The sequence below is a fragment of the Streptomyces sp. NPDC054834 genome (assembly GCF_053611185.1).
Window position 1 is genome coordinate 282,933 of the sequence record NZ_JBSGZV010000003.1, and the last position, 114,891, is coordinate 397,823.

At 72.1% G+C, this 114,891-nt stretch carries 96 protein-coding genes and 5 pseudogenes (1 of these 101 cut by a window edge); 50 read left to right on the forward strand and 51 right to left on the reverse strand.

Features of this window, described 5'->3' with window-relative positions:
• From ACWGJM_RS06280 to ACWGJM_RS06300, 5 genes are all read right to left on the reverse strand, one after another.
• Nucleotides 1–377, reverse strand: partial view of a phage tail sheath subtilisin-like domain-containing protein gene (locus ACWGJM_RS06280; protein ID WP_453410492.1) — the start only. It extends 1,117 nt beyond the left edge of the window; 377 of the gene's 1,494 nt are visible here — the first part of the coding sequence; it begins with the start codon at nt 375–377; its stop codon lies beyond the left edge, outside the window.
• A 1-nt stretch (nt 378) separates the two neighbouring features.
• Nucleotides 379–837 (reverse strand): phage tail protein, encoded by a 459-nt coding sequence (locus tag ACWGJM_RS06285; protein WP_453410493.1) that lies wholly within the window; start codon nt 835–837, stop codon nt 379–381.
• A gap of 62 nt (nt 838–899) precedes the next feature.
• Nucleotides 900–3,164 (reverse strand): phage tail sheath family protein, encoded by a 2,265-nt coding sequence (locus ACWGJM_RS06290; RefSeq protein ID WP_453410494.1) that lies wholly within the window; start codon nt 3,162–3,164, stop codon nt 900–902.
• An 11-nt stretch (nt 3,165–3,175) separates the two neighbouring features.
• A complete protein-coding gene (locus ACWGJM_RS06295; RefSeq protein ID WP_453410495.1) occupies nt 3,176–3,904 on the reverse strand; it encodes a carboxypeptidase-like regulatory domain-containing protein in 729 nt (242 codons plus the stop codon).
• Nucleotides 3,901–4,479, reverse strand: coding sequence for a DUF4255 domain-containing protein (locus tag ACWGJM_RS06300; RefSeq protein WP_361445046.1), 579 nt, complete (start codon nt 4,477–4,479; stop codon nt 3,901–3,903). The genes ACWGJM_RS06295 and ACWGJM_RS06300 overlap by 4 nt, the downstream gene beginning before the upstream one ends.
• A gap of 185 nt (nt 4,480–4,664) precedes the next feature.
• Here ACWGJM_RS06300 and ACWGJM_RS06305 point away from each other — a divergent pair, with 185 nt between their 5' ends.
• Nucleotides 4,665–4,862 carry a hypothetical protein gene (locus tag ACWGJM_RS06305; RefSeq protein WP_453410496.1) on the forward strand — a complete coding sequence of 66 codons (198 nt, stop codon included), beginning with the start codon at nt 4,665–4,667 and terminating at the stop codon, nt 4,860–4,862.
• 148 nt (nt 4,863–5,010) lie between these two features.
• Entirely contained in the window at nt 5,011–5,772 is a 762-nt protein-coding gene (locus tag ACWGJM_RS06310; RefSeq protein ID WP_453410497.1) for an AfsR/SARP family transcriptional regulator, read from the forward strand.
• A 30-nt stretch (nt 5,773–5,802) separates the two neighbouring features.
• Here the strand turns inward: ACWGJM_RS06310 and ACWGJM_RS06315 are convergent, their stop codons facing one another.
• The 6 genes and pseudogenes from ACWGJM_RS06315 to ACWGJM_RS06340 all read right to left on the reverse strand — a co-directional run bounded on the left by ACWGJM_RS06315 (nt 5,803) and on the right by ACWGJM_RS06340 (nt 10,579).
• Nucleotides 5,803–6,516 (reverse strand): hypothetical protein, encoded by a 714-nt coding sequence (locus tag ACWGJM_RS06315; RefSeq protein WP_453410498.1) that lies wholly within the window; start codon nt 6,514–6,516, stop codon nt 5,803–5,805.
• A gap of 105 nt (nt 6,517–6,621) precedes the next feature.
• A pseudogene (locus ACWGJM_RS06320) lies at nt 6,622–6,720 on the reverse strand (NAD(P)-dependent dehydrogenase); the annotation flags it as partial.
• Nucleotides 6,721–6,825: 105 nt separating this feature from the next.
• Nucleotides 6,826–8,187 carry a serine/threonine-protein kinase gene (locus tag ACWGJM_RS06325; RefSeq protein ID WP_453410499.1) on the reverse strand — a complete coding sequence of 454 codons (1,362 nt, stop codon included), beginning with the start codon at nt 8,185–8,187 and terminating at the stop codon, nt 6,826–6,828.
• Between the two features lie 122 nt (nt 8,188–8,309).
• Nucleotides 8,310–9,149, reverse strand: coding sequence for a cytochrome c oxidase assembly protein (locus ACWGJM_RS06330; RefSeq protein ID WP_453410500.1), 840 nt, complete (start codon nt 9,147–9,149; stop codon nt 8,310–8,312).
• The gene (locus ACWGJM_RS06335; protein ID WP_453410501.1) at nt 9,149–9,667 is read right to left on the reverse strand and encodes a DUF2243 domain-containing protein; all 519 of its coding nucleotides are present in this window, start codon (nt 9,665–9,667) and stop codon (nt 9,149–9,151) included. Before ACWGJM_RS06335 ends, ACWGJM_RS06330 begins: the two co-directional genes overlap by 1 nt.
• A 156-nt stretch (nt 9,668–9,823) precedes the next feature.
• Nucleotides 9,824–10,579, reverse strand: a complete 756-nt coding sequence (locus ACWGJM_RS06340; RefSeq protein ID WP_453410502.1) for a hypothetical protein — start codon at nt 10,577–10,579, stop codon at nt 9,824–9,826.
• Nucleotides 10,580–10,703: 124 nt separating this feature from the next.
• Between ACWGJM_RS06340 and ACWGJM_RS06345 the strand changes: the two genes are divergently transcribed.
• Together ACWGJM_RS06345 and ACWGJM_RS06350 are read left to right on the forward strand one after the other, a co-directional pair.
• Entirely contained in the window at nt 10,704–11,879 is a 1,176-nt protein-coding gene (locus ACWGJM_RS06345; RefSeq protein WP_453410503.1) for an AI-2E family transporter, read from the forward strand.
• Nucleotides 11,880–11,948: 69 nt separating this feature from the next.
• On the forward strand, nt 11,949–12,344 hold the full coding sequence (locus tag ACWGJM_RS06350) for an SRPBCC family protein (protein ID WP_453410504.1): 396 nt from the start codon (nt 11,949–11,951) through the stop codon (nt 12,342–12,344).
• Here ACWGJM_RS06350 and ACWGJM_RS06355 read toward each other — a convergent pair.
• From ACWGJM_RS06355 to ACWGJM_RS06365, 3 genes and pseudogenes are all read right to left on the reverse strand, one after another.
• Complete coding sequence (locus ACWGJM_RS06355) at nt 12,341–14,407, reverse strand: SpoIIE family protein phosphatase (RefSeq protein ID WP_453410505.1); 2,067 nt, start codon at nt 14,405–14,407, stop codon at nt 12,341–12,343. The genes ACWGJM_RS06350 and ACWGJM_RS06355 overlap by 4 nt on opposite strands.
• 39 nt (nt 14,408–14,446) lie before the next feature.
• Nucleotides 14,447–16,888: a SpoIIE family protein phosphatase gene (locus tag ACWGJM_RS06360; protein WP_453410506.1), complete on the reverse strand. Its 2,442-nt coding sequence runs from the start codon at nt 16,886–16,888 to the stop codon at nt 14,447–14,449.
• A 102-nt stretch (nt 16,889–16,990) separates the two neighbouring features.
• Nucleotides 16,991–17,278 (reverse strand): annotated as a pseudogene (locus tag ACWGJM_RS06365) (glycoside hydrolase family 65 protein); the annotation flags it as partial.
• A gap of 178 nt (nt 17,279–17,456) precedes the next feature.
• Here ACWGJM_RS06365 and ACWGJM_RS06370 point away from each other — a divergent pair.
• Nucleotides 17,457–17,909 (forward strand): universal stress protein, encoded by a 453-nt coding sequence (locus tag ACWGJM_RS06370; RefSeq protein WP_453410507.1) that lies wholly within the window; start codon nt 17,457–17,459, stop codon nt 17,907–17,909.
• Between the two features lie 216 nt (nt 17,910–18,125).
• Here the strand turns inward: ACWGJM_RS06370 and ACWGJM_RS06375 are convergent, their stop codons facing one another.
• Together ACWGJM_RS06375 and ACWGJM_RS06380 are read right to left on the reverse strand one after the other, a co-directional pair.
• Entirely contained in the window at nt 18,126–18,773 is a 648-nt protein-coding gene (locus ACWGJM_RS06375) for a helix-turn-helix domain-containing protein (RefSeq protein WP_453410508.1), read from the reverse strand.
• 66 nt (nt 18,774–18,839) lie between these two features.
• Nucleotides 18,840–19,811 carry a universal stress protein gene (locus tag ACWGJM_RS06380; protein WP_453410663.1) on the reverse strand — a complete coding sequence of 324 codons (972 nt, stop codon included), beginning with the start codon at nt 19,809–19,811 and terminating at the stop codon, nt 18,840–18,842.
• 262 nt (nt 19,812–20,073) lie between these two features.
• Here ACWGJM_RS06380 and ACWGJM_RS06385 point away from each other — a divergent pair.
• Both ACWGJM_RS06385 and ACWGJM_RS06390 read left to right on the forward strand, forming a co-directional pair.
• A pseudogene (locus ACWGJM_RS06385) lies at nt 20,074–20,391 on the forward strand (hypothetical protein); the annotation flags it as partial.
• Between the two features lie 270 nt (nt 20,392–20,661).
• Nucleotides 20,662–22,614 (forward strand): PAS domain S-box protein, encoded by a 1,953-nt coding sequence (locus ACWGJM_RS06390; protein ID WP_453410664.1) that lies wholly within the window; start codon nt 20,662–20,664, stop codon nt 22,612–22,614.
• A 29-nt stretch (nt 22,615–22,643) separates the two neighbouring features.
• Here ACWGJM_RS06390 and ACWGJM_RS06395 read toward each other — a convergent pair.
• From ACWGJM_RS06395 to ACWGJM_RS06405, 3 genes and pseudogenes are all read right to left on the reverse strand, one after another.
• A pseudogene (locus ACWGJM_RS06395) lies at nt 22,644–23,027 on the reverse strand (sensor histidine kinase); the annotation flags it as partial.
• Between the two features lie 100 nt (nt 23,028–23,127).
• Complete coding sequence (locus ACWGJM_RS06400) at nt 23,128–25,512, reverse strand: phosphoketolase family protein (RefSeq protein WP_453410509.1); 2,385 nt, start codon at nt 25,510–25,512, stop codon at nt 23,128–23,130.
• A 146-nt stretch (nt 25,513–25,658) separates the two neighbouring features.
• Nucleotides 25,659–26,101 (reverse strand): annotated as a pseudogene (locus ACWGJM_RS06405) (pyridoxamine 5'-phosphate oxidase family protein).
• Between the two features lie 300 nt (nt 26,102–26,401).
• Here ACWGJM_RS06405 and ACWGJM_RS06410 point away from each other — a divergent pair.
• Both ACWGJM_RS06410 and ACWGJM_RS06415 read left to right on the forward strand, forming a co-directional pair.
• The gene (locus tag ACWGJM_RS06410) at nt 26,402–27,154 is read left to right on the forward strand and encodes a hypothetical protein (RefSeq protein ID WP_453410510.1); all 753 of its coding nucleotides are present in this window, start codon (nt 26,402–26,404) and stop codon (nt 27,152–27,154) included.
• A gap of 412 nt (nt 27,155–27,566) precedes the next feature.
• Nucleotides 27,567–27,797 carry a hypothetical protein gene (locus ACWGJM_RS06415; RefSeq protein ID WP_453410511.1) on the forward strand — a complete coding sequence of 77 codons (231 nt, stop codon included), beginning with the start codon at nt 27,567–27,569 and terminating at the stop codon, nt 27,795–27,797.
• 43 nt (nt 27,798–27,840) lie between these two features.
• Here ACWGJM_RS06415 and ACWGJM_RS06420 read toward each other — a convergent pair whose 3' ends face one another.
• Both ACWGJM_RS06420 and ACWGJM_RS06425 read right to left on the reverse strand, forming a co-directional pair.
• A complete protein-coding gene (locus ACWGJM_RS06420; protein ID WP_453410512.1) occupies nt 27,841–28,296 on the reverse strand; it encodes a hypothetical protein in 456 nt (151 codons plus the stop codon).
• Nucleotides 28,297–28,319: 23 nt separating this feature from the next.
• Complete coding sequence (locus ACWGJM_RS06425; RefSeq protein ID WP_453410513.1) at nt 28,320–28,652, reverse strand: hypothetical protein; 333 nt, start codon at nt 28,650–28,652, stop codon at nt 28,320–28,322.
• 700 nt (nt 28,653–29,352) lie between these two features.
• Here ACWGJM_RS06425 and ACWGJM_RS06430 point away from each other — a divergent pair.
• Complete coding sequence (locus tag ACWGJM_RS06430) at nt 29,353–29,739, forward strand: DUF389 domain-containing protein (RefSeq protein WP_453410665.1); 387 nt, start codon at nt 29,353–29,355, stop codon at nt 29,737–29,739.
• A 48-nt stretch (nt 29,740–29,787) separates the two neighbouring features.
• A complete protein-coding gene (locus tag ACWGJM_RS06435) occupies nt 29,788–31,626 on the forward strand; it encodes a glycoside hydrolase family 15 protein (RefSeq protein WP_453410514.1) in 1,839 nt (612 codons plus the stop codon).
• Between the two features lie 10 nt (nt 31,627–31,636).
• Here ACWGJM_RS06435 and ACWGJM_RS06440 read toward each other — a convergent pair whose 3' ends face one another.
• The 9 genes from ACWGJM_RS06440 to ACWGJM_RS06480 form a co-directional block, all read right to left on the reverse strand.
• Nucleotides 31,637–32,023 carry a hypothetical protein gene (locus tag ACWGJM_RS06440; RefSeq protein ID WP_453410515.1) on the reverse strand — a complete coding sequence of 129 codons (387 nt, stop codon included), beginning with the start codon at nt 32,021–32,023 and terminating at the stop codon, nt 31,637–31,639.
• A gap of 295 nt (nt 32,024–32,318) precedes the next feature.
• Nucleotides 32,319–33,377 (reverse strand): cytochrome d ubiquinol oxidase subunit II, encoded by a 1,059-nt coding sequence (locus ACWGJM_RS06445; RefSeq protein ID WP_453410516.1) that lies wholly within the window; start codon nt 33,375–33,377, stop codon nt 32,319–32,321.
• Nucleotides 33,374–34,801: a cytochrome ubiquinol oxidase subunit I gene (locus ACWGJM_RS06450; protein ID WP_453410517.1), complete on the reverse strand. Its 1,428-nt coding sequence runs from the start codon at nt 34,799–34,801 to the stop codon at nt 33,374–33,376. Before ACWGJM_RS06450 ends, ACWGJM_RS06445 begins: the two co-directional genes overlap by 4 nt.
• Before the next feature lie 35 nt (nt 34,802–34,836).
• Nucleotides 34,837–35,676 carry an SDR family oxidoreductase gene (locus tag ACWGJM_RS06455; protein WP_453410518.1) on the reverse strand — a complete coding sequence of 280 codons (840 nt, stop codon included), beginning with the start codon at nt 35,674–35,676 and terminating at the stop codon, nt 34,837–34,839.
• A gap of 131 nt (nt 35,677–35,807) precedes the next feature.
• Nucleotides 35,808–37,388 (reverse strand): GMC oxidoreductase, encoded by a 1,581-nt coding sequence (locus tag ACWGJM_RS06460; RefSeq protein ID WP_453410666.1) that lies wholly within the window; start codon nt 37,386–37,388, stop codon nt 35,808–35,810.
• Between the two features lie 93 nt (nt 37,389–37,481).
• Complete coding sequence (locus ACWGJM_RS06465; protein ID WP_453410519.1) at nt 37,482–38,399, reverse strand: cyclase family protein; 918 nt, start codon at nt 38,397–38,399, stop codon at nt 37,482–37,484.
• Between the two features lie 30 nt (nt 38,400–38,429).
• Complete coding sequence (locus ACWGJM_RS06470; protein ID WP_453410520.1) at nt 38,430–38,747, reverse strand: SHOCT domain-containing protein; 318 nt, start codon at nt 38,745–38,747, stop codon at nt 38,430–38,432.
• Between the two features lie 16 nt (nt 38,748–38,763).
• On the reverse strand, nt 38,764–39,225 hold the full coding sequence (locus ACWGJM_RS06475) for a DUF6325 family protein (protein ID WP_453410521.1): 462 nt from the start codon (nt 39,223–39,225) through the stop codon (nt 38,764–38,766).
• Nucleotides 39,226–39,335: 110 nt separating this feature from the next.
• Nucleotides 39,336–40,190, reverse strand: a complete 855-nt coding sequence (locus tag ACWGJM_RS06480; RefSeq protein WP_453410522.1) for a helix-turn-helix transcriptional regulator — start codon at nt 40,188–40,190, stop codon at nt 39,336–39,338.
• Nucleotides 40,191–40,278: 88 nt separating this feature from the next.
• On the opposite strand from ACWGJM_RS06480, the gene ACWGJM_RS06485 reads away from it, so the two are divergent.
• Nucleotides 40,279–41,121, forward strand: a complete 843-nt coding sequence (locus tag ACWGJM_RS06485) for an SDR family NAD(P)-dependent oxidoreductase (RefSeq protein ID WP_453410523.1) — start codon at nt 40,279–40,281, stop codon at nt 41,119–41,121.
• Between the two features lie 73 nt (nt 41,122–41,194).
• Complete coding sequence (locus tag ACWGJM_RS06490; RefSeq protein WP_453410524.1) at nt 41,195–42,475, forward strand: hypothetical protein; 1,281 nt, start codon at nt 41,195–41,197, stop codon at nt 42,473–42,475.
• Between the two features lie 43 nt (nt 42,476–42,518).
• Here the strand turns inward: ACWGJM_RS06490 and ACWGJM_RS06495 are convergent, their stop codons facing one another.
• Complete coding sequence (locus ACWGJM_RS06495) at nt 42,519–44,225, reverse strand: multicopper oxidase family protein (RefSeq protein WP_453410525.1); 1,707 nt, start codon at nt 44,223–44,225, stop codon at nt 42,519–42,521.
• Between the two features lie 99 nt (nt 44,226–44,324).
• On the opposite strand from ACWGJM_RS06495, the gene ACWGJM_RS06500 reads away from it, so the two are divergent.
• The 3 genes from ACWGJM_RS06500 (at nt 44,325) to ACWGJM_RS06510 (ending at nt 48,666) form a co-directional block, all read left to right on the forward strand.
• Complete coding sequence (locus ACWGJM_RS06500; RefSeq protein ID WP_453410526.1) at nt 44,325–45,857, forward strand: M1 family metallopeptidase; 1,533 nt, start codon at nt 44,325–44,327, stop codon at nt 45,855–45,857.
• A 194-nt stretch (nt 45,858–46,051) separates the two neighbouring features.
• Nucleotides 46,052–48,010 (forward strand): N-acetylmuramoyl-L-alanine amidase, encoded by a 1,959-nt coding sequence (locus tag ACWGJM_RS06505; RefSeq protein ID WP_453410527.1) that lies wholly within the window; start codon nt 46,052–46,054, stop codon nt 48,008–48,010.
• A 17-nt stretch (nt 48,011–48,027) separates the two neighbouring features.
• The gene (locus ACWGJM_RS06510; protein WP_453410528.1) at nt 48,028–48,666 is read left to right on the forward strand and encodes a hypothetical protein; all 639 of its coding nucleotides are present in this window, start codon (nt 48,028–48,030) and stop codon (nt 48,664–48,666) included.
• 3 nt (nt 48,667–48,669) lie between these two features.
• On the opposite strand, the gene ACWGJM_RS06515 is transcribed toward ACWGJM_RS06510, so the two are convergent.
• Nucleotides 48,670–50,769, reverse strand: coding sequence for an FUSC family protein (locus tag ACWGJM_RS06515; RefSeq protein ID WP_453410529.1), 2,100 nt, complete (start codon nt 50,767–50,769; stop codon nt 48,670–48,672).
• A 151-nt stretch (nt 50,770–50,920) separates the two neighbouring features.
• Here ACWGJM_RS06515 and ACWGJM_RS06520 point away from each other — a divergent pair, with 151 nt between their 5' ends.
• A complete protein-coding gene (locus ACWGJM_RS06520) occupies nt 50,921–52,033 on the forward strand; it encodes an acyltransferase family protein (RefSeq protein ID WP_453410530.1) in 1,113 nt (370 codons plus the stop codon).
• Between the two features lie 27 nt (nt 52,034–52,060).
• Nucleotides 52,061–52,486 carry an ATP-binding protein gene (locus ACWGJM_RS06525; RefSeq protein WP_453410531.1) on the forward strand — a complete coding sequence of 142 codons (426 nt, stop codon included), beginning with the start codon at nt 52,061–52,063 and terminating at the stop codon, nt 52,484–52,486.
• 15 nt (nt 52,487–52,501) lie between these two features.
• Here ACWGJM_RS06525 and ACWGJM_RS06530 read toward each other — a convergent pair whose 3' ends face one another.
• Complete coding sequence (locus tag ACWGJM_RS06530; protein WP_453410532.1) at nt 52,502–53,080, reverse strand: AMIN-like domain-containing (lipo)protein; 579 nt, start codon at nt 53,078–53,080, stop codon at nt 52,502–52,504.
• 119 nt (nt 53,081–53,199) lie between these two features.
• On the reverse strand, nt 53,200–53,376 hold the full coding sequence (locus tag ACWGJM_RS06535; protein WP_453410533.1) for a hypothetical protein: 177 nt from the start codon (nt 53,374–53,376) through the stop codon (nt 53,200–53,202).
• A 158-nt stretch (nt 53,377–53,534) separates the two neighbouring features.
• On the opposite strand from ACWGJM_RS06535, the gene ACWGJM_RS06540 reads away from it, so the two are divergent.
• The gene (locus ACWGJM_RS06540; protein ID WP_453410534.1) at nt 53,535–54,437 is read left to right on the forward strand and encodes a PhzF family phenazine biosynthesis isomerase; all 903 of its coding nucleotides are present in this window, start codon (nt 53,535–53,537) and stop codon (nt 54,435–54,437) included.
• 24 nt (nt 54,438–54,461) lie between these two features.
• Here ACWGJM_RS06540 and ACWGJM_RS06545 read toward each other — a convergent pair whose 3' ends face one another.
• A complete protein-coding gene (locus tag ACWGJM_RS06545) occupies nt 54,462–54,677 on the reverse strand; it encodes a hypothetical protein (RefSeq protein WP_453410535.1) in 216 nt (71 codons plus the stop codon).
• 169 nt (nt 54,678–54,846) lie between these two features.
• Nucleotides 54,847–56,025 (reverse strand): PucR family transcriptional regulator, encoded by a 1,179-nt coding sequence (locus ACWGJM_RS06550; RefSeq protein ID WP_453410536.1) that lies wholly within the window; start codon nt 56,023–56,025, stop codon nt 54,847–54,849.
• Nucleotides 56,026–56,175: 150 nt separating this feature from the next.
• Here ACWGJM_RS06550 and ACWGJM_RS06555 point away from each other — a divergent pair, with 150 nt between their 5' ends.
• The gene (locus ACWGJM_RS06555) at nt 56,176–57,663 is read left to right on the forward strand and encodes a long-chain-fatty-acid--CoA ligase (protein WP_453410537.1); all 1,488 of its coding nucleotides are present in this window, start codon (nt 56,176–56,178) and stop codon (nt 57,661–57,663) included.
• Nucleotides 57,664–57,672: 9 nt separating this feature from the next.
• Here the strand turns inward: ACWGJM_RS06555 and ACWGJM_RS06560 are convergent, their stop codons facing one another.
• The gene (locus ACWGJM_RS06560) at nt 57,673–58,755 is read right to left on the reverse strand and encodes a substrate-binding domain-containing protein (protein WP_453410538.1); all 1,083 of its coding nucleotides are present in this window, start codon (nt 58,753–58,755) and stop codon (nt 57,673–57,675) included.
• The gene (locus tag ACWGJM_RS06565; RefSeq protein WP_453410539.1) at nt 58,752–61,271 is read right to left on the reverse strand and encodes a SpoIIE family protein phosphatase; all 2,520 of its coding nucleotides are present in this window, start codon (nt 61,269–61,271) and stop codon (nt 58,752–58,754) included. Before ACWGJM_RS06565 ends, ACWGJM_RS06560 begins: the two co-directional genes overlap by 4 nt.
• Nucleotides 61,272–61,538: 267 nt before the next feature.
• Here ACWGJM_RS06565 and ACWGJM_RS06570 point away from each other — a divergent pair, with 267 nt between their 5' ends.
• Together ACWGJM_RS06570 and ACWGJM_RS06575 are read left to right on the forward strand one after the other, a co-directional pair.
• Nucleotides 61,539–62,627 (forward strand): sugar ABC transporter substrate-binding protein, encoded by a 1,089-nt coding sequence (locus tag ACWGJM_RS06570; RefSeq protein ID WP_453410540.1) that lies wholly within the window; start codon nt 61,539–61,541, stop codon nt 62,625–62,627.
• Between the two features lie 37 nt (nt 62,628–62,664).
• Nucleotides 62,665–63,927, forward strand: a complete 1,263-nt coding sequence (locus ACWGJM_RS06575) for a sugar ABC transporter permease (protein ID WP_453410541.1) — start codon at nt 62,665–62,667, stop codon at nt 63,925–63,927.
• Between the two features lie 243 nt (nt 63,928–64,170).
• Here ACWGJM_RS06575 and ACWGJM_RS06580 read toward each other — a convergent pair whose 3' ends face one another.
• Nucleotides 64,171–64,623, reverse strand: coding sequence for an ATP-binding protein (locus tag ACWGJM_RS06580; RefSeq protein ID WP_453410542.1), 453 nt, complete (start codon nt 64,621–64,623; stop codon nt 64,171–64,173).
• 165 nt (nt 64,624–64,788) lie between these two features.
• Here ACWGJM_RS06580 and ACWGJM_RS06585 point away from each other — a divergent pair, with 165 nt between their 5' ends.
• The 5 genes from ACWGJM_RS06585 (at nt 64,789) to grpE (ending at nt 69,192) form a co-directional block, all read left to right on the forward strand.
• Nucleotides 64,789–65,154, forward strand: coding sequence for an STAS domain-containing protein (locus ACWGJM_RS06585; protein WP_453410543.1), 366 nt, complete (start codon nt 64,789–64,791; stop codon nt 65,152–65,154).
• A gap of 102 nt (nt 65,155–65,256) precedes the next feature.
• Nucleotides 65,257–65,547, forward strand: a complete 291-nt coding sequence (locus ACWGJM_RS06590; protein WP_453410544.1) for a zinc-ribbon domain-containing protein — start codon at nt 65,257–65,259, stop codon at nt 65,545–65,547.
• Nucleotides 65,548–65,710: 163 nt separating this feature from the next.
• A complete protein-coding gene (locus tag ACWGJM_RS06595; protein ID WP_453410545.1) occupies nt 65,711–66,628 on the forward strand; it encodes a UTP--glucose-1-phosphate uridylyltransferase in 918 nt (305 codons plus the stop codon).
• A gap of 121 nt (nt 66,629–66,749) precedes the next feature.
• On the forward strand, nt 66,750–68,681 hold the full coding sequence (gene dnaK, locus ACWGJM_RS06600) for a molecular chaperone DnaK (protein WP_453410546.1): 1,932 nt from the start codon (nt 66,750–66,752) through the stop codon (nt 68,679–68,681).
• Nucleotide 68,682: 1 nt separating this feature from the next.
• Nucleotides 68,683–69,192: a nucleotide exchange factor GrpE gene (gene grpE / locus ACWGJM_RS06605; RefSeq protein WP_453410547.1), complete on the forward strand. Its 510-nt coding sequence runs from the start codon at nt 68,683–68,685 to the stop codon at nt 69,190–69,192.
• On the opposite strand, the gene ACWGJM_RS06610 is transcribed toward grpE, so the two are convergent.
• Both ACWGJM_RS06610 and ACWGJM_RS06615 read right to left on the reverse strand, forming a co-directional pair.
• Nucleotides 69,179–69,907 carry a TIGR03943 family putative permease subunit gene (locus ACWGJM_RS06610; protein WP_453410548.1) on the reverse strand — a complete coding sequence of 243 codons (729 nt, stop codon included), beginning with the start codon at nt 69,905–69,907 and terminating at the stop codon, nt 69,179–69,181. The two genes, grpE and ACWGJM_RS06610, sit on opposite strands and share 14 nt — an antisense overlap.
• The gene (locus ACWGJM_RS06615; protein ID WP_453410549.1) at nt 69,904–70,935 is read right to left on the reverse strand and encodes a permease; all 1,032 of its coding nucleotides are present in this window, start codon (nt 70,933–70,935) and stop codon (nt 69,904–69,906) included. The genes ACWGJM_RS06610 and ACWGJM_RS06615 overlap by 4 nt, the downstream gene beginning before the upstream one ends.
• A 105-nt stretch (nt 70,936–71,040) precedes the next feature.
• On the opposite strand from ACWGJM_RS06615, the gene ACWGJM_RS06620 reads away from it, so the two are divergent.
• Complete coding sequence (locus ACWGJM_RS06620; RefSeq protein WP_453410550.1) at nt 71,041–73,401, forward strand: helix-turn-helix domain-containing protein; 2,361 nt, start codon at nt 71,041–71,043, stop codon at nt 73,399–73,401.
• On the opposite strand, the gene ACWGJM_RS06625 is transcribed toward ACWGJM_RS06620, so the two are convergent.
• The 5 genes from ACWGJM_RS06625 to ACWGJM_RS06645 all read right to left on the reverse strand — a co-directional run bounded on the left by ACWGJM_RS06625 (nt 73,289) and on the right by ACWGJM_RS06645 (nt 78,057).
• The gene (locus ACWGJM_RS06625; protein WP_453410551.1) at nt 73,289–74,287 is read right to left on the reverse strand and encodes an AraC-like ligand-binding domain-containing protein; all 999 of its coding nucleotides are present in this window, start codon (nt 74,285–74,287) and stop codon (nt 73,289–73,291) included. The genes ACWGJM_RS06620 and ACWGJM_RS06625 overlap by 113 nt on opposite strands.
• A 98-nt stretch (nt 74,288–74,385) precedes the next feature.
• Nucleotides 74,386–75,660 (reverse strand): hypothetical protein, encoded by a 1,275-nt coding sequence (locus ACWGJM_RS06630; protein ID WP_453410552.1) that lies wholly within the window; start codon nt 75,658–75,660, stop codon nt 74,386–74,388.
• Complete coding sequence (locus tag ACWGJM_RS06635; protein WP_453410553.1) at nt 75,657–76,901, reverse strand: glycosyltransferase; 1,245 nt, start codon at nt 76,899–76,901, stop codon at nt 75,657–75,659. Before ACWGJM_RS06635 ends, ACWGJM_RS06630 begins: the two co-directional genes overlap by 4 nt.
• 130 nt (nt 76,902–77,031) lie before the next feature.
• Nucleotides 77,032–77,541: a hypothetical protein gene (locus tag ACWGJM_RS06640; protein ID WP_453410554.1), complete on the reverse strand. Its 510-nt coding sequence runs from the start codon at nt 77,539–77,541 to the stop codon at nt 77,032–77,034.
• A gap of 9 nt (nt 77,542–77,550) precedes the next feature.
• Nucleotides 77,551–78,057, reverse strand: coding sequence for a SigE family RNA polymerase sigma factor (locus tag ACWGJM_RS06645; protein WP_453410667.1), 507 nt, complete (start codon nt 78,055–78,057; stop codon nt 77,551–77,553).
• A 209-nt stretch (nt 78,058–78,266) separates the two neighbouring features.
• Here ACWGJM_RS06645 and ACWGJM_RS06650 point away from each other — a divergent pair, with 209 nt between their 5' ends.
• The 6 genes from ACWGJM_RS06650 (at nt 78,267) to katG (ending at nt 84,842) form a co-directional block, all read left to right on the forward strand.
• The gene (locus ACWGJM_RS06650) at nt 78,267–78,614 is read left to right on the forward strand and encodes a DUF1330 domain-containing protein (protein ID WP_453410555.1); all 348 of its coding nucleotides are present in this window, start codon (nt 78,267–78,269) and stop codon (nt 78,612–78,614) included.
• A gap of 161 nt (nt 78,615–78,775) precedes the next feature.
• Entirely contained in the window at nt 78,776–79,429 is a 654-nt protein-coding gene (locus ACWGJM_RS06655) for an RNA polymerase sigma factor (protein ID WP_453410556.1), read from the forward strand.
• A complete protein-coding gene (locus tag ACWGJM_RS06660) occupies nt 79,422–80,360 on the forward strand; it encodes a CU044_5270 family protein (protein ID WP_453410557.1) in 939 nt (312 codons plus the stop codon). Before ACWGJM_RS06655 ends, ACWGJM_RS06660 begins: the two co-directional genes overlap by 8 nt.
• Before the next feature lie 88 nt (nt 80,361–80,448).
• Nucleotides 80,449–82,002 carry a N,N-dimethylformamidase beta subunit family domain-containing protein gene (locus ACWGJM_RS06665; protein ID WP_453410558.1) on the forward strand — a complete coding sequence of 518 codons (1,554 nt, stop codon included), beginning with the start codon at nt 80,449–80,451 and terminating at the stop codon, nt 82,000–82,002.
• A 146-nt stretch (nt 82,003–82,148) separates the two neighbouring features.
• Nucleotides 82,149–82,586 (forward strand): Fur family transcriptional regulator, encoded by a 438-nt coding sequence (locus ACWGJM_RS06670; protein ID WP_453410559.1) that lies wholly within the window; start codon nt 82,149–82,151, stop codon nt 82,584–82,586.
• A 33-nt stretch (nt 82,587–82,619) separates the two neighbouring features.
• Nucleotides 82,620–84,842 (forward strand): catalase/peroxidase HPI, encoded by a 2,223-nt coding sequence (gene katG, locus ACWGJM_RS06675; protein WP_453410560.1) that lies wholly within the window; start codon nt 82,620–82,622, stop codon nt 84,840–84,842.
• An 86-nt stretch (nt 84,843–84,928) separates the two neighbouring features.
• Here katG and ACWGJM_RS06680 read toward each other — a convergent pair whose 3' ends face one another.
• Nucleotides 84,929–85,783, reverse strand: coding sequence for a DMT family transporter (locus tag ACWGJM_RS06680; protein WP_453410561.1), 855 nt, complete (start codon nt 85,781–85,783; stop codon nt 84,929–84,931).
• Nucleotides 85,784–85,958: 175 nt separating this feature from the next.
• Between ACWGJM_RS06680 and ACWGJM_RS06685 the strand changes: the two genes are divergently transcribed.
• The 16 genes from ACWGJM_RS06685 (at nt 85,959) to ACWGJM_RS06760 (ending at nt 110,088) form a co-directional block, all read left to right on the forward strand.
• On the forward strand, nt 85,959–86,681 hold the full coding sequence (locus ACWGJM_RS06685) for an FAD binding domain-containing protein (protein WP_453410562.1): 723 nt from the start codon (nt 85,959–85,961) through the stop codon (nt 86,679–86,681).
• Nucleotides 86,682–86,810: 129 nt separating this feature from the next.
• On the forward strand, nt 86,811–88,247 hold the full coding sequence (locus tag ACWGJM_RS06690; RefSeq protein ID WP_453410563.1) for a WGR domain-containing protein: 1,437 nt from the start codon (nt 86,811–86,813) through the stop codon (nt 88,245–88,247).
• Between the two features lie 64 nt (nt 88,248–88,311).
• Complete coding sequence (locus ACWGJM_RS06695) at nt 88,312–88,734, forward strand: DUF6003 family protein (RefSeq protein ID WP_453410564.1); 423 nt, start codon at nt 88,312–88,314, stop codon at nt 88,732–88,734.
• A 73-nt stretch (nt 88,735–88,807) separates the two neighbouring features.
• A complete protein-coding gene (locus ACWGJM_RS06700; protein WP_453410565.1) occupies nt 88,808–89,260 on the forward strand; it encodes a hypothetical protein in 453 nt (150 codons plus the stop codon).
• Nucleotides 89,261–89,367: 107 nt separating this feature from the next.
• A complete protein-coding gene (locus ACWGJM_RS06705; RefSeq protein ID WP_453410566.1) occupies nt 89,368–91,059 on the forward strand; it encodes a purine-cytosine permease family protein in 1,692 nt (563 codons plus the stop codon).
• A gap of 222 nt (nt 91,060–91,281) precedes the next feature.
• Nucleotides 91,282–93,153 (forward strand): M1 family aminopeptidase, encoded by a 1,872-nt coding sequence (locus tag ACWGJM_RS06710; RefSeq protein ID WP_453410567.1) that lies wholly within the window; start codon nt 91,282–91,284, stop codon nt 93,151–93,153.
• Between the two features lie 104 nt (nt 93,154–93,257).
• Nucleotides 93,258–93,668, forward strand: a complete 411-nt coding sequence (locus ACWGJM_RS06715) for a hypothetical protein (protein WP_453410568.1) — start codon at nt 93,258–93,260, stop codon at nt 93,666–93,668.
• Complete coding sequence (locus ACWGJM_RS06720; RefSeq protein WP_453410569.1) at nt 93,665–95,581, forward strand: GMC family oxidoreductase; 1,917 nt, start codon at nt 93,665–93,667, stop codon at nt 95,579–95,581. The genes ACWGJM_RS06715 and ACWGJM_RS06720 overlap by 4 nt, the downstream gene beginning before the upstream one ends.
• Complete coding sequence (locus ACWGJM_RS06725; RefSeq protein ID WP_453410570.1) at nt 95,578–97,410, forward strand: peroxidase family protein; 1,833 nt, start codon at nt 95,578–95,580, stop codon at nt 97,408–97,410. The genes ACWGJM_RS06720 and ACWGJM_RS06725 overlap by 4 nt, the downstream gene beginning before the upstream one ends.
• Nucleotide 97,411: 1 nt before the next feature.
• Nucleotides 97,412–99,442, forward strand: coding sequence for a trypsin-like serine peptidase (locus ACWGJM_RS06730; protein ID WP_453410571.1), 2,031 nt, complete (start codon nt 97,412–97,414; stop codon nt 99,440–99,442).
• A gap of 208 nt (nt 99,443–99,650) precedes the next feature.
• Complete coding sequence (locus tag ACWGJM_RS06735) at nt 99,651–101,177, forward strand: acyl-CoA carboxylase subunit beta (protein WP_453410572.1); 1,527 nt, start codon at nt 99,651–99,653, stop codon at nt 101,175–101,177.
• Between the two features lie 86 nt (nt 101,178–101,263).
• Nucleotides 101,264–103,012: a fatty acyl-AMP ligase gene (locus tag ACWGJM_RS06740; RefSeq protein WP_453410573.1), complete on the forward strand. Its 1,749-nt coding sequence runs from the start codon at nt 101,264–101,266 to the stop codon at nt 103,010–103,012.
• Nucleotides 103,009–107,016 (forward strand): acyltransferase domain-containing protein, encoded by a 4,008-nt coding sequence (locus ACWGJM_RS06745; RefSeq protein ID WP_453410574.1) that lies wholly within the window; start codon nt 103,009–103,011, stop codon nt 107,014–107,016. The genes ACWGJM_RS06740 and ACWGJM_RS06745 overlap by 4 nt, the downstream gene beginning before the upstream one ends.
• 19 nt (nt 107,017–107,035) lie before the next feature.
• Nucleotides 107,036–107,977, forward strand: a complete 942-nt coding sequence (locus ACWGJM_RS06750; protein ID WP_453410575.1) for an alpha/beta hydrolase — start codon at nt 107,036–107,038, stop codon at nt 107,975–107,977.
• Between the two features lie 122 nt (nt 107,978–108,099).
• Nucleotides 108,100–109,365 carry a PucR family transcriptional regulator gene (locus tag ACWGJM_RS06755; RefSeq protein ID WP_453410576.1) on the forward strand — a complete coding sequence of 422 codons (1,266 nt, stop codon included), beginning with the start codon at nt 108,100–108,102 and terminating at the stop codon, nt 109,363–109,365.
• Nucleotides 109,366–109,446: 81 nt separating this feature from the next.
• On the forward strand, nt 109,447–110,088 hold the full coding sequence (locus tag ACWGJM_RS06760; protein ID WP_453410577.1) for a cutinase family protein: 642 nt from the start codon (nt 109,447–109,449) through the stop codon (nt 110,086–110,088).
• A 63-nt stretch (nt 110,089–110,151) separates the two neighbouring features.
• On the opposite strand, the gene ACWGJM_RS06765 is transcribed toward ACWGJM_RS06760, so the two are convergent.
• The 4 genes from ACWGJM_RS06765 to ACWGJM_RS06780 all read right to left on the reverse strand — a co-directional run bounded on the left by ACWGJM_RS06765 (nt 110,152) and on the right by ACWGJM_RS06780 (nt 114,796).
• Nucleotides 110,152–111,822: a hypothetical protein gene (locus ACWGJM_RS06765; protein WP_453410668.1), complete on the reverse strand. Its 1,671-nt coding sequence runs from the start codon at nt 111,820–111,822 to the stop codon at nt 110,152–110,154.
• Nucleotides 111,823–111,994: 172 nt separating this feature from the next.
• Entirely contained in the window at nt 111,995–112,792 is a 798-nt protein-coding gene (locus ACWGJM_RS06770; protein WP_453410578.1) for a HEAT repeat domain-containing protein, read from the reverse strand.
• A gap of 55 nt (nt 112,793–112,847) precedes the next feature.
• Nucleotides 112,848–113,858 (reverse strand): DNA polymerase Y family protein, encoded by a 1,011-nt coding sequence (locus ACWGJM_RS06775; protein ID WP_453410579.1) that lies wholly within the window; start codon nt 113,856–113,858, stop codon nt 112,848–112,850.
• Between the two features lie 218 nt (nt 113,859–114,076).
• Nucleotides 114,077–114,796 (reverse strand): hypothetical protein, encoded by a 720-nt coding sequence (locus tag ACWGJM_RS06780; protein WP_453410580.1) that lies wholly within the window; start codon nt 114,794–114,796, stop codon nt 114,077–114,079.
• Nucleotides 114,797–114,891: the final 95 nt, after the last annotated feature.

A 114,891-nucleotide genomic window follows, 5' to 3' on the forward strand; every position in this document is an offset into this window, starting at 1 on the left:
ATGGCGACGCGTACGCCGTTGCCCCAGGCGCCCGGGCTGGTGGCGACCACCCGGTAGCGGGTGGCCGTGAGTCCGCTGAGGTCTCCGGCCGTCCACTGGGCCTCGGCGGCGGCGGCCGGCCCGGAGACCCGGAGCACCCAGGCGGTGCGGCCGCCGTTCTCGAAGAAGCCGCGCAGCGCGTACGGGGTGGCGAAGGCGCCGTCCGGCGGTCCGAAGGCGCCCACGACGTCGTTCCAGTTCTCCACGCGTACCGGGGAGCCGACCGGGCCGCGACGGAGCCGGCCGAGGAACGCCGCCACGTCCGTGCGCAGCGGTTCGGCGTCCGAGCCGCGCGGGGCGAACGTCAGGGATACGCCGGGAAGCGCTTCGCCGGCCATGTCAGGTCTGGATCTCCAGCTTCTCGACCGCCAGGACGAGCGTCTCCATGGCGATCTCGTTCTTGGTCGCGCTGAGCGTGGGGCCGGTGTACTTGGTCGGCCAGCCCCGGCTGAAGGTCCAGCGCATGGCGTCCTCGTGGTTCTCGTCCTCGAGCACGATCAGGCCGGAGGTGCGCCGCACCGTGCCCTGGAGCGCCTCGACCACCCAGTTCCAGAAGTCGACGTGGCCGGTGATGCCGCGCTTGAAGGTGAGGTTGGTGAACTTCTTCAGTCCCGGGATCTTGCGGACGGTGATGTCCTCGCTGCCGTTGCGGTACTCGATCGGCGGGATCTCCAGCTCCAGGCCGCTCACCTCGGTGAAGGAGCCGCTCACCGCGACACCGTCGTTGCTGACGTCGTTCACGGTGATCCTGAAGTTGTACGACGCGTAGGGATCGTCCCTCGTCGGCAAGGGTGGCATGGTGGCCCCTTCTCGGTCGGGTGCTCGGTCAGGTGCTCGGTCAGGTGCATCGGTCGGGCGGATCAGGCGAGTTGGGTCTCGCTGGTCTTCTGCTGGATCCGGAAGATCACGAATTCGGCCGGGAAGACCGGCGCGACGCCGATGACGCAGATGAGCCTGCCGTTGGCCAGGTCGTCCTCGGTCATCGTGGTGCGGTCGCAGGCGACGAAGAACGCTTCGGATGCGGTGGTTCCGGCGAGCGCGCCGCTGCGCCAGACCGTGGTGAGGAAGTCGGTGACCGTCTGGCGGACCACGGCCCACAGCGCCTCGTCGTTGGGCTCGAAGACCACCCACTGGGTGCCCTCGTCGATCGACTCCTCCAGGTAGAGGAAGAGCCGCCGGACGCTGACGTACTTCCAGGAGCTGTCCGAGGACAGGGTGCGCGCCCCCCACACCCGGTGGCCGAATCCGGGGAAGAACCGAAGCGCGTTGATCCCCTTGGGGTTCAGCAGGTCCTGGTGGCGCTTGGTGATGTCCTGCGCGATGCCGTCGGTCTGCCGGATGCCCCTGATGACCACGTTGGCGGGCGCCTTGTGCACGCCTCTTTCCACGTCGACCCGGGCGTAGATCCCGGCCATGTGGCCGGACGGCGGTACCTCGACGTCACGGTTGGTGGACGGGTCCCGGGTGACCAGCCAGGGGTAGTACAGCGCCGCGTACCTGGTGTCGAACGGCTCGCGGAACGCCTGGATGCCCTCCATGTCGAGTCCGTCGCGGGGGTCCAGGATCGCGAACCGGTCCTTGAGCGTCTCGCAGTGGGTGACCAGGGCCGACTCGACCGTGCCGGACCACATGCCGGGCACCGCGCAGACGGCCACCTCGTCGATGTCCTCCAGGGCGACGATGCCGGTGCGCCGGCCGCTGCCGCCGTCCGTGCCGACGAAGTCGGCGACGCTCAGGCTGTCGTACGCGTCGTCGCCGTCCGCCAGCGTCAGCCAGGAGCCGGTCGCGGGCACCGGGAACAGCGCGGGGTCGGTGGACAGGCCGACCAGTGCCGTGGCCCGGACCAGCTGCGACCGGCTCTCCAGAGCGGTGGTCACGTTGGCCGGGCTGTCGCCGGTGAGCCGCAGGTTGGGGAATGTCTCGGTGACCGACGCGCCACCCGGATCGGTGAACCGGGTGCCGACCTCGGCCTCGACCAGATGGATCCGGTCGCCCTCGAAGAACGTTCCCGGCACGTTCCGGTCGAAGGTCACCGTGTCTTCGGCGACCGACACCACGGTCAGTGCGGTCATGGTGGTGCCGTCGTCGAGCTGGGTGACCGCGCCCTCGTACAGCCGGCTCGCGCCGCCGACACGCAGGGTCGGATGTGCCGCGGTGTTGCCCCGGCGCACGCGGCGCACGGTGAGTCCGGTGTCCCAGGCCGCGTGCGTCGTGCCCGCCGGTAAGGTCAGCGTCACCTTGCCGTCGGCCGGCTGGCTCGCATGGACCTTGAACCGGCGGGGGCCGATCTGCACCCAGACCTCGGCGGGCAGCTCGTCGGGATCGAGCCCGCCGACCGCGGCCACCTCGACCGTCCCGCTGTCCTGAGGCGCGTCCGCGACCAGGCGCGTGATGAACAGCGCGCCCTCCTGCGGATCGGGCAGCACCGGCAGCGCGGCGCCGACCATCGGCTGGATCCGCACCTGGACGGCCCCGCCCCACGCTCCGGGGCTGACCGCCGACAGCCGCAGCGTCTTGTCGGTGCCGCGCTGCCCGATCTGGACGTAGTCCCCGCGGGCCGTCCTGACCTCGGCGGTCAGCTCCGTGTCCAGGGTGAGCCGGCGGTTGGTCATGTCGTAGCCGGAGACCACCGCGGTGTGGATGAGCTGCTGGTCGTCGCCCCGGTAGAGGTCGATGTGCTGGCCGGCGCCGGTGAAGCCGATCAGATGGCCGAGCTGGAGGCTGGTGGCGCCCCGCGCGGCGTCGGTGGCGACGGGGCTCACCAGGCCCCGCACCAGGGTGCCCGAGGCGGGTTCGGCGTCCGCTGCGGCGACCCGTTTCACGTACAGCCGCTGTCCGCCGTTGTCGAAGAAGCCCTTCACGGCCAGCGGGAACAGCCACCAGCGGCCGCCTTCGGCGGGGTTCTCGGCCCAGGCGTCACGGACTCCCGCCTCCGGCTCGGGCAGGAAGCCGCCGAAGACGGTCTGGAACTCCAGGAAGTTCGTGACCAGTTTGGGCTTGCCGGTGGACGGGCCGCGGGCGGTGACCCCGACCATGCCGGCCGTGCTCGTGCTCACCCCCGCGATCGGCCGTGGCCCCGCGTCGATCTCCTCGACGTAGACCCCGGGGCTCAGATACTCGGCCATGGATGGCTCCTTCACTGCTCACGGATCTCGATGACGTGTCGGCGCGAGGCGTCCTGGGGCAGGCGCACGGTCAGCTCCCCCGCCCGGCCCGGCCGTTCGACGGCCGCCAGCCGGAAGGTCTCCTCGGCGGGGTTGTCCGCGGCCTTCTCGCCCTCCCACCGCAGGGCGAGCCGGAAGGCGCCCGTGCCGTCGGCCAGGGTCCGTTCCTGCCACGGCGTCAGGTCGTCGCCGGTGTGCCCGGTGGCCTCGACGAGCGCGTTCGCGACCGGCGCCCCTGTGGCCGCGTCGACCACGACGCCGTGGACGGTGCGCACTCCCGGCGCGTAGGGATAGGAGACCGCCGGCAGCATCCGGACCAGCCGCGGTGCCGCCTCCACGGCCGGCGGATGGGTGTCGTCGTAGGCGTGCACGAGGAACTCGACGCCGACGAGGCCGGCCGCGAACGGCTGGTCGTCGGCCGGGTACAGCGGCAGGTAGCCGAGGGCCGCGAACAGGGCGCGGTGGCGCTCCGGCGGGACGGTCCACGGCTCGCTCCGCCTGCCCAGCCCCGGGAAGGCGAGGGCACCGCTGGGGGTGCGTACCGCCCTGTCGTCCAGTGCCAGCCAGCCGTCCGCGTCGTCGTACCGTTCGAGGCGGACCGCCACGCCCACTGCGCGCACCCGCCGGGCGTGGTCGTCGAACGGCACCAGCCAGACGGGGCTGCGGAGGGTCGACCGGGCCAGGGGCAGGAAGGCGCTCATGGCGTCGCCGTCCCCTCGATGGTCCGGCTCCGCACGGGCCGCACCGGTGTCTCGACGGCCGAGTCCAGGTTGACCACGCGAATCTCGTAGTTCAGCGACAGCCGGTAGGGCTTCTGGATCGCGTACCAGACCCAGGACTTCTGGTCGAGGGTCAGCGGTGTCAGCGTCAGGTGCAGCGAGTCGGTGCTGCCCGCCAGGCTGCCGGTCAGCTGTGCGCCGTCCAGGATCGCGTCGTCGTAGAAGGTCTGAAGGGCGCGTCCGAGCATGCGGTGCTGGGTCGCCTGGTCGCCGCCCCATGGAGTGATCAGGTACCGCAGCAGCAGGGCCATCGGCGGCTTGCGCGTGGTCGGTGGGCCGGGCGGCTGGGAGCGCACCGGGGGCCGGTTGCGCGAGGTGGGGTCCTCGGCGATCTCGTAGAGGAACACGGTGAGTTTGGGCGGCGGCGTCTGCACCGTCTCCGAGAGGTCGTTGAGTTCGGCGATCGGCGGTTCCACCTGGCTGAGCCCGCGCAGGGCCTGGGTGAGAGCGCTGACGATGCCCGACGAGACGTCGGCGATCACACCGAAGTCACCCACTCCAAGCCCCCTCGTCCCGGCCTGCGCTGAAGACGTACGCCGAAACAATGCAATGCCCCATGTGATCCGGCCGCGACGAACCCGTCGCACCGGCGTCACCGCGGTGTCCTCGCGGCCGGCGATGACGTCGGCGGACACGGACCGGCAACGCCGGGGTGACATCGGTGGGGAACACTCGGTCTCTCATGGAGACCCCTTCGACGCGGTCCGGCGTCCTCATACTGCGGGTGTGGGTGGAAGGCGGCGGGCCCGACGGCTTCCGCGCGCGCATCATCCAGGCGGTCGGCGGGCAGCAGGAGCCCCCCGCCGCGGCGAGCAGGACCACCGCCGTCCTCGACGCGGTGCGCCTCTGGCTCGAGGAGCTGCTTGAGCAGGACGGGTGACGTTTCCGCGACGCGGTGGTGATTCCTTTCCGACGCCTGTCACGCTAAGAAACGACCTGCGATCATGATTTGCTCGTACCATGGGCTTCGAGAATCCCTAGAGCCGCATAGAAGATCATGAAAGCCGACATCGGTACCGGGGGCGTCGATGAACGGACAAGCACACCGCATCACCTTGAGGTTGCTCAAGGGCTTTGCATTATCGGTTGACCATACACGCGTTCCGGTTTGCTCCAGTACGCAGCGACTCCTCGCTTTTCTGGCCCTGCAGGACATGCCGCGCTCACGCACCTACGTGGCCGGAATTCTCTGGCCGGACGTCACGGCCTCGCGTGCCAATGCAAACCTGAGATCGTCCCTCTGGAGGGCAACCCGCACGGGCCACCCCATCATCGAGGTATCGGTACGCGATCTGGCCATCGCCAAGCACATCGTCGTGGACCTGCACGAAGCGGTTGCACGCGCACACCGCATGCTCGATAAATCGCGCTCCTGTGAGGACATCCTCACAATGGAGACGCTGGCCGACTTGTCGGCGGACCTGCTTCCGGAATGGCCGGAACACGACTGGATGCTGATTGAACAGGAGCAATATCATCAGCTGCGGCTTTATGCCCTGGAAGCGATGACCGAACGACTGACGGCGGCACGACGTCATGGTGAAGCGGTCGCCGCCGGACTCACCGCGGTACGTACGGAACCCCTGCGGGAAAGCGCGCATCGCGTACTGGTGAAGGCGCATTTGGCGGCCGGAAACAGGGGCGCGGCACTACGTCAATATGAACAATGTCGCCGTATCTTGCGCGAGGAATTGGGACTCGAACCCTCGCCGTCACTGGGATCCCTGCTGCCGCCCCGCTGCGAAAACGGCGAACAGCCGCGGTTGCAGCCGACCGGCATCCAGTCCTGACCGGCCCCCGTCGCACCGCCGGGTACGCGATCAGCGCTCCGGGAGTTGGTCGTAGGTCTTGAACGTGTAGGTGGCGTCGTAGGTCATGAGGTTCCCGCCCGTCGCCGGCAGACCGAGCCTTCGGTTGAGGGACGCGGTCAAGGGGCCGCAGTGTTCGGCGGCAGGGGCGGAGAAGGTGTCGTCGTACGCGGAGAACTTGATCAGCGGCGGATCCTGGGAGAGCCATTCCGAAGGGCCCGACCGCTTCAGCTGGAAGTCGACGGGAGCGTCCGCCCCGATGGTGCAGCTGTGCCGCAACAGGGGGCTCAAGAGCCGGAAGCGCAGGCTGAACTGCCCGGTGTAGAAGTCGGATCGGCCGCCGTATGCCGGCTGTATCGCCAACCCCTCGGATATGGCGGTCGGCGTGGTGTGCATCGTCCCCCACACCTGCCCGTCGGTACCGTCCGGCAGAGGGCCCTCGGCGTGCGTCATGGCGATCGGGGCGAGGTTCACGGTGAGCTTGCCCATCGTCAACTTCGGTGCCGCACTGTGCACTTCGCATCGCCAGCGGGTCGGGTCCACACCGGGGGGCAGGGGCGGGCAGTCGCTGAAGTCGGCTGCCGAAAGGGTGGCGGTCGGCTCGGCGTGGGCGGTACCCGGTGTGTACGCGGCCGTGATGCCCACGAGTGCGGCGACGCCGGCGGCGGAGGCAGCGGTGCGGCGGGCGAATGAGAGGACGGGGCGGTCAGCAGTGGAGTTCGGCATGTCGATCATCCTGCCGTCCACCACTCACCGGCCACCATCGGTGACACCCCCGGCCCTACCCTGAGACGACCCTGACGCCTTGTCAGGGCGTCTGCCCACCACTACTCACGGCAGGGGTGTGCCGCCCGTCGCGTTGAGGACCTCCGCGGTGATGAAACTGGCCTGAGTTCGGGCGGGTGCTGCGTGGTGGGGTTTTGCTGGGCGTTGTGCTCATCCGTCACGGCGGCCTCCTGTCTCCCGGGCGTTCGGGAACAGGCGACCGGGTTCCCGGAATCGCTCCGGCGAAAGCATCCTCGGCCGGGTGCTCCGTCAGTGCTTCTTCCCGTGCTTGGGGGCGCTCGGCTCCTTGGGCTTCTTGGGCTTCTTGGCGTCCGACAGGGTCTTGTACTTCTTGGACGGGAATTGCGGCCCGGCTGCCGTCGCCGTCCCTCCGCCGTGGGCCTCGTCCGACCCCTGACGCGCGGAGGAGGGGTACGAGGAGGCGCCGGGGTTCTGCGCGGAACGCACGGCGGGTGTTCGCGGGGCGGGGTGTGTCGTGCCGTGTGCCGGTGCCGAGGGGGTGACGGACGGCCCGGTCGCCCGAGCCGTCGGTCCGTGGCCGTCGGCGCCCGAGGCGGTGCTGCCGTCGGAGCCGGGCAGGCCCACGATCGATCCCGTCAGGGTGACGCCGAGCAGTGTGGCCAGCGCGGCTGCCCCGGCCGTGGCCAGGTTCCGCCTGCCGTGCCGCCGGACGGCCGGGACCTGGCGCGGGGCCGCCACGGTCCGCAGCGGCTCGGGATCGGCGGAATACGCCGGGGCGTCCGCCCCGCCGGTGCCGTGCGCCCCGGCCGAGAGGATGGCCCTTGACCCGCTCAGCGCGGTCAGCGCCTCGGCGCACACGGCCGCATCGGGGCGGTCACGCGCCTCCTGGGCGGTCATGGCCCGCAACAGGCGGGACAGCTCAGCGTCGAGGGAGGCGGGGATCACCGGGGCGCGGTGCAGGCGGGCGATCGCCGCTTCCAGCGGGGCGCCGTCGTACTCCAGTCGTCCCTTGAGGCACTCCAGCAGGGTCAGGCCGAGGGCGTAGACGTCCGCGGCGGGCCCCACCTCGCGGCCCGTGACCTGCTCGGGAGCCAGGTACGCCGCGGTGCCCACCAGCGCCCCGTCGGGGGTGTGCGCGGTGGCGTCGATCAGCCGTGAGATGCCGAAGTCGGTCAGGTGGGGGGCGCCCGCCTCGTCCATGAGGATGTTGGACGGCTTGACGTCGCGATGCACCACCCCGGCGGCGTGCACGTGCGCGAGGGTCTCCGCCAGGGCGGCGCCGAGGGCGCACACATGGGCGCGGGGCAGCATGCCCGCGGCGATGCGGGTGCGCAGCGTCGAGCCCTTGAGGAGCTGCATGACCAGGAACGGTCGGCCCCTGTCCCGTCCGTAGTCGTGGACGGTGACGAGTCCGGGATACTCCAGCCGGGCCAGCAGCAGGGCCTCCTCGGCGAATCGTTCCTCCGTCTGCGCGTCGGTGCCGGCGCGGAACACCTTCACCGCGACCGGCCGCCTCAGCTGGAGATCGAGAGCCTCGTGGACATCGGCGGCACCGCCGCGCCCGAGCAGGGCGCCCAAGCGGTAGCGGCCGGCCAGCACCGCACCCCGGAGGGGCGATTCCGGCCCCGCGGACCATGGGCGTACAGGCATGTGCTCTCCCAAGACGGGCGTGCTGTGTTCCTGACCGGTTGTCCGGACGGAGATGTTCGCGTTCCCAGAACGGGTCACGTTATCCATTGCGGACGCTCCTCGACGCGAACGGAGAATCTCCGTCAGCCTGAGGGACGCTCACCCGCCAGGGCCGGACGGGGCCGGGGCCCCGCCGCGGTGCGGCGCTCGGGCCGCCAGGTCGCCACCAGCGCCGCCGCGAGCAGGAGTTCGGCGATGTCGCCGCCGTAGTACATGATCTCGGCGCCCTGCCGGACCTGGTCGACGGGCGCGTGGATGTCGATGAAGAACCCGCCGTACATCGCCTGCGCGATCAGGGCGTGCGCGGCCACGGCGACGCCCAGGTACACCAGCCGGGTCCGTACCCCGGGCCGGGCGGGCGCCGGGTCGGGGCCCGCGACGGCGTGGGCGAACAGGCAGCCGGCGGCCAGGAAGTGCCCCACCATCAACCAGTGCCAGGCCGGACGGCCCATCGCGTTGTCGTACAGCGGGGTGAAGTACAGCAGCCCCAGGGTGCCGGTGCTCAGCACCAGGGCCGCGGCGGGGTGCGCCGCCACCCGCGCCGGACGGCTGTGCAGCACCGCCGTCAGCCGGCGGGCCCGGGCCGGCGGCAGCGCGCGCAGCAGCAGGGTCACCGGTGCGCCCAGCACCAGCATCGGCGGCGCGTACATCCCGACGAGCATGTGCTGGGCCATGTGCGCGCGGAAGTCGGTGTGCGCGGCCGGGCCCAGCGGCGGCAGCAACGCGACCGCCGTCAGGGCCAGTCCCGCGAGGAACGATGCCGAGCGCGGGTGGGGCCAGCCCCGTGCGGGGTTGTGGCGACGCGCCCGGCGCACGGCGAGCAGGTAACCGACGGCGGCGGCGAGCAGGACCAGCACGGCCGGCACCGTGCCCGGCAGTCCGCCACCGGTGCCGCCGTGACGCATGTGCTCCATGCCGTCCATCAGGCACGGCCGCCGCGCCGCAGCAGCAGACCACCGGCCACCAGCAGTCCGCCCAGGAGGAGGAATCCGGCATCCCACCAGGCCTGGTACGGGCCGCCGTGCACATGGTGGATGCCCAGGATCTGGTGGTCGAGGAGACCCTCGACGAGGTTGAACAGTCCCCAGCCGGCCAGGATCCAGCCCCACAGCGCCCGCGACGCCCACACGGCCCGCCGGTCGCGGGTGACCCGCGCGTGCAGGATGCCCAGGCCGGCGATGACCGCGACCCAGCAGACCGTGTGGAAGATGCCGTCCCACACGGTGTTCATCTCCAGCCCCGACACCGAGTGGGGGTCGTAGTACTTCACCCCGATGTGATCGTGGTCGGTGCTGGTGAGCATGTGGTGCCACTGGAGGAGCTGGTGCAGCAGGATGCCGTCGAGGAAGCCGCCGAGACCCACTCCGAGGACGATCCCGGGCAGCCGCAGACCGTCCGGCGCACTCGCAGCCGACCGGGCCGTACCCGCCGTAGTGGTCATCTCCCGCACTCCTTCCCGCCGTACCCGAACCCGGACGTCCCGCACACGGATTCCCACGCCGCGCGCTTCCTCACACCCGACGCGGCGCCCGGCCGGTTCACAGCGGTTCACCGCGGGGCCGGAAGTGAGCTGTGGAACCGGCCGGCGCGCACAGCGCTATCGCGGGTCGTCGTACTCGCGTGAGACCACCTCGACGCGCCCGGTGGCGTGGTCGCAGCGCACGGTGTCCAGTGCCAGGGACTCCAGTTCGGCGATCGACGCGGCGTGCGTGACGGTGTTCAGCGCGAGCATGCCCACCTTGGGGTCGTCGTCGCCGAGCACCACGTCCTCGGCGAGCAGTGTCTCCATCAGCCGCTGCGCGGAGGCCGACGGAAGCTGCTCGTCGACGGCGATGTGCAGCATCAGGTGTTCGACGCCGGTGTCGGCCCACCGGGCCTGCGACACCCAGGCCGTGCGGACCGCGGGGAACTCCCGCACCCGGCGGGCCAGCGCGTCCCGGAAGGCGACCGCGACCGGGTGGGTGGACCAGGTGAGTACGACCTGCTCGCCGGCGGCCTGCCGACCGCGCCGGCCGAGGGTCCGGTGCAGCAACGGAGCCGGTACGCGGGCCCAGCCCTGCCCGGAGTGGAGCACCAGGGACGTGACCCCGGTCCGCTCGACGATGTCCAGCAGCCGCAGGGCATCGCAGTGGATCGCCGCGGCGGCCTCCGGCAGCCGCGCGGCGCAACACGCCTCGCTGGTGTAGCCGGGCAGGGCGGGAGTGCCGTCCTCGCCGCGGAAGAACAGCACCGAGCCGTTCTCACGGACCGGAACGAACACCCCGTGGTCGACGAGGGCGGCGAGCAGCTGCTCCGCCTCCGTCCCGGCGGCGTCACGGTCGAGTATGTCGGCGAGGATCACGTTGACAGTCACCTCCGAAGCCTAGACCGGCGGACCGCCGGTCCTCGCGCGTTGTTTCGCCTCGTGCGCCCGGCCAGCCCTTACGGTGCTCTAGAAGTGACGGAAGGTCAGAAATGGAGGGGAGGCACGAGAGGCCGTGGCCGAAACGGGCGGTGGAGCGGCCGGACGGAGCCGCGGGCGCCGGGCGGGCCGGGTGGTGCTGGGGAGCCGGCCGGCGCACTCCGTGCGGCTCCCGCCGCGTCTCCGCTCCGGCCCGGCGGCCCCCGGGGCGGCCGAGCGGACGGTGCCGTCCCTGCGCGTCGCCGCGGCCTACGCCTGGCGCCTCATCGTGGTCGGCATCGTCGTCTACGGTGTCTTCACCATCCTCGGCCGCTTCCAGCTCATCGCCGTGGCCCTGTTCCTCGCACTCATCGTCACCTCGGTCCTCCGCCCCGTCGCCGACCTGCTGGGCCGCGTGCTCCCCCGGCCCCTGAGCGTCGCCGTCGTCCTCGTCGGCAGTCTGCTGCTCCTGCTCGGTCTGCTGGCCCTGGTCGGCAACGCGGTGGCGGGCGAGTCGGCGAAGCTGGCGGGTGAGTTCCAGGGCGGCGTCCACCGGGTCGAGCTGTGGCTGCGGCGTCCGCCGTTCCGGATCAGTCCCGGCAAGCTCTCCGACCTCCAGGGCCAGCTGATGGACTACCTCGACGCGCACCGTTCGAAACTGCTCAGCCGTGCCGTCAGCGGTGTCGGCCGGGTCGTCGAACTGGCCGCCGGAGGGGTGCTCGCGCTGTTCTCCTCCCTCTTCTTCATCCATTCCGGCGAGAACCTGTGGGCGTGGGCGCGCGACCAGCTGCTGCCCAGCAGTGCCCGCGCGGGGTGGGACCGGGCGGGACGCGCGGCCTGGCGGACGTTCGCCGGGTACACCCGGGGCATCATCATCGTGGCCGCCACCAACGCCGTGCTCGTCGGTGTCGTCCTGCTCGTCCTGCGGGTACCGCTCGCGCTGCCGCTGACCCTGCTGGAGTTCTTCGCCGCGTTCGTGCCGCTGGTGGGCTCACCGGTCGCGCTCGGCGTGGCCACGGTGGTCGCCCTCGCCGGGCGCGGCCCCCTCACCGCCCTCGCCGTCCTCGCGCTCATCGTCGTCATCGGCCAGCTCGAGGGACATGTGCTGCACCCCCTCGTGCTGAGCTGGGCGGTCCGTCTCCACCCCCTCGTCGTCGCCGTGTCGGTCATCGCGGGCAGCATCGTCGCAGGTGTGACCGGCGCCGTCGTGGCCGTCCCGTTCGTCTCGGTCGCCTGGTCGGTGCTGCGCGCCCTGCGGACGGCGCCGGCATAGGGACTTTTCGGTCGCCGCAGAAGGGGCACGCGTCCGGGGCACGTACCCGAGCGGAGGAACGGTGCCGCCATGGCCGAGTACGAACGTTCACGCACGATGCCCGCACAGCCCGACCAGATCTTCGACCGGGCCGCCGATGTCGGCCGGCTCGACGCCTGGCTGCCGGACGCCCTGCACGTACGCCCCGAGGAACCGCCCGCCGTCACCGTGCACGAGGACCGCTCCGACGAGGACACCTCGGCACTGCTGCGCACCGAGCGCGACCAGATGCGCATCGAGTGGGGCACCCGCGCGCAGGGCAGCTACGCCGGCTGGCTCCAGGTCGCCGGTATCGGCAGCGGAGCCAGTGAGGTGACCGTCCATCTGTCGTTCTTCGAGGCAGGCCACGACCCCGGCGAGCGCGCGGCCTGCGAAGCCCTCGACCGCAGTCTGGAACGGCTGGAGGAGCAGGTGCGGGCCGGCTAGCGGGTCCGGGCCACCAGGAGGGCGACGTCGTCGTGGTCGTCGGGGTGGCGCAGGCCGTACAGCAGCAGGTCACAGGTCTCCTCCAGGGGCCGGTGGGGCTCCTGGAGGAAGCTGAGGAGCATGTTCAGGCGGTCGTCGATGGGGTGATGGCGGGTCTCGACGAGACCGTCGGTGTAGAGGACGAGCAGGTCGCCGGGTTCGAGGCGGGTCGTCGTGGTCTCGAAGACGATCCCGCCGACGCCGAGAGGCGCTCCGGCGGGCAGGTCGAGCAGCCTGGGGGCCTGGCCGGGGCGGGCCAGCGCCGGGGGCATGTGTCCGGCGTTCGCGAGGTGGCAGTCCCGCGTCCGGGGGTCGTACACGGCGTAGATACACGTGACGATGTAGTGCTCCAGATCGCAGGTGATCTTGTCGAGGTGCTGGAGCACCGCCTCCGGAGCCAGGTCGAGGTCGGCGTAGGCACAGGTGGCCGTGCGCAGCCGGCCCATCGTGGCGGCCGCGTCGATGCCGTTGCCCATCACGTCGCCCACGACCAGCGCGGTCTTGTCGTCGGCCAGCGGGATCACGTCGTACCAGTCACCGCCGACCTCGCTGGTGGCCTGGGCGGGCTGGTAGCGGGAGGCGACCTCCAGCCCGGTGTGGTGCGGCGGATGGTCGGGCAGCAGGCTGCGCTGGAGGGTCAGGGCGGTGTTGCGCACGCTCTGGAACCAGCGGGCGTTGTCGATGGCGATGGCGGCACGGCTGGCGAGCTCACTGGCCAGGACGACGTCGTCGTCGTCGAACGGGAGCGGGTTGCGGGTGCGTTTGAGGTCGAGGGCGCCGAGCACCTCGCCGTGGGCGATCAGCGGCACGGCGAGATAGGAGTGGACGCCGGCCCGGGCCAGGAGCGTGACGGCCTCGGCATCGCGTGCGATGCGCGGCAGGTCGTGCGCTCCCACATGCCGCACCAGAACGGGTCGGGCCGTGTGGACGCACAGGGTCACCAGGCGGTCCCCGTCGTAGGCGGCCAGGTCGCCGGGAGGGTCGGCGGCGCGCAGGGCCACGGTGGGGTGGGACGCCCGGAGGGCGAGCGCGCGGAAGAGTTCCGGGCCGCCTGCCGGTTTGCTGGTGCGGCGGTAGGCCAGCGCCTCGTCCAGGACGTCCACGGCGACCACGTCGGCCAGATCGGGGATGGCTATGTCGGCCAGCTCGTGGGCGGTCTCCTCGACCTCCAGCGTGGTGCCGACACGGGTCGAGGCGTCGGCGATGAGCGCCAGACGACGCCGGGCCCGGTCGGCCTCGAGGGCCGCGCGGTGCCGCTCGGTGACGTCGACGACCGAGGCGGCCGCGCCCAGGGTCCGCCCGCCGGGGTCCTCCAGGCGGTAGAAGGACAGGGACCAGGCGTGGTCCTCGTCGGGGTCGGTCGGGGGACGGCCCACGTGGTACTGGTCGAGCAGCGGGGTGCCGGTGGTGAGCACCTGGCGCAGCGCGGACTCGATCGTCCCCACGTCGGAGAAGGGCAGGGTCTCGCGCAGCCGGCGCCCGACGTGGTCCCCGGCGGGTATCCCGTCGATGCGCGCCAGTGCGGGATTGACCAGCAGGTAGCGCAGTTCGGGGTCCAGCAGGGCCAGGCCGATCGGGGACTGTCTGATCAGCCGGTCGCACAGCGCCAGGTCGGTCTCGACGCGTTGTAGCAGGGTGTGGTCGGCCGCGATGCCGAGGGCGAAGACCTCGCCGACGTCGTCGAGCAGCCGCATGGTGCGGAACTCCATCAGACGGCTGCTGCCGTCCTTGTGCTGCACGGGGAAGGCGCCCGCCCAGCTCCGGCCGGTCTCCAGCACGTCCGCGAACAGACTCAGGACGGACTTCAGGTGTTCCGGGCCGATCAGCAGCCGCGCGGCGTACTCACCCAGCGCCTCGTCCGCGGTGTAGCCGAACAGGTCCTCCGCCTGCGGGGTCCAGAACACGATGCGCCCGTCGGTGTCCAGCACCACCGCGGCCACGCTCAGCACGTCCAGCAACCCGGTCGGCCGGGGTGCCTCGGGGACGGAGACGTCACGGCCGGCCTGGGGGGATTCGGCTGTCATCCCAGGCCCTCCCTTCCGCCGGGTCGGCATCCGGCCAGGTCATCTGCCGTCGGGCAGTTGTTGCTCTGTCCAGATCGTCTTGCCCTCCGATGTGTGGCGGGTGCCCCAGCGCTGGGCGATCTGAGCGACCAGGAACAGGCCCCGGCCTCCCTCGTCGGTGATGCGCGCCCCGCGCAGGTGCGGGGAGGTGTGGCTGGCGTCCGAGACCTCGCAGATCAGGGCGCGCTCGTGGATGAGCCGCAGCCTGATCGGCCCGTACGCGTGCTTGATGGCGTTGGTCACCAGTTCGCTCACGATCAGCTCCGTGGTGAACGCCACCTCGTCGAGGCCCCACTGGGCGAGCTGGCGGGCGGCGTTGTTCCGGGCCACGTGCACCGCCGAAGGGTCCGCGGGCACGTCCCAGGAGGCGACGCGGTCGGGGCTGAGCGCGTGGGTCCGCGCGATGAGGAAGGCGACGTCGTCGCGCGGGCGTTCCGGCAGCAGGGTGCGGACCATGATGTCGCACAGTTCCTCGAGCGGCCGGTCGGGGTGGGCCAGGGTGAAGCACAGGCGCTCCATCCCCACGTCGACATCCCGGTCCGAGGCCTCGATCAGCCCGTCGGTGTAGAGCGCGATGATGCTCCCCTCCTCCACCGTGATCTCGGCCGACTCGAACGGGAGGCCGCCGAGTCCCAGGGGCGGCCCGGCGGGGATGTCGGGGAACTCGACCGGCTCGCTCAGGTGGGCGATCGCCGGGCTGGGGTGCCCGGCGCGAGCCACCACGATGGTGCGGGTGACCGGGTCGTAGACGGCGTACACACAGGTCGCGCCGACGACGAGCGGGCCCTGCGCGGAGGCTTCGGCTTCGTCCGACAGGCGCACGACCAGGTCGTCGACGTGGGTCAGCAGCTCGTCCGGGGGCAGGTCCAGATCGGCCAGTGTCTGGACGGCGGCCCGCAGCCGCCCCATGCTGGCCGCGGCGTGCAGCCCGTGGCCGATCACGTCTCCCACGACGAGCGCGACCCTGGCGCCGGAGAGCGGGATGACGTCGAACCAGTCGCCGCCCACCCCGGCCTCGGTGTCGGCGGGCAGATAGCGGTAGGCGAGCTCGACCGCATTGTGCCGCGGCAGATCGGGCGGCAGCAGGCTGGTCTGGAGGGTGAGCGCGGCCTGGTGCTGCCTGGCGAAACGGCGGGCGTTGTCGACGCACACGGCGGCCCGCGCCACCAGTTCCTCGACGAGGAGCAGATCGTCCTCGTCGAACGGGTCGGGGTTCTTCCAGCGCAGCAGGGTCACCACTCCCATGGTGATTCCGCGGGCCCGCAGCGGGACGACCAGGTGCGTGTGCACGCCGAGCCGGAGGAGTTTCGTCCACCGCTGGGAGTCGTCGACCAGCCACGTTGTGGCGGCGCTGACGACTTCGCGGATGGGCTTCCCGGTGGCCAGGCAGCGTTCCTGCGGGGACCGGGCCGGGTAGCGGGTGGCGGCACCGACCTGCACGACCACTTCGGGATGGTCCTCCTGGATCGACAGGTGGGCGGCCCGGTGCAGCGTCGCCTTGCCGTGCCCGGGTCCTCTGGGCCGCTCCCCCTGCGTTCGTCCTTCCAGCCGTACTTCGTCCAGGAGGTCGATCGCCACGAAGTCGGCGATGCGCGGCACCGCGACCTCCGCCAGCTCCTGTACCGTCCGGTCGAGGTCCAGGGTGGTCCCGATGTGTTCGCTGGCCTCGTTCAGCAGGGTCAGCCGGTCGCGTGCCGTGTCCTGGCCGGTGGCGTGGAGGGCGACGAGGCAGATGCCCAGTGTCTCGCCCTCGGCGTCCCGCACGGGAAAGAAGGAACGCAGCCTGAAGTTCCGTCCCCCGGTCCGGCGGGCCATGTCGTGGCGGGGCGGCGCGTGGTCCAGGGTCACCTGGGGCTGCCCGGTGATGAGCGCGCGCCTGGCGTGACGGTTGCCGAGGAACGCCGACTCACCGGCGCCGGTGATGGTTCCGGGCGAATCGGCGTCGTCCGGCCGGTCCCCCTCCATCTCGGCCAGCGCGCGGTTGGCCCATTTCCAGCGCAGTTCGGTGTCCAGCACGGCGATTCCGAGGGGGGACCGCACGAGCAGACCGCGCGCGACCGCGTCGAAGAACTCGTACTCCAGCCGGTCGTTGACGTCGCAGGCGACGACGAGCCAGCCGTGGTGGCCGTCGGCGCCGACGAGGGGGCACATGCGGATCGAGAGGTCGACGGCGTGACCGGCCCGGTGCCGGGCGGCGAGGACGCCGGTCCAGCCGCGGTCCGTGCGCCGCAGCCGGGAGACGGCGGCGGCGAGGTTCCCGTCCGCCGTGACGGATGCCACGGGGTGTCCGACCACGTCACGGGCCGGGTAGCCGATCAGGCGCTCGGCGCCCGGGCTCCAGGAGACGATCAGCTGATCGGCATCGGTGACCACCACGGCCGCGGACTCGATGTCGAACGGGTCGGCCGGATCTGCACTGCCGAGAGCGCCGTTGACACCCATATGCACGTCCCATCACAGGGCCGGGCCCCCACGAGCCCATTGTCGCACCGAGGGTCGGGCCACGCCGCGCCGGTGCACGCCCTCGGGTGGTGGATGTCAGGTTCACACAGGCGTGACCAGGCGGCATGTCTCTCCGGGCCGAACCCGGACGGCCCGGCCGGTCTGCTGGACGTCGATCGGGGAGCGGTCCGACGGTGGCACCGGGTCGAGCCAGAGCGTCCCCTCGCGGGTCTCCGGTCCGGTCAGCCCGCGCTGCACGAGGTCGAGGGTGCCGGCCATGGCGCCCAGGCGTATCCCCTCGCCGGTGGTGCCGCCCTGGAGCTCCGCGATGTCGCCGCGGAGGGCCTCCTCACAGTACGTCCACGCGTCGGTGCGCCGGGCCCGGGCGAGGGGGAGCCAGTTGGGGAGGTGGACGATGTCTGCGACTCCCTGACCGGCTCGTCGGCGGGGTCGTGACCGACTACTCCCACACCCGTTCCGTCATGGCGGCGGTCTCCCTCCGGCTGGCGAGGTCACGCGGGGCCGGGCAGCGTGGACGTAGGGACAACGACTGCTGAGCGAGGTGGCCATGGAACGCCCTGAGGCGGTACCCCGGGTGGTGGTGGGCGTGGACGGTTCCCCGTCGTCGTATGCGGCGCTGCGCTGGGCGGTGCGGTACGCGCAGACCGTCGGCGGCGTCGTGGAAGCGGTCCTCGCCTGGGACACGCCGTCGGACGTCGGCTGGAGCGGGCCCGCGATCGATCCCGACTTCGACCTGCAACAGGCCCGGGAGCGATTCGCAGATGAGCTGCGCACCGTCTTCCCGGACGGGCGCCCCGCCGGCCTGGAGGAACACCTGGTGGAGGGCAACCCCTCCGAGGTGCTGATCCGCGCCTCGGAGGATGCGGCGGTCCTCGTCGTGGGCCGCCGTGGACGGGGCGGTTTCACCCGGACGATGCTGGGTTCGGTCACCCATCGCTGTGCCCAGCACGCGGTCTGCCCGGTCATCGTGGTCCCCCCGGGCCGGGGCGCCGGGCAGTGATCCGTACACCGATGCCGCCGGCGGCCCCGGCCGGGAGACGGACGAGGCGGAAAGGACCACATCCGCTTCTCGCGGATCCGGATTGCGCGGTGCGCGGCCCGTGGCCGCTTCCCCGCGTCTGATGGAGGCCCTTTCCGCACTTCCCATGGAACCACCGCGCGGCCGTCGGCACGAGGGCCGAGTGGGCCTCCCGGGGGATCCGCTCGGCCGGCACGGTCACCAGACGTCGATGCGGCGGCCCGTGAGGGTGGCGATCTCGATGCGCACCCAGACGTCGCGCTCGCCTCCGGCCCACGGCGTGCTGTAGGCGCGTTCGGCGAGGCGGCGTACATCGTCGGGGTCGGTCACCGTGTCGGCGGGGCCGCGTACCAGCACGCTCCAGCCCTGGCTCAGCGCGTCGTCCACTTGGTCGACCTCGAAGGCGACCTCGTGGCCGATCCCTTCCGCGGGCACGGAGCCCGGCTGGGTCCGGAAGACGATGGCGTCGTCGACGACGCTGTAGTTGACGGGGACGACGACGGGCGCCTGTTCGGTGGACACCGCGAGCCTGCCCACGCCGTGCGTCGACAGCAGTCTGCGGCATTCCTGTTCGGCCAGTTCGCTCAGGCGCGGAGCACGGGCGGCGTGCCCGATGCCGGGCGGCAGGTCGACGTGGCCGCCGCCGAGCTCCGTGATGCTGGTGCGCAGCGCCCCGGCCAGTCTGAGCAGGGTGCCGGAATCCGGTGCCGCGGTGCTGTGCTCCTCCAGGTGCGCGAGGTAGCCGGGGGCCATGCCGGCCCGGAAGGCCACCTCGTCCCGGGTGAGCCCCAGTTCCGTGCGCCGCTGTTCGATGCGGCGTCCGAGGTCGCCCTGCCGTTCGGCCATGGTCACTCACTCCTCGGGGCCGTGCTGCGGATCTGTCTCCGAGTATCCGCACCTTCTCCGCCGATTTCATCCCGATATGCCGTCCGTGCTGTCCGTGCTGTCCGTGCTGTCCGTGCCCTCCCTGCCGTCCCTGCCGTCCCTGCCGTCCCTGCCGTCCGTGGCGGATGGCCGCGGCGGTACGACCGCCACCGGGCAGTGGGCGTGGTGCAGCAGTGTGTGCGCGACCCGGCCGAGCTGGAGCCCGAAGTAGTGGTGCCGGCTGCGGGCGCCGATGACGACGAGGTCGGCGGCGGCCGAGCGGTCCACGAGCACCTTCCGGGCCGAGCCTTCCACCGTGGTGCGGCGCACACGGAGGCCCGGATGACCTGCGGTCGCGTCGTCGAGCAGCGTGTCGAGCAGGTCGGAGGCCTGCTGCTCGTGCTGGTACGCGGGCTCCCCGGCGAGCAGGAAGTGGTCGGCGCTCCGGTGCGTGGGACGGCGCCAGGCGCGTACGGCGTCGAGGACGCATCCGCGTGCCTCGGCCTCTTGGACGGCGAAGCGCACGGCGTCGCCGCCGGTCGCCGGGTCGCCGGCGCCGAGCAGGACGCGCTGATGGGTGGCTGCCAGGCCGGCCCGGTCCCCGCGGACGACGATCACCGGGCAGTGGGCGCGGGCGGCCACGGTCAGACCGACCGAGCCGAGCAGCAGCCCCTTGATCCCGCCCCGGCCACGTGTTCCCGTCACCAGGACGAAGGCGTTGTCGCATTCGTGCAGCAGGGCGTCCGCCGCCTCCTGGGGAAGGATGTCGGTGGTCGCCTTCACGTCCGGGTTGCGCGCCCGTGCCCGCTCCGCCGCCGAGGCGACGACGTTCTCGGCCATCACCTGCTCGGAGGGACGTACCGGGCTGCCCGTCGGCACGGTGCCCTCGTAGCGCTCCCAGAGGGAGGCGTACACCAGCCGCAGCCGGAGCCCGCGGCGGGCGGCCTCGTCCACCGCCCAGTCGACCGCCGTCAGGCTGGACTCCGATCCGTCCACACCCACGACCACGGGCAGTTCCATCATCGGGCTCACCGCCTTTCGCCGGGCTGCCACCGCGTGCAGCACGAAACTCCACTGCCACCGTCGCACGCGCCGGGGCTCGGTGGTGAGGGCCGTTCGGCCCCGCCGGAGCCCGCGCGGTCCCCCGGCGTCGGCCCGCTTCCGCCCGGCAGGCCACCGGCCGGCCCGTGCTGCCCGGCGCCGCCCGCATGGTGCGCGCCGTCGAGGGCGTGGTCGACGTCGGGTGCGACCTGAGCACCGGATCGGTGTGGAGCGATCGGCAGTGACCTGCCGGAACCCACGCGAGACGCGGCTTCGCGGAAGCCGGAACGCGGGGCCGAGGAGAGAGTGGGCCGCATGGCCGAGAAGAACGCGGCGGCGCTGCCCCGCAAGAGGTACGAGAGCGAACTGCTGCGGGGCGCAGGGCGCCCGGCTGGTCGTCGTCTTCGAGGGACGGGACGCGGCCGGCAAGGGCGGCACGATCCAACGGGCCACCCAGTACCTCGACCCCCGCGTCGCCCGGATCGCCGCGCTGCCCGAGCCGACCGAGCGGCAGCGCACCCAGTGGTACGTCCAGCGGTACGTCGAGCATCTGCCGGCCGCCGGTGAGATCGACGGAGTCGGTCGGGGCGGACCGTATCTTCCCCACCCTGCCGACCGCGGTGGCCGCCTGCCGGCGGTGGGCCACGGATTCGGACCACCGGGACAAAGGCGACCGCATCTGAACAACCGGGGACGCGCAGGGGAAGGGTTCGGCCACCGGCCCGACGATTTCCGACCACTGCCCCGACATGACGCGACAAGTCAGGGCGGCGGGCCCCCGGATGCGTTGGGATGGCGCCAGCAACACGAGCGACCTGGTGGTGTGGGTATGAACGCATTCGTGGAGGGGCCGGCACGGTCGGCCGACCCGGCGGTGCTGGAGCGGTGCCGGTGCGGCGCCCGGTTGCCCCAGGGCGGCCCGTCCGCGGCCGAGGAACGGTTCCGCGGGCTGCTGGAGGCGGCGCCGGACGCCATGGTCATCGTCGACGACACCGGCATCATCAGGCTGGTCAACGCCCAGACGGAGGCCCTGTTCGGCTACCGGCGCGAGGAACTGCTCGGCCGCCCGGTCGAGTTGCTGGTGCCGCACCGCTTCCGGGCCCACCACACCCGGCACCGCGACGGGTACGCCGCCAATCGGCAGGTGCGTCCGATGGGGGCGGGGCTGGAACTGCACGGGGTGCGCAAGAACGGCAGCGAGTTCCCCGTGGAGATCAGCCTCAGCCCCATGGAGACGGCGGACGGGCTGCTGGTGTCGGCGGCCGTGCGCGACGTCAGCGACCGCAGGGCGGCCGAGGCCCGGATCAACGAACTCGCCGCGCTCGTGGAGTCCTCCCAGGACGCCATCCTCGCCAAGACCCTCGACGGGTACATCACCTACTGGAACGCCGCCGCCGGACGGCTGTACGGCTACACGGCCGAGGAGGCCATCGGTCGGCACGTGTCCCTGCTCGCCCCGGCGGAACTCCAGGACGACATCTGCGCGCTGCTGAAGCGGCTGCGGCACGGGGAGAAGGTCGAGCACTTCGAGGCCCTGCGGGTCACCAAGGACGGCGCCCTGCTGGACGTCGACGTCACGCTGTGGCCGACCCGGGACACCGGGGGCAAGGTCGTCGGCGCGTGCGCGATCGTCCGCGACATCAGTGACCGCAAGCGCGCGGAGGCCGAGCTCACCGCCCTGCTGGAACAGCAGCGGCACATCGCCCTCACCCTTCAGCGCAGCCTCATGGGAACGCCTCCCGCCCTGCCCGGTCTGGACACCGCCAGCCGCTACCGGCCCGCCACTCAGGGCGCCGGTGTCGGCGGCGACTGGTTCGACCTGATACCGCTGGGCGCCGGACGGGTCGGGGTCCTCATCGGTGACGTGATGGGCCGCGGGCTGGAGGCGGCCGCCGTGATGGGCCAGCTGCGCTCGGCCGCGCACGCGCTCGCCAAGACGGGAATGCAGCCCCGCCAGCTGATGCAGGCCCTCGACACCGTCGTCACCGACCTGGACGTCCCCGACCAGCTGGTCACCTGCTGCTACCTGATCATCGCGCCGGACGCGGGCACCGTGACGGTCTGTTCGGCCGGGCATCTGCCGACCCTCGTCGTCGGCCCCTGGGAGGGCGTCCGCGTCCTTTCCACGCCGGTCAACGCCCCGCTCGGCGTCGGTGGCGTCCTCTACGAACAGTCCTGCACGGCCATGGCGCCCGGCGCCACGCTCGTGCTGTACACCGACGGTCTGATCGAGACGCCCGGCAGCGACATCGAGGCGCGGATCGGTGAACTCACCACCGTCCTCGACACCTTCTTCCCGCAGGCCACCGGGCTGGAGGAGGCCGCCGACCGGGTGCTCGCCGAGTTGCTCCCCGACGCCGACGGTCACAACGACGACGTGACGCTGCTACTGGCGCAGCTCCCGGCGGCGCCCTTGGCCGCCGTCACGACCGACCTGCCCGCGACCCCGTCCTCCGTTCCCGAGGGGCGGGCGTTCCTCAGCCGGACCCTGATCTCGTGGGAGTGCGCCGCAGCGGCCGACGACGCCCTCCTGCTGCTGTCCGAGACCCTCACCAACGCGGTGCAGCACGCCGAAGGGCCTCTGGGGCTGCGCCTGTGCCGCACCGCCACCGATCTCACCGTCGAGGTCAGCGACCGCAGCCCGCACCTCCCCCAGCCCCGCCACGCATCCGAGGACGAGGAGTCCGGCCGGGGCCTGTTCCTGGTCCGCACCATCGCCGGCAGCTGGGGGGTACGGCCGACGGACGAGGGCAAGACGACCTGGTTCACCCTGAGGCTGTGAGCGAAGAGAACCGTGCCTTGTTCTTGGCGCAGGGGCACGTGCCACACCAGCCTCGCCCCTCCGCCCTCCGGGGTGGTGATCTCCATGTCGCCGCCCAGCTTCCGGGCCCGTTCCGTCATGTTGGCGAGGCCGCTGCGGCGGCCCCCAGGCGGTATGCCGACGCCGGCGTCGGTTACCGTGAGCCGCACCTCGGTGCCGTCGGATTCCAGCACCACCTCGGCCCTGTCGGCGCGGGCGTGCCGGGCGATGTCGGTCAGGGACTCGGAGAGCACGGCCACGATGTGGTCGGCGATCCCCTGCGGCACATGGGTGTCGAGCAGGCCCTCCATCCGGGCGCTGGGCGCGAAGCCCAGCACCGGTGCGGCGCCACCGACCACCCGCACCGCGCGGGCCCGCAGCCCGGGTGCCTCGTCGTGAAGTGTTCGGCGTGGGTGTTCGGCCTTCACCCGTATCCCTGCCCGTCGCCGGGGCCCGAGACCAGGGCCGCGCGGCCCTGGTTCCCGTTACCGCCGTTCAGCCGTTCCACACCCAGTCGGCCACCTCCGGCAGGTCCGTGCCGTGCTCCCGGATCCACAGATGATGGCGCTGCCGGGCGTCCTCCATGCGCTGGCGTACGGGCGCGGCCCGCACCGCCAGGCCGGGGACGCGGTCGATGACGTCCATCACGAGGCGGTAGCGGTCCAGGTCGTTGCGGACCACCATGTCGAACGGCGTGGTCGTGGTGCCGATCTCCTTGTAGCCGCGCACGTGCAGGTGGTGGTGGCCCTCGCGCCGGTAGGCCAGACGGTGGATCAGCCACGGGTAGCCGTGGTACGCGAAGATCACTGGCTTGTCGGTGGTGAACAGCCCGTCGTACTCGAAGTCGCTCATCCCGTGCGGATGTTCCTCGCTGGGCAGCAGCCGGGCGATGTCGACGACGTTCACCACCCGCACGGCCAGCCCGGGCAGGTGCCGGCGCAGCAACTGGGCGGCGGCCAGCACCTCCTGGGTCGGGACGTCGCCCGCGCAGGCCAGCACCACGTCCGGTTCCCGGGTGCCGTCCTCGGTGCCGGCCCACTCCCAGATGCCGGCGCCGCGCGCGCAGTGGACCCTGGCCTCCTCCATCGACAGCCAGTCGAAGCAGGGCTGCTTGCCCGCCACGACGACGTTGACGTAGTCGCGGCTGCGCAGCACGTGGTCGGCCACCGACAGCAGGGTGTTGGCGTCCGGCGGCAGGTAGACCCGCACCGCTTCCGGGCTCTTGTTCAGGATGTGGTCGACGAAGCCCGGGTCCTGGTGGGAGAAGCCGTTGTGGTCCTGGCGCCACACGTGCGAGGTGAGCAGGTAGTTGAGCGAGGCGATGGGGGCGCGCCAGGGCAGGCGGCGGGTGGTGCGCAGCCACTTGATGTGCTGGTTGACCATGGAGTCGACGATGTGGACGAAGGCCTCGTAGCAGGAGAACAGCCCGTGCCGGCCGGTGAGGAGGTAGCCCTCCAGCCAGCCCTGGCAGGTGTGTTCGGAGAGGATCTCCATCACGCGGCCGTGCGGGTCGAGGTGTTCGTCCACCGGCAGGGTGCCGGCCTGCCAGGCCTTGCCGCTGGCCGCGTAGACGGCCTGGAGGCGGTTGGAGGCGGTCTCGTCGGGACCTACGAGGCGGAAGTCACGGCGGTCGGCGGTGGCGGCCATGACGTCCTGGAGCATGTCGCCGAGGACGCGGGTCGGTTCGTGCAGGGTCGCGCCGTGCTTGTCGACCGCGACGGCGTAACGCTCCAACGGCGGCAGGGGCAGTTCGCGCAGCAGCAGGCCGCCGTTGGTGTGCGGGGTGGCGCCCAGCCGCCGGGTGCCCGCCGGGACGCAGGCCAGGACGTCGGGGCGCGGGGCACCGTGCTCGTCGAACAGCTCCTCGGGGCGGTACGAGCGCAGCCACTGCTCCAGCTGCCGCAGGTGCTCCGGGTTGTCCCGTACGGCGGCCAGCGGCACCTGGTGAGCGCGCCAGGTGCCCTCCACGGGCAGTCCGTCGACCTCGGCCGGGCCGGTCCAGCCCTTCGGAGTGCGCAGCAGGATCACCGGCCAGCGGGGCCGGTCCGTGGCTCCGTCCTCGCGGGCGGCGCGCTGGAGAGCGGCGATCTTGTCGACGGCGGTGTCCAGGGCGTCGGCCATCGCGCGGTGCACGGCCGCCGGGTCGTCGCCGGTGACATGGATCGGGTCGTGGCCGTACCCCCTGAGGAGGTCGTCGAGTTCGCTCTCGGGCAGCCGGGACAGCACCGCCGGGTTGGCGATCTTGTAGCCGTTCAGGTGGAGGATGGGCAGGACGGCCCCGTCGTACACCGGGTCCAGGAACTTGTTCGAATGCCAGGAGGCGGCCAGCGGCCCGGTCTCCGCCTCCCCGTCGCCGATCACGCAGGCGACCAGCAGGTCCGGGTTGTCGAGGGCGGCGCCGTAGGCGTGCGAGAGGGAGTAGCCCAGTTCACCCCCCTCATGGATCGAGCCCGGGGTCTCCGGTGCCACGTGGCTGGGCACCCCGCCGGGGAAGGAGAACTGCTTGAACAGCCGGGCCATGCCGGCCGCGTCCCGGGTGACGTCCGGATAGGTCTCGGTGTACGAACCCTCCAGCCAGGAGTTGGCCAGGACGGCGGGTCCGCCGTGGCCGGGGCCCCAGATGCACAGGGCGTCCAGGTCACGGGCCTTGATAACGCGGTTGAGGTGGGTGTGCACCAGGTTGAGTCCCGGTGACGTGCCCCAGTGGCCGAGCAGGCGCGGCTTGACGTGCTCCGGGCGCAGCGGTTCGGTCAGCAGGGGGTTGGCCATGAGGTAGATCTGGCCCACGGAGAGGTAGTTCGCGGCGCGCCAGTGGGCGTCCAGGGTGGCGAGCTCCTCGTCCGTGAGCCCGGCGGACGCCTGCTGCGTGTCGACGGACATCGGGGGTTCCTTCCGGGTCGGACAGCGATCGGGGGGCGTGACGCGTGCCGGGAGGGCACAGCACCCACCCTCCCGCGGACCTCCGGGTACCCGACAGGGCCGTTCCGTCCACGTTCCCGGGCAGAGCCGCCTGTACGGGTCGCGGCTCAGGGCCCGAGGTCCTCCCCGTACAGCGTCCGCCCGCCGGTGAGCTCGCGCCCGGTGACCAGCTCCGAGTGGATGCGTATGAGCACCTCCCGGGGGGACGGTGCCCAGGAGCGCGGGCCGGTCCGGATGAGCCGCCGCTGCTCCGCGGGGTCGGTCACGACCGTGGCCCGGCCGGTGACGACGACGCTCCATCCCGCGCGCCTGGCGGCCGCGTCGACCTCGTCCGGCTCGAAGGCGACCACCGCGCCGTCGACCGCGCGGGCCGGCTCGGAGGCCGCCGAGGTGCGCAGCAGCAGCGCGCCCTCGTCGTCCAGGGAGAAGTTGACCGGCAGTGCCGTGGGCAGGGCACGGCGCATGTGCACGATGCGGCCGACCGGCACCTTCATCAGCAGTCGGAGGCACTCCTGCCGGTCGAGCTCGCGGATCCGTCATTGGCATACATGGCCGGTCCGTCTCTCGTCTTTCACGTCGTTCAGCGGTATCGCTCCATCGTCTGCCGCCGGCGGGCACCGGGTGAGGGTCCTTCGGCCCTCACTCGCCCGGAGAGCGGCCCTTGCCGGCAGGCGGTGTCCGAGCCGGAGGGATTTTTGTCTGTCTTCGCTTCGAAGATGTCATTCATGGGATTTTCCGCTCTTTAGGGCGGGAGAAGCCTCCCTGTTCCGTATAGTCCGGGCGGCGGGTGCCTGGGCACTCGAAGGGGGGAGACATGATGGTTCGTCAACAGTGGCGAAGAGCAGTTTCGTTGGCCTTCGTACTGCTGGGCTGCCTCACGGGCCTCACCGCGTGCGGCGGTGACGGTGGCGGCAGGTCGGGGGCGTCGACGGACGCCGGCGCACCGGCGACGACCGTGTCGACGGCCACGACCGACACTGCGACCGCGGCGCCGGCCGGGACACCGACCGAGGAGGAGACGGCGGCTCCGGAGCCGGTGACCACACCGGACGACACCACGGCCGCCGAGACGGACTCGGCGGACACGGAGAGGTCGTCCGGGGTACCGCGCGGGACGTGGACCGGTACCGCGCACGTCAGCGTGGACTTCGCCGACGCGGGGTGCGCCACCGCCTCGCGGTCCTACGATCTCCCCGCGACGCTGATCATCGATGATCCGGTCGGATCGGAGAGCAACTCCTTCCACCTCTCCTGGGCCAGCGACAGCCAGACGGCGGAAGGGGCCTTCGGAGTGACCTCCGCGCTCAGCGGAACCGACACCGCCGACGGCCGCGGTGTGGAGATCGAGTACTGGTCGCTGTCGGACGACGGCGGAGGGGACCTGTCCGGCCGGCTCACCGGTTCCGCCGCCGCCCAGGGCGCCGCGCTGAACCTCGTCTTCGTACCCAAGCCGCTGTTCCAGTGCGGCAGTTACACGAACTACCCCTACGGCATGGCGGTGGGGACGAGCATGGAGGGGACCGTGACCGACGCCTCCGCCTCCTTGACCCTCAGCGGCACCTCGGCCGACGGCACCAGGAGCTTCCGCGTCGAATGGTCCTAGCGGTACGGAGCTCCTGGACGACTGAGCCGGGCGGATCTCGTCGGCGGCCGCCCCGGACGAGATCGACTTCGCCGGTCACACCGCCCGGGTGTACACGCGGGGCGGCCGAGAGCGCCGGGTGCTGCTGCGCTCGGCCCCCTCGGTCCCGGGGGTACCGGAGGGCGCCCTCGCCGCAGCGTGCTGCCGATGCTGTGGGACGCGCCGGCGGCTTCGTACGCGCTGCTGAAGGCGGCTCTGGGGTCGTCGTCCGTCCTCGCGAACGCCATCTCCGCGTCCGCTCTCCTGCTCGCCCTGCGTGAGCGCCGCGACGGGAGTCCGGCCCCGGACGCCGCGCCCGGACGAGAGCCTGGACCAGAGCCAGAGCCAGAGCCAGAGCCAGAGCCCGGGCCCGGGGCAGGGGGCTGGCGGCGGTGTGGCTGCGCCTCTGCGCCTGTGGCGCGGCAGGGCCGGGACCGCCGTCGTACCGGACGCCACGGCTCCGCCCGGAGTGTTCGCCATGGGCCACTGGAGGGTGCGGGCGTCGGCCGTGGCGCTGCCCGCCCTCGTTCTCGCCGTCGCCCTGCTGCCGCCCAGCGGCGCCATCGACCGCGACCCGGTGCTGCGCCCGTCCACCGCCAGGACGGAGGACGCCTCACGCGGATGACCGGCGCATGCGCCGCGCGGTGGTACGACAGAAGCGGCCGCCGTCAGTGGCGGGGGCACGCGGTGTGGTCGGGGTGGCCCATCGTGCGGCGGCATTCCTTCAGCTCCGCCTCGTAGAGGTGGTCCTTGCCGTCGGCCAGTTCCTGACGCGCCCGAGCTTCCAGTTCGGCGAACGGCCGGTAGTAGGTGGCGTTGTACGCCTCGACGATCTGGAACGTCCAGTGCCCCGGGATGACGTTGCGGCCCAGGATCTCCCGCTGCACGCGGTCCGCCCAGTCGTCGTGGCCGGCCGCGCGCAGCAGTTCCACCGCGCGGTCCAGCTCGAAGTCGGCGCTACCGGTGAGCTGGTGGAAGGAGTACAGATGGCCGCGGGCACGCTCGGTCGTCTCCAGCGCCTTCGACAACGACCCCAGGGCCTCCACCGTCTCGTCGGACAGATGCGCGGGCCGCCGGTGTTCCACGTCGGGGCCGTCCTCGGAACCGTCATGGTGAACAGTCATCGCGGTGACAGGTTTTCCGGCGGTCAGTGGACGATGGTGAAGCTGCGCCACATCCCGGTGGAGCGGACCACTTGGTCCGAGGTCTGCGTGGGCAGGTAGAGGCTCTGCCCGCCCGGCGGTTGGGTGCAGTCGGTCGTCTGGTGCAGGATGATGTCGTTCTCCGTGTAGTTGTGGACAGCGGTCACGCCCTCGCGGAACCGGTGGCAGCCGTCGACCGAAGGGTTGGAGATCTTCTCGACGGGCCTGACCCCGTTGCGCGCGTCGATCGTGCCGAGCGCCTGCTCGTCGCAGGCCGTCAGCGCGAGGCCGAGCAGCGCGATGCCGGTGAGCGCGGCCAGCGACCGTGGAGCGGGCATCGGGCCTCCTGTGCCGGGGTGAGAGCTGGCTGGGTCGTCGTCCCCACACCACTATCCGCCGCGGACGGCGCGCGCGCCCGGCGGGTACGCCCGTTGTGGACACGTGGACGGGTCCGGCGCGCGGTGCCCGACTCGGCAGGGTGGGCGATCACAGGTGATAGTGGACGGGTAGGCCCGCGTGCTCCACGCTCGGGCACGCGTACCGGGATCGGTTCCGGAGCTATCCGGAGGTCGGGACGGACCTGGTCCATTTCCGGATGGTCGTGCCGCCCGCCCTCACCCGGTCGGCCGTCGACCTGCTCACCTCGAACGACCGTGTCTCAATCTCGTGATCGTGAGGTCGGTCCACGTCACGGGAGGTGACGCGGTCGACGGCGATGTGCCGAGGGGCGCCGCGAACGGCGTGCTGGAGGACCTGCGCGAGCTGGGCGTCGACCGGACGGGGGCGATCGCCGTGGACGGCGTCGACATGATGTTCTCGCGGAGCGGATCGAGGCCGAGCAGCCGCGCGTGCTCGCCCGCGCTCCGCTGTGGGCCGCGGTCGAGGCCCACATCCGGGCGCAGGGCGCCTACGTGCCGTCCTTCTACCTGTTTCTGGTGACCGCCGGACTCATCGGCGCGGTCGGCATCCTGACCAGCTCTCAGATCCTCATCGTGGCGGCCATGGTGGTTTGGCCCCGAGTACAGCGCGATCACCAGCATCGCCCTCGGCCTCGACCGGCACAACCGGTGCCGGGTCCGGGAGGAGACGCGTGCCCTGACGGTCGGTTTCCTGCTGGCCATCGTGGTCACTCTGGGTTTCGCGGCGCTGGCGCGAGCTGCCCACCTCCAGTCCAAGGCCTTCGAACCGGGGCTCCGGCCGGTCTCCCACCTCATCGACACACCGGACTTCCTCTCGGTCGTCGTCGCCTTCCTCGCCGGAGTGGTCGGGATCGTCTCGCTCGCCTTCGCCGACCGGCGTCAGGCGCGGGGCTCGCTGGTGCAGCTGCTGCTCAACGTGGTCGTCCTCGTGGTCGTCGGGGTCCTCACCCTCCGTGTGCAGCGACGTCTCTGGCAACGCGCGACGCGGGACTCCGGCTTAAGCTGATCTGGGGGGGTGCGTTCGGGTGAATCGCACGCCGGAAGGGGCGCCCCGATGGACGACTACCCCCTGATCGAGAACCACGGTCTGCTGGGCGATCTGCAGACCTCGGCACTGGTCACCACCGACGGGGTGATCGACTGGTTCTGCTCCCCGCGGTTCGACTCGCCGAGTGTGTTCGGCGCGCTGCTGGACAAGGACAAGGGCGGGCACTGCACCATCCGGCCGGCGCACACGACCCACGCGACCAAGCAGCTGTACCTTCCCGACACGGCGATCCTGGTGACCCGGTTCATGACCGAGGCGGGCGCCGGAGAGGTGATCGACTTCATGCCCGTGACCGGTAGGACGGTCACGCGCCGCCACCGGCTGGTCCGCCTGGTCCGCTGCGTGCGCGGCAACATGACGTTCCAGGTGGAGATCGCCCCACGGTTCGACTACGGGCGCAAGACCCACGAGTTGCACATCACCGAGCACGGAGCGGTGTTCGCCGCGGAGGACGGCACGGAACTCACCGTGCACCCGATCCGTGAACCCGACGACGCGCGGCTGGCGGACGTACTCACGGCCCGGGAAGCCGACCTGCACCTCTCGCTGACCCTGGAGGCAGGCCAGCAGCGCGGCATGATTCTGGAGACGGGCGCCGAAGGGCCGCCCGCCGAGGTCCGCCACGCCGAACACCAGCGGCTCTTCGACGAGACCGCCGCGTTCTGGCGCTCCTGGCTGAGCCAGTCCCGCTACACCGGGCGCTGGCGGGAGGTGGTGGAGCGGTCCGCGATCACGCTGAAACTCATGACCTTCGCGCCCAGCGGCGCCGTGGTGGCCGCCCCGACGGCCGCTCTGCCGGAGCAACTGGGCGGCGAGCGCAACTGGGACTACCGCTTCACCTGGATCCGTGACGCCTCCTTCTCCGTGTACGCCCTGCTGGGGCTGGGGTTCACCGACGAGGCCAGAGCCTTCATCGTCTGGCTGGGCGACCGGGTCCAGGAGCGGGCCGGCAGCGACGGGAACACGGGCCCGCTCAACATCATGTACAAGGTCGACGGCTCCTCCGACCTGGACGAGCAGCTCCTCGACCACTGGGAGGGCTACGAGCGTTCCGCGCCGGTACGGATCGGCAACGGCGCCGCCGCGCAGCTCCAGCTGGACATCTACGGCGAGGCGCTGGACAGCATCTACTTCGCACAGCAGCACGGCTTCCACGTCGGGCACCGGGGATGGACCTCGCTGCTGACGGACCTGGAGTGGCTGGCCGACCACTGGGACCAGGCGGAGGAAGGTCTGTGGGAGACCCGCGGCGGCCGGCAGGACTTCACCTACGGCCGGGTGATGTCGTGGGTGGCCTTCGACCGCGCTGTGCGCCTCGCCGAGAAAAACGGCTGGCCGTCCGCGGCCGCACGCTGGCAGGCCGAGCGGGACGCCGCCTACGAGCAGGTCATGGCCAAGGGGTGGAACGAGAAACGTGAGGCCTTCGTCCAGCACTACGGCAGTGAGGTACTGGACTCCTCGCTGCTGCGCATGGCGACCGTCGGGTTCATCACCCCCGGGGATCCGATGTGGGCGTCGACCCTGGACGCCATGGAACAGGAACTGGTCAGCGACAGCCTGGTCTACCGCTACAACCCCGAGGCCTCGCCCGACGGCCTGCGTGGCTCGGAGGGCACCTTCTCGCTGTGCACGTTCATGTACGTCGACGCCCTGGCGCGCGCGGGACGGACCGACCGGGCGAGGCTGGTGTTCGAGAAGATGATGGGGTACGCCAACCATCTGGGCCTGTACTCAGAGGAGATCGACCCGACGGGCCGTCAGCTCGGCAACTTCCCCCAGGCGTTCACTCATCTCGCGCTCATCGACTCGGCCCTCACCCTGAACGCGGCTCTCGACCGGCGGTAGCGGTCCCCGGTCAGCCGGCCGGTTCCGTGTCCGCCGCCGGTGCGGGCCCGAGGAGCACGACCGTGTCGCCCTCCGCCGGGACCGGCGGGGCTCCGGTGACCGGCTCCAGCCGGCCGTCGGCCCGTACGACGAACAAGGGCTCGTGGCCCGACGGGCGCGGTGCCGAGGCGGGCTGTACCTGGAAGCGGGCGCCCCGCTCATAGCGGGACGCCAGGGTGTGGCGGAGCAGTCCGGGGCCGAAGAGGGTGGCGCCGGTGGTGTAGGGGGCGACTACACCCCGGCTGCCGGGTGGCCGGGCCGACGCGGTGGACCGGGCCATCGACGCTGTCGCCACGGCCGTCGGCACGCCGAACAGGGCCGGGGCCAGGCCCCGTACGGTCGCCCAGGTGAGCGGCACGCCGAGCGCGATGAGCCGCAGGACGACGGTACGTGTGGCGCCCTTGAGCAGGCGCAGGTCCAGGCCCAGCCGGCGTCGTACAGGATGAGCGCCACCGACAGCGACACCAGGGCGGAGAAGTCCGGCCCCACGAGCCGGTCGGGCTCGACGACGTCGGTGAGGGCCCCGGCGGCAAACCCGGCGGGCAGCAGCACGATCAGGGCCGGGATCCGCAGCCGGCTCGCGAGGATCTGGGAACCGACGGCGAGTGCGACGGTCAGGCCGAGACCCAGCAGGACCTCGTCCTCGGTCACCGTCAGCCTTCGTCACCGGCGCCGCCGCTGCGCAGGTCGCTGTCGGTGAGGTCCTCCAGCTCGCCGTGGGTGTCCAGCCAGTAGAGCAGGGCGACCGCGGGCACGACCAGCACGACGGCGACAAGGGTGACGAGCCCGAGCCAGCGCAGTGTGGTGTGGGCGCCCGCTCCGTCGGCGACGGTGAGCGTGGTGGGGATGAGGTACGGGCGCTGTGCCATGCCCCAGGCGATGACGGCCGACGCGACCACGCCGACGGCGGTGACCCGGGACCAGGCGCCGGAGCGCGCCGCCCGCACGGCGGGCCGGGTCAGCAGCCACGCGGTGGCGAGCGTGCACAGGGCCGCCAGGATGACGAAGACGAGTCCCACGCCGTGCGTGAGTCCGTGCCACACGTGCGGCGCGTCCCCGTGGGTGACCACCAGGGTGATCACGGCGAGTGCGGCGACCGCCGCCAGCGCGCCCAGTGCCCGCCGCCGGAAGTAGGCGTCCAGGTCCGGAGTGCCGTAGCGCCGGGCGTCCGCGGCGAGGAAGACGGCACCGAGCAGGGTCGTGGTCGCCACGGCGAGCAGACCGAACAGGACCGACGTGGGGTTGGCCCAGGCGTCGGCCGAGGCCTGGGTGCCCGCCGTCACCCGGCCGGAGGCCACTCCCCCGGCCGCGGCGCCGAGGAAGAACGGCGTCAGCAGCGAGGAGAGGGCGAACATGGCGCCGTACAGGCGCCGGCCGGCCAGCCGCCGGGTGGGCTTGCGCAGGGCGAAGCCGGCGCCGCGCAGCACGATGCCGACGGCGGCCAGGGCCAGCGGCAGCCACATCGCGGTGAACACCCGCTGGAAGAAGACGGGGAATGCCGTCCACATGATGACGAGTACGAAGATCAGCCAGACGTTGTTGACCTCCCACACGGGAGCCATGGCGTGGTCGATCAGCCATCGGGGCCGCTTGCCGCGTTCCGCCCCGCCCGCGGCCAGGTCCCAGAAGCCGGCTCCGTAGTCGGTGCCGCCGGCGCAGGCGTAGGCGGCGACCGCGAGCAGCAGCACGACGGCGATGACACCGGCGATCACGGCCGGCTCCGGGTGGAGCGCGGCCCGTACGGGGTGACCGTCTCCGGTGTCCCGCCGGGTGTCTCCCGGTCGCCTTTCTCGTCGGCGAGCCGCCAGCGGGCGCGCATCTTCAGCAGCACCAGGAGGAAGGACGCGAAGACGACGACGTACACGACGACGACCAGGCCGAACATGGTCCACAGGGCGGCGGACCGCGTCGACGTCACCGCCTCGGCGACCCGCATGTTCTGGTACACGATCCACGGCTGGCGGCCCACTTCGGTGGTGATCCAGCCGCATTCGACGGCGACGACGGAGGCGACGCCGGCCACGGCGGCGCACCGGTAGAACCACGGTGAGCGGGGCAGCCTGCGGCGGCGCAGCCAGACCAGGGCGTACCACAGGGCGAGCAGCACCAGCAGGGAGCCGATCCCGACCATGGTGTCGAAGGTCCAGTGGACGATGGTGGCCTGGGTGGCCGTCGGCCGGTCGCTCGCGGGGACCGAGGTCAGCCCGGTGACCTCGGTGTCCGGGCGGAAGCCGGCCAGGATGGAGTCGAGCTGCGGGATCTTGATGCCGCCGGAGACGGTCCCGTCCGGGTGCAGCCGGCCGTAGAGGTACTCCGGGACGTGGGTGTCGGTCTTCCAGACGATCTCCGTGGCGGCGAACTTCACCGGCTGCTTGTGGAACACCTGCCGGGCGATGGAGTCGCCCAGCATGAACTGCACCGGTGTGCACACGGCGGCGAGCGTGAAGGGGATCGTGAAACCGAGCCGGTGGTACCGGTCGCGGCGGCCGCGCAGCCGGCCCATGGCGTAGACGCCCGCCGTGATGTAGCCCGCCGTCACGAACATCGCCATGACGAAGTGCCAGTACTCCGGGCCGAACATCGGCGTGAAGATCGCCTTGCGGATGTTCACGTCCACGGGGTTGCCCGCGGAGTCGAGGCTGAAGCCCCGGGGGGTGTTCATCCACGAGTTGGCGGCCAGGATCCCGAAGGCGCCGAGCAGGGCGGCGAACGGCAGCGGCAGCCCGAGCAGGAAGTGGGTGCGGGAGGGGAGCCTGCGCCAGCCGTAGAGGTAGACGGCGATCAGGACGGCCTCCAGGAAGAAGGCCCACGCCTCGACACCGAACCCGATGCCGAAGACATCGCCCCACCTGCCCATCATGCCCGGCCACAGCAGCCCGAACTCGAAGGACAGCACGGTGCCGGTGACGACACCGATCGCGAACTGGACCGCCATGACCGCCGACCACCGCCGTGCCAGCAGCAGGGCGGTCGGATCGCGGCGGCGCAGACCGTAGCCGTGCATGATGAGCGTGATCAGCGGCAGTGCGACGCCCAGCGGCACCAGGATGATGTGGGACGCGAGGGTGAAGGCCATCAGCGATCTGGCCGGGAGCGTCTGCGCCGGCACGTCCGCCAGCAGCGCGACCGTATGCATATGAGTCTCTCCGGGGCCGGCGCGGGTGCGGTGGGTCAGCCGCCGGTGGCGAAGCCGGGGAAGAGGGTCATCCCGCCGTCCACGTAGAGGGTGGTGCCCACGACGTAGTCCATGAGGTCGGAGGCGAGGCCCACGACGGCGTTGGCGACGTCGTCGGGCTCGCCGACGCGGTCGTAGGGGATCAGCCGCAGGAGGTCCTTCTGGGCCGCGGGGGTCTCCCAGGCACCGCGGTTGATGGGCGTCTTGATGGCTCCGGGGGCGATGGCGTTGACGCGGATCTTCTTCGGGGCGAGTTCCTGGGCGAGGGTCTCCATCATCATCTGTACGCCGCCCTTGGAAGCGGCGTAGTTGACGTGCCCCGACCACGGAATGATCTGGTGCACCGAGCTCATACAGACGATCTTCCCGGCGGCGCGGGACACCTCGGGGACGACTCCACGCCGCAGGAACTCCTTGGTCGCCTCCCGGGCGCAGAGGAACTGCCCGGTGAGGTTGACGTCCAGGACCTTCTGCCACTGGGCGAGGGTCATCTCGGTGAACGGGGCGTCGCGCTGCATTCCGGCGTTGGCGACCAGGATGTCGATCGTGCCGAACTCCTGGACCATCCGGTCCGTCATGGCGACGACCTGGTCCTCCTTGGACACGTCGGCCTGGTAGGCCGCGGCCCGCACGCCGAAGGAGGTGATCTCGTCGACCACCTTCTCGGCGTCCTCGGCGCCGGCCACATAGTTGACGACCACGTCGGCCCCGGCTCGGCCGAGGGCGATGGCCGTCGCCCTGCCGATTCCGGAGTTCGCGCCGGTGACCAGCGCCTTCTGGCCCTTGAGCAGGTGCGTGGGGACCACGCCCTGGGGTGCGCCCTCGGTGGAACTCACAATGACCTACTCCTCCGTCGCGTGGCCCGGGTCCTGGTGCCACACCATCACCCTGACCGGGCGGCGGCACCCCGGGAGGCCCCGGGTTGCGCCGACCGGCTGAACCTCGCCCGGTCGGGCCCGGCCGCCGGTCAGCCCAGCCGTTCCAGGATGTGGTCTCCCACCCGCAGGGCGTTCGCGATGGCCGTCAGGGACGGATTGACCGCCCCGATGCTCGGGAAGAAGCTCGTGTCGACGACGTACAGGTTGTCCAGGTCGTGGGCCTTGCAGTTGACGTCCAGGGCGGAGGACGCCGGATCGGTGCCGAACCGCACCGTGCCCGCCTGGTGCGCGGTCGCGCCGATCGGCATGCCCTTGTGCAGGTAGATGCTGTGGGACAGCAGACGGTGCTCGTGCATGCCCAGGTGGCCGAGCATGTGCTGGAGCTTGTGCCGCAGGCGTTTCAGACCGGCGATGTTGTTGTCCTCGTCGAGCGTCAGCCGGATGCGGCCGTCGCCTTCCAGGGTGACCCGGTTGTCCGGCTGCGGCAGGTCCTCCCCGCACAGCCAGAAGTCGACGGCGTGATGGGCCAGGACCTCGAAGGGCATGTCCGGTGCGACCGCTCCGGCCCAGCGCGGGGCCTCGCCGTGGATCTGCTCGGCGTCCGACTTGCCGAGCATCTGGATGCCTCCCAGGGGGTATTCCCAGTCGTCCGCGCCCAGGTACCAGTCGTGCAGGGCGAGGGTCTTCTGGAACTGCGTGTCGTTGGGCTCCTTCGAAATGGCCATCAGCGCGAGGTTGTTGTGCCGCATGTAGTGCCGGCCGACCACGTCCGAGCTGTTCGCGAGCCCCTGGGGGTGCCGGTCGTTCGCCGAGTCGAGCAGCAGCACGGCGGAGTTGACCGCCCCGCAGGCCACCACCACGATGTCCGCGGCGAATCGGGCCTCCTCCTCGCCCGGGAGCCGGACGACGACCGTGGTGACGCTGCGGCCCGCCGGATCGGTCTCCAGCCTCGTCACCTGGGCGTTGGTCACCATGTCGACGTTCTCGTGCCGCAGTGCGGGTTCCACGCAGATCACCTGGGCGTCGGACTTGGCGCGGACCAGGCAGGGAAAGCCGTCGACCCGGTTGCAGCGGATGCAGGCGCTGGAGTGGGTGGCCTGCCCGTTCTCGTCCTGGGTGAGGTTGACCCCGATGGGCAGGTGGAAGGGGTGCAGTCCCTGCTTCTCCAGGTCGTAGCTCAACTGCTGGATGCGCGGCTCGTGTTCGACCGGCGGATAGGCGTACTGCGCGCTGCACGGCCCTTCCCAGGGGTCCTCGCCGTGCCGGCCGTGCACCAGGTACAGGTGCTCGGCCTGGGTGTAGTACGGCTCCAGGTCCTCGTAGCGGATCGGCCAGGCGGGAGAGACGCCGTCGTGGTGGCGCAGTTCTCCGAAGTCCTCCGGCCGCAGCCGGAACAGCGCCGCCCCGTAGAACTTCGTGTTTCCGCCGACGTAGTAGTTGACCTCGGGCGGGAACTCTTTGCCGTGCTTGTCGAGCCAGAACTCCTCGGCCCGGTACTTGCCCTTGACGAACACGGCCGTGGAGTCCCAGTTGTCGCGTTCGCGCCGCAGGTAGTCACCGCGTTCGAGGACGAGCACCCCCTTGCCCGAGGGGGCGAGCCGGTGGGCGAGCGTCCCGCCGCCGGCGCCGGTGCCGATGATGATGATGTCGTAATGGGGGGAGTCGCCCATGGCGACCACCGTCCTCACGTCGTCATTTTCCCACTTCGGACGTATATGCCCTGCACCGATGCGGCACCTGAGGCGACCGGTGCCCGGACGCACTCACAGGACGGCGATCGGGTTGACCGGACAGCCGGTGGCCGCCGGCAATCGCAGGGGCGCGACCACGCACAGGAAGTGCCAGCGGCCCAGCTGTTCGCACGCCGCTGCCAGTTCCTCGAGGTCGAGCCAGTCCATGAGGTGCAGCCCCAGGGCGTTCACGGCCAGCACGTGCACGGGGAACGGGACGTCGGCCACCGTGCTGGGGGCCGTGTCGTTGTTGCCGTCCGAGCCCAGCGCGGCCACGCGCCGCTCGGCCACCACGGCCATAGCCGTCGGGTGCAGGCCCGCCCGCGCCTCCGCCGTGTCCCAGGCACCGAGGCTCCGGCGACGACGGCGGTGCCCGACCCGCACGAACAGCAGGTCGCCCGGGCCGGCCGTGACCTCCTGGGCAGCCTCGGCCGCCCTGAGATCGCCGACGGTCACATGGTCGCCGGGGTCGAGCCACGGCACGCCCCGCACACGCGGGATGTCCAGGAGGACCCCGCGGCCGACGATGCCGTCCCGCACCAGGTCCAGTGTGAGCGCGCCGGCGCCGTCCGGTGTCACGCTGCTCGCCGGGACACCGCCGTACAGTTCACCGTCGAACATCACATGGCACAGCGCGTCGAGGTGACTGTCGGCGTCCCCGTGCACGTTCATGGCGAACCGGTCGCGGGCGAACCGCAGCCCTCGCGCGTCGTCGTCCGCCCGGTGCGCCGGTGCGGTCATCCTGTGCCGGGCGGGCTCAGGGTTGTCCGGACCCGGCATGGTCTCGATGGGGGCGGCGAGCGACACGGTACGTCCGCGGCGGACCTCGCCGGCGGCGGCCAGCACCCGTTCGGGGGTGAGGTGGCCCAGCGCCCCGCGCGGCTGGTCCCCGTCGGGCCGTGCCTGATCGCGCAGCCGGCGGTACAGGGAGCGGAAGTCCGCCTCGGACATCGTCCGCCGGTCACTGTGCATCACGGCGTGTCAGCCGAGCACCCGGCGCTTCTGGGCCTCGAACTCCTCCTTGGTGAGCACCCCTTGGGCCTTAAGGTCGGCCAGTTGCTTCAGCTGGTCGATCTTGTCGGCCATGTCGTCGGCGACCGGTTGCGATGCGGCGGGCGGCGGAGCGGAGGGTGGCGGAGCCGCGGGCGGCGGAGCCGCGGCCTGCTGGGCCGCGGCCTGCCGCTCGTAGTCCTGCTCGGCCCACCGGCCCGCCTGCCGCCGGGAGACGCGGTTGGACACCGCGGTGGCCGTACCCGCCACCACCGCCGTGCGGGCGGCGCCGCGAAGAAGTCCTGGCATGCTCACTCATCTCCCATCAGGCGGACACAGGCCCGCTCGGGGGCGTCGTCGGTTCGGTCGCGTCCAGCGACGCCAGCAGCGCCTGCACGGGGATACGGCCGCCCGCCACCAACTGGGCTCCTTCGCGCCGGAGTGCACGGGCCAGCGGCGCGGCCCACACGTTCTCGTACACGAGGACCGCGGCGGAGTTGCCGGGCTCCAGCGCGGCACCCGCGTCGTCCAGGTCGCTCTGGTCCAGCACCCCGGAGGAGGCTCCCTCGAACACCGTGAGATCGATCTCGTCCCCGATCTCCTTCAGTTCCAGCGCGGCGATCGACCCGTCGGTGTCCTTGCGGACGAAGACGAGGTCGATGATGCGGATGATGTTGCGTTCGACCAGATCGACGAGCAGGGGGAAGCCCTCCCCCGTCATGCGGTTGCCGGGGAACTCGACGATCAGATAGTCGACGGGTCCCATTTCCTCGAGGTCATCGGTCATGGCCACTCCTCGGAGGCGGACGGTCCCTCCAGCCATTGCAACACCCGGCCCAGGGACCCGCACGTCCAGAAGCCCGCGTCCGGCGGCCGAGAGGGGCCGCCCCGGTCGCCTCACCCCCCGGTGGCCTCCATGCGCTGGGTGCCGATGACCGACAGCAGCCGCAGCGCCTCCTCGGACCGTGAGCCGGGTTCCGCGGTGTAGATCACCACCCGCTGGTCGCGGTCGGTGATGGACAGGACGTCGCAGTTGACGGTGACGGGGCCGACCAGCGGGTGCTGGAAGGTCTTGATCAGGGTGGGCTCGGCGGATACGTCGTGGGAGGCCCACAGCCGGGCGAATTCCTCGCTCCCGCTGAGGAGTTCGTTCACCAGCCCGGTCACTTCGGGATCGTCGGGGTAGCGGGCGGCGGTGGCGCGCAGGTGCTGGGCCGAGGCACGGCCGAAGGTGTCCGCGTCCGTCACCCCGTACAGCCGCAGCCCCTGCCGGTGCGGCCCCAGGAAGACGCGGCGCACGAGGTTGCGCTCGCGCCGGGGCAGGGCGGAGAAGTCCTCCATGAGGGCGGCGGCGAGATCGTTCCAGGCGATCACCTCGTACGTCGCGGACGTCACGATCGCCGCGGCCTGCGGCAGCCGTCGCAGCAGGTCGAGGATGCTCTGGCGAACCTCGCGCGAGGGCCCGGGCGGCGGGCCGGGCGGGGCGCCGGCGAGATGGTGGAGGTGGTCCCGCTCGGCGTCCGACAGCCGCAGGGCCCGGGCCAGCCCGGCCAGCACCTCGCGCGAGGGGCGCGGACCGCGGGCCTGCTCCAGCCGCGTGTAGTACTCGGTGGAGATGAACGCCAGCTGCGCCGTCTCCTCCCGGCGCAGCCCCGGAGTGCGGCGGCGCGGCCCGGCGGACAGTCCCACGTCGGCGGGGGTGATCCGCTCCCGCCTGCTGCGCAGGAAGGCGGCCAGTTCTCGTCGGTCCACGTTTCGAGTGTGCACGAGTGCCGGTGAGCCGATCCAGGTACTGCCGGTGCCTGGATCGGCTCGGCCGGGCGGGCGCAGGCTCGCCGCCATGGACTACACACCGACCGACGACACCACCACTCCCGCCCCCGCTCCCGCTCACGCTCCCGCTCACGCCACCAATACCGCCGCGCCCGGCCTGCTGGCCGGCAAGGTCGCCTTCATCACCGGTGCCGGGCGCGGCATCGGCGCCGCCGCGGCGCGGCTGTTCGCCCGGGAGGGCGCCCGGGTGCTGCTCGCGGCCCGCACCGAGGACCAGCTGAAGGCGGTGACCGAGGAGGTCCGGGCGGCGGGTGGCACCGCGGACTACGTGGTGTGCGATCTGGCCGACGCCGACAGTGTGCGCGCCGCCGTCGATCGCGCCGTGGACCTGTACGGCCGGCTCGACGTCGCCTTCAACAACGGGGCGACGATCCAGCCGCCGGGTCCGATGGACCGGCTGCCGCAGGCCGGCTTCGACCACGTCTACGCCGTGAACCTCAGGGGCCCGTGGCTGGCCATGGTCGCCGAGGTCGCAGCCATCCGGGCCACCGCCGGGACGGGTGCCATCGTCAACAACTCGTCCGTCGGCAGCCTGCGGGGCAATCCCGAACTGCCGGCCTACGGTGCGATGAAGCGGGCGCTCAACAGCCTCACCGAGTCGGCCGCCGTCACCTACGGCCCCGAGGGCATCCGCGTCAACGCCATCGCCCCCGGCGGCACGCTGACCGACATGATCCGTACCTGGGAAGCGGAATCACCCGGTCTCCTCCAGCGGCTCAAGGCCGCGACCCCGCTGCGCCGCTCGGCCGATCCCGACGAGATCGCCCAGGCCGCCGCCTGGCTCCTCAGCGACCGCGCGTCCTTCGTGACCGGCGCGGTCCTCCCCGTCGACGGCGGCGCGCGGGCCTGAACCGGCCGATTCCCGCGCCAACTGTGAGCCATCTGTGCGCGCTGATGTAGCGTCAGCGCGCATGAAGCCAATCATGTCCGCAACAAACCGGCGGTGGAGCGGGGTGGTCGGCGCGTGTCTGGCTCTGCTGCTCTCGGCCGTCACGCTGTCCGTGGCGCCCCCGGCGGCCGCCGCGTCGGTGCTGGCCCCGATCGACCCTGGTAGCTTCAAGATGCGGGCGGGGGACTTCACGGACCGTGGTGACGCGATCCAGCACGTCGAGGCGTCGGGGAGCGTCTCCGTGCGCACCTCGCCCGAGCAGGTGCTCGCCGACGGCGGCCACGCCGGCCGGGCGGCGCTGTGCCACAACACCAACCTGGACGGCTCGCTCAAGTACGACGGTTTCTGCTGGGACCAGGCCGACGACACCTCCGCCGACTGGACGCCCCAGGGGCTGACCGGCTCGCACGACGCCCAGCCCGGCGGGACCTGGAACGGGCACTACCTCTACATCGCCTCCTGGCACTACACGGACAACGACTACGCGCGGATCACCATCGCGGAGTCCACGGGTACCTCGGTCACGTACCAGCACGTGCTGCTGGTCGACCCCTACTCCACCGGCGGCGGCTACACCTTCCGTCCGGTGGGCGGGGCCGGCGACCGGTCCGGGACGGACGTGCTGAGCGGCCACGCCGACGGTGTCACCTGGTACGGCAACAAGCTCTTCGTCGCCACCGGACACCAGCTCCAGGTCTACGACCTGCGGCACCTGTGGAAGATGAGCGACACCTCCACCGCCCAGGTCGGCATCCTGGGCAACGGCAAGTCCTCGGCCCGCTACCACAACTGGGCGCTGCCCATGGTCGGCATCTACTTCACCGGCAGCACGGGTGACCCCTGCGACGCCACGCGGCCGTGCCTGACCTCGCTCAGCCTGGACCGGAAGTCCTCCCCGGACGCCCTGGTCACCTCGCAGATCGCCACCAAGGGCGGCGGCCCGCTGATCCGCTGGCCGCTGAACGCGAGCACGGCACTGCCGGACACCGACACCGCGAACGACTACACCGGGACGGTCACGGCGACCGGCGCCTACACCGTGCCGATCTGGAAGGTGCAGGGAGCCGCCACCGACGGCACGTACTACTACTTCAGCGGCGAGTGCCCCGAGACGGCGGGCACCACCGACTCCGACGTGCCGTACTGCATCCACCGGGCGCTGCCGGGCGCCGCCCCGCACGTCCTCACCCATGCCCCGCCGCTGACCCAGAACCTCTCCTACGCCCCGTCGTCCGGGCGCCTGTGGGGGCTCAACGAGCGGGAGAACACCACCACCGGGAAGCGGGTGGTCTTCTCGCTGGTGCCCTCCGCCTGAGGACACTCCGGCCGGCCGCCCACCGAGGCGGCCGGCGCCCCGGTCATTTCCGGTAACCGAGGATGGTCATCATTCCGGACTCGGAGTGGTACTGGTTGTGGCAGTGGAGCATCCACAGGCCCGGGTTGTCGGCGTTGAAGTCGACGACCATCTTGCGGTGCGGCAGCAGGATGGAGGTGTCCTTGCGCGCCCCGAGACCGTCGAGGCCGCGCAGGGCGAACGTGTGGCCGTGCAGATGCACGGGGTGCCACATGTCGGTGGCGTTGATGAGGGTCAGCCGGACCCGTTCGCCCTGCCGGACCGGGCGGCGCTCCTCGACGGAGTAGGGCCGGTGGTCGAAGCCCCAGTTGAAGGCCTTCATGTTGCCGGTCAGCCTGATGCGCATCTCGCGGTCCGGCTCGCGGTGGCACAGGGCGACGGACTCGTCCGGCACGAGCCGTCTGGCCGGCACGGTCTTTCCCTCGAGTTCATGCGGATGCACGGAGGACCGCGGCAGGCCCCCGCTGCCGGTGCGCAGCACCGCCAAGGCCCTGCCGTCCTTGCCCTCCGCCAGCGCGACCAGCGGGAACACCCCGTCCTTGGCGGTGATGAGCACGTCGTAGCGCTCGGCCATCCCCAGCAGCAGCGCGTCCGTCCGCTTGTGCTCGACCGGGTAGCCGTCCGTGTGCGTCACCGTCATCTCGTGGCCGCCCAGGGCGACCCGGAAGGCCGTCTCCGCGCCGGCGTTGATGATGCGCAGCCGGATACGGTCCCCGGGGCGGGCCCGGAAGACCGAAGGGTCGTGCGCGAGACGCCCGTTGACCAGGTAGAACGGGTAGTCGACGCTGCCGCCGTCGCTGTGCAGCATACGGCTGTGGGAGTCGTGGAGCAGACGGGAGGGGCTCTTGGGCCTGCCGGGGTCCCAGTCCCCCGCTTCGTCCCACGTCTCGTGGCCGGAACCGTCGTGTCCCCCGTCGTGTTCCGCGTCCTCCCCCATGTCCATGCCCATCGGCGCACGCTTGCCGCGGCGCAACTCCGCGAGCACTCCGTCCGGGGTGGAGCCCTGCACGCCGTCCAGCCAGTCGTCCAGAACGACCACCCACTCCTTGTCGTACGACAAGGGCTCCCTGGGGTCCTCGACGATGAGCGGCGCGTACAGGCCGCGGTCCAGTTGCAGCCCCGAGTGGGAGTGCAGCCAATAGGTGCCGGGGTGGGTCACGGCGAAGCGGTAGTTGAAATCCTCGCCGGGCTGGATGGAGTACTGGGTCAGGCCCGGTACGCCGTCCATGTCGCAGCGCATCCGCACCCCGTGCGAGTGCAGTGTGGTCGACCGGGGCAGCCGGTTGGCGAGCGTGAGGTCGAGGATGTCGCCCGCGTGGATCCGTACCTCCCGGCCGGGCAGTCGGTCGTTGTACGCCCATGACCTCACCATGAGCCCGCCCAGGTCGAGGAACGTTTCACCAGCGGTGAGCCGGAACCTGCGCACCGGTCCCTGGCCACGTTCCCGTTCGGCCTCGAGGACCTCGGGATCGGACGGGTTCACGTACCCCGCGGGCCCCCTGGGAACGAATGCCTTGCCGTGGTGGCCGGCCGTCCCGGTCGCGGGACGGGAGCCCGGCGCCGGGCGGGGAGCCGGGCGGGCGTGGGGGCTGCCCGCCGGGTGGGAGCCGGACTCCGAGCGGGGTGCGGACCCGGAGCATGCGGTCAGGATCCCCGAGCCGGCGGCCACGATCGAGGCACCGAGCACTGTGCGCCGTGTGTGTGTCTGCATGAATGAATAAGACACGTTTTATGACCATATGTGTGAGAACTGGCGCGGCGCGTCTCGTGAATCGCGGGCGCCGCCGACGGTGCGGCCGATAGTGCGGCTATGCAGATCGCCATCGCCGGCACCTCCCTCACCAAGCACCGGGTTCTCACCCTGGCCGTCGCCGGCGCCGTCGGGATCGCCGGTGCCACCGTCCTCGTCGGCACCCTCCCGCACGGGGGCCGCCGCTCGCCCGCCCCCGGCCCCTCCGCCACCTCGTCCGGCGCGGCCCCCTCCCCCGGTGCCCCCGGCATCGGCGACCCGCTCCTGCCGCTCGACGGCAACGGCGGCTACACGGTCCGCCACTACACCCTCGCCTTCGACTGGCGGGCGCCGCGGACCCCCTTCGGCGCCGCCACCACCATCAGCGCCACCGCCACCCAGGCCCTGTCCCGCTTCGACCTCGACTTCGCCGGCAACACCCTGCGCACGGTCACCGTCGACGGCGTGCCGGCGACCGCCGTACGCGACGGCGACGAGCTCGTCGTCACCCCCGCGAAGCCGATCCCCCGGGGCGCCGGCTTCACCGTGCGGGTCGCCTACACCGCCGACCCGACGCAGCAACGCCACCGCGGCGACGCGATCACGGACTACGGCTGGGTGCCCACGCCCGACGGCACCGTGCTGTGCCCGCAGCCCGACGGCGCCAAAATGATCTTCCCGGGCGACGACCACCCGAGCCTGCGCGCACCGGTCACCTTCCGTGTCACCACTCCCCCGGGCGTCAGCGCCGTCGCGAACGGCCGGCTCGTCGAACGCGTCCGGCGGCCCGACGGACGCACCCGGTGGACGTACGACTCCGAGCAGCCCGTCGCGGCCCAGCTGGTCCAGATGGCGATCGGGAGGTTCTCGGTCGTCGACACCACCGGCCCGCACGGGCTGCCCGTCCGGGACGTGGTCCCCGAAGACCTGGTCACCGGCACCGAGGCCTACCGCTCGCTCACCCCCGGGCACCTGGCCTGGCTGGAACAGCGGCTGGGTCCGTACCCCTTCGGCCGGTACGGGGTGCTGGTCGGGGACACCGACCTGCCGGTGGCCCTGGAGACGCAGTCGCTGTCCGTCCTGCCGAGCGCCGATCTGCTGGGCGACCGGGTCCACGCCGAACGCAACCTCGTGCACGAACTGACCCACCACTGGACCGGGGACAGCGTCGCCATCCGGCGGTGGTCCGACCTGTGGCTGAGCGAGGGGCACGCCCGGTTCTACGAACGCCTGTACTCCGACTCGCACGGCGGCGACAGCATGGAGGCCGCGATGCGTGCGGCGTACGAGCGGCACGACCAGTGGCGGCACGACGACGGGGCGCCCGCCGAACCCACCGAGCGGACCCTGTTCCGGCAGATGAGGTACGACGGCTCGGCACTGGTGCTGTACGCCCTGCGGGAGGAGGTCGGTGAGGAGACCTTCGGCCGGATCGAACGGTCCTGGGTGACGAGGTACCGGGGCCGGGCCGCGGGCACGGCCGACTTCGTCACGCTCGCCTCCGAGGTCGCCGGCCGGGATCTGAAACCGTTTCTGACGCCGTGGCTGTACGGGGAACACACCCCGCCGATGCCCGGGCACCCCGACTGGCGGACCGACCCGGTCGAGGACTGAGCCGCCCGGCCGCCGCGGGCCCTCGTACTGCCGCCGACCGAGTGGCGTGTGCCGGGCGGCTGGTCCACGTGGTCGACGCTCGGCGCGACGCGGCGCGCGGAGCACGGAAACGTACGAGGGGTGGCGTAAAGGGCAACTTTCCTTGTCCTGCTTGCGCTTGTCCTGTTGCGACGAGCCCGTTGGAGACATCTGCAATGAGAAGACGCGTCGCCCCCCGTGTCCTCATCGCCGTACGCGAGCACCGCCTGACGGCCTGTGTGGCAGCGTCGGCAGCGCTCCTGATTCCGGTACTGGCCTTCCCCCCGACCGATTCCGAGGAGGCGGCCGACCAGCACCTGCAGAACGACTTCACGGCCGCCGCGGACGAGTTCCACGTGCCGCGCAGCGTGCTGATGGGCGTGTCCTACCTCCAGTCGCGCTGGGACTCCCATCCGGGCGTCCCGAGCGTGAGCGGCGGCTACGGGCCGATGCACCTGGTGGACGCCGTTCCGAGCCGGACCTCGGGACCGCGGGGCCAGGGCGAGGCGGGACCGCCCGCGCAGCCGCCCGACGCGGGCCGCGCCCAGCCGCCGGCCGAACTGCGCCGGGCCGCCGACCTGATCGGGGTACCGGCGAAGCGACTGCGCACGGACACGACCGCCAACGTGCGCGGCGGGGCCGCTCTCCTGGCGGCGACCCAACGACAGCTCGGCAAGCCGCTCAGCGACAACCCGACGGACTGGTGGGACGCGGTGGCACGCTTCTCGGGCACCAGCGACGCGGACGCGGCGGCGACCTACGCCAATGACGTGTTCGGGGTGATCGGCAAGGGCGCCCACCGCATCACCGACGCGGCGCAGAACGTCACGCTCCCCGCCGACCCCAAGGTGCGTCCGCACGCCCCCCGCCCGGCGGACAAGCGGCCGAAGGAGGTCGAGTGCCCGCCGGAGCTGGCCTGCTCCTGGCTCAGCGCGCCGTACGAGCAGACCGACGACGCCTACGGAAACCACGACCTGGCCGACCGGCCCTGGGACGAGAAGATCGAGTACATCGTCATCCACGACACCGAGGCGTCCCTGAAGTCCATGTTCCAGACGGTGCAGGACCCGACCGAGGCGTCGTGGCACTACTCGATCCGCTCCAGCGACGGCCACGTCACCCAGCACGTCAGGACCAAGGACTCGGCCTGGCACTCCGGCAGCCAGTTCGTGAACGCCCACTCGATCGGCATCGAGCACGAGGGGTTCCTCGCGCAGCCCGACGCCTGGTACTCGGAGAAGATGTACCGGGCCTCGGCCCGCCTGGTGCGCTACCTGGCGAAGAAGTACGGCATCCCGCTCGACCGGCAGCACATCTTCGGTCACGACAACGTACCGGCGCCGACCGGTTCGTCCATCCCCGACATGCACGAGGACCCCGGCCCCTACTGGGACTGGCGGCACTACTTCGACCTCCTCGGCGCACCCCTGCGCGCCACGGCCGGGCCGGACAGCGCCATGGTGATGGTGCTGCCGGACTACGCCACCTACAAGCCGCGGTACACGGGATGCAAAGGCGCCGGTGTGCCGTGCGCGCCGCACGGCTCGAGCGCCGTCCGCCTGCACACGGAGCCGAGCGAGGACGCCCCGCTGATCCAGGACCCCGGCCGCCGCCCGGACGGCGAGGACTCCACGGAGGACGTCAGCGACCTGGGGTCGCGGGTCTCCACCGGCCAGACCTACGCGGTCGCCGACCGCAGCGGCGACTGGACGGCGATCTGGTACCTGGGCCACAAGGCGTGGTTCAAGAACCCGAAGAACCACCCGACGGCCGTCGGCGCGAGCGGCCGGATGGTGACCCCGAAGGAGGGGCTGAGCGAGGTTCCGGTGTTCGGGCGCGCCCTCCCGGAGGAGGAGGCCTACCCGGACGGGTTCCCGGAGCAGACCGAGTCGCCTCTTCCGTACAGCCTCCTCGCGGGCCAGCGGTACGTGACACAGTCCAGCCTCACCGGTACCGACGTCGACAGATCCTCCTTCGTGCAGACACCCAACCCGGTGATCAACGGCCAGGAGCAGTACTACGAGATCCAGTTCGGCCACCGGCTCGCCTACGTCCGGGCGAGCGACGTGGACGTCGTGACCGCGCCGGCCGCGGCGGGACCGCCGGGACACGCGACGCGCTCCGCCCGGCGGTGACGGGGACGGAGCCCAGGGTGCCGCCGGCCTCCAGGGACGCGCTCAGCACACCCCGGGCGGCGGGGCTCGCGGGGATCGTCTTCGGCCTGCTGCTGGGGGCGGCCATCGTGCTGGTCAGAATCGCGGTGCCGGCGCATCCGGGGTCCGCCGGCCCCTGGCTGACCGACTCGTCGCGGCGCACTGCCGTCCAGGTCGCGCTGGACCTGGTGCCGTTCGCGGGAATCGCCTTCCTGTGGTTCCTCGCCGCGGTACGGGACCGGATCGGGGAGCGCGAGGACAGGTTCTTCGCCACCGTCTTCATCGGCAGCGGGCTGGTGTTCACGGCCGTACTGCTGTGCGGGGCCGCGGCCGCCGGGGGGATGCTGGCCACCGCCGGCGACGCGAACCGGCCGCTGTGGGACTACGGCCACAGCATCGTCTACGCCCTGCTGACCGAGTACTCGATGCGCATGGCCGCGGTGTTCGTGCTGTGCACCTCCGCCATCGGCCGCAGACTGCGCGTGCTGCCGCGCGTCCTGGTGTGGCTGGGCTGGCTGGTCGGGCTGGCGCTGATCGTGGGTACCGGCGACGTGGCCTGGCTGGAGCTGGCGTTCCCGGTGTGGAGTGTGGTCCTCGGCGGATATGTGCTGACAGCCGGGGCGGGGGCGGTCCGGTGAGCGCTATCCGGCTTGCGTCCGGGGTGTCGACAGCGAGCGTTCGATGCCGGTGAACTGACGGTCGATGCCCGTCAGCCACACCTCGAGATCGACGACCGTGGGCTGGGCCGCACGGTGCGGCGGTGGCGGGGCATGCGGTGCACGGCCGGAAGCGGTGCACCGGGCCCGGCCGAGGAGTGCGGCGATCCGGTCGGCGTCCGCCGCGAGCTCCGCGGCCGTCCGGCGGGTCCAGGCGCACGCCGTCCCCGGCACCTCGCCCAGCGTCTCCTCGAAGCGCGGCAGCCGTTGCGCCCCCAGTACGGTCGTGTACGCCACGACGAGGACCGCGTGCCAGTCGGCGCGCACACCTTCCCGGTTCGCGGGCGGCTCGCTGGAGAACTGCGCGTAGGCGGACTCCGCCAGGCGCAGGTGCTGCTGGACCGGCCAGGTCCGGGGCGGAAAGGGGCGCCGGTCCGGTGAGGGCAGCAGGGTGTCGACCGTGACGGGGATCAGCGCGCCGCACGAGCGCAGCAGGCTCGCCATGGTCCGGTGGACCTCCCGGCGGGCTCCCGCGGGCCAGGCCAGCAGTCCGCACACCAGGCCGATGGCGCTGCCGGTGACGACATCGACCAGGCGTGCTTCGGACAGCCGCCAGGTGGTGGGGGCGATCTGGGCGAAGACGAGGGAGACCACCAGCGTGAACAGCCCCTGCGCGTAGGCGATGCCCAGCAGGGGTCCCAGCGTGAAGGCGATGAGCATGCCGGGCAGGAGCAGGGCGGCACAGGCGTCCTGGTGCCGGCCGACCGCCAGGAGCAGCGCGCCGGCCACCACGGCCCCGACCAGGGTGCCGGCGACGGCCTGGCGTGCGGCCTGCCAGGTGGCGCCGGCCGTGGTGCGCCCCAGGGTGAGGACCGCCAGGAGGACCCAGAATCCGTGGGTGAGGTCAAGGCTTCCGGCGACGAGCCGCGCCGCCGCGAGACCGCAGGCGACCCGCACGGCGTTCTGGAACCACACCGAGCGGGGCGTCATGTTGCCGGCGAGCCGGTGCGCCCACAGCCGGGCCGTGGACCGGTCCGCGTACCAGAAGAACTCGTGCGGCGGGTGCGACGACGTACGGCGCCCGGCGGCGATGCCCACGGCGATCACCGCGATCCAGGTGGACTCGGCCAGGGCCAGCACGATCGCCTGCCGCCGCCGGCCACCCGGGCCGGGGCCCGGGTCCGCCGGATCGGCGGCACGACGGATCCGGTCGGCCTGGAACCGGCGTATCGCCTCCTCCAGCGGCCCGGCCGCCGGTGGCGGCCCACTCGTGCGCAGGGCCGTGCTCGTGGCGGCGCACACCGAGGCGACCCGGTCGAGGAGGGCCGCCGACGACCGGTCCGGCACGGGAGACGTCCCGGCCGGCGCGGGCGCCGTGGTCAGGGACGCGAGGTGGTCCAGCATCCGGCGGGCGGCGGCACCGGCGTGCGACAGCGCCCGGTCCCGGCGGCCCGCGCCGGCCGGGCGTCCACCGGGCGCGATGTGCGACGGCCGCAGCGCCTCGCCGCAGTCACGCAGATGCGTGAGCGAGGCGTGCGCCGGTTCGGCCGCCGCCCGGGCCGCCGTCTCCAGTACGCCGGCGAGACGCCACCGGTAGCTCTCGGCGGGCGGTCCGGGCAGGAGGAGGGCCTGGCAGAGCGCGATGAGCACGACGCCCACGGCCAGCCCGGTCAGGCGGGCGCCGAGTGTCTGGGGGGCGTAGGGCGGGAAGCAGGCCAGGATGTAGAAGAGCTGGAGTGCGGGCGCGGCTCCCGCCGGACGGGGGCCGGCGACTGCGGCGAAGCTCAGCAGGAAGCCGGTGACGAGCATGCCGGCCACGGCCGCCGCGGTGCTCGCCGCGAGCGCCGTGCCCAGGGCGACCAGAAGCGCCCCGAACGGCAGGGTCCGCAGCGTGGCCGACGCCTGCTCGCGGCCGGTCCCGGGGATGGCGGACAGCACGCCGAGCGCGATGGGTGCGAAGAGAGCGTAGAGCGCCGCGACGGGCTGCCCCAGGCCGTAGAGGAGCACGAGGAAGCCGGTGCCCGCCGCGCAGCTGACCTGGATCGACCGTCGTACGATCACCGCACGGTCCGGCCGACGCCCCATGGTTTCCATTCTCGACCCGCCGGAAACAGGGCGCATCGTCCGGCGCGGGCCGGTCACCTGCCCTGCGGTCGGTCCGCCCCACATGCCCTCGCACGTTTACGTCGTTCGGGAGCGGTGAGACGGCGGGAATGCATCCCGCGCAGGTGGTCCGGTGAGCGAAACCGCACAGGCCGTATCCGTCCAGCCCGCACCGCACCCGGCACCCGTTCGCGTCGCACCGGAACGCGACGCCTTCTTCGACAACGCCAAGTACCTGGCGATCGTGCTGGTGGCGATGGGACACGCCTGGGAGCCGCTGCGTTCCGGCAGCCGTGCCGTCACCGCGCTCTACATGGTCGTATACGCCTTCCACATGCCGGCGTTCATCGTCATCTCCGGCTACTTCTCACGCGGTTTCGACGCGAGTCCCGCGAAGATCAAGCGCCTGGTCACCGGGCTCGTCGTGCCCTACGTCGTCTTCGAGACGGCGTACACCCTCTTCACCAGGTGGAGTGACGGAGTCCCGGACCGGCCGGTCAGCCTGCTCGATCCGCTGTACCTGACCTGGTTCCTGGCGGCGTTGTTCATCTGGCGGCTGACCACGCCCCTGTGGCAGCGGGTGCGTCATCCGCTGCCACTGGCGCTCGCCCTCGCGATGCTGGCGACGCTGTCGCCGTCCATAGGAAGCGACCTCGACCTCCAGCGGACCTTGCAGTTCCTGCCCTACTTCGTGCTGGGGCTGTGTCTGCGGCCGGAGCACTTCCGGCTGGTGCGCCGCCGTGCGGTGCGCGTCCTGGCGGCCGCGGTCTTCGCGGGCGCGCTCGCCCTGGCCTGCTGTGCCGCTCCCCGGTTCGACTACGCCTGGTTCTTCCACCGCGACAGCGCCGCGGAGCTGGGCGTTCCCGCCTGGTACGGGCCGGTCATGACCCTGGCCGTCTTCGGCTGCTCACTGACCCTGGTCGCCTGCTTCCTCGCCTGGGTGCCCGGCCGTCGCACATGGTTCACCGCACTGGGCGCGGGCACTCTCTACGGCTATCTGCTGCACGGCTTCGTCGTCCAGGCCGCGAACCACTGGAACTGGTCCCGGCTCGGCTGGACCCGCGATCCCCTCGGCGAGCTCACCGTCACCCTCGTCGCGGGCCTGGTGGTCACCGCGCTGTGCACCGCTCCGGTACGCCGCGTCTTCCGCTTCGCGGTGGAACCCCGGCTGGACTGGGCGTTCCGCCGGGATCCGGGCCAGGCGGCATCCTCGCGTCAAAGCCCGACGGATGGGTATACGCGCTGACACAGCCACGGCAGGGAGGCGACAGGTGTGAGCGAATCTTCACTGAGGGCGGTGGGCTGGGCGCGTTCCTTGCCACTCGACAGCGGTGTCAAGACGGCGCGTGACTGGGCGCGCGGCCATCTGCGCTCGCTGGGCTGGACGGAGACGGCGCCCGACACCGTGGACGACGTGCTGCTGACCATCTCGGAGCTGGTCACCAACGCCCATGTGCACGCGCACAGCGCCGCGCACCTCGTACTGACGTGGGACAGCCGGTGCCTGCACGTGTCCGTCCACGATTCCTCCCCCCTGTTGCCCACCCCCCGCCCACCCTCCGCCGAGCACACGGGCGGGCGGGGCATGCTCCTCATCGACGCGTTGGCCGACACCTGGCAGGCCCGTCCCTGCCCCGACGGGAAGATCGTCCACGCGTGCTTCCAGCCGCCCGCCTCCGCGTCGGGGAGTCATGGCTGACGGGAGCCGTACCGCTCACCAGGTGTGGGCGACGTCCACCACCAGCCGGTCGGGCAGCGTCAGCACCCGGAACGGAAGCCGCGCCCGCACACCGAGCCCGACCTGCGTGACGCCTTCGAAGCTGGAGCCGAACTTCGTGTCGCGGAAGGTGCGGTAGTCCGTCAGGCCGACGCCGGGCAGGGCCTTGCCGGGCCGGCCGGGATAGGTCGCCTGCCCGGTCTCCGGGTCGTACGCGGCGGCGCCGACGTGGATGTCGAGGATCGCGCCGCCGGAGACCGGTATCACCGTGCCGGACGGATCCTGGCGGAACACGTCGACGTATGCGACGGAGTAGGCCAGCGGCTCGGTGCCCGAACCGACGTCGAAGACGATGCGGTCGTAGCAGTCGTGCCGCCCGGTCCGGATGTCGGTCAGCGCGTGCGGCGCCACCTCGGCCGTGCCCTGCTCGGGCAGGCTGCCCCAGCCCGTCGGGCACGCGGTCGCGGCCGTGCCGGCGGTTCGGCCGGCGGCGGATGCCGTCGGGGCCGCCAGGCCCAGAGATCCCACGGCCACCAGCACGGCCGCCGCAGCCGCCGTCTGTCGTCCCTTGCGCATGATTTCCCCCTTGCTGTGGCGCTTTCCCACGATGCGTCACCTCTTTGACCTCCGGCACGTCCGATTGGTTGTGCGGCTGCCGGGTCGCGGATGTGAGCGCCGGAAACGCCGGCGGGGTGTCATCGTCTGGGGCCGCGCACGGTCCACGCGCTGCCGATGCCCGCGAGGTGCAGAGCGAGCAAGGTGAGGCCGAGAAGCATGACGTTGGTCGAGGTGAAGGTGTCGTTGGTCGAGAGGTCGGCCGCGTTGATCAGGAAGGCGATGAAGAACAGAACCGCCGAGATGATGGCCAGCATGAGATGCGTCCCTTCGCCGGGAAGAAGTCGTCGCAGCGCGATGCGGTGCGCGCAGTCCCGTCCCGGATGCCCGTAACTCGTCCGCGCACACAGGCGGTTCGTTCTTGATGGGGGCCGAGGACGCGGAGGACCGCCGCACCATGTGGCAACGTTGGGCCATGACCACCGACATCGACGGGGCGAGCCCCGCGAACCAGTCCGGACCGCTCACCGAGACCCTGCGCTACGCGGCCTTCACCCACGATCCCGCGGGCGGCAATCCGGCCGGCGTGGTGCTCGACGCCTCCGGGCTCGACGACGCCGGGATGCTGGCGATCGCCGCCGACGTGGGCTACTCCGAGACGGCCTTCGTCACCCGCCGCGACGAAGCGGCACGACGGTTCCAGGTCCGTTACTTCAGCCCGCTCGCCGAGGTGGCCTTCTGCGGGCACGCCACCGTCGCCCTGGCCGTCGCCCTCGCCGAGCGGCTGGGCGCGGGCGACATCGTCCTGGACACCCCGGCGGGTGAGATACCGGTGGCCACCGGCGTGGGCGAAGACGGCACCGTACGGGCCACCCTCACGAGCGTTCCGACCCGTTCACGTCCCGCCGCCGACGCCGAACTGGAGCCGGCGCTCAAGGCCCTGGGCTGGACCCCCGGGGATCTCGACCCGGCGCTGCCGCCGCATGTGGCGTTCGGCGGGAACGACCATCTGGTGCTGGCCGCCGCCACCCGCGAGCGGCTGGCGGACCTGGAGTACGACTTCGACGGTCTCGCCGAACTGATGCGCCGTCACGGATGGACGACCGTCCATCTGGTCTGGCGGGAGTCACCGGAACGCTTCCACGCCAGGGACCCCTTCCCCGTCGGCGGCGTGGTGGAGGATCCGGCGACGGGCGCGGCGGCGGCGGCCTTCGGCGGGTATCTGCGCGCACTGGGCCTGGTCACCGGACCGGCCACGATCACCGTCCGCCAAGGGGAGGACATGGGGCGCCCCAGCGACCTGCTGATCGACGTGACCCCGCAGGACGCCCGCACCCGGGTCAGCGGGCAGGCCGTACCGTTGACCGCCGGGTTCTGAGGCGACCGGTCGCCCGGACCCCGGTTATTCGAAGCGCCCTCTGATGACGCGCGCCGCCGCCTCGCTCTCGGCGGCGGCGGGCGACAGCTCGCTCAGCGTGTCGAGGTCGGTGTCGACCTCGAGCTCCGTCTCCCAGGCGGCGGCGAGCCGTTCCTGCTCCTCGCGTGACTGCTTCTGGACCTGTTCCCGGTCGTGCGGGCTCAGGGCGGCCAAGAATCGCTCGACGGTATCGAACGGCATCCTGTTCTCCTCGGTGACGGAAACGGTGACGCAAACCCGCTGACGGAAACCCGCTGACGCAAGCCCGCTGACGCAAATCCGAACCCCAGCCGAATGGTCCGGGCCGCGGGCGGGAGCGGTGGCGGAACCGGCCGGTGATTCGCCCGCGTTCACCCGCGCGGACGAAGCGTCATGCCGTCACATGGCCGACCGGACGGGTGACCGCGAGGAGTGCGGCACGGAAGTCCGCCGCCGTCCGCGGGTCGGCGAGAGTGCGCCCGGTCAGCTCCTCGATACGGCGCAGCCGGTAGCGGACGGTGTTGGGGTGCACGAAGAGGCTGTCGGCCGCGCCGGCCGCGGAGCCGGCCGCGGCGAACCAGTGCTCCAGGGTTTCCAGGAGGCGGGCGCGTTCCGGGGCGGGCAGGTCGAGGACGGGCCCCAGGGCGACCGTCACCAGGTGGGCCGCTTCCGCCGGGGCGGCGGCGATCACCATGGCGAGGGGGTCGTCGTCGAACCGTGCGACACCCGGTCCGCTGCCCGGGAGGCCGGCCAGGGCCAGCCGGGCGAAGCGCAGCGCCTGTGGGGTGTCGCGGAGGGAGTCGAAGCCGGGGCTGATGCCCACGCGGGCGTGCGCGCGGCGCAGGATGCGCACAGCGGTGTTCTCCGCGGCCGGCGTGGCCAGGGCGACGAGGCCGATCTGCTGGTCGGGCAGCAACCGCCAGGCGGACGGCAGACCGGCCTGCCGCAGGGCCGCCTCCGTCCCGGCCAGGGGCTCGGTGCCCGGCGCCGCGGATTCGGCGGCGACGACCGCGTACGGTCCGCGCTCGGGCAGGCCCAGCTCGCGGGCGGCCTCCCACAGGGTCGTGCGGTCGGCGATGGCGCCCGTGAGGAGCGCTTCCACCAGCGCCGAGCGCCGGGCCTGGCGTTGCAGGGACAGTTCGGCGGTGGTCTCCCGGTGGGCCTCCGCCACCGCCTCGGCGTAACGGCCGAACAGCGCCCAGATCTGGGCGGACCCGGCCACCAACTCGGTGTCGGAGACCTCCGGATGGGCGCGCGCCTCCTCCAGGATCCGCGACCACAGGAACTCGAAGCCGATCCGGTAGGCGTGCAGGGTGTCGGCGAGCGGCATGCCGTACTCGGCGCGGATGCGGCCGGTCTCCCGGGCCGGGCCGGGGTCCGGGGCCTCGGCGGGATGGAAGTGCCTGAGGACGAGGTCGGCGTTGGCGGTGCACGAGCGGCGCAGGGAGTCGAAGGGGATGAGTGTCTCGTCCTGGTAGGCCTCGACGTCCGAACGGATGCGCTCCGCGAGCCGTTCGCCGAGTTCCGGAAGCCGGGCGTGGATCGCCGCGACCACGCCCGAGAAATCCATTGCCGCAGTTTAGCGGCGGGTGTTTGTTCCCAGGAACAACCGGGGGCAGGGGACGCTGTCGGCCCTCCCATAGGTCGTCGGGGCCGGCGCCAGCACCATGTCGTGAACGTGAACGGCGGATTTCGACGGTGACATGCGTGGAGGCGGGTCATGCCCAATCTGGCGGAGTTCCTGGTACGCACGGCGGCGCGGCAGCCGGAGCGTCCCGCGCTGCGGCTGGGCACGCGGGTCACCACCTACGCCGAGCTGGACGAGCGCACCGCCCGCGCCGCCGCGCTGCTACGGGCCGAGGGGGTACGGCCGGGCGACCGGGTGGCCCTGATGCTGCCGAACGTCCCCGAGTTCGTCGTGCTGTACTACGGCGTACTGCGGGCCGGGGCGGTCGTCGTGCCGATGAACCCGCTGCTGAAGACGCGCGAGACCGAGTTCCACCTGACGGACTCCGGAGCGGTGCTGCTGTTCGAGTGGCACCAGGCGCCCGGCGAGGGTGCCCAAGGGGCGGCCGCCGCCGGAGTGCCGCACCTCTCCGTCGAGCCCGCTGCCTTCGCCGCGCTGCTGGCCGGGCACGAGCCGCTGACGGAGGTGACGGACACGGCCGGTGACGACGTGGCCGTCCTGCTCTACACCTCCGGCACCACCGGGCGGCCCAAGGGCGCCGCGCTCACCCATGCCGGGCTGCGGCACAACACCGAGGTCAACACCGTCCATGTGCAGCGCATGACGCCGCAGGACGTGGTGGTCGGCTGTCTGCCGCTGTTCCACATCTTCGGCCAGGTCTGCGCCATGAGCGTGACCGTGCACAGCGGCGCCTCACTCACCCTCGTCCCCCGCTTCGACCCGGGGGCCGTCCTCGAGGCCATCGCCCGGGACCGGGCCACGGTGTTCGAAGGGGTGCCGACGATGTACGCGGCGTTGTTGCAGCATCCGGGGGAAGCGGACGTGTCGACCCTGCGCACATGCGTCTCCGGTGGTGCCTCGCTGCCCGTGGAGGTGCTGCACGGATTCGAGCGGCGCTTCGGCTGCATGGTGCTGGAGGGCTTCGGCATGTCCGAGACGAGCCCGGTGGTCTCCTTCAACCACCCCGACCGGCCGCGCAAGCCGGGATCGGTCGGCACCCCGATCCGGGACGTGGAGGTCCGGCTGCTGGACGACCGGGGCGAGGAGGTGGCTCCGGGCGAGATCGGTGAACTGGCCGTGCGCGGCCCGAACCTCATGAAGGGCTACTGGAACCTGCCCGAGGAGACCGCGGCCGCCATGCCCGACGGGTGGCTGCGGAGCGGCGACCTCGCCCGGCAGGACGAGGACGGCTATCTGTACATCGTCGACCGCAAGAAGGACATGATCATCCGCGGTGGCTACAACGTATACCCCCGCGAGATCGAGGAGGTGCTGCACGAGCACCCGGCCGTTGCCCTGGCGGCCGTGGTGGGCGTGCCGCACGAGCGGCTCGGCGAGGAGATCGCTGCCGCGGTCGTGCTGCGGCCGGCCGCCCGGGCCACTCCCGGGGAACTCCAGCAGTTCGTCAAGGACCGGGTGGCGGCGTACAAGTATCCGCGCGCGGTGTGGCTCGTGGACGCGCTGCCGACCGGGCCCAGCGGCAAGATCCTCAAGCGGGAGATCAGCGCGCCCGCGGGATGAGCGCGGGGCTCAATGGAGCAGTCCGGCCTTGTCGCAGGCGGGCCGTAGCCGGCGGGTGCAGATCTGGTCGACGGTGTAGACGCGGCCTTTGACGAGCATCCGGTCGATGTCGCCGACCGTCACGGCCCTCGGGGTGAGCAGGACGGTCGGGATGTGCCGGGTGGTGAGGCTGTCCGAGGTCGTCGTGGCGATGTCCCGCGGATTCCCGCCGCGTCCCAGGGTGACGGCCATGGCGGCGGCCGCGTCCGCCTCCGCTTTGAAGGGTTTGTACACCGTCATGTACTGCTCGCCCTTGATGATGCGCCGCACGGCGTCGAGTTCGGCGTCCTGGCCGGTGACGGGGGGAAGGTTGCGGACACGGGCGCCCTTGAGGGCGGAGATGACGCCCGCGGCCATGGCGTCGTTGGCGGCCAGGACGCCGCCGATCCGGTCCGGGCCCAGGGCCGCGATGGCGGCGGCCATGTTGGCGTGGGCGTTCTCCGTGCTCCAGCCCGGGGTGTCGTACGACCTGCCGATCCTCACCTTGCCGTCGAGGACGGACAGCGCGCCCTTCCGGTACCACGCGGCGTTGGGGCTGACCGGATCGCCGTTCATCATGACGACGCTTCCGCGCCTCGCGTGGTCGTCCATGACCCTGAGGAGCGCCTCGGCCTGGAGCCTGCCGACCTGCGCACCGTCGAAACTGACATAGCCCGAGATCGGGCCTTCGGCGAGCCGGTCGTAGGCGACGACGTGCACACCCGCCCTGCGTGCCTCCTGGATCGAGGAGCGGACCACCCTGGTGTCGGCGGCGTCGACGATCAGGACCTTCACCCCCTGGGTGATCATGGAGATCATCTGCTGGCTCTGCCGTGTGGCGTCGTTCTCGGCGTTGGCGTACGCCACGGAGCAGTTGGGGCACAGGTTCTTCACCCGCTGCTCGATCAGCGGTTTGTCGAAGTGCTCCCAGCGGGGCAGTTCCCGGCTCGGGAGCAGCAGGCCGACGGTGAAACGGTCGCCGCCCGCCTCGCCGTCCCGGCCGCAGGCGGCCAGGGGCATCGCCACGAGCCCGGTGACGAGCGCCGCGACCACCCGCCATGTCCGGGTTCTCATGACCAGCCCCCTCGGTCCGTCCCGGGCCTGTGCCCCACGCCCACCGGCTCGCGCCCCGGCACGAGGAGTTCGCTCCACACCTGCTTGCCGCGGGCCACCGGCATCGTGCCGAAGGACTCCGACATCGCTTCGACCAGGAGCAGCCCTCGGCCGCCGGTCGCCTCCCAGTCCACGATGACCGGCTTGGCGGGCGCGCGCGGAGACGAGTCGCTGACGCAGACCCGCACCCGGTCCCCGCGCAGGATCAGGTCGACGTGGACCGGCCCCTGGGTGTGCACCAGGGCGTTGGTGACGAGTTCGGAGACGACCAGCAGCACCGCGTCGGCGACTTCCTCGACCTTCCAGCGGCGCAGGGTGCGCGCGGTGAAGCGACGGGCGTGCATGACCGCGTCGGGCAGCCGCCACACCGCCCATCCGGCCCGTATCGGCCTGGTCTTCATGCCGTCGTAGCGCAGCAGCAACAGCGCCACGTCGTCCTCACGACGGACCGCGTCGCCCAGCAGTTGGTCGGCCACCCGCCCCGGATCCGACGGATCGGCCGCGGCGAGCGCGGTGCGCGTCCGGTGCATGCCCTCGTCCAGGGGCAGGTCTGCGGCCTCGACCAGTCCGTCGGTGACCAGGGCGAGCATCGTGCCGGGGGCGAGTGCGACCGAGGTCATGGGGAACTCCGCGTCCGCCGAGATGCCCAGCGGAAGCGCGCCCTCGACCTCCACCTCCTCGGTGCTGCCGTCGGGATGGCGGATCAACGGTGCGAGGTGTCCGGCCCGGACGAACAGGATGTTGCCCTCCTCCACGTCCAGTTCGGCGTAGCAGCAGGTGGCGAAGAGGTCGGTCTCCATGCCGACGAGGAGCCGGTTGGCGTACGAGACGACCACGTCGGGTGGGTGTCCCTCCACCGCGTACGCCCGGACCGCGGTACGCATCTGACCCATGATCGTGGCGGCTCCGGCACTGTGTCCCTGCACATCGCCGATGACCAGCGCCACCCGGTCCTCGGAAAGGGCGATGACGTCGTACCAGTCGCCGCCCACCTCCAGCCCCCGCCGGGCGGGCAGGTAGCGGGCGACGGCGGTTCCGCCGGGCAGTTCGGGCAGGCGCCGGGGCAGCAGGCTGCGCTGGAGCATCGTCGCGAGCTCCTGCTCGGCGTCGTGCGCGTGCGCGCGTTTGAGGGCCTGCCCGACCAGCGCCGCGGTGGCGGTCAGCAGGGACCGCTCCTCGGGGACGAACTCGTGCGAGGCGTCCCAGCCGATCAGGCACACGCCGGCGGCCCGGCCCTTGGCGGGGAGCGGCAGGACGGCCAGTCCCCCGGGGCCGATCCCGGTGAGTCCGGGTTCGAGGGCCGTGCCGCCAGGACACAGACCTATCCGTCCCTCCCGCAGGACCGTCTGGAGAGTGGGCAGGGCGCTGACCGGTGTGTCGGACCAGTCGGGACGCCACGCCTCCGGCCAGGCCGCGGTCTGCGGCGGGTCCAGCACGGTGACCGTGAGCCGGTCCTCCTGCAACTCGGCGAGCGCCACCCGGTCGGCGCACAGCGGCTCACGCAGCGCGGTGATCACCACTCGGCTGACATCTGGAATGCTCGCGGCATCGTCGAGTGCGGCGGTCAGCCACTGGATCCGGGAGACGTCGTCGGTGCTGCGGGGCAGAACCGAGGTCGCCGTCACCACTCCCAGCACCCGGTCCGGCCGGGCGTCGGTGCCGGCCGCCACCCGGCAGATCAGGCTCAGCCACCGCACCTCACCGGTGGGGCGGCGGACCCGGAACTCCAGCTCCCTTCGTCCGATCGCCTGGGCCGAGGGTTCCAGGACCGACATGAGTGCGTGCATGTCCTCGGGGAGGGCGTGGGCGAGCAAGGTGTCCGCCTTGCCGTCGAAGCTGTCCGGGGTGATGCCGACCAGGTCGAGCAGGGTCTCGTCCGCCTCGATCAGGCCCGTGTCCGGCACCAGGACGAAGGAGCCGACGCGCAGGCTGCGCAGGGCGGGGTCCAGCAACCGCGGCGGCGTCTGTTCCCCGGCCCGGGCGTGCAGCTGGCCGGCGACCGCGTCGGCGTAGCGTTCCAGGAAGCGCTGCTGCTCGGGTTCGAAGCCGGCCACGCCGGCGCTCACGACGACGAGGCAGCCCAGCCGCTTGTCCCCCGTCACCAGGGGCAGCGCACCGAGCGAGACCTCCCCCGGCGGCGGCGCGGGGCCGCCCTCCGAGAAGCCGGCCAGTGCTGCCGGAGTCAGCCACAGCGGGCGGCCGGCGTGCAGGGCCTGCGCCGCGGGTGAGCCACCGGACAGGGTCAGGCGTTCGGGGAGCCGGTACACGGAACCGGCGGATCCGGCGGTTTCGACCAGCCGGAGCTCCTGCCCGGAGCCGGGAGCGTAGACCGCCGTCAGCGCCGCTCCGGCGAACGTCAGAGCGCGCGCACTCGCAGCGGCCTCCGGCACCGAAGGCGGTGAGCCGGTGTCCGCGAGGCCGGCCTCGTACGCCCGCAGGCCCGAGACCGCGGCCCGCGCACCGCCGTCATGAGGCATGTCCGCAACCCATCTCCCGTGCGGGCCGGGGTGCCGACAGGCTGAGATCCCGGCACCTGAGATCCCGGCACCCCGTACCAGAATCGCATATGTGAGCTAACCGGACAGATCGGGTATATGCCATGGGTTCGCAGACAGTCGAGGCCGGTGCCACACTGACCGTGTGGTCGTCGTCCATGTGACACACGACCCGCACGGCCCGGCCGACTCGCAGACGATCTCCGCGCCGCGAAGCGCGCACCGGTCTCCCTCGGGAAGGTCCCCGGCATGAAGGCCTTCATCTGGAACGCGGGCAGGATCACGGCCGCGGCCTGCGCGGCCGTCGCTCTCGCGGCCTGCGGGCCGGGGGCCGGGAGCGACCCCGGCGGGGGGAGCACGCGGACGATCGGCATCCTGCTGCCGGACGCCACCACGACCCGTTGGGAGACACAGGACAGGCCCTTGCTCGAGAAGAGGATCAAGGAGCTGTGCCATGACTGCACGATCGAGCATGTCAACGCCAAGGGTGACGTGGCCCTCCAGCAGGAACAGATGGACTCGTTGATCACCAAGGGGGCCGACGCCATCGTCCTGGTGGCCGTGGACGCCCGGTCGATGGGCGCCACCGTCGCGAAGGCCCATGCGGCGGGCATCCCCGTCATCGCCTACGACCGCCTCGCCGAGGGCCCGGTCTCGGGATACGTCTCCTTCGACGGCCACGAGATCGGCAGGCTCCAGGGCAGGGCGCTGCTGAGGGCCATGGGCGACCGGGTGCCCGACGGCAGGATCGTCATGATGAACGGCGATCCCAGCGATCCCAACGCGGTGTCGTTCAAGCAGGGCGCGCTGTCCGTGCTCAAGGGGAAGGTCAAGATCGCCAAGGCGTACGACACACTCGAGTGGCGGCCGGAGACGGCGCACATGAACATGAACGGCGCCATCTCCGCGGTCGGCGCCGGCAACATCGACGGGGTGTACGCCGCCAACGACGGTCTCGCCGCCGGCAGCATCTCCGCGCTGAAGGCGAACAGGGTCAGCCCGCTGCCCCCGGTCACCGGGCAGGACGCCGAACTCGCGGCCGTGCAGCGCATCGTCGGCGGCGATCAGTACATGACGGTGTACAAGCCCTTCGGCCCCGAGGCCTCCGCCGGCGGCGCGATGGCCGTGGCAGCGGCCCGCGGTGACAGCCTCGACAAGGTCGCCACGGGCAAGGCGAGGACGCGCGACGGGCAGACCGTTCCGGCCGTCATGCTCACCCCCGTCTCCGTGACCGCCGCCGACATCAAGAACACCCTGGTCAAGGACGGCATGTACACGGTCCGGCAGATCTGCACCCCTCGGCTCCGCACCGACTGCGAAAAGGCCGGGCTGACCTGACGGGCCGGCTCCCGACCAGGCGGAAGAGACGCACGAGATGGCGGACAACACGCGGGCCGAATCCGCCGAGGCCGTCACCGGAACCCGGCGGCCGCACCCCGGGCGCGCCGTCGCCCGCGCGGCACGGGACTCGGCCGCCGCCTTCCGGCGCAAGCGGAGCGCCGGTGATCTCGCCCAGTTCCCCGTCGTCCTCGTCCTCGCCGTGGTCTGGATCATCTTCCAGAGCCTCGACCAGACCTTCCTCTCCCCCCGGAACCTGTCCAACCTCAGCGTGGACATCGTGGGTACGGGGCTGATCGCGGTCGGCATCGTCTTCGTACTGCTGCTCGGTGAGCTCGATCTGTCGGTCGGCTCGATCAGCGGCCTCGCGGCCGCGGTCTTCGCCGTGCTCAACGTCGACAACGGCGTGCCGGAATGGCTGGCCCTCGTCCTCGCGGTGCTCACGGGCACCGTGGCGGGGACCGTCCAGGGCTTCTCCTTCGCCAAGACCCGGGTGCCGGCGTTCGTCGTCACCCTCGCGGGGCTGCTGACCTGGAACGGCCTCATGCTCTCCATCCTCGGCTCCAGCGGCACCGTCAACCTCGACGAGAACGGGCTCGTCGCCAGGCTGACCAGCTATTACTTCACCGATGACGCCGCCGCCTACGGGCTGGCGGCACTCGGCACAGGCGTGGTGTTCCTCGCGTCCTACCTGGACCGGCGGCGCCGCAGGGCCATCGGCATGCCGCACCGCTCGCGCCGGGAGATCGCGGCACGTACGGCGGGACTCGCGGTGGTCGCGTTCACTGCCGCGTATGTGCTCAACCGGTTCCAGGGGCTGCCGCTCGCTCTGCTGATCTTCCTCGTGGTGGTGGCCGGCCTCGACATCATGCTCCGGCGCACGCGCTACGGACGGCAGGTCTACGCACTCGGCGGCAGCGTCGAGGCGGCCCGGCGCGCCAGCCTCGGCGTGACGGCGGTGCAGACCGCGGTGCTCGCCGTCTCGGGCACCATGGCCGCGGTCGGCGGGCTGTTCATGGCCTCGCGCATCACCTCGGTGAGTCAGAGTTCGGGCTCGGGACCGCTGCTGCTCAACGCCGTCGCGGCGGCCGTCATCGGTGGCACCAGCCTGTTCGGGGGCCGTGGTACGACCTGGTCCGCGGTGCTGGGCATCCTGGTCATCCAGTCGATCGCGTCGGGCATGGCGCTCACCGGCACCCCCACCGCCGTCCAGCTCGTGATCACGGGTGGGGTCCTGTTCGCCGCCGTGGTCGTCGACTCCCTGTCGCGACGCTCGCAGGAGGCACACGGACGGGCCTGACCAGTCGACCACGGACACCGTCCACGGGGAGCGCACCCGGTCGCTGCTGGCCACCTCCCGGGCGAACCGCTCCCCGAAGCCCGGTTCGAGGCCGAACTCCGCGCGCACGGTCTTCAGTGCCGGCGGGCGGCCGGACGGAGTGCGGGAGAGGCACACCTGACCCATGCCTCCCGCGCCGAGCCGGGCGAGCAGGGGGTAGCCGCCGACGGCGGACGGCTCCCCGGGCTCCAGACTCCTCAATCGTCAGCCGGGCTCGTCGAGCAGGGCGATACGGGCGGTGACACGCTTGCCGACCGGTTCCCGCTGCACTTCGAAGCCCTGGGCGACGGCCATGACGATCTCCAGCCCGTGCTGGCCGACCCGGCCCGGGTCGGCGGCCCGCGCCACCGGCAGGACCGGATCGCTGTCCCACACCTGCACTTCCACCAGGTCCCCGGCGATCCGCAGCTCCAGCAGCAGCGGGCCGGGAGCGTACTTGCGGGCGTTGGTCACCAGCTCACTGACCACCAGCTGGGTCAGATCCACGGCGCGGGCGGACACCGGCAGCCCGTACTCGCCCTGGACACGGGCGAGGAAGCCGGCCGCACGGTGACGGGCCTCCGCGATGCAACTGCCGTTCTCGTCAAGGGCGATGATCTCCTGTAGGTCGGCGTCTCTCACGCCTTCACCGCCAGGGGCCGACTCCACTGGGTCCATAGCTGTTCCCCCGTTCACGCGCGTGCGTCTACCCGGAGTGCCACGTCATATGCCTCGCACGACGGAGCGGGGCCCGAGGGAGGTATGTCCGCGTGGCATCGGGGCAGGCTACCCACGCAGGTACCGGACCGAGCGGACGCCGGCGAGCAGGTTGGTGAGGAGACTGTGACAGACACCCACGACGCGGCACGGTCCGGCCGGCCCGCGATCGGTCACTCGACCGTCGACGGCATCCGGATCGTCACCCTCAGCGGCGAGATCGACCACACCGTCCGCGACCGTCTCGGCCGGGCTCTGCTGCCGCCGGCCGACGCCGCGCGCCCGCGTACCGTCATCGACCTCAGCGGCGTGACCTTCATGGACTCCAGCGGCATCAACGCCCTGATCAACGCCCATCACGCCACCGAGGACGCCGACGGCTGGCTGCGCCTGGCCGGCCCCCGGGAACCCGTCGTGCGCATCATGCGACTGGTCGGCATCGACCGCCTCATCCCCCGCTACCCGGACCTGCGGCAGGCACTGGACGACTGATCGTCGTCCGCCGCCCACGACCCGGTTTCCCGCCGCCCGTGATCGCACCGTGGCGCCCGCCGGTACTGTACGGACAGCACCGACCCGGGAAGGACCAACGACGTGATCATCTTCGGCACCAGGGGATACCTGTACCAGCTCGCGATACTGACGCTGGTGTGCGGCCGTTGCGGCAATCCCGCCGCTCACACGCTCCGGAAGCGCGTCACGAAGTTCACGCTGTTCTTCGTGCCGCTGTTCCCGATCGCGACGAAGTACACCACTCAGTGCACCTTCTGCGGTGCGGAGTCGAAACTGGCCAAGGAGCAGGCGGAGCAGCTCCAGGCGCAGGCCGCGGGCGCTCACGCCGGTCAGCCGTACGGGCAGCCGCAGCAGCAGCCGTACCAGTCCTGAGCGGTCACCGGCCGCGCCCGGACGGAGCCTTGGGCGGGCCGGGCGGTCGAAGCCGTGGGGCGGCGCCGCGACCGGCGCCGCCCGGGCAACGGGGACGTGCGTTGATAGCGTCGGGGTGTGCCGTGCCGCCCGGTACGGTGGCCGTCCGAGCGAGAGAGATCCGATGTCCCCGACGATCCGCAGGGCCGTGATTCCCGCCGCCGGACTCGGCTCCCGACTGCTGCCCCTGACCAAGGCGACCCCGAAGGAAATGCTGCCGGTCGGCGACAAGCCGGTCATCGAGCACACGGTGCGCGAGCTCGTGGACTCCGGCATCACCGACATCACCATCGTCGTCTCCGGCGGCAAGTCGCTGATCCAGGACCACTTCCGGCCCAACCCCGCGCTCGTCGAACAGCTGCGGGCCGACGGCAAGACGGCCTACGCGGACGCCGTGGAGGAGGTCGGCGAGCTGGCACACAGGGGCCACATCACCTACCTCGACCAGCACGGCCCGTACGGCAACGGCACCCCGGTGCTGAACGCCGCCCGCAACATCGGGGACGAACCCGTGCTGGTGCTCTGGCCGGACGACGTGTTCGTGGCCGAAGTGCCCCGGGCCCAGCAGCTGATCCGCGCCTACGAGCAGACCGGCTGCCCGGTGCTGGCCCTGATGCCGATGGACCCGGGCGACTCCCAGCGGTACGGCGTGCCCATGGTCAAGGAGGACCTCGGCGACGGCACGCTGCGCATCACGGGCCTGGTCGAGAAGCCGCGGCCCGCCGACGCGCCCTCCTCCTACGCGGCCATCGGCGGCTACGTCATCACCCCCGGCATCATCGACGAACTGCGCGAGCAGACCCGCCGCTGGTACGAGCACCGGACCGGCGAGGTCTACCTGACCGACGCCATCAACGCCTACGCCACCACCCGGGCGGTGTACGGACAGGTCATCCAGGGCCGCTGGTACGACACCGGCAACCCGGCCGACTACCTGGTCGCCCAGATGGCCTTCGCCCTCGCCCACCCCCGGTACGCGCCCCTCCTGCGCGGCCTGGTCGGCGAACTCGACGGCGCGTCCGGGACGGACCAGGGCGCGTAGACCGGGCCCGAAGTCCCAGCTCGCAGCGGGCGCCGAGGCGGCGGGAGAGCCGAAGCGGCGGGAGAATGGGGGCAGCGCACCCCTGCGCCAAGCGTCGAGCGGCTGGAGGAGGGCGACCCAGATGGCGCGTCCGGTCGGCATTGATCTCGGTACGACGAACTCGGTGGTCTCGGTCCTCGAGGGCGGCGAGCCCACCGTCATCACCAACACGGAAGGCGCGCGGACCACCCCGTCGGTCGTGGCCTTCGCCAAGAACGGCGAGGTGCTGGTCGGCGAGGTCGCCAAGCGGCAGGCCGTGACCAACGTGGAGCGCACCGCCCGTTCCGTGAAGCGGCACATGGGTGACCACGGCTGGCGGTTCCCGGAACACGGGGACGGCGACGGCATCGACGGCAAGCGGTACACCGCGCAGGAGATCTCCGCGCGCGTGCTTCAGAAGCTGAAGCGGGACGCGGAGACCTATCTGGGTGAGGACGTCACCGACGCCGTGATCACCGTTCCCGCCTACTTCGACGACGCCCAGCGGCAGGCCACCAAGGAGGCGGGCGAGATCGCCGGGCTGAACGTCCTGCGGATCATCAACGAGCCGACGGCGGCGGCGCTGGCGTACGGGCTGGACAAGGAGAACGACCAGACGGTGCTCGTCTTCGACCTCGGCGGCGGCACCTTCGACGTCTCCCTGCTGGAGATGGGTGAGGGCGTCATCGAGGTGAAGGCCACCAACGGCGACACGCACCTCGGCGGTGACGACTGGGACCAGCGGGTCGTCGACCACCTGGTCAAGCAGTTCAAGAACAACTACGGCGTGGACCTGAGCAAGGACAAGATGGCCGTGCAGCGGCTGCGGGAGGCCGCCGAGAAGGCCAAGATCGAGCTGTCCAGCTCCTCGGAGACCACCATCAACCTCCCGTATGTCACGGCGTCCGCCGAGGGCCCGCTGCACCTGGACGAGAAGCTCACCCGGGCCCAGTTCCAGCAGCTGACAAGTGAGCTGCTCGAGCGCTGCAAGGGGCCGTTCCACAACGCGATCAAGGACGCCGGCATCAAGGTGTCCGGCATCGACCACGTCGTCATGGTGGGCGGTTCGACGCGTATGCCCGCCGTGACGGAGCTGGTGCGGGAGCTGACCGGCAAGGACCCGCACAAGGGCGTCAACCCGGACGAGGTCGTGGCCGTGGGCGCGTCCCTCCAGGCCGGTGTGCTCAAGGGCGAGGTCAAGGACGTCCTGCTGCTGGACGTCACCCCGCTGTCCCTGGGTATCGAGACCAAGGGCGGCATCATGACCAGGCTGATCGAGCGGAACACGACCATTCCGACCCGGCGTTCGGAGATCTTCACCACCGCCGAGGACAACCAGCCCTCGGTGACCGTGCAGGTGTACCAGGGCGAGCGTGAGATCGCCGCGTACAACAAGAAGCTCGGCATGTTCGAGCTGAGCGGTCTGCCGCCGGCGCCACGCGGCGTACCGCAGATCGAGGTCGCCTTCGACATCGACGCCAACGGCATCATGCATGTCTCCGCGAAGGACCTCGGCACCGGCAGGGAACAGAAGATGACGGTCACCGGCGGCTCCGCGCTGCCGAGGAACGACATCGACCGCATGGTCCGTGAGGCCGAGCAGCACGCCGAGGAGGACCGCAGGCGGCGCGAGGCGGCCGAGACGCGCAACCAGGCCGAACAACTCGTCTACCAGACGGAGAAGCTCCTCAGGGAGGACGCGGACGGAGGGACCAAGGTTCCGGGCGAGGTGCGCGGCGAGGTCGAGGGCGCGCTCGCCGATCTGAAGGACAAGCTCAAGGGCGAGGACGCGACGGCCATCCGGGAATCCCTGGACCGGGCGGCGCAGGCCGCGCAGAAGATCGGCACCGCGATGTACGAGCAGTCGCGCGCCGAGCAGGCGGCGTCGGGCGCGGCATCCGGGGCGTCCGGGCAGCCCGGCTCCTCGGGGGCATCCGGCGCCTCCGGGGCGGACGGGGCGTCCGGGGCGGACGAGGACGTGGTGGACGCCGAGATCGTCGACGACCAGGGCGAGAAGGACGACAGGACGGGCTGAGATGACCCAGAGCCGGTCGCGGGGCGCTGCGGAACTCGAGCGCCTGCTCCAGGAGCGCACCGCCGATCTCCAGCGGATCAAGGCCGAGTACGACAACTACCGCAAGCGGGTGCGGCGGGACCGTCTGGCCGTGCGGCAGATCGCGGTCGCCAACGTGCTCACCGGCATGCTGCCGGTGCTGGACGCCGTCGACCGCGCCGTGGCGCACGAGCCGCTGACACCGGGGCTGAAGGACATCGCCGACACGCTGGAGAGCCAGGCCGGCGCCCTGGGGCTGGTGGCGTTCGGGGAGGTGGGCGACGAGTTCGACCCGACCCGCCACGAGGCCCTGACCCACCACGTCCGCGAGGACGCCGACCGCCTGGTGTGCACGGCGGTGCTCCGCCCCGGCTACCGCCTCGGCGACCAGCTGCTGCGCCCCGCCCACGTGGAGGTGACGGGCCCGCCCCCGGCACGGCCGACGCGGGCGGACCCGCCGTTTCCGCCCCGTCCCTACATCAGGAGGGCGTGAGCGGAAGGTCGTCCGTGTAGGCGTTGACCGGCTGGGGGACGCCCTGGACGCGGTGCACGTCGAGGGCCGCGGGCGCGGACCCGGTGCCGAGCGTTCCGTGGGGGTGCCAGGTGCCGGTGACGGCCACCCAGGTGTTGGCGGGCAGCGCGGGAGTCCCGTACATCCGTACCTTGACCGACTGCGAATCGGCCGCGCAGCAGGTGAAGATGATCCGGGTCAGATACCAGCCGCCGCCCTGCCCGGCCGGGGTGACGAAGCCGGTCATACGGACGCTGCGGCCCCTGATGTCCTGCCGCGGGTCCTGCCGCACCCGGGCGGTGAAGTCCGTGAGGGTCATGGGCAGCGGGGCCGGGGTGTCCGGCAGCGGGTCGAACCGCTTCCCCGCCTGTACGGGCTTGTCGTTGGCCCGCGACGCGGTGTACGCGCCCAGGGCCGGCGGGGCGAAGAGGAGGAGGCTGAGGGCGGGCAGGAACAGCAGCCAGGCGATCCGGGGCGCGGCGGAGTGGTCGTGGCCGTGCGCGTGCCCGTGGTCCCGGCCCTCCTCGCGGGTCGCCGCGCCGGCCAGTCCCGCCAGCAGGAGCAGCACGCCCGACGCGATCAGCGGGGGGCCCAGTCCCTCCTTGACGTAGCGCAGGTAGAGGTCGGTGAAGAGGGCGGCGTGCAGCAGGCCGAGGCCGGTCAGGACCAGCAGGAGTGCCTGCACGGTGCGTTTCACAGCAGTGCGCCTCCGGTCAGGACGCTCGCGGCCACGGCCACCACCGTCGTCGCCGTGCAGAAGCGGAGCGCGAAGGCCCGGCCGAAGGTACCGATCTGAAGCGCGATCAGTTTCAGGTCGACCATCGGGCCGACCACCAGGAAGGCGAGCCGGGCGGTCGGTGAGAAGCCGCTGAGCGATGCCGCGACGAAGGCGTCGGCCTCCGAGCAGACGGCGAGCAGGACGGCGAGCGCGGCGAGGAAGAGCACCGACAGCCAGGGTGAGCCCGTGAAGGTGTCGAGGACGGAGCGCGGCACCGCGACGTTGAAGGTGGCTGCGGCCATGGCCCCGAGGACCAGATAGCCGCCCGCGTGCAGGAAGTCGTGCTGGAAGCCGAGGCGGAACTCCGTCCAGCGGCTGCGGCCGGGGTGATGGCCGGTGTGCCGGACCGCGGGGCGCAACCATTCCTCGCGCCCCAGCCAGAGCCACAGCCAGCCCATCACGACGGCGGTGGCGAGCGAGGCGAGCAGCCGGGCCAGGACCATGGCGGGGTTGCCGGGGAAGGCGACCGCGGTGGCCGTCAGCACGATCGGGTTGATGGCGGGCGCCGAGAGGAGGAAGGCGAAGGCGGCGGCCGGGGTGACGCCGCGCCGGATCAGGCTGCCCGCGACCGGTACGGAGGCGCACTCGCAGCCCGGCAGGACGACGCCGGCGGCACCGGCCACCGGGACGGCGAGCGCGGGGCGTCCTGGCAGCACCTTGGTGAACAGGTCGGCCGGTACGAAGGCGTTGATGGCGCCGGAGAGGGCCGTGCCCAGCAGGAGGAAGGGCAGGGCCTGGACGGTGATGGCCAGGCAGACCGTGCGCCAGGCCGCCACGGCCGGATGGCCGAGCCACTGGGTGTCCCCCAGCGCCGGGATCGCCGCGAGGCCCGCGGCGGTCGCCAGGGCGACGGCGTACGGCCACGGGGTGACACGGCGTGCGGGAGCGCCGGGCGGCGGGGCAGCCACCCCGCCCCTCACATCAACCAGTTCATCCGTTTTTGACATTTTTACTCCGGATGTCGGATGTTCTGCCGAAGATAAGCCCGCGTCACCGCCTTCGCCCGCCGCACACGCCGCGGCACACTAATGGCCCCGCATACACTGAGCACCGTGAGCGGGGAGCACGGGGGAACGCACGGCGGGGGGACGCCGTTCGGCCGGATGCTGCGGGAGCTGCGGCTGAGCCGCCGGCTGACGATCGAGGAGCTCGCCGAGGCGTCGGGTGTCTCCGGGCGGGCCATCGGGGACATGGAGCGGGGCCGGAGTCTGCGGCCGCATCCCGGGACCGTCACCGCGCTCGCCCAGGGCCTCCGGCTGGACGAGGCGGCCCGTGCCGAACTGCTGACCGCCGTCCGCGCCACCCGTCCGGGGCCGAAGGCTCCCGCCCCCGTGAAGGCGGCGCAGTACACGCTGCCGAGAGGTGTCCCGGACTTCGTGGGCAGGCAGTCGGAGCTGTCCGCCCTGCGCGCCCTCGCCCAGCGGGCGGCCGCCGACGCCGAACTCGCGCAGCCTGGGTCGGCGGCGCCGCCGGTGGCGGTGGTGTCCGGCCCGCCCGGCAGCGGCAAGACCACACTGGCGGTACGGCTGGCCAAGGAGTCGGCGCCCTCGTTTCCAGATGGAACGTTCCTGCTGGACATGCGGGGCCTCGACGCACAGCCGCTCCCGGCGGAGCACGCCGTGCCACGTCTGCTGGCCGCGTGGGGCATGGGGGACGGCGAACTGGCGGGCCTCGGCGCCGAGGAGCGGACGGCGCGCTACTACGCGATCACGGCAGGGCTGCGCGCGCTGCTGGTCCTGGACAATGCCGGGAGCGAGGCCCAGATCAGGCCGCTGCTGCCGCGCGAGGGGCGCCTGCTCGTCGTGGTGACCAGTCGCCGCACGCTCGCCGGTCTGGAGGGGGTACGGCGCCTGGAGCTCGGCGCGCTGGACCCGCAGGAGTCCGCCGCCTTGCTGCGCGCGGTCGTGGGCGCCGACCGCGTCGACGCCGAGCCGGCCGCCGCGCACTCCGTCACCGAGTTGTGCGGGCACCTCCCCCTGGCCCTGCGGGTGGCCGCCAACTGGGCCGCCACCCGCACGAACTGGAGCCTGGGACGGCTCGCCGACCGACTCGCCGACGAGGACCGCAGACTGGACGCGCTCAGCGCCGGTGATCTGCGGGTCAACTCCGCCTTCGCGCTCTCCTATTCACGTCTCGCACCCGAGGCCGCCCGGATGTTCCGGCTGCTGTCGCTGGTCCCGGGAGGGGATTTCGGCGTGCCGGTGGCGGCCGCGCTCACGGCCGCGCCGCCGACCGCCGCCGAGGACCTCCTGGAGGAACTGCTGGAGGCGGGACTGCTGATGACCTCCCGTGACGACCGCTACCGCTTCCACGACCTGCTGCGCCTGTACGCCGGGGCCCGGCACCGCGCCGAGGACGGCGCGGAGGAGTCCGCGGCCGCGCGCGCCCGCCTGCGTGCCTGGCTGCTGAACACCGCCGTCCTCGCCGGCCGCTGGTACGAGCCCGGCTACGGAGCTCCGCCGCCGGATCCCGGCCGCCTGGTCGCGCTGGACGACCGGGACCAGGCGCTGCGCTGGATCAAGGCGGAGAGCGACAACTGGCTCGCGGCGTTCCGGGAGGCCGCCGGCACCGGCGAGCATGCCGTGGTCACCGAGGTCGCCGAGGCCATGCACTGGTTCTCGGAGCACTGGGTGTCCTGGGGCCAGTGGACCGAGATCTATGAACGCGCCGCCGAGGCCGGAGCGTCACTGGGGGACGCCGCGCTGGAGGCCACCCACCGCAACTACCTCGCCTGGGCCTACTGGGCCTGCGAACGCCGCCATGCCGAAGCGGTCACGGCGGCCACACGCGCGCTCGGCCTCGCCAGGGGCTGCGGAGACATCGGCCAGCAAGCGGAGGCGCACGCCTACCTCGGCTGGCTGGAGGATGCGGCCGGTGACCTGGTGTCCGCCGCCGACCACTGCCAACGAGCCCGGGAACTGTTCGCCCGGGCCGACAACGTCTCCGGATACCTCCAGGCCTGCAACCTGACCATCACGCTCCTGCGGAAGACCGGGCGCGCACCGGAAGCCGTCGCGGCCTACCGCAAGGTCATGGACGCCCTGGCCGATCCCCGTAACCGCGACCGCGTGCCGCCCAACGTCCGGCACCTCACCGGGCTGATCGCCAGGTACCACCTGTCGTTCGTCCATCTCGACCAGGGGCACTGGCGGGACGCGGCCGAGGTTCTGCGCTCCATCCACGGGCAGTTCGACACCCTCGGCTACCACCGGCAGGCGGGCCGGGTCCGCCTCCACCTGGCCCGGGCGCTCGCCCACCTCGGTGAGGGCGCCGAGGCCGCCGCCGAGTACCGCACCGTGCTCACGATGGAAGACCGGCTCCCGGGCGATCTGCTGGAGGAGGCCCGCTCGGGCCTGGACTCCCTTGCCATTCGCGAGGACTCATCCCGTACGCCGAGCGGAACGCCCGGCTGAAGTGGCTGGGGCTGACGAAGCCCCAGCGCCGGGCGATGCCGGCCACGCCGGTCTCCAGGGCCGTGGGCCTCAGCAGGTCGCGGCGGCAGCGCTCCAGTCGCTGTGTCCGGATCCAGCCGGCCACCGTGGCCCCGTCCAGCTCGAACAGCTTGTGCAGCCGGCGGACCGACATGAAGTGCGCCGCGGCGATCGTGGCCGGCGACAGACCGGGGTCGGCGAGGTGGCGCGTGATGTGGTCCTTCACCCGCACCAGGGTGGCCGTATCGGTCTCCGGGGCTCGGGAGCCGGCCCGGCCGCGGCGCTCGTCGATGAGCAGGGCCAGCAGGTCCAGCCCGGTGGCGGCGACACGCCTGCGGACGGCTTCGTCGAAGCTCGCCGCCTCGCGCGCCATGCGTGTGAAGTACGTGGCCACCAGTGCGGCACTGCCCGTGTCACCGGTGAAGGCGGTCGCCGTCAGTTCGCGCAGGTCATCGTTGCGGACATGAAGCTCCTGGCGAGGGAAGTGGAAGGCGACGAAGGAGAATTCCGCCTCGAGTCTCTTCCGGAACGGGCGGGAGGAATCCGAAAGGGAGAAGTCGCCCGGCTGCATCAGGGACTCCCGCCCGTCCTGCTCCGTCACCGCGGTGCCCCGCTGCTGGATGACGAGGGTGAGGTACTCGCGCCCGTCCCGGGCGATGAGCCGTCGGCTCCGCGTCACCGCCTGCGGGCCCGCCCGCACATGGGCGATCTGCACGGCACCGAGCCGCTCGCTGACGATCGTGCCGGGCGACGGCTCCTTCTCCAGGAGGGCGACGTCGAGCGGCACGAAGGTGCGGGACACGACGTCGTGCCAGTACTCCTCCCGCTCGGAGACGGCCAGCGGCGCCGTGGACAGCGTCTTGGACACGTGACCATGTCATCACCGCGGTGCCCGGCGGTCCAGGAAGAATCGCAGGAAGAATCGTGCAGCCCTGACGCCGGGGATCCCCAGTCACCGGGGGCCGGTTACGGGACCCCCGCTTCGAAGAGCACGTACCCCGCGTACGAGCCCGAAGCCACCGCGGCGATGCCGAGCACCGTGCACAGCAGGGGCAGCCGCAGACGGCGCAGTGCGAGAGCGACGGGGATGAAGAGCGGGAAGGCGGGGAGCAGGTAGCGGGAGACGTTGCCGAAGATCTGCTGGCTGCCCAGCACCAGGGCGAAGGTGAGGAGCGTGTAGACGGTCAGGACCGCCGGGGGGCGCAGCTGGATCAGCAGCGGCATCAGGATCAGGCCCAGCAGCACGACGCCCACGCCGATGGTGTCCTCGAAGGGGAACGCGAAGAGGTAGTCGAAGTGGCCCACCGCGACGGAGGTGAGGACGTCGAGGGTCTGCTTCCCGTAGTCGAAGGTGTGGGCCCAGGCTCCCTTCTGGAGGGCGAAGTAGCCGCCGTAGTCGCCCATCCGGTGGCCGACCCACAGCAGGTAGCCGGCGAGCCCGAGCGGGGCGATCAGCACCGCGGCCAGCGGACGCGCGACACCGTCCTCGCGCCGTCGGAGGGAGAGCAGCGCGGCCACGGCGAGGCCCGCGATGAGCGCGGCGGCGGTGGGGCGGTTGAGGCCGGCGAGGAAGGTGAGGATGCCGGCGGTGAGCCATCGGCGGGTCATGACGGCGTGGCAGGCCCAGACGACGAGCGCGACGTAGAGGGACTCCGAGTAGCCCGACCACTCCAGGCCGGAGCCCGGCCACACCGCCCACAGTCCGGCCGCGGCCAGCCCGGCCCGTCTGCCGCCGAAGCGGGCGGCGACCGCGTAGATGCCGAGGGCGGCCACGAACGAGGCGACGACGGAGACCAGCATCCCGGAGCCGTACAGGCCGAGGCCGGTGCAGTCGGAGACCACCTTCATCGCCGCGGGGTAGAGCGGGAAGAACGCCGCGGAGTTGCCTTCGAGGGTGATCAGCCCGGTCGCGCCGGGAACGTGGACGAGCGCGGGGTGGTAGCCGTGGGCGGCGATCTGCTGGTACCACCAGCCGTCCCAGCTCGCCAGGACGTCCCAGGCGTGGGCACCGCCGCCGAAGCGCGGGTACTTCTTCCGGAAGTCCCCGGAGGAGTCCAGCAGATACATGAAGACCAGGAAGCCGATGAGCTTCAGCACGCCGTAGAGCGCGAGCACGGGGCCGTGGTGACGGACCGCACGGCGCAGTTGTGAGCCGGGGTTCCGGTCGAACTCGTCGGCGGGGGCGGGGGTTTCGCGTGCGTCGGTGCCGGGTCCGGTCGTCGGCGCGATGGTGTGGTTCATGCGGCCGTGCCTCCCGTGCCACGGCGACGGGCGGGGAACACCCAGGTCCTGAAGAGCAGGAACCGCAGGAGGGTCGCCGCCAGGTTGGCGGCGACGAGCACGGCCACCTCCGTACGGCGCCCGGCAGCGGGGGCCACCTGGTGGAGCGCGGCGAGCGCACCGCTGGTGAGCGCCAGGCCGATCGCGAACACCAGGAGACCCTTGGCCTGGTGGCGCATCGCACCGCCGCGGCCGCGCAGCCCGAAGGTGAGCCGCCGGTTGGCGGCCGTGTTGGCGACCGCGCAGATCAGCAGGGCCAGCGCGTTGGCGGCCTGCGGCCCCGTCGCGGGACGCAACAGGGCGTACAGGAGCACGTATCCGACGGTGCTCACGACTCCCACCGCGGCGAACCGCAGCAGTTGGCCGGCCAGCCCGGGGCCGCCCGGCGGGTCGCCGTCGGCGCTCCGGCGCAATCCGGCCATCGGAAGGGTGCCGCGGGCCAGCGCCCGGCCGATCCTGGCGATGCCGCGCAGGTCGGCCAGCGCCGTGGAGAGGATGTCGACCCGGCTGTCGGGATCGTCCACCCAGTCGACCGGCACCTCGTGTATGCGCAGTCCCGCGCGTTCTGCGATCACCAGCAGTTCGGTGTCGAAGAACCAGCCCGAGTCCTTCACCAGGGGCAGCAGCCGCTCGGCGACATCGCGCCGCACCGCCTTGAATCCGCACTGCGCGTCGGAGAACCCGACGGCGAGCGTGGAACGCAACAGGGCGTTGTAGCAGCGGGAGATGACCTCCCGCTTGGGGCCGCGCACCACCCGTGAACCGCGTGCCAGGCGCGTGCCGATGGCGATGTCTGAGTGCCCGGAGATCAGCGGGGCGACCAGGGGGAACAGTGCCGTCAGATCGGTCGACAGGTCCACGTCCAGGTAGGCGAGCACCGGCGCCCGCGAGGCCGACCACGCGGCCCGCAACGCCCGGCCCCGGCCCTTCTCGGCCAGCCGCAGCCACTGGGCCTCGGGCAGCTCCGCGGCCAGCCGGGCCGCGATCCTCGGGGTCTCGTCGGTGCTGGCGTTGTCCGCGACGGTGATCCGGAACGGGTACGGGAAGGTCTCATGCAGGTGGGCGTGGAGTCGCCGCACGCTCGGTTCCAGGTCCCGTTCCTCGTTGAACACCGGGACGACCACGTCCAGGACGGGCTCCCGCTGGTGCGCGGGCACCGGTGTGCGCAGTGGCAGTCGGTCCGGGGCGAGAGGGTCCGTCACGGCTATCGGGCCTATGTTTGTCAAGACGTATCCAGGTTCGGGCCTGCCGCAGGGTGTGCTGGGTGACGCGGCAGCGCTGCGGTCAGGGTCACGGAGATGGGTGGTCGCAGAGCCTTGGTGGGTTCTCTCCCTATCCGGGGCCCGCCGAGGCCGCCGACGGTTCGACCGTCGACGCGGTACGCGAAGGTGCGGCCGGTGGGCTCGGCGTCCCCGACGCGGAGTGCACCGAAGTGGTGGGCGAGGCCGGGGGCGGGGACGGCGTGTCCGAACTGACGGTGGTGGACGGCGCGTCGGGGGGTACGGAGGTTTCCTCGGCGGGCCCGGTCGGGAGCGCGGTGACGGTCCCGCTCGGGGAGTCCTCCGGCGTCGGGGACGGCGCCGGGCTCGGGGAGGCCGGGCTGATCGCGGGCCGCGGCAGGGGCGCCTGCGGTCTGTTCTCGACGCGCTCGTGGGGCAGTAGGAACAGGCCGATTCCGAGTCCGGCGACGGCCAGGGCGGAGCCGACGGCCTTCTGTGCCAGGCGGGTACGCCGGCGGGCGCGCACCCCGGACCGCAGACGCACCTGGTGTCCGGCCTCGAAGGGGGTGTGTTCCTGGGTGTCGCGCATCATGCGCGCGAGCTCCCGCTCGAACTGATCCATGAACTCCCCTTAACCCACCGGCTCGATGACATCGGCCAGGATCCGGCGCAGCCGTGCCACGCCGCGCGACGTATGGGATCGAGCGGTGCCGACCGGGCACCCCAGCACCTCCGCGACCTGCTTCTCCGGCAGGTCCTGGTAGTAGCGCAGCACCACCGCGGCCCGCTGCTTCGGCGGCAGTTGGGCGAGGGCGGCCTCCAGTCTCGAGCGCTCCGCCACGGAGGCGGACACGTCATCCGCCTGCGCCCGGTCCGGCAGTTGCTCGACCGGGCGCTCCCCCCACCAGCGCCGCCGCGCCGAGCGGGCCGCCGCGCGCGCCAGGATCCTGCGTACGTACGCCTCCGGGGCCTCGTCCGCGATCCTGGGCCAGACGAACCAGAGCTTGACCAGCGCCTCCTGGAGCAGGTCCTCGGCCCGGTGCCGGTCGCCACCCACGAGGAGCCGCGAGAGGTGGAACAACGCCGACCAACGGGCCGCCACGAACCCGTCGAACCCATCGGCCCGGCCCTGCTCCATCCGCACTTCCCCCGCTTCGGCCATCCCCCTACGCCCTGTGAAAGACGTTGGCCCCCGCTGTGCGATGCACTCCGGTCGTGTGATCCGGGTCACGCGGCCACGCGAGGACAGATGGAGCGCTCCGCCGCTTACCTGACAAGTCATCGCGCCCGCCGTGTCCGCGTGCCACGATCATCGGCGTACGGAGCCCGACCGAACGGAAGGACACCATGCCCGCCTACGTCATCGGCCACCTCAGGGACGCCGCGCCGCACCCGGAGATTCCCGAGTACATCGAGCGCATCACCGCCACCTTCGAGCCCTACGGCGGCCGCTTCCTCGTGCACGCCGCCCAGCACGAGGTGAAGGAGGGCAGCTGGCCCGGGCACGTCGTGGTGATCGGCTTCCCCGGCATCGCCGAGGCACGGGCCTGGTGGGACTCACCCGAGTACCAGGAGATCGCACCACTGCGCCACCGGCACATCGAGGGCGACATCATCCTGGTCGAGGGCGTGCCCGAGGGCTACGACGCGGCCGGCACCGCGAAGGCGATGCGGGAGGGCATGTCCGCCGGGTAGCCGGCGGCGGCCCTGACCCGTCATGAACTCCTGGAAGTCCGCGACGAGTTGACCGTGACCCACGTCACACGCGAATCCGGAACCCGGATGCGGGCATCGGCGAACAACAGGCGACGATGCCCGCGACTTCGAAGGAAGTTCATGAACCGAAGAGGCGATCAGTGACTGTCTCACCGAGCGTCGGAGTCCGCGACGTGCCCGGCCCGGAACACGCCGCCGACTCCGACGCCTCGGTCATCGAGCGGTCCTGGGAGGAGCCGGACGCCTTCGCCGCGGTGTTCGAGCGGTACGCCGACGACATCCACCGGTACGTGGCCGCACGGCTGGGCGCCGACACGGCCGACGATCTCATGGCGGAGACCTTCGTCGTCGCGTTCCAGCGGCGCCGCCACTACGACCTCTCCCAGCCGCAGGCCCGGCCGTGGCTGTACGGGATCGCCACCAACCTGGTCGGCCGGCACCGGCGAACCGAGGCGCGCCGGCTGCGCGCGCTGTCCCGCGCCACGTCCCTGGTCCCCGGCGAGGACGGCGACGGCGAACCCCTGGCGGACCGGATCGCCGAGAAGGTCAGCGCCGAGAGCTCCCGTGCCGCGCTCGCCGGGGCGCTGGCCCGGCTCCCCGCCCGGCACCGCGACGTGCTGCTGGTGATCACCTGGGGCGATCTGGACTACCGGGAAGCCGCCCAGGCCCTGGGGATCCCCGTGGGCACGGTGCGTTCACGCCTGCACCGGGCCCGGAGCAGGCTGCGCCAGACGCTGGGCGCGTCACATCCCGCTGTCCCGCACGAGGAGCACAAGGAGACCGGTCATGGATGACCTCACCGCCGTACGGGAGTGGGCCGCCGACACTCCCCCGCTCACCGACGAGGCGCGCGCCGCCGCCCGTACCAGGCTTCGGCGGGCCATCGCCCAGGAGCGGCGGGGGACTCGGCCGTTCGGCCCGCACCGACGGCTCGTGCTGCGCGCCGCGCTCGCGGGCACGGCCGCCGCGGCCACGGCGGGCGTCGTCGTGGCCACACGGGACCACGAGGGCGCCGACGCGCCGCGGATCGCCACGCTCGGCGCCGCCCAGGTGCTCCGGAAGGCCGCGGACAGGTCCCGGACCCACGGCACCCGGCTTCCCGTCCCACGAGACGACCAGTACTTCTACACCAAGACCTCCATCGCACGGACCTACGACAAGGGCGGCAGGAGGCGCACCTGGACGGACGAGAGCTGGCTGTCGGTGGACGGCTCCAAGCCCTCCCGGCGCCAGGAGCACGGGAAGGTCCACCACGACCCGCCCCTGGGCAAGCACGAGGTGCAGTGGCCGCCCACCGTCTACTCCAAGCTGGCCGCCATGCCGAGGGACCCGGACAAGCTCCTCCACATGTTCCGGCTCGGCGCCAGGAGTTCGCCCGAGACGGACTTCCAGGCGTTCACCGAGGCGTGCCTGTTCTTGCAGGGACCACGCGTGATGCCACCGGGGCTGCAAGCCGCCACGTTCGAGGCGCTGGCCGAGATCCCCCGGGTCGGGGTGGACCACGACGAGGTGGACGTACTGGGCCGGCGGGCGGTGGGCGTGTCGTACCCCGAGTGCGACTTCACCTTCCTCTTCGACCGCCGCACCTACGACTACCTGGGCCTGCGCGTCAAGGGCAGCACCGCCGAATTCGCGCACGGGCGGTGGCGGCAGTCCGGCTGGTACCACGAGACCAGGTGCGTGCGACAGGTCGGTGTCGTCGACCGCATCGGCCGGCGCCCGTAGACCGGCGGCACGGGGACGGGACCGGTTGCGGGGCCACGGGGGCGACCTGAGGCTGGGAGCGGCGGACCGGAGGGGGTGAGGAGGCGGTGTGGCTTCAGCACGGCACCCGGTGCACCCCGGCGGTTCCGGTGTCTCACGGCGCCGGTTCCTGTGCCTGTGCGCGGGCGCCGGCCTGGGCGCGGCGGCCTGCGACCACACGCGCGCCGGCCGTCCGCCCGGCACGGGCGACGGCGGTCATCTCCCGGAAGCCGAACGCGACGCCCCGGGATCGCCCGACTGGCGGATCACGTCCGTGGGCCCGCCGGAGGCGATCGCGGGCTACGCCGACCGGGTGAGCGTGACGCCCGGCGAGGAGTGCGGGCTGTTCGTGTCGACGACGGCGGCCTCGTTCCGGGTGTCGGCGTTCCGGGTGGGCTGGTACGGCGGTGCCCTGGCCCGGCGGGTGTGGTCCTCTCCCCCGGTGCGCGGCCGGGTCCAGCGGGCCCCGCGGATCGAGCCGGAGACCCGTACCGTCCGGGCGGGGTGGGGACGCACCCTGACGCTGGACACCGCGGGCTGGCCGGAGGGCGCGTATCTGCTGCGGCTGGACGCGGACACCGGTCACCAGCGCTACGTGCCCCTCATCGTGCGCTCGGTCCGGGGCGCGGGGCGCACGGTGCTCCTGCACGCCCCGGCGACCTGGCAGGCGTACAACCGGTGGGGCGGGGCGAGTCTCTACGCCGGTGCCTCGGGTGCGTACGCGACCCGGTCCCTGGCGGTCGGTTTCGACCGGCCCTACGACGCCGACGGCGCCGAGAAGTTCCGGGTGTACGAGTGGGCGGCGGTGGTGCTCGCGGAGCGGCTGCGCGTACCGCTCGCGTACAGCACCGGCGTCGACGTCCACGAGGACCCCGCGGTGCTGGCCGGCGCCGCGTGCGTGGTCTGCCTGGGGCACGACGAGTACTGGACGCCCGAGCAGCGCGCGCACGTCACGCGGGCCCGTGACACGGGCTCCAACATCGCGTTCCTCGGCGCGAACACCTGTTTCCGGCGGATCCGCCTTCAGCCCGGTCCGGAGCCGGCCGGCCGCACGGTCGTGTGCTACAAGTCCGACTACCGCGCAGACCCCTGCTACCCCTCCCGGCCGGCCCTGGTGACCACCGACTTCCGTGCCGGGCCGGCACCGGACCCCGAATCGTCCCTGACGGGCGTGCTCTACGAGGGATACCCGGTGGACGCTCCCTACGTCGTCCACTCGGCCGGCCACTGGCTCCACGAGGGCACCGGAGTGCGCTCCGGCGACGCCTTCCCGCACCTGGTGGGCGTCGAGTACGACCGCGTCACGCCCGCCTCCCCCACCCCGCGCCTGCTCGAGATCACCGCCCACTCGCCGCTCGTCAGCTCGGGCCGGCCCAGCCACAGCGACTCCGCGTACTACACCGTCCCCGGCGGCGCGGGCGTGTTCGCGACCGGCACGATGCGCTGGGTGGAGGCCCTCGTGGCCGGCACCGGCGAACTGGGACGCGACCACGGCATGGACGCCCGCACCCGCGCCTTCGTGACCCGCACGACGGAGAACCTCCTGCGCGCCTTCGCCGAGGGCCCGGCGGCGCGGCACCGGCCGGCGCCGCGCTCCAACACGAGCGAGATCTACGCCACTTGATCCTTTCTGGCGGTGACATGTCGGCGGCGTCGGCGAGCGCGGCCGCCCGGGCATTTCCGCCACCACCGGGATGATCACGACACGCCCTAAACTTGAATGGTTCGTTTTACTACACAGCTCGTGTTTATCGAGGTAGGTTGGCCGCCATGACCGCATCCCGGACTCCGACCCCCGCCGAGGAGCTGCGCGGTGCCGGCCTTCGGGTGACGGCCGCCCGCGTCGCGCTGCTCGAGACCGTCCGGGCCGGCGACCACCTCGACGTCGACTCGATCGCCTCCGGGATCCGCGACCGCGTAGGCCATATTTCCCTGCAGGCCGTCTACGAGGCTCTCCACGCGCTCACCGCGGCGCGCCTCATACGCCGGATCGAACCGGCCGGCAGCCCGGCCCGGTTCGAGGGGCGGGTCGGGGACAACCACCACCACGTCGTGTGCCGCTCGTGCGGTGCCGTCGCCGACGTCGACTGCGCGGTCGGCGACGCCCCCTGCCTGGCCGCCTCCGACGACCACGGCTTCTCGATCGACGAGGCCGAGGTCACCTACTGGGGCCTGTGCCCCGGCTGCTCCACCGCCCCCAGTTCCTGAGCATTGCGATCCACCCCGTTCGGAAGGACTCTCATGACCGAGAACCACGATGCGATCGTCACGGACCCCAAGCCGGAGGAGGCCGGTGGCTGCCCCGTCGCGCACGGGCGTGCCCTCCACCCGACTCAGGGCGGCGGAAACCGCCAGTGGTGGCCGGAGCGGCTCAATCTGAAGATCCTCTCCAAGAACCCCGCCGAGGCGAACCCCCTCGGTGAGAAGTTCGACTACGCCGAGGCGTTCCAGGCCCTCGACCTGGCGGCCGTGAAGCAGGACATCGCCGAGGTGCTGACCACCTCGCAGGACTGGTGGCCCGCCGACTTCGGCAACTACGGCCCGCTGATGATCCGTATGGCGTGGCACAGCGCGGGCACCTACCGCATCAGCGACGGCCGCGGCGGCGCGGGCGCCGGACAGCAGCGCTTCGCCCCGCTCAACAGCTGGCCGGACAACGGCAACCTGGACAAGGCCCGCCGTCTGCTGTGGCCGGTGAAGAAGAAGTACGGCCAGAGCATCTCCTGGGCCGACCTGATGGTCCTCACCGGCAACGTCGCGCTGGAGCAGATGGGCTTTTCGACCTTCGGCTTCGCCGGCGGCCGTGAGGACGTCTGGGAGGCCGAGGAGGACGTCTACTGGGGTCCGGAGACCACCTGGCTCGACGACAAGCGCTACACCGGCGACCGCGAGCTGGAGAACCCGCTCGGCGCGGTCCAGATGGGTCTGATCTACGTCAACCCCGAGGGCCCGAACGGCAACCCGGACCCGATCGCGGCGGCCCGCGACATCCGTGAGACGTTCCGCCGCATGGCGATGAACGACGAGGAGACCGTCGCCCTGATCGCCGGCGGCCACACCTTCGGCAAGACCCACGGCGCCGGCCCGGCCGACCACGTGGGCGCCGACCCCGAGGCCGCCACGCTGGCGGAGCAGGGCCTGGGCTGGAAGAGCACCTACGGCACCGGTGTGGGCAAGGACGCCATCACCAGTGGCCTGGAGGTCATCTGGACCACGACCCCCACCCAGTGGAGCAACGGGTTCTTCAAGAACCTCTTCGAGTACGAGTACGAGCCCGACCGCAGCCCGGCCGGCGCCCACCAGTGGATCGCCAAGGAGGCCCCGGAGATCGTGCCGGACGCCTTCGACCCGGAGAAGAAGCACCGCCCGCGGATGCTCACCACCGACCTGTCGCTGCGCTTTGACCCGATCTACGAGCCGATCTCCCGCCGCTTCTACGAGAACCCCGAGGAGTTCGCGGACGCGTTCGCCCGGGCCTGGTACAAGCTGACCCACCGCGACATGGGCCCGAAGTCGCTCTACCTCGGCCCCGAGGTCCCGCAGGAGACCCTGCTGTGGCAGGACCCGCTGCCGGAGCGCGAGGGCGAGCTGATCGACGACGCCGACGTCGCGGCCCTCAAGACCAAGCTGCTCGAGTCCGACCTGACCGTGTCCCAGCTGGTCAGCACCGCGTGGGCGTCCGCGTCCACCTTCCGCGGCAGCGACAAGCGCGGCGGTGCCAACGGCGCCCGTATCCGTCTGGAGCCGCAGCGCGGCTGGGAGGTCAACGACCCCGACCAGCTCGCGCTGGTGCTGCGCACCCTCGAGGGCATCCAGCAGGAGTTCAACGCCTCCTCCGGCGCCAAGAAGGTCTCCCTGGCCGACCTGATCGTCCTCGGCGGTGCCGCGGCCGTGGAGAAGGCCGCCAAGGAGGGCGGCTTCGAGGTCGAGGTGGCCTTCACGCCGGGCCGGGTCGACGCGACCGAGGAACACACCGACGCGGAGTCCTTCCAGGCGCTGGAGCCGACCGCGGACGGCTTCCGCAACTACCTGGGCAAGGGCAACCGGCTGCCGGCCGAGTTCCTGCTCGTCGACCGGGCGAACCTGCTCACCCTGAGCGCCCCCGAGATGACGGCCCTCGTCGGCGGTCTGCGCGTGCTGGGCGCCAACCACCAGGGCTCGCAGCTCGGCGTCCTCACCAAGACGCCCGGCTCGCTGACGAACGACTTCTTCGTCAACCTGCTCGACCTGGGCACGACCTGGTCGGCGACCTCGGAGGACCAGACCACGTTCGAGGGCCGCGACGCCGCCACGGGCGAGGTCAAGTGGGCCGGCAGCCGTGCCGACCTGGTCTTCGGCTCGAACTCCGAGCTGCGGGCGCTCGCGGAGGTCTACGCGAGCGACGACGCGAAGGAGAAGTTCGTGCGCGACTTCGTCGCCGCGTGGACCAAGGTCATGGACCTCGACCGGTTCGACCTCGTCTGATCAGGGTGTAGTCCCGTAAGGGCGTCCAGGCCGGTCCGCCGACCGGTCTGGACGCCGACGCGTATGCCCACACGTACGCAGGCGCCCTACCGGACGGGATCGAGTTGCGGCACCACGCGCGTCAGCCGGAGGACGCCCCACAGGATCAGCAGGGCCCCGGCCAGCTCGGGCAGCAGCCACCAGCCCGTCCGGATCTCCTCGCCGTACAGCGCCACGCCCAGCGCGAGGCTCACCGTCGCGTCGCCGATGGTCAGCGCGGGCTGCGAGGCGACCAGCGGGCCGGCTTGCAGGGAGTTCTCCAGCAGCAGGACCGCGCCGACGCCGACGAGCGCGAACCCGTACGTCTGCCAGGTGGCCAGAAAGGCGGGCAGACCGTCGTCGGCGAGCCGGTCCGTGGCCGACTTCATCAGGGCCGCGGTCAGCGCGTTGCCGATCGCGGCGGCCGAGGCCAGCGTGGCCGCCCGGAACAGGGCGGAGCGCGACGGAACCGCGAGGGCGACGGCCGCGCCCATCGCCCCCAGACACAGCGCCAGCACCGGCACCCAGCGCTCCATGGCCGCCTGGTTCCGGGTGCCCGAGGGATCCGCCGCCGCCAGGACCAGCGCCAGCCCGCCGACCACTGCCCCGACCGCGTGCCAGCCGGCGCCGGGCAGCCGGCGGTGCATGAGCGGAGCGGCGATCAGCAGCGCGAACGGCAGCTCCAGGATGAACAGCGGCTGGACCAGCGCCATGGGCCCGTTGATCAGTGCGACGGCCTGGAACAGGGCGGCGCCCGCGACACCGGCGATGCCGATCATCCACGCGGGGCGCCGTGCGAGCGCGGCCAGCAGGCGGAGGCCACCACCCCGTGACACCGTCGAGGCGGCCTTGCGCTGGAACGCCGTACCCACGGCGTTGCTGGCGGCACCCAGGACGGCGAAGATCACGGCGAGCACGATCACACCTCCACCATGCCTCGCCGCGTCCGGTCCGGCCTCGTCACGAGGGGCGCACGGCGGGTGGAGGTGAGCCCTGTACGCGCCCCCACGGACCCGGGGAAAATGCGCCAAGTCAGTGGCCGGGGCGGTCGAGATGCCCCCCTCCGTCGCCCCCTTTCCAGAAAGGCAGGTCGGCACCGTGCTCCTGCGTCTGCCCACGTCCGTGTCCGAAGCGCAGGAGTGTCTGGCCGAAGGGGCTGTGCCCATCGGCGGCGCGACCCTGGTGTGGGCCGCCTGGCTGCGGGACGGCTTCCCGGAGCAGGCGCTGTCACTGCGTGCCCTCCCTGAAGCCAATGTCGTCGGGCGGGAGACGCTGGGCGCCGCCGTGGTCCTGAACCAGGTGGGCGACTCGGTGCCGGAAGTGCTGCGCCGGGCGGCCGGCTCGGTGGGGACGGGAGCCGTGCGCCGCGCGGCCACGGTGGGCGGCAACCTCGTCGGCAGCACCTTGCGCTGCCTGCTGCCCCCGGCGCTCGTGCTGGACGCCCGGTGCACGGTGCTCGAGCCGGACAGCCGCTACGAGACCGACCTCGCGGAGGTGCTGGCCAAGCGTCCCGTGCTGCTCAGCCTGCACTGGCGCGAACCGCTGGTCAGCGGGTACCGCAAGCTGCCCGGCGACGCGGGCGGGCAGCCGCCGCTGGTGGTCGCCGCCGCCGTGCACGGCGAGGGCGACGGGGCCCACCGCCTGCGGGTCGCCGTCCGCGACGGCTACGAGGTGCTCAGCGAGAGCACTCCGTGCGACACCGGTGCCGAGCAGGCCTTCGAGGCCCTGCGGCACACGGACATCGGGGCGCTGCCCGCCGCGGCCCGGGACGTCGTCCGCCAGGAGGTCACCACCCTGTTGACCCGCCTCGGCGACCGCTGAGGAACCGCCTCTCCCGTCACCGCCTCGCGGACCGATTGTCAGTGCCCTCCCGTATGTTCCGATCATCGAGGGCGGACGGCCTGGTCGTCGGTCCGCTGTGGGGACGTATGCGTGCGGGAGGGGTCTGTCGTGGCGGAGACGACGTATCTGGAACTGTCCGAAGACGGTGCCGGGGCGCACAAGTTCTACGAGGTGACGGTCGACGGGACCACCGTCACGGTGCGCTACGGCCGCATCGGCGCGTCCGGCCAGGTGCAGACGTCGTCGTTCGCGACACCGGCCAAGGCGCGGACGGCCGCGGAGAAGAAGATCGACCAGAAGGTCCGCAAGGGGTACGCGGCGGCCGTTCCCGGTGGACGGGCACCGCGCCCCGTGACCCGGCGTCAGGTCAGCTCCGCTCCGTCCACGGCGCGCGCCACGGCGCCGGTGCTGTGGCGCTTCCGCACCGGTTCCGCCGCGTTCGGCATCCATGTCGACGACGAGCGCGTATGGGTGGGCAACCAGGCGGGGGATGTCTACACGCTGGGCCACGACGGCGAGGTGCTGGCCCGTTACCGGCTCCCGGACGGCGTCAAGTGCCTGGTGGCGGACGACTTCTGGATCTACGCGGGGTGCGATGACGGCAGGGTGTACGACCTGTCGTCGAAGCTGCCGTTCGCCGCGTACGAGATCGCGGCGAACGTCGACATCTTCTGGCTGGACATCCACGAGGGCGTGCTCGACGTCTCCGACGCGTCGGGCGGTCTCACCGTGATCGACCACGAGGACGAGCACCAGTGGTCCAGGCGGTCGTCCGGCCGTCATGGCTGGATGGTGCGGGCGGACGACCGCGCCGTCTACCACGGGCACGGCCACGGCGTGACGGCCTACGCGCCGGACGGGAGCGGCCAGTTGTGGCACACCGACACGCGGGGCGGCGTGCTGTTCGGCTGGCAGGAGGCGACGGCGGTGTACGCGGGCACGGACCGCCACGTGGTGCAGCGGCTGTCGAAGGCCGGCGGGCGGGTCGAGAGCGTCTACACGTGCGACGACGTCGTGTATTCGTGCGCCACCGCCCCGGGAGGCCGGTACGTCTTCGCCGGGGACAACGCCTCCTCCGTCTACTGCTTCGACGCCTCGGGCACCCGGCTGTGGAAGCTGCGCACAGGCAACGGCTCGGCCCTGTCCATGCAGTACTTCGACGAGCGGCTGTATCTGGTGACCACCGACGGGTCCCTGGTCTGCGTCGACACGTCGGAGGCGGCCATCGCCGCCGCCCAGCAGGGTTCGCTGCCCGTCGCCGTCGACGTCAAGTCGGCCGCCGCCCTGCCCACCTACAACCCCGCGACCTCGGTGTCCGCCCTGGCGACGGTCAGCACACCGCCCGCGGGCGGCGTGGTCGTCGAGTGCGTCCAGCACGCCGGCCGGATGCGGGTCCACGTCCTTTCCGAGGGCTTCGAGTCCGGCTGGAACGTACAGTTCCCGCGCGAGATCCGAGAGCTGGGAGCGCGCTACGTGGTGGACGCCGTCCACCCGGCGGCCGGCGGCTTCTACCGCGTGCGCGGCGAGATACGCCGGGTGCGGTGATCCGGCCGCGACGGGGTACCGGGAGCAGTGATCAGCCGTTCAAGTCCCCCGGAGGAGGCTCGAGATGACCGACGACGCCTACCTGTTCCTGCTCACCGAAACGGCCGTGCCGCTCGGTGTTCCGCCCGCGGCCGTCGGTAAGCCGGCCTGTATGGAGACGCCGGCGGTGCGGGCGTGGCTGGACGCGCACGGCGTGACGGCGACGTCCCCGAAGCTGCGAGTGGTGCCGCCCGAGGACACGGTGGCCATCCCGGAGGACGCGGAGCGGCTGCCGGTCCCGCTCGGGGACGAGGAACTGAGCCGATTGCGGCAGCACACCGGCCCGGAGACCGCGGCCCGTGTCGAGCAGGACCTCCTGGCCTACCGCGACTGCACCGACGGCCGGGACGCACTGCTGGGGCGGGCCCTGGCGGCCGGTGTTCCCCTGAACCGCATCGTGGAACTGACCGGCGAGGATCCCGCCGCCGTGGCGGCCGCCGCGAGATGATTCCTCCGCTGTCACAAGGGGAACTCGGGACCCTGTCCGTCAACCGCACCACGCGTACCAGGGGGTACCACGGATGCGACCACTGACCAAAGGACTGCTGGCGGGGGCGGCCGGCACCGTCGCGCTGAACCTGGTGAGCTACGGCGACATGCTGCTGCGCGGCCGATCCTCCAGCGGTATGCCGGCCCAGGTCGCCGACCGCATCGCCGACCGCGTGGGGGTCGGTCTGGGGGACGGCGAGACCGAGGAGCACCGTGAGGAGGCCGCCGGTGCCCTCCTCGGCTACGTGACCGGGCTCGGCGTCGGGGCCGCCTACGGACTGCTGCGACGCGGCAACGGGTCGTTCCCGGCCGTGGCGGCCGGACCACTGCTCGGCGCCGCGGCCATGGCCGGCAGCGACGTCCCGGCCACGGTGCTCGGGGTGACCGACCCCATGTCGTGGGATCTGACGTCGTGGGTGTCCGACGTGGCGCCCCACCTCGCCTACGGTCTCACCGCCGCCTGCGTGTACCGGGCGCTGCCCTGATCGGTTCCCTTTCGACTTCGACACAGTCGCAAAGGAGAGGAAACGGCGGCGAAACACCGTGACGGGACTCTTCCCTCGAACTGCTCCCTGCGGAAGAGGGAAGAACCGTGACGGACATCGTCGACAAAGAGGCACCGGCCACGACAGGCGGACGAACCTACAACGGGTGGACGCAGAACGACACTCTGGAGGACTACTCGCTGCGCTACGCGCCCAAGTCCTTCCGGCGGTGGACCCCTTACGTGGTGGCCACCACGGCCCTGGGCGGCATCGCGTATCTCGCGGACTTCGCCATCGGCGGCTCCATCGCGATCTCGAACGGCTTCTCCAGCGCGATGGTGGCGATCCTCGCCGCGGCGGTGGTCATCTTCCTGACCGGCATCCCGATCTCGTACTACTCGGCGAAGTACTCCATCGACATGGACCTGCTGACCCGGGGCGCGGGCTTCGGCTACCTGGGCTCCACGCTCACGTCGGTGATCTACGCGAGCTTCACCTTCATCTTCTTCGCCCTCGAGGGCTCGATCATGGCGCAGGCCCTGGAGCTGGGCCTGCACATACCTCTCGCCGTGGGCTACCTCCTGTGCTCGCTGATCATCCTGCCGTTGGTGATCTACGGCATGACCGCGCTGTCGAAGATGCAGGTGTGGACCCAGCCCGTGTGGCTGGTGCTGATGGTCGCGCCGTTCGTGTCCATCGCCGTCCAGGAGCCGGGCAAGTTCTCCGAGTTCACCCACTTCGCGGGCGACTCGCCCACCGGTTCCAGCATCAGCATGCTCGGTGTCGGCGCGGGCGCGGGTGTGGCGCTGTCGCTGATCGCGCAGATCGGTGAGCAGGTGGACTACCTGCGCTTCATGCCCGACAAGACGCCCGAGAACGCGAGGAAGTGGTGGGGCGCGGTGCTCTCCGCCGGCCCCGGCTGGGTGATCCTCGGCGCGGCCAAGCAGATCGGCGGGGCGTTCCTCGCCTTCTACATCGCCGGCAGCGTGGGCCTGGGCAAGGCCAACGAGCCCATCCAGCAGTACGTGCACGGGTTCCGGACCTTCGCGGCGCCGGTCGCGCTGGGGCTGGCGACGTTCTTCGTGATCCTTTCCCAGATAAAGATCAACTCGACGAACGCGTACTCCGGTTCGCTGTCCTGGTCCAACTTCTTCTCGCGGCTGACCCACCGTCACCCGGGCCGCGTGGTCTACATCTTCCTCAACGTCGGCATCGCCCTGGCCCTGATGGAGGGCGGTGTCTTCGGCTTCCTCAACACGGTGCTCGGCTTCTACTCCAACGTGGCCATCGCCTGGATCGGCGCGGTCGTCGCCGACCTGGTCATCAACAAGCCGCTCGGGTTCAGCCCGTCGTACATCGAGTTCAAGCGGGCGCACCTGTATCACTTCAACCCGGTCGGCTTCGGCTCGATGCTGATCGCCTCGGCCGTCTCCATCGCCGCGTACTTCGAGGCGTTCGGGGACTACGGCAAGGCGTACTCCCCGTTCATCGCGCTGTTGCTGGCCATGGTGCTCTCGCCGCTGTTCGCGGTGCTCACCAAGGGCAGGTACTACATCGCCCGCACCGACGACCTCGACGAGCCGCTGCTCGGCGCCGACGGGCTGCCCTCGGCGGCCACCCTGACCTGCTCGGTGTGCGCGACCGACTTCGAGCGGCCGGACATGGCAGGCTGCCCCTTCCACCAGGGCGCCGTCTGCTCGCTGTGCTGCAGCCTGGAGAAGGACTGTCACGACTCCTGCAAGAGCGGCGGTACCGGTCCGGTGGACCTGGCCATGCCGGCCGTGCGTTCCGCCCGCTGACCGCCGCCGCGCTTCCGTGTCCCCACCTGCTGCCGGTCCGTGCCCTTCGGCGCGGGCCGGCGGTGTGCCGGGCGGGACTTTTCGCCCCCCGACCTGGCATGCCCTGGTCAAATCTGTCACGCTTCGAGCGATACACGCAGCCCACGGCCGCCCCGGCGCACCCCAGCCGACCGGACGGCCGCCGAGCAGGCCGGAATCCCGGCCGCCGCAAAGGAGTTCCGTGTGAGACCGACCCCCCACAGAACCGTCCGCAAGGCCCTCGCAGCGGGCGCACTCGCCGTCGCCGCGACGGCGGCCGTCACGCTGCCGGGCACCCCCGCGGCAGCCGCGCCGGCCGCCGCAGAGCGGGCCGCCGCCTGCACCCCGGCCCAGGTGGTGACCAACGGCGGCTTCGAGAGCGGTACTTCGCCGTGGAGCCAGTCCTCGACGAGCGTGATCACCAGCCGCACCGGCCAGACCGCCCACGGCGGGGCCTCCTTCGCCTGGCTGGACGGTGTCGGCAGTACGCACACCGACACGCTGACGCAGAGCGTCACGATCCCGACGGGGTGCAGCAGCGCCACCCTCACCTTCTGGCTGCACATCGACACCGCCGAGACCACCTCGTCCACCGCGTACGACAAGCTGACCGCGAAGATCGGCAGCACCACGCTGGCGACGTACTCCAACCTCGACAAGAACACCGGCTACGTCCAGAAGTCCTTCGACGTCTCGGCGTTCGCCGGCCAGACCGTGAGCGTCGCCTTCACCGGCACCGAGGACTCCAGCCTCCAGACCAGCTTCGTCGTCGACGACGTCGGCCTAGCCACCTCCGGCGACACCGCCCCGCCCGCGGACTCCACCCGCACCCCGGCCGCGCCCTCGTACACCGTCAGTCTGAGCAGCAACACCAGTGGCACCGTGTGGACCGGCCACGAGAGCGCGACCTTCACCAACGCCTCCGCAACCGCGCTCAGCGAGGTGTACCTGCGACTGTGGGACAACTACCACGGCACCTGCTCGGCCCCGCCGATCACCGTCAGCAATGTCACCGGCGGCACCGCGGGCGCCCTCTCCGTCTCGTGCACCGCCCTCCAGATCGCCCTGCCGACGCCCCTCGCGCAGGGGCAGACCGCCACGATCGGCTTCGACCTGGGCATCACCGTCCCCAGCGGCGCCGACCGTTTCGGCCACGACGGGGCCTTCAGCTTCATCGGCAACGCCCTGCCCGTGCTCGCCGTCAAGGACGGGGCAGGCTGGCACCTGGACCCGTACACGAACAACGGTGAGTCGTTCTACTCGCTGGCCGCCGACTTCCATGTGACCCTCGACCACCCCACCACCCTGCTGGTGCCCGCCACGGGCACCTCGGTCGACACCCCCGGCTCCAGCGGACGTACCGTCACCACCGCGACCGCCACCAAGGTCCGTGACTTCGCCTGGGCCGCCGGACCCTTCACCAAGATCTCCGGCACCTCGACGAGCGGTGTCCCGGTGAACGTCTACTCGGTCTCCGGCATCAGCTCCTCCAGCGCGCAGTCGATGCTCACCACCGCGAAGTCCGCCGTGGACGCCCATGGGGCACGGTTCGGCGCCTACCCGTACGGCGAACTGGACGCGGTGCTCGACAACAACTTCTGGTTCGGCGGCATGGAGTACCCCGGCTTCGTGCTGGACCTGGTCAGCACCACCGCGCTCACCCACGAGACCGGCCACCAGTGGTGGTACGGCATCGTCGGTGACGACGAGTACAACAGCCCCTGGCTGGACGAGGCGTTCACCGACTACGCCACCGACCTGGCGCAGGGCATTACCGGCACCAACTGCTGGAGCAGCGTCTCCTGGGCCTCGTCGGCGGAGAAGATCACCAACTCGATGGCCTACTGGGACGCCCACTCCTCCCGGTACTCCACCGTCGTCTACGGCTACGGCAAGTGCGCCCTGCACGACCTCCGCCGCGTCCTGGGCGACACCGCCATGGCGAAACTCCTGAAGGACTACGCCACTTCGCACTGGTACGGCGTCTCGACCACCGCCGAGTTCAAGGCCGCCGCACAAGCCGCCACGACCACGGACCTGACCTCGTTCTGGTCCACGCACCGCATCGACGGCTGACCCGGGCACCGGACGGGCGCGTGGCCCGAGGTGCGAGGGAGGATCCGTGAACATATGGTGGGATGTGGAGTGCTTCCAGGGTGTTCCTCTCCCGAGGAGCCGTCATGGCCACGAAATCCGCCTCCCCTCGCTCTGCCTCGGTCTACGCGCTCGCCGGTATCCGGCTCTTCAACGGCGCGACCGGACTGCTCGCACCCGATCTGCTGATCCGGCGCCTCGACCCGGATCGTGAGCCGCCCAGTCCGGCGGCCGTCTACGCCTTCCGGCTGTTCGGGATCCGTACGATCCTGCTCGGTCTCGACCTGCTGGCCAACCACGGTGAGCGGCTGCGGGAGGATCTGCGCGAGGGCATCCTCATCCACGCCAGCGACACCGCGACGGCGGCCACCCTCGGTCTCGGCGGCCGGCTGCCGCCGCGTACGGCGGCGCTGACCACGCTCATCTCGGCCGTCAACACCGCCCTGGCCGCCACCGCGGCCGACTCCCTCGGAGAGCCGAAGGGCAAGCGGAAGTGACCGCGGAGCCGCTTTCCGCGGGCCTGGCCGAGACGGGCTTCGACTACGTCGTCGTCGGTGCCGGTGCGGGCGGCGGCCCGCTCGCGGCCAACCTGGCCGCCGCGGGGTTCCGTACCCTGCTGCTCGACGCGGGCGGTGCCGAGGACGACGACAACTACGCCGTCCCGGCCTTCCACGCGGACGCCTCCGAGGATCCGGCCCAGTGCTGGAACTACTTCGTCCGGCACTACGCCGACGAGCAGCAGCAGCGGCGCGACAGCAAACTCGTCCCGGACCGGGGCGTCCTGTACCCGCGCGCCGCAGCGGTCGGCGGCTGCACCGCGCACCACGCGCTGATCACCGTCTACCCGTACAACCGTGACTGGGACGCCATCGCCGAGGAGACCGGCGACGCCACCTGGCACAGCACTCGCATGCGCCGGTACTTCGAGCGGCTGGAGCGGTGCACGTACCGGCCGAGGCCCAAGGAACCACCGCGCAACGCCCTGCTGGCGGCGCTGCTGAAGGCCCTGCCCGCCACCGGCGCCCGCTACCGCAACGACGCCCGGCACGGCTTCGACGGCTGGCTGCCCACCGCGCTCGCCGACCCCGGACTGGCGGTCACCGACAAGCAGTTGCTGAAGGTGGTGCTCTCCGCCGCCGAGGACGCGCTGGCCGGCTTCCTCGACCGGCCGCTGTCCCCGCTGGAGGGGTTGGGGTCCTTCGTCGACCCCAACGACTGGCGGGTGCAGACGCAGGCGCTGCAAGGCCTGTGGCAGATCCCCCTCTCCACGGCCGGCGGACGGCGCAGCGCCGTACGCGAGCGCGTCCAGGCCGTACGGCGCGACCACCCGGACCGTCTGGTGGTCCGTACGAACGCCCTGGCGGCCCGGGTCGTACTGGACGAGGACGGAGCGGCGCGGGGCGTCGACTACCTCCACGAGGCGCACGCCTACCGGGCCGACCCCGGCAGACCGGAGGCCACCGAGCCACCGGCCCTGCACAGGGTCCTCGCCTCCCGCGAGGTGGTCCTGTCCGCCGGCGCCTTCAACACACCCCAGCTGCTGATGCTCTCCGGTGTCGGACCGCGCGAGGAGCTCCAGCGGCACGGCATCCCCGTGCGGGTCGACCTCCAGGGCGTCGGCGCCCATCTTCAGGACCGGTACGAAGTCGGCGTGGTCAGCCGGACCGAGCGTCCGCTCCGGCTCATCGAGGACTGCGCCTTCCACGCGCCGGCGCCCGGCTCCGAACCTGACCGCTGCTACCGGGACTGGCAGCGCGGCGAGGGCCTCTACACGACCAACGGCGCCGTCGTCGGCATCACCCGCAAGTCCCGCCCGGAGCTGGACGCCCCCGACCTGTTCATCTTCGGCGGCCCCTTCGACTTCCGCGGCTACCGGCCCGGATACTCCCTCGACCTGACCCGCCACCGGGACCGCTTCACCTGGGCCATCCTCAAGAGCCGCACCCACAACACCGGGGGCCGGGTGCGGCTGCGCTCCACCGACCCCCGTGACCCGCCCCTGGTGAACTTCCACTACTTCGCCGAGGGCACCGACAAGGACGGCCTGGACCTCGAAGCGATGGCCGGTGCCGTGGAGTTCGTGCGCGGGATGAACCGCAAGGCCTCGCCCGTGATCCGCGAGGAGCTGTGGCCCGGCGAGCAGGTCGAGGGCCGTGACGCGATCCGCCGATTCGTCCAGGACGAGGCCTGGGGCCACCACGCGTCCTGCACCTGCCGGATGGGGCGGGCGGACGACCCGTCGGCCGTCGTCGACAGCCGTTTCCGGGTGCGCGGTGTGGACCGCCTGCGGATCGTCGACGCCTCGGTGTTCCCCCGCATTCCCGGCTTCTTCGTCGCCACGCCCATCTACATGATCAGTGAGAAGGCGAGCGACGTGATCCTCGAATCCGCACAAGGAGTATCACGATGAGCACGCAACGAGCCGGCTACCGTACCTCACTGCCCTGGCGGATCGTCACCACCGTCGCCGAAAAGGTCGACCGGCGCATCGGCTGGGACAAGCTGCCCGTCATCGCGGGCCTGCTCACGCTCTTCGGTCTGCGGGTCAAGCTGCGGCAGAAGAACCTCCAGGACACCGGCCACCTGCCCGCGGTCGACCTGCCGGACCCCGCTCCCCCGTCCGCGAGCAACAAGGTCAACCGCACCGCCGACGGCAGCCACAACGACCTCGGCGAACCGCGGATGGGCATGGCGGGCAGCCGCTTCGGCCGGAACATCCCGCTCGACAAGATCGCCCCGGCCACGCCCGCGGACGTACTGTCCAGGCCGAACCCGCGCGAGGTCAGCCGCGCTGTGCTCACCCGCCGCGAGCTGGTCCCGGCCGAATCGGTCAACTCGCTGGTCTCCGCCTGGCTCCAGTTCATGGTCCGGGACTGGTTCAGCCACGGGACGAGCCCCACGGACCGTCCCTGGGAAGTCCCCCTCATGGACGACGACCCGTGGCCGGAGCACCCCATGCGGATCATGCGGACCCCGGACGACCCGACTCGCGACCCCCAGGCACCGCCCGGAACGCCCGACACCCGCGTCAACGTCTCCTCCCACTGGTGGGACGCCTCCCAGATCTACGGCTCGAACGAGACGGAACAGCGGCTGATGCGCACCGGCGAGCTGGGCAGGCTGCACCTGTGGGACGACGAGCAGTCCCCCATCCCCTCGGACCCCTCCCGTGACCCCTCGCAGGTTCCCGGCTTCTGGCTGGGCCTCGCCATGATGCACGACCTGTTCACCCGGGAGCACAACGCGATCTGCGACCACCTGCACGCCGCGTACCCGTCCTGGGGCGACGAGGAGCTGTTCCAGCGGGCCCGGCTCGTCAACGCCGCCCTCCTCGCCAAGATCCACACGGTGGAGTGGACCCCGGCCGTGATCAGCCACCCCACCAGCGTCAAGGCGCTGCGGACCAACTGGTGGGGCATCGCGGGCGAGCGCGTCCACAACCTGTTCGGCCGGATCAGCGACAGCGAGGTCGTCAGCGGCATACCCGGCGCGGAGACCGACCACTACGGCGTCCCCTACGCCATCACGGAGGAGTTCGTCGCCGTCTACCGCATGCACCCGCTCATCCGCGACGAGTGGCATCTGCGCTCGGCCGCCGACGACTCGACCCTGCGCCACTGCACCCTCCGCGACATCTCGGGCCCCGGGGCACTGAAGTTCCTGGAGACCACGGAGATGACCGACCTGCTCTACAGCTTCGGCACGCTCCACCCCGGGCTGGTCACCCTGCACAACTTCCCCAGGTTCCTCCAGGAGTTCGAGCGTCCCGACGGTCATCTCCAGGACCTCGCCGCCACCGACATCCTGCGCTCCAGGGAGCTCGGCGTACCCCGCTACAACGAGTTCCGCCGGCTGCTGCGGCTGAAGCCCGCGGAGAGCTTCACCGAGCTGACGTACAACCCGCAGTGGGCCGAGGAGATCGAGCGGCTCTACGACGGTGACATCGAGAAGGTCGACCTGTCGGTCGGGCTGTACGCGGAGAAGCTGCCGCGCGGATTCGCCTTCAGCGACACCGCGTTCCGCATCTTCATCCTGATGGCCTCGCGCCGGCTGAACAGCGACCGCTTCTTCACCGAGTACTACACGCCCGAGGTGTACTCGAAGGCCGGCCTGGCCTGGATCGACGACAACAGCATGGTGACCGTACTGCTGCGCCACCACCCCGAGCTGCGCACGGCCCTCGCGGGACTGGACAACGCCTTCGTGCCGTGGCACACCGCCACAAGGGCGGCGAGCTGACATGGGTGCGGCGGACAGGTCCCGCGAGGAGTTGCGGCGCCACGTCGCGGCGGCCGCCGACCGGTACCGGGAGACCAGCGACGAGCGGCAGGCGGGCGAACAGCAGCAGGACGCCGGGGTGGCGTTCCCGGACTCGCAGGAGCACCTCGCCGCGCGCGCCGCACGCCTGCTCGACCGGCAGGCGGTGCCCGCAGCCCTGGTGGTCGAGGCCATCCGTGCCGAACCGCTGGCCCCGCCCGCCGCGTACGAACGCATCCTCGGGGCCTCCAAGGAGCTACAGGCGTGGAGCTTCCTGCCGCGCGGCGCCCGGGCGGCGCGTACCGTCGCCCGGATCTCGGTGCGGGACGGCGGCCGTGAACTGCCGCTCGGTACCGGGTTCCTGGTGTCACCGAGCCTGCTGATGACCAACCACCACGTGCTCACCGACGCGGAGGCGGCCCGGCAGTGCTTCGTGGAGTTCGACGCCCAGGTGACCGTCGACAACGCGCCACAGGCCCCGACACGGCTGGAACTCGATCCCGACGGGTTCTTCCTGGCGGACCAGCGCCTCGACTTCGCCCTGGTCCTGGTCGCCCCGGGCCCGGACGGGCGGCCGCCGGGCGGGACGTTCGGCTGGAACCGGCTCAGCGCCCAGCCGGGGAAGCTGGTCATCGGCGAGCCCGTCAATGTCGTCGGGCACCCGATGGGGCGCCTGAAGGAGATCGCCGTCCGCGACAACATGCTCCAGGTCCGGCTCGAGGACTTCCTCCACTACAAGACGGACACCGAGCCCGGAAATTCCGGTTCCCCGGTCCTCAACGACCAGTGGGAGGTCGTCGCGCTGCACCACAGCGGTGTGCCCAGAACCGACGACCAGGGCCGGATCCTGCGTACGGACGGACAGCTCTGGCAGCCCGGTGACGGCGACGACAGGATCGACTGGGTGTCCAACGAGGGCGTACGCGTCAGCTCGATCCTCAGACACCTCGCCGCCCTGTCCCTCACCCCGCGACAGCGGGCACTGCTGGCCGAGATGGGACCGGAGTCCGGCCTGCCGCTGGTCCAGGCCCCCGCCGGTGCCACGGTGACGCCCGCCGTCACCGTGCCGCCCCCGGCCCCCGAGCGGGTCGCCGCAGCTGTGGCGGGCCTGCCCGCGCGGGCCGGCGCGTTCGGCGGCGACCGGCATCTGGTCTTCCTGCACGGCCGCTCCCAGCAGGGCAAGGATCCCGAGAGACTGCGCCGCGAATGGACGGCAGGACTCAACCAGGGACTCGTCGGCGCCGGGCTCCCGCCGGTCGATCCGGCCGACGTCTGGTTCCCCTTCTACGGCGACAGACTGGTGCAGGCCCTCGCCCCGCACGAGGCCGTCCCCCGCACCGTGGAGGCCACGGCCCTCGCGGCGGCGGAGGCGGTCGCGCCCGCCGATCCCTCCGTGCACGCGGCGTACGAGGACATCGTCGGCGAGGCCGCCACCAAGTGGGACATCCCGCCGGAGGGGCTGCCGGTCGCCGAACGGATCGCCCTGCCGGACGTGGTCGGGGCCCTGCAACGGCAGCTCAGCTGGCTGGCCGCCAGGAGCGACATCGACGCGTTGACCGTCAGCCTGGTCTTCCGTGACGTGGCCGCCTATCTGGAGGAACAGCGCGTCCGGGAGGACGTCCTGGACTGCGTGCTCGAGACGATGCCGGACGCGGGAGAGGTGGTGCTCGTCAGCCACAGCCTCGGCACGGTCGTCGGCATGGACCTCACCACCCGGCTGTCCCCCGGCGTGAGGGCGATCCACCTCACCACCGCGGGAAGTCCGCTGGGCCTGGACAGCGTGTACAGCAGGCTGCTCACCGGCGGGCCGAAACGTCCGGACAAGGTGGTGGACTGGCTCAACGCATGGTGTCCGACGGACGCGGTGGCCATCGGCTGTCCGCTGGCCGACGACTGGGCGGACGGCCTGATGGACATCGCCGTCCTCAACGCCCGTGACCGGGCGCACAGCATCGTGGAGTACCTGTCGCACGCCGAGGTCGCCTCGGGGATCGGGAAGCACCTTCTCGGCTGAAACCGCACATCAGGGGCCGCCGCCGGGCGGCCCCTTGTCACGCCAGGACGAACCCAGCTCCCTCGGGACTCACATCCGGCACACGGAAAGGCGTTCCTCTCGGCCGATTCCTGAGTCGCTGCCATATTCGAAAGCCACTTCGGAGGTGGCTGTGACGACCGAGGCGACGACATCCGAGGCGCGGGATACGCGGGAGACGGGGCCCCACGTGTCCGACCGCACCGCCGACCGCATCACCGAGCTGGAACACCGTCGAACGCGGGCGGTGGCGGCGGGCGGGCCGCGAAGACGGGGGGAGTTCACCGCCCGGGAGCGGATCGACCTGCTGCTCGACGCCGGTTCCTTCACCGAGACCGGCCTGTTCGTCCGGGCCCGGCCCACCGGGGACGGAACCCGCCGCCCGTACGGCGACGGGGTGGTCACCGGGCACGGCACGGTGGACGGGCGCCCGGTGTGCGTCTTCGCCCAGGACGCCGCCGTCTTCGGCGGCAGCATGGGCGAGGCCTTCGGGGAGAAGACCATCGCGCTGATGGAGCTGGCGCTGAAGACCGGCTGTCCGGTCGTCGGGCTCAACGACGGAGGCGGCGCCCGCATCCAGGAGGGAGTCGCCTCGCTCGCCCTCTACGCCGAGCTGGTGCGCCGCAACGTGCGGGCGTCCGGCGTGATCCCGCAGATCTCCGTCGTCCTCGGGCCGTGCGCCGGCGGGGCCGCGTACTCGCCCGCCATCACCGACTTCACCGTGATGGTGGACGGCGCCTCGCACATGTTCGTCACCGGGCCGGACGTCATCGAGACGGTCACCGGCGAGCGCACCAGCGCCGAGGACCTGGGCGGCGCCCGCACCAGCAACACCGTCAACGGCAACGCGCACTTCCTCGCCGCCGACGAGGAGGACGCCCTCGACACCGTGCGCGACCTGCTGTCGTACCTGCCCGCCAACAACCTCGATGCGCCACCGCGGTACGCACCGGGCGCGGCACCCGACGACGGGCGGCTCGACCGGGTCGTCCCGGACCGGCTCGGGCGGGCCTACGACATGCGCGAGATCCTGCGCGCGGTCGTCGACGACGGCGAACTGCTGGAGGTACAGGAGCTGTTCGCGCCGAATATCGTCTGCGCGCTGGCCCGGGTCGAGGGCGGTTCGGTCGGCGTCGTCGCCAACCAGCCGCTGCACGCCGCCGGCGTCCTCGACATCGACGCCTCCGAGAAGGCGGCGCGCTTCGTGCGGTTCTGCGACGCGTTCGGCATCCCGCTGCTGACCTTCGCGGACGTCCCCGGCTATCTGTCCGGTGTACGCCAGGAGCAGGGCGGGATCATCCGGCGCGGCGCCAAGCTGCTGTACGCCTACGCCGAGGCGACCGTCCCGAAGGTCACCGTCGTGGTCCGCAAGGCGTACGGCGGCGGGTACGCGGTGATGGGTTCCAAGCACCTGGGCGCCGACATCAACCTCGCCTGGCCCACCGCCCGTATCGCCGTGATGGGCGCCGAGGGCGCGGTGGGCGTCCTGCACCGGCGGGAACTCGCCGCCGCCGAGGACCCCGAGGCGCTGCGCGCCCGCCTCGTCGCCGCGTACGAGAGCACCCACGGGACGCCCTATCTCGCCGCCGAGCGCGGATACGTGGACGCCGTCATCGCCCCGCGCGAGACCCGCGCCCAGGTGTGCCGTGCGCTGCGGGCGCTGCGGGGCAAGCGTGCCCCGATGCCGGAGCGCCGGCACGGCAACATCCCGCTCTGACCGCCGTGACCGCTCCGACAGACCCGACCGCTCTCTGTCCGCTCCGCCCCGCAAGCCCGTTTCCGTGACGTGAGGAGCCACGCCCGATGGACAGCCGCCGCCCCCCGCTCGCGCCCGCGTACCGGACCCTGCCGGAGTACGTGCGGCACTGGGCCGAGACCATCCCGGACCGCCGGGCGTTCACCTTCGTCGACCATCCCGGCCCGAACTCGCGGGGTGTCCACCGCACCCTGACCTGGCGGCGCCTGGACCTGCGGGTGCGGGCGCTGGCCGCCCGGCTCGCCGAGGAGGCCGGGCCCGGGTCGCGGGTGGCGCTGCTGTGCCCGCAGGGTACGGAGTACGTGACCGCCTTCCTCGCGGCGCTCGCCGCCGGACTGGTCGCCGCACCGCTGTATCCGCCCGGGCTGCCCGGGCACGGCGACCGGCTCTCGGCGGTCCTGGCCGACTCGCGTCCGGCGGCCGTCGTGACGACGAGCCGGGCCCTGGAGGAGGTACGGGAGTTCTGCGCGGGCACGCCGGTGCGGATCGTCGTCGCGGACCAGGTGCCGGACGCCGCCGCCGGGAAGTGGCGGCCCGGCACGCCCGACGACACGGCGGTCGCCTATCTCCAGTACACCTCCGGCTCGACGCGCACCCCGGCCGGCGTGGAGATCGGCCACGCCAACGTCGTCGCCAACGCCCGGCAGGCGCTGACCGCCTATGTCGCCGACGCCCAGCCGGTCACCTGCGTGGGCTGGCTGCCGCTCTACCACGACATGGGGCTGGTGCTGAGCGTCGCCGCCCCGGTGGTGCGGGGTCTGCTGTCGGTGCTCATGGATCCGGTCGCGTTCCTGCACGAGCCGGTGCGCTGGCTGCGGCTGCTCGGGGCACATCCGCGGGCGGTGAGTGCCGCGCCCAACTTCGCCTACGACTACTGCGCCTCGGCCGTCACCGACGCGCAGAAGGCCGGCCTGCGGCTGGACGGCGTCGCCGCGCTGATCAACGGCAGCGAGCCGGTCCGTCCGGCCACCGCCGACCGCTTCCACGAGGCCTTCGCCGCGCAGGGGCTGGCGCCTCAGGCGCACTGTCCGTCGTACGGGCTCGCCGAGGCGACCGTCTTCGTCAGCGCCGCCCGGCCCGGGGAGCCGCTCAGCCGGTTCGCGCTGGACCGCGACGCCCTCGCCGCCGGAAAGGCCCTGCCCGCACGGCCCGACGACGCCACGGCCGTCCTGCTGGCCGGCTGCGGCACACCGGCGGGCCAGCGGGTCGGCATCGCCGACCCCGTCTCCCGGGCCGCCCTGTCGGAGGGGGAGGTCGGGGAGATCTGGGTGCGGGGGCCGAACGTCGGACGCGGTTACTTCCACCAGGAGGAGCAGACCCGGCGGATCTTCGGCGCCGCCCTCGCCGGCGAGGCGGCCGGTGCGGGCGGCTGGCTGCGCACCGGTGACCTCGGGACGTTCCTGGACGGGCAGTTGATCGTCACCGGCCGGCTGAAGGACCTGATCGTCGTCGACGGCCGCAACCACTACCCGCAGGACCTGGAGGCCACGGCTCAGGAGGCACACCCCGCCGTGCGGCGCGACCGGCTCGCCGCCTTCGGCGTACCGGGCGGCGACGGGGAGCGGGTGGTCGTGGTGGCCGAGCACGCGCGGACCGCGAGTCTCGCTGAGATCGACGTACCGGAGCTGGTGCGGGCCGTGCGCGCGGCCGTCTCCGCCCGGCACGGGCTGCGGCTCGCCGACGTCGTCCTCGCCGCGCCGGGCACCGTTCCCCGGACGTCCAGCGGGAAGGTGTCGCGGGCGCTGACCCGTGCGCGGTACCTGGAAGGTGCCTACGCGGCGGAGGGCGGGCGGTGAGCGCCCTCGACGCGAACGCGCTGCGCCGCCTGATCGCGCGGCGGGTGGCCGCCTGGAACGGCACCGCCGTCGAGGACGTCCCCATGGACCGGCCGCTGGCGGACCTCGGCATGGCCTCGCGCGACGCGGTGGTCCTGGCCGGGGAGCTGTCCCGGCTGACCGGCCGTGAGCTGCCGTCGACCCTGCTGTGGGAGGCGCCCACCGGGGATGCCCTGGTGGCACACCTGTGCGGCCCGGCAGTCCCGGCGGAGGAGGCCGCGCCGGCGGCACCTGAGGTGCCGGCCGTCCCGCCGGCCCCCGGTGAGCCGGTCGCGGTCATCGGGATCGGCTGCCGGCTGCCCGGAGGCGTGCACGGCCCGGGCGACTACTGGCGGCTGCTGAGCGAGGGCGTCGACGCGATCCGGCGGGTCCCCGAGGACCGGTGGCGCGACTTCACCGCGTTCCCACCCGCCGACGCGCCCCGCCACGGCGGCTATCTGGACGACATCGCCGGGTTCGACGCGGACTTCTTCCGCATCACTCCGCGCGAGGCGGCCGTGATGGACCCGCAGCAGCGGATCCTCCTGGAGGTCGTCCACGAGGCCCTCGACCACGCCGCCGTCCCGGCCGCCTCGCTCACCGGCACCGCCACCGGCGTGTTCGTCGGCGTCTCCGCCCCGGAGTACGGCCGGCTGACCGCCGCCGACCCGGCCACCGTGGACCCGTGGGCCCCCGCCGGGGCGGCGCTCGGGGTCACCGCGGGACGGCTGTCGTACGTCCTCGACACGCGCGGGCCGAGCATGGCCGTCGACACCGCCTGTTCGTCGTCGCTGGTCGCCGTGCACCAGGCGTGCGTGAGCCTGCGTACGGGCGAGAGCGACATGGCGATCGCCGCCGGGGTCAACGTGCTGCTCTCCCCCTCGGTCACCGTCGCGTTCCGGCGTGCGGGGGCCCTCGCGCCGGACGGTCGGTGCAAGCCGTTCTCGGCGGCGGCCGACGGGATCGGGCGCGGCGAGGGCTGCGCGGCCGTACTCCTCAAACGGCTGTCCGACGCCGAACGGGACGGCGACCGCGTCCTGGCCGTCGTCCGTGCCACCGCCGTCAACTCCGACGGCCGCTCCAACGGCCTCCTGGCGCCCAGTCCGGCCGCTCAGCAGGCCCTGCTGAGAAGCGCGTACACGCGGGCCGGTCTCGTCCCCGCGCACGTCGACCTCGTCGAGGCGCACGGCACCGGCACCCCGCTCGGCGACCCCATCGAGGCGGGCGCGCTCGGCGCCGTGCTCGGGGCGGGCCGCGACCCGGACCAGCCGCTGCTGCTCGGTTCGGTCAAGGGCAACCTCGGCCACCTGGAGTCCGCGGCGGGCGTCGCCGGGCTGGTGAAGACGGTGCTGGCGCTGCACCATGATCTCGTACCGCCGTCCCTGCACTGTGCCGAGGGCGGCTCCCGGCTCGACGCTCGGCTGCGGGTGGTGACCGAGCCGGAGCCGTGGCCCCGCTACGGCGGCACCGCCACCGCCGGGGTCTCGGGGTTCGGCTTCGGCGGTACCAACGCCCATGCGGTCCTGGAGGAATGGCGGCCCGGCACCCTGGCATCCGCCCCGGCCGAGGAGCCGGCCGCCCGGCTGTACCCGCTCTCCGACGTCGACGCGGAACGTGTCCGGGACACCGCGGCCCGGCTCGCCGACTGGCTCCTCACCCCCGAGGGAGGCGCCGCGCACCCCGCCGACGTGGCGCGCACGCTCGCGGGGCGTACCGGGCGCGGACCGGTGCGTGCCGCCGTCGTCGCCCGTGACCGGGAGGAACTCGCGGAGGGACTGGTCGCCCTGGCGGGCGGCCGCCCCCACGCGCGCGTGGTGACCGACGACCGCGATCTCGTCGGGCGCGGGCCGGTGTGGGTGTTCTCCGGGTACGGCAGCCAGTGGCCCGGCATGGGGCGCCGGCTGCTGGCCGAGGACCCCGCCTTCGCCGCCGCCGTGGAGAAGCTCGACGCGCAACTCGCCGCGGAGTGCGGCCTGTCCCTCTACGACCATCTGGCATCCGGAGCCGGCCTCGACCGTCTGGAGGTGGCCCAGCCCGTCCTGTTCGGCGTCCAGGTGGCGCTCGCCGAGCTGTGGCGGTCCTACGGTGTCGAACCCGCCGCCGTCATCGGTCACTCCATGGGCGAGGTGGCCGCCGCGGTGTGCGCGGGCGCCCTGGACGTGTCGGACGCGGCCCGGGTCGTCGCCGTGCGGGCCCGGCTGCTCAGCGGGCTGCGCGGCGGCGCGATGGCTGTGGTCGACCTCGGCGACGGCGAACTGGACACGCTGGAACGGGAGTTCCCCGGTGTGCACGTCGCCGTCCACTCCTCGCCCGGCCAGAAGGTCGTCACCGGCGAGGAGCCCGCGGTGGCCCGGCTGGTGCGGCGGCTGGAGCGGGAAGGCCGGGCGGCCCGGGCCATGCGGGTCGTCGGCGCCGGGCACTCCCCCCAAGTCGACGGGCTCCTGCCGGAGTTGACCGATGCACTGGCGGACGTCCGGGGCACGGCGCCGCGTGTCCCCGTCTACTCCACCGTCCTCGACGACCCGCGCGGCACCTGCGTGTTCGACGCCGCCCACTGGGCCGCGAACCTGCGGCGGCCCGTGCGCCTGGACCGGGCCGTGGCGGCAGCGGCGGCCGACGGGCACACCGCGTTCGTCGAGATCTCCCCCCATCCGGTGCTGACCCGGCCCGTCACGGACACCGCGGCCGGCGCGCTCGCCGTCGGCACACTGCGCCGCGACGCGGACGGCGCGGCCGGCTTCCTCACCCAACTGGGCGCCCTGTACGCGGCGGGAGCACGCCTGCCGTTGCCGGCCGGCCGGGTCGTCGACCTGCCCGCGCCCCGCTGGCGTCATCTCCGGCACTGGTGGACGGACGGCCGCCCGGCCGCCGCGCCCGCCCCCACCCCCACCCCGGCCCCGGCGCTCGCGCTGGAGACCACCGGGGCGGACGACGCCTCCGTCCTCGCGCGCCTGTGCCACCACATCGCCGCCGTCACCGGTCACCCGCCGACCCGTGTCACCCCCGCCACCGCGCCGGCCGACCTCGGGCTGGACTCGCTGATGGCGGTCCGTATCCGCGCGGCCGTGGCACGCGAGTTCCGGGTCGAGCTCCCCCTGCGCGACCTGCTCGGCGCCACGACGGTCGAGGAGGCGGCCGTCCGCATCCAGCAGACTCTCCAGCAGGCCCTGCCCACGGGCGCGCTCCGCCCCCTGCGCGCCGCCGGTTCCGGCGCGCCGCTCTTCCTCGTCCACGCCGCCGGCGGCACCACCGATGTCTACCGCGCGCTCGCCGAACGGCTCGGGGACGACCGGCCGGTGTACGGGCTGGACCGGGTCGAGGAGGCCCGGACGGTGGCGGAGAAGGCGCGGCACTACGCCGAGGCGGTCGCCGCCGCCCACCCGGACGGCCCCTGCCTGCTGGGCGGTTGGTCCTTCGGCGGCTTCGTCGCGCAGGAGACCGCGCGCCGGCTCACCGCCGCCGGGCGGGAGGTGGAGCTGGTGGTGCTGATCGACTCCGTACGGCCCCTCCCCCAGCCGGACCGCACCCCGGCCGACCGGATCCGCGCCCACTTCACGGGCTTCGCCCGGCACGTCGCCGACACCTACGGGGTCCGGCTGGAGCTGCCGTACGACGAGCTCGTCGCGATGGACGACGACGGCGAGCGCGTCGACGCCGTGCTGGGCGCCCTGCGCGAGGCCGCCGACGTGCCGGCCGCCGCGCTGGAGCACCAGCGCGCCTCCTACCTGGACCTGAGGGCCGGCGAGGCCCACCACCCGGGCCACCACGACGGGCGGGTGGTGCTGTACCGGGCCACCGAGCCCGCTCCGCACACCGTGCGCGACCCGGCGTACGAGCGGGGCGACGAGGCGCTCGGCTGGGACGAGGTGTGCCCGCGCCTGACGGTCGTCCCGGTCGCGGGCCACCATCTGTCGCTGCTCTACCCGCCGCACGTCGACGAGATCGCCGCCCACCTGCGGCGCGAACTGGCCGCGCAGAGCCGCTGAACCGGAATGAGGAGCCGCCATGCCCCACCCCACCACCGGAGTGTCCCGACGCGCCGTCGCCAAAGCCGCGGCCGCCGGCTCGCTGGCCGTCCTGTTCGGCGCCGCCGGCACCGCGCGGGCCGAGGCCGCGACCCGGATCGGGCCGCGCACCTTCGACCTCACCGTGTCCTCCGCCGCGCTGGGCCGCAGTGCACCGCTACGGCTGATCCTGCCGACGGACTTCACCACGCAGACCGGGCGGACCTACCCCGTGCTCCACCTGCTGCACGGCGCCCACGACGACTACACCTCCTGGACCCGGGAGACGGACATCGAGGCCTTCACCGAGGGCCGCGACCTGATCGTGGCGATGCCCGACGGGGGCCCCACCGGCATCCCCACCGACTGGCTCAGCGGGCCCGACTACGAGACCTTCCAGCTCACCGAGGTCCCGGCGCTGCTCGCCCGGGAGTACCGGGCCTCCGGCGCACGGGCCGTCGCCGGGGTCTCCACCGGGGGCTACGGAGCCATGGCCCACGCGGCCCGGCACCCGGGCGCCTTCACCGCCGCGGCCTCCTACAGCGGGATACTGGACACCACCGCGCCCGGAGTGCCCCCCATCGTGGACGCCATCGTGGCCCGCGAGAACCTGCTGCCCCTCACGCTCTGGGGGAACCCGGTCCTGAACCTGCTCACCTGGCAGGGCTTCAACCCGCGCGCCCGCGCCTCGGGGCTGCGCGGCACCCCGCTGTACGTGTCCAGCGGCAGCGGACTGGCCGGCGGCACCGACGAGTTGCTGCCCGAGGCGCTGGAGAGCGCCCTGTGGCTGTCCGCCCACGCCTTCACCGACACGCTCACCCTGCTGGGCATCCCGGTCACCACCCACTACTACACCGGAGGGGCACACAGCTGGACGTACTGGAAACGGGAGTTCATCGCGTCATGGCCGATGCTCGCCCGTGCACTGGGAGTGCCGGAGTGATGTCGGTGCCGTCGGGGCACGGAACGGAGCGCAGGGGGCGTCCGTCCAACACGGGACATCTCCCTCGCCCCACGGGCAACGGCCCGAGGGTGAGCCGGTTCCGGGTGAAAGGAGTGTCCGCAATGGCGGTCCCCACCCCGCGCGGAGTGCCGGCCGGTCCGGTGGCCCCACCGTTGCCGCCCGGCCTCGCCGAGCTGCTGCGCGCCCAGCTCGACACGGTGGCCGACGAGGTGGAGGAGGAGGTCCGCGGTCAGGTTCCCGAGTACGCGCGGCCGGCCGACGGGAACTACCGCAGGAACCTGCGGGCCGGGGTGGAGCTGGCGCTGACCCTGTTCGTCGACCACATCGCCGACCCGCGCGGCCGGGGGGACGCGATCGCGACGACGTACTACGAACTCGGACGCGGTGAGGCCCTGGAGGGCCGCAGCCTGGACGCGTTGCAGTCCGCGCTGCGCGTCGGGGGGCTGCACGCCTGGCGGCTGATGGGCCGTACGGCGGAGGAGCTGGGGCTGGACTCCGCGGTGGTGGCCGCGCTGGGCGAGCTCGCGTTCCGGACCGTGCACGAGGTCGCGGAGGCCGCCGCGGCCGGGTTCGCCGAGGCCCGGTTACGGAGTACGGACGAGCTGGAGCGGCGTCGCAGACGGCTGCTCGACCTGCTGCTGGGCGACGGGCCGGTGTCGCCGGAGGCCGTGCAGGACCTGGCGCACGCCGCGAGGTGGCCGGTGCCGCGGCACGTCGCCGTCGTCGCGCTCGCGGCCACCCCGGAGCAGCGCGAGGAGGACCGGCCGCTGGCGGCGGCGGGGGCACTGGTGGACATGGGATCCCGGCCACCGCGGATGCTGATGGCCGACCCGGACGGCTCGGGCCGCTTCGGGGGGCGGGCGTTCGCCCTCGCGCTGCGCGGCCGCCCGGCCGCGATCGGTCCGACGGTTCCGCTCACCGAGGCCGCGCAGTCGCTGCACTGGGCTGCCCGGGCGCTGGGGCTGATGGGGCGCGGGATCCTGCCCCGCCAGGGCGTGGTGCGCTGCGCCGACCATCTGTCGACCCTGCTGCTGCACAGCGACGAGCCGCTGCTGGCCCAGCTGGAGGCGCGTGTCCTCGCCCCCCTCGACGCGGTCTCCGAGGGCCAGCGCGGCCGGCTCGCCGAGACGCTGCTGGCCTGGCTGCTCAGCGGCAGCAACGTGCCCGACGTCGCCGCACGGCTGCACGTCCACCCCCAGACGGTCCGCTACCGCCTGCGCCAGCTGGAGAAGCTGTTCGGCGACGCCCTGCACGACCCCGGCACCCGGCTGGACCTCATTCTGGCGCTGCGCGCCGGGGAGTTACGGGAACCCTCCGCACTCACGTCGGCAACAAAAAACATGGAATCTCTGAATTCCCGTCCATAACAGCCGGCCAGTGAACGCGAATACCTTCGGGACGTCCTTTTCCGCAGGCGCGTCAACGCGCCCCACCCGCAAAGGATCCCCATGCGTATCCGCTTGTGCCTCGCCGCGCTCTCGCTGCTCGGCGGGGCCGGACTGGCCACCCTCTCGGCACCCACGGCCTCGGCCGCCACCTGCTCGGACATCGAAGTCGTCGCCGCCCGCGGCACCTTCGAGCCGGGCACTCTCGGCGCGATCGTCGGCGACCCGGTGTATTCCGCGCTTCAGAAGAAACTGACGGGCAAAAACCTGTCCAGCTACAAGGTGAATTATCCCGCGGATCTTTCACTCACCTCGGCCGCACAGGGCAACGCGGACGTGGTGAACCACGTCAACAGCCAGGCTGCGGCCTGTCCGAATCAGCGTTTCATTCTCGTCGGCTATTCGCAGGGTGCGAATGTCGTCGACAACTCCATCGGCATCAGCAGCGACGGCGCGGTGGTCGGCAGCCCCATCGTGGCCACCATCCCCGCCGCGCTCGCGCCGAGGGTCGCCGCCGTGCTGCTGTTCGGCAACCCGATCCGCGCCCTCGGCAAGAGCGTCACCGGCACCTACCAGAGCCGCACCATCGACTTCTGCGCCACGGGCGACCCCATCTGCGAGAACGGCGGCGATGACGTGCTCGCGCACCTCGGCTATGGCGCCGACGCCGACGCGGCGGCCGCGTTCGCCGCGGGCAAGGTCTGATCCGCGTAACACACCGGGGCCCGGGAGGAGATCCTCCCGGGCCCTTCGGCATGGACGGTGCGGCTACTGCGGTGTCTTCGCGAACCGTGCGAGGTTGGTGGAGACCGGCTCGGGCCGTCCGTCGTTCTGCGCCGGCGCCGCGGTCAGCACGTCGAGGTGCTGGTAGCCGTCGGCGACCACGGGGTGCAGGTCGGCCGGGATCCGGCCCGCCAGCAGTCCGTCGCCCGCGAGCACCGTGAGCGTCGGGTTGGCGGTGAGTCCCTCCGGGTGCGCGACGAGCCGCTTCACCTGCGGGGAGGTGGCGAGTTCCAGGTCGGTGACCAGCTTGGTCGGGAAGTACTGCTCGGTGAAGTCCAGGGGCTGCTCGGCCAGGCTGCGGGCCAGTTCCCGGATGTCGGTGACCTCCTTGCCGGCGTCGGTGAAGGACGTGCCGTCGGCCGACCGGTAACCGGGGTCGTCCGGGGCTCCGACACGGTCGTAATTCCGCCATGTGTACAGCGGCCCGTGGGGCTGGCCCGGGATGGCCTTGTACTCGATGCCGAACAGCGCGGGCTGCTGCGAACCGCCGTTGGCGACGGGGAAGTTCTTGTCGGCGATCGGCCCGCCGTCGAAGAAGCCCACGCTGCTCTGGAGGAACGCCAGGGGTACGGAGTTGTCGTCCATCAGCGCCCCGAGCACGGCGTCGTTGGTGAGCCGGAAGTTCTTCACCGCGGGTGAGCCGGTGAGGAAGGTGGCGGCGTCCTTGGAGAACAGGAAGCGGTTGGTCGCCTCGATGTTGACGTTCGCGGGCAGGTAGCCCGGCAGGTCGGCCTCGCCGTCCGGGTCCTGTTCGGCGCCCACGCCGGCGATGGCCAGCAGGGTCATGGTCTCGGGGTTGAGCAGGACCGGTGCGGACAGCGAGCGCGGGAACACTCCGCTGTCGAGGCCGGCCTGTACGACGCCGTAACCGAGGCCGATGTCGGGCAGGTCGGTGTCGTCCGGGATGCTGCCGCTGAGGTCGGCGAGGGAGGTGGAGACGGTGGTGTCGAGGGCGAAGTAGCCGGCGCACTGGTTGTATCCGGCGTCGGTCGTGGTGGCGTCGTCGCCGTCGAAGTCGGCGGCCGCGAAGTAGCCCGTGATCACACCGCCGAGGGAGTGCCCGCCGCACAGCACCTTCCGTCTGCGCAGGCCCTGGTCCGGCAACTCGGCGGTGAGCAGGTCGTACTGGTCGCGGACGGTCTGCTCGATGCCGAGCTTCGCCATCCAGCCCAGTTGGTCGTTGCCGGCGAACCCGGCGAAGGTGCGGCCGTCGACCTGCTTGCCCCGGTAGTAGTAGTCGACGGCCGTGTGCTGGTCGCCGGAGGCGATGCCGGTGCGGTCCTCCAGGCAGTTGGAGCGCCGGTCCAGGGCCCAGAACTCGATGTGCTTCCCCTGCTCGGCGGCGCGCGCCACGGTGTCCCGGGCGACGCTGTCGAACGCCCCGGCGCCCTCCAGGATGCCCGGCTGGGCGACCAGGATCCGGTCGGCGTCGGCCGACGCGGCCGGTCCGTCGGAGGCGCGGTAGCGCAGGTACGACAGCCAGTCGCACGCCGCCGGGCGGATCCCGAAGGACGCCTGCAGCGGTACCTTCACCCGCACCACCGACTCGGTCACGCCGGTCACCGGGCTCGTCGACGCCACCGGCGTCTCGGTCCGCGCACTCGCTGCCCGCGCGCCGGGGGCCACCGCGGTGAGCGCCCCGGTGGTCAGCAGCACCGCCAGCGCGGCGCGGGGCAGGGCCTTCGCGGTTCTTCCTCTGCTGCGACTCGTGTTGCTGCGACTCGTTCTCATAGCCGGACGGTAGGACCGCGCGGGCGGCGCGCTCGGGCGATGCTCACAACAACGCAGCAGTTGGGAGCGCCTTTGTCACGCCGGGGCAGGGTGCGTCTCAGGCACGGACGGCCTCCACCGCCTCACGGACGTCCGGGTGCGGGTCGTCGGCGAGGCCGTCCAGCAGCTCGGCGACCCCGGGGGTGGACCAGCGGGCGACCGCCCACACCAGTTCCTCCCGCACACCGGGGTCGGGATGGCCGCTCAGCCGGGCCAACCGGGCGAGCGGACCCCGGCGGCGCATCCCGAACCAGTGCAGTGCCTCCCGCAGCGCGGCCGGGTCTCCCGGGTCACCGGCGGCCGCGACCCGGGCGAGCAGCACCCTGGCCGGGGGCGGCGGCCCGTCCAGCGGATGCGGCAGCCGCTCGCGCAGGCGCCGCGCCCCGTACCCGCCGCGTTCCCGGCAGCCGAAGCAGGTGCACGGCCGGGTCCCGTGCGCGTCCGGCCGGTAGCGCCAGCCCACCGCCTGCGGCACGGTCCTGATCCGGTGCACCTCGCGCGGCCGGATCGCCCGGGGTACGAACACCTCCCAGCCGCGCGGGTCCTCGAGCGCCGAGATCCGCCGCACCGCTTCGGCGGCGGTGACGGTGACCTGGGCGTCGCGCGGGCGGTCCGCGTACCGTCCGGCCAGCACCCGCTGACCGTCGTCCAGTCGCACGTGGACGGCGACGAGCCCACCCCGGCTGCCGAAGCGGGCCAGCTCGCGCAGCCATTGGTGGGTGAGGGTGTACGACGGCAGCACCGGGAAGCAGTACACCCCGCGCGCACCGCCTTGTCCGTGACTGCTCGCGCGGATCCCGGATCTCCGGACGCGCGGCGTGCTGGCCGCCGAGGTCAGGTGCACGAACATCGCCATGGCCCGGAATGTTAGGCGAGCCGGTCCCGAGCCGGTCCACCGAGGCCGGTACCGGTCAGGACGCGCGGTGGAAGACCGCGGCGGGGCCGACCGCGCCGGGGCCGAACCGGTCCCGGACGCGGTCCATGGCCGCCTCGGCGGCCAGGCGGGACTCGCGTGCGGGGTCCAGGCTCAGCTGCTCGGCGACCTGGCCGGCGTCGATCAGGTCGTCCGCCTTCAGCGCCAGGCCGACGAGCCGGCCGCGTTGCAGTCCGGCGGCGTCCATCAGCTGGTAGGCGATCACGCGCAGGTCCTCGTCGTGCGCGGACGGCGCGGTCAGCCGCCGGATCGTCTCCCATCCGGCGCCGCCCGCGAAACGCAGCGTCAGTGTGAGGGCGCGGGCCGCCTGGCCGCGCAGCCGCAGCAGGTGTCCGAGCCGTACGACGAGGTCGAGCAGGGCGGCGCGGACGGCGGCGCCGTCGAGGGTGTGCCGGGGGAAGGTGTGGCGCACGGCCACGGACGCGGGCAGGGAGCGGGGGACGACGGGGCGGGGGTCGACGCCCCGGGCCCGGTCGGCGGCCGACCGCCCCGCCTTGCCGCCCAGCAGGCGCTGCGCGGTGGCCGTCGGGACGGCGGCGAGCAGACCGACGCTGTGGATGCCGTACTCGCGCAGCACTTCGGCCTGGCGGGGGCCGATGCCGTGCAGGGCCTCCACCGGCAGGTCCGCCAGCCATCCGGTGACCTGGTCCTGATCGATGGCGAGCACCCCACCGGTGCCGGTGACCCGGGCGGAGGCGGTGGCGGCGACAGTGATGCTCGGGCCGATCCCGACCCGGACGTCGACCCCGAGGCGGGAGACCGCCCGGATCCGCAGCATCTCTCCCAGCCGGCGCGCGTCCACGCCGTGATACCTCATGGCGCCCTTCAACTCCACCAGCGCCGCGGACGGCGGCAGCGCCTGCACCACCGGCGACAGCCCGGCGAGCAGCTCCAGCACCTGTCGATAGCGCTCCTGCGGGAGGCGCTCCGGGCAGCGCACATGCATCACCGTCGACCTGCCGGGCGTGGGCCCGTGTGCTGCCGCCATCGCGTTCACCTCCCACGACCACATTATCGAACGAAAATCGAACACGCGAGCTGGAGCGTCCGGCCGGGCCGCTGTGACCGAGCAGCACAGTTTGCGAACGGCCACCGCGGTTTGCGAGCCGCTGCGGCTTTACTACGTCGGTGGGGGCGACCCGAGTGACCACCGCGGTTTCGGTCCGCCGCGTCCTGGCGGTGATGAAGACGGCGTGGAGCCGGCCGCTAGCGACTCGTGCCGGTGTCGCCGTCATCATTTGGTGAGTCCGGCTGGTTCCTCTCGCCAGTAGCGGAGGCATCCCCATGCTCGTCCAGCAACTCCAGCAGCGCAGCGTCCGCTCTCTTCCGGTCTTCCTTCGTCAGTTCGATCGGCGCGTTGTTGTAGACGGTGTAGCGATCCGGATCGACGATGTTGGCGGCCCGCAGGGTGAACGTCAGCAGGAGGCGCCACCCCTTGCGGTGGCCGACCCTCGCTTGCAGCTGGACCTTGTAGTCACGGGCTTCCGGCATGAACCCGGAAAACGGTGCCTCGAACTCGAAGAAGAGTTGTTGCGCTTCTCTGCCGGGCACGACGAATCCGGCCGGCAGCTTCGCATCCTCGTCCGGCCCCGGCTGGAGGCGAGACGGTGAGGACACCCACAGAAGCGGCAGGTGAGAAGCGGGCTCGTCAGGGAAGGTCAGGATGAGGTCCTGCACGACGATCGGCTTGGGGCCGGTGTTGTGAAGGACGAGCGGGAGCCGCAGGCGGGCCGTGGAAGAGTGGACGATCGCTGCGAAGGCATGAGGCTCCCACGTCTTCAGGCGCCCCTGTCTGGCGTTGAGCCACCAGAACGACGCCACGGTGAAGAGCAATGCGCAGACCGACACCACACCGGCGCCTGTGAGTGATGAGGAGGCGGCCTGATCGGTCGCCGTCATCAGCGCAACCACAGATTCCGCAACCACAGATTCAGTGTGTCAGCCCAGGCGTGGGCTCGCTAACAGGACTCAGGGGCCTCCGCCGCCGGCGCGTATCACAGGGGGACGCTACAGCCCTCGGC

What these genes read in the sequence shown, in the direction of transcription:
- ACWGJM_RS06285 (WP_453410493.1), bottom strand. Translation starts at nt 837, where the DNA reads ATGCCACCCTTGCCGACGAGGGACGATCCCTACGCGTCGTACAACTTC.
- ACWGJM_RS06290 (WP_453410494.1), bottom strand. Translation starts at nt 3,164, where the DNA reads ATGGCCGAGTATCTGAGCCCCGGGGTCTACGTCGAGGAGATCGACGCG.
- ACWGJM_RS06295 (WP_453410495.1), bottom strand. Translation starts at nt 3,904, where the DNA reads ATGAGCGCCTTCCTGCCCCTGGCCCGGTCGACCCTCCGCAGCCCCGTC.
- ACWGJM_RS06305 (WP_453410496.1), top strand. Translation starts at nt 4,665, where the DNA reads ATGGAGACCCCTTCGACGCGGTCCGGCGTCCTCATACTGCGGGTGTGG.
- ACWGJM_RS06310 (WP_453410497.1), top strand. Translation starts at nt 5,011, where the DNA reads ATGAACGGACAAGCACACCGCATCACCTTGAGGTTGCTCAAGGGCTTT.
- ACWGJM_RS06315 (WP_453410498.1), bottom strand. Translation starts at nt 6,516, where the DNA reads ATGCCGAACTCCACTGCTGACCGCCCCGTCCTCTCATTCGCCCGCCGC.
- ACWGJM_RS06325 (WP_453410499.1), bottom strand. Translation starts at nt 8,187, where the DNA reads ATGCCTGTACGCCCATGGTCCGCGGGGCCGGAATCGCCCCTCCGGGGT.
- ACWGJM_RS06330 (WP_453410500.1), bottom strand. Translation starts at nt 9,149, where the DNA reads ATGGACGGCATGGAGCACATGCGTCACGGCGGCACCGGTGGCGGACTG.
- ACWGJM_RS06335 (WP_453410501.1), bottom strand. Translation starts at nt 9,667, where the DNA reads ATGACCACTACGGCGGGTACGGCCCGGTCGGCTGCGAGTGCGCCGGAC.
- ACWGJM_RS06350 (WP_453410504.1), top strand. Translation starts at nt 11,949, where the DNA reads ATGGCCGAGTACGAACGTTCACGCACGATGCCCGCACAGCCCGACCAG.
- ACWGJM_RS06355 (WP_453410505.1), bottom strand. Translation starts at nt 14,407, where the DNA reads ATGACAGCCGAATCCCCCCAGGCCGGCCGTGACGTCTCCGTCCCCGAG.
- ACWGJM_RS06360 (WP_453410506.1), bottom strand. Translation starts at nt 16,888, where the DNA reads ATGGGTGTCAACGGCGCTCTCGGCAGTGCAGATCCGGCCGACCCGTTC.
- ACWGJM_RS06370 (WP_453410507.1), top strand. Translation starts at nt 17,457, where the DNA reads ATGGAACGCCCTGAGGCGGTACCCCGGGTGGTGGTGGGCGTGGACGGT.
- ACWGJM_RS06375 (WP_453410508.1), bottom strand. Translation starts at nt 18,773, where the DNA reads ATGGCCGAACGGCAGGGCGACCTCGGACGCCGCATCGAACAGCGGCGC.
- ACWGJM_RS06380 (WP_453410663.1), bottom strand. Translation starts at nt 19,811, where the DNA reads ATGGAACTGCCCGTGGTCGTGGGTGTGGACGGATCGGAGTCCAGCCTG.
- ACWGJM_RS06390 (WP_453410664.1), top strand. Translation starts at nt 20,662, where the DNA reads ATGAACGCATTCGTGGAGGGGCCGGCACGGTCGGCCGACCCGGCGGTG.
- ACWGJM_RS06400 (WP_453410509.1), bottom strand. Translation starts at nt 25,512, where the DNA reads ATGTCCGTCGACACGCAGCAGGCGTCCGCCGGGCTCACGGACGAGGAG.
- ACWGJM_RS06420 (WP_453410512.1), bottom strand. Translation starts at nt 28,296, where the DNA reads ATGACTGTTCACCATGACGGTTCCGAGGACGGCCCCGACGTGGAACAC.
- ACWGJM_RS06425 (WP_453410513.1), bottom strand. Translation starts at nt 28,652, where the DNA reads ATGCCCGCTCCACGGTCGCTGGCCGCGCTCACCGGCATCGCGCTGCTC.
- ACWGJM_RS06435 (WP_453410514.1), top strand. Translation starts at nt 29,788, where the DNA reads ATGGACGACTACCCCCTGATCGAGAACCACGGTCTGCTGGGCGATCTG.
- ACWGJM_RS06450 (WP_453410517.1), bottom strand. Translation starts at nt 34,801, where the DNA reads ATGCATACGGTCGCGCTGCTGGCGGACGTGCCGGCGCAGACGCTCCCG.
- ACWGJM_RS06460 (WP_453410666.1), bottom strand. Translation starts at nt 37,388, where the DNA reads ATGGGCGACTCCCCCCATTACGACATCATCATCATCGGCACCGGCGCC.
- ACWGJM_RS06465 (WP_453410519.1), bottom strand. Translation starts at nt 38,399, where the DNA reads ATGTCCGAGGCGGACTTCCGCTCCCTGTACCGCCGGCTGCGCGATCAG.
- ACWGJM_RS06470 (WP_453410520.1), bottom strand. Translation starts at nt 38,747, where the DNA reads ATGCCAGGACTTCTTCGCGGCGCCGCCCGCACGGCGGTGGTGGCGGGT.
- ACWGJM_RS06475 (WP_453410521.1), bottom strand. Translation starts at nt 39,225, where the DNA reads ATGACCGATGACCTCGAGGAAATGGGACCCGTCGACTATCTGATCGTC.
- ACWGJM_RS06485 (WP_453410523.1), top strand. Translation starts at nt 40,279, where the DNA reads ATGGACTACACACCGACCGACGACACCACCACTCCCGCCCCCGCTCCC.
- ACWGJM_RS06490 (WP_453410524.1), top strand. Translation starts at nt 41,195, where the DNA reads ATGTCCGCAACAAACCGGCGGTGGAGCGGGGTGGTCGGCGCGTGTCTG.
- ACWGJM_RS06495 (WP_453410525.1), bottom strand. Translation starts at nt 44,225, where the DNA reads ATGCAGACACACACACGGCGCACAGTGCTCGGTGCCTCGATCGTGGCC.
- ACWGJM_RS06500 (WP_453410526.1), top strand. Translation starts at nt 44,325, where the DNA reads ATGCAGATCGCCATCGCCGGCACCTCCCTCACCAAGCACCGGGTTCTC.
- ACWGJM_RS06505 (WP_453410527.1), top strand. Translation starts at nt 46,052, where the DNA reads ATGAGAAGACGCGTCGCCCCCCGTGTCCTCATCGCCGTACGCGAGCAC.
- ACWGJM_RS06515 (WP_453410529.1), bottom strand. Translation starts at nt 50,769, where the DNA reads ATGGGGCGTCGGCCGGACCGTGCGGTGATCGTACGACGGTCGATCCAG.
- ACWGJM_RS06530 (WP_453410532.1), bottom strand. Translation starts at nt 53,080, where the DNA reads ATGCGCAAGGGACGACAGACGGCGGCTGCGGCGGCCGTGCTGGTGGCC.
- ACWGJM_RS06535 (WP_453410533.1), bottom strand. Translation starts at nt 53,376, where the DNA reads ATGCTGGCCATCATCTCGGCGGTTCTGTTCTTCATCGCCTTCCTGATC.
- ACWGJM_RS06540 (WP_453410534.1), top strand. Translation starts at nt 53,535, where the DNA reads ATGACCACCGACATCGACGGGGCGAGCCCCGCGAACCAGTCCGGACCG.
- ACWGJM_RS06545 (WP_453410535.1), bottom strand. Translation starts at nt 54,677, where the DNA reads ATGCCGTTCGATACCGTCGAGCGATTCTTGGCCGCCCTGAGCCCGCAC.
- ACWGJM_RS06550 (WP_453410536.1), bottom strand. Translation starts at nt 56,025, where the DNA reads ATGGATTTCTCGGGCGTGGTCGCGGCGATCCACGCCCGGCTTCCGGAA.
- ACWGJM_RS06555 (WP_453410537.1), top strand. Translation starts at nt 56,176, where the DNA reads ATGCCCAATCTGGCGGAGTTCCTGGTACGCACGGCGGCGCGGCAGCCG.
- ACWGJM_RS06560 (WP_453410538.1), bottom strand. Translation starts at nt 58,755, where the DNA reads ATGAGAACCCGGACATGGCGGGTGGTCGCGGCGCTCGTCACCGGGCTC.
- ACWGJM_RS06565 (WP_453410539.1), bottom strand. Translation starts at nt 61,271, where the DNA reads ATGCCTCATGACGGCGGTGCGCGGGCCGCGGTCTCGGGCCTGCGGGCG.
- ACWGJM_RS06570 (WP_453410540.1), top strand. Translation starts at nt 61,539, where the DNA reads ATGAAGGCCTTCATCTGGAACGCGGGCAGGATCACGGCCGCGGCCTGC.
- ACWGJM_RS06575 (WP_453410541.1), top strand. Translation starts at nt 62,665, where the DNA reads ATGGCGGACAACACGCGGGCCGAATCCGCCGAGGCCGTCACCGGAACC.
- ACWGJM_RS06580 (WP_453410542.1), bottom strand. Translation starts at nt 64,623, where the DNA reads ATGGACCCAGTGGAGTCGGCCCCTGGCGGTGAAGGCGTGAGAGACGCC.
- ACWGJM_RS06595 (WP_453410545.1), top strand. Translation starts at nt 65,711, where the DNA reads ATGTCCCCGACGATCCGCAGGGCCGTGATTCCCGCCGCCGGACTCGGC.
- dnaK (WP_453410546.1), top strand. Translation starts at nt 66,750, where the DNA reads ATGGCGCGTCCGGTCGGCATTGATCTCGGTACGACGAACTCGGTGGTC.
- grpE (WP_453410547.1), top strand. Translation starts at nt 68,683, where the DNA reads ATGACCCAGAGCCGGTCGCGGGGCGCTGCGGAACTCGAGCGCCTGCTC.
- ACWGJM_RS06615 (WP_453410549.1), bottom strand. Translation starts at nt 70,935, where the DNA reads ATGTCAAAAACGGATGAACTGGTTGATGTGAGGGGCGGGGTGGCTGCC.
- ACWGJM_RS06630 (WP_453410552.1), bottom strand. Translation starts at nt 75,660, where the DNA reads ATGAACCACACCATCGCGCCGACGACCGGACCCGGCACCGACGCACGC.
- ACWGJM_RS06640 (WP_453410554.1), bottom strand. Translation starts at nt 77,541, where the DNA reads ATGGATCAGTTCGAGCGGGAGCTCGCGCGCATGATGCGCGACACCCAG.
- ACWGJM_RS06645 (WP_453410667.1), bottom strand. Translation starts at nt 78,057, where the DNA reads ATGGAGCAGGGCCGGGCCGATGGGTTCGACGGGTTCGTGGCGGCCCGT.
- ACWGJM_RS06650 (WP_453410555.1), top strand. Translation starts at nt 78,267, where the DNA reads ATGCCCGCCTACGTCATCGGCCACCTCAGGGACGCCGCGCCGCACCCG.
- ACWGJM_RS06660 (WP_453410557.1), top strand. Translation starts at nt 79,422, where the DNA reads ATGGATGACCTCACCGCCGTACGGGAGTGGGCCGCCGACACTCCCCCG.
- ACWGJM_RS06670 (WP_453410559.1), top strand. Translation starts at nt 82,149, where the DNA reads ATGACCGCATCCCGGACTCCGACCCCCGCCGAGGAGCTGCGCGGTGCC.
- katG (WP_453410560.1), top strand. Translation starts at nt 82,620, where the DNA reads ATGACCGAGAACCACGATGCGATCGTCACGGACCCCAAGCCGGAGGAG.
- ACWGJM_RS06695 (WP_453410564.1), top strand. Translation starts at nt 88,312, where the DNA reads ATGACCGACGACGCCTACCTGTTCCTGCTCACCGAAACGGCCGTGCCG.
- ACWGJM_RS06700 (WP_453410565.1), top strand. Translation starts at nt 88,808, where the DNA reads ATGCGACCACTGACCAAAGGACTGCTGGCGGGGGCGGCCGGCACCGTC.
- ACWGJM_RS06715 (WP_453410568.1), top strand. Translation starts at nt 93,258, where the DNA reads ATGGCCACGAAATCCGCCTCCCCTCGCTCTGCCTCGGTCTACGCGCTC.
- ACWGJM_RS06725 (WP_453410570.1), top strand. Translation starts at nt 95,578, where the DNA reads ATGAGCACGCAACGAGCCGGCTACCGTACCTCACTGCCCTGGCGGATC.
- ACWGJM_RS06730 (WP_453410571.1), top strand. Translation starts at nt 97,412, where the DNA reads ATGGGTGCGGCGGACAGGTCCCGCGAGGAGTTGCGGCGCCACGTCGCG.
- ACWGJM_RS06740 (WP_453410573.1), top strand. Translation starts at nt 101,264, where the DNA reads ATGGACAGCCGCCGCCCCCCGCTCGCGCCCGCGTACCGGACCCTGCCG.
- ACWGJM_RS06750 (WP_453410575.1), top strand. Translation starts at nt 107,036, where the DNA reads ATGCCCCACCCCACCACCGGAGTGTCCCGACGCGCCGTCGCCAAAGCC.
- ACWGJM_RS06755 (WP_453410576.1), top strand. Translation starts at nt 108,100, where the DNA reads ATGGCGGTCCCCACCCCGCGCGGAGTGCCGGCCGGTCCGGTGGCCCCA.
- ACWGJM_RS06760 (WP_453410577.1), top strand. Translation starts at nt 109,447, where the DNA reads ATGCGTATCCGCTTGTGCCTCGCCGCGCTCTCGCTGCTCGGCGGGGCC.
- ACWGJM_RS06770 (WP_453410578.1), bottom strand. Translation starts at nt 112,792, where the DNA reads ATGGCGATGTTCGTGCACCTGACCTCGGCGGCCAGCACGCCGCGCGTC.
- ACWGJM_RS06775 (WP_453410579.1), bottom strand. Translation starts at nt 113,858, where the DNA reads ATGGCGGCAGCACACGGGCCCACGCCCGGCAGGTCGACGGTGATGCAT.